We start from the raw sequence: 115,343 nt of genomic DNA, 5'->3' as shown, positions 1-115,343 counted from the left end.
TGTTCGTGCCAGTGAACGATGGGGTGGGTATTGACCGCGGCACCCATTGGTCGCTGCTCCTCGTAGATCGCCGCGATCCGGAAAGAGCGGTCGCCTATCACTACGACTCCATCCAGCAAAATGAACAGCGATACAACGACGCGCCTGCACGAAAGCTCGCTACAAGACTGGACGCGACCCTGGTAACACCCGACATGGCGCAGCAGAAAAACGCTGTTGACTGCGGCGTCTTCGTGGTGGACGGCACGCGCGAGCTGGTTCGTCGATTGGCGAACGAAGAGCGGCCAGACCAGCAGCTGCCGCTGCACCTCAACTACCTCGTCGCCGATCGGCAGGCGCTGCAAAACCGACTGAGAGAGGGGCGCTTGCCGCACGAGCTTGCCGCAAGCCCTGCCGAAGCTTTGGCAGCACCCGGGTCGCAGGTGCAACACGCCGCCTTGCAAGAGCAGCAAGCCAGACAGGTCGCGCCAGCGCCGTTGGAACGGCACTTGGGCAAGACGCGCGAGGCCGAGGACAAGCTGACGAGTACACTGGACAGGAGCAACCGCGTGAACAGCGGGGGCGTCGTCATCAACACTGAACGTTACACAGCGCCGTTGAGACCGGCGAAAAGGCAGAGGACTGACAATTCGCAAAGCCTCGCCATCGGGCGGCAGCCGAGCGAAGCAAACACAACGTCCATCGGCCAAGCCTCCGATCAAGCCCGAGCGGACCTAATGGCTTCCTCCAGAAGCAGAGAGCGCTCCGACGCGGGACGTTGAGCTCGATGGCTGGGATGAACCAGAACAGCTCTTTGCCGACGGAGAGGCTGATGCGATCTCCGGCCCGGTAGCTCTCGCCGTAATTGATCAGGCTGGCACTGTTGGAAGGCGATGTAGGCCTGGAACTCGCCGATTGGGGGTCAGGAACTTGCGCATGTTCGACTAGCCTGTGTCGAGACTTTCCGCGTCGAGCTGCAGCTCGGCGATTTCGTCACAGATGCCATTTGATCCTGCGCAAGGTTGCAAGCAGGTCCTGTCCGGTCTGCTCGTCGTGGTTGTCGAGCCCTTGCACGAACTGGCGAAAAACCGTGATGCGCATGGTGATATGGAACCAGTCGAGGACATGCTCGCGCCGGTGCGATCATTTCCGCGAGCGAGCGGACTTCTTCCCCCCGTCGGTGATTAAGGTAATATCCTGATTGGCCCGGACGCCCTGCTTCTTGAGATGGTCGAGAATGCGCCGTTGCAGCTCGCGATCATAGCCGTGGACGAAACCGATGTAGCGCGGAGCGCCGTCTTCAGGCAGCGAGCGGCCTACGATCAGCTCGAATTTTCTTCCGGTCGTCACGGTGGCGGATGTACTCGGGAACCGGGCAGGTTCATCCAGTCGCGCGGGCTGCCGTACATTGCGCGCTTGAGGGTCTTGAGGCGGTTGATCTGACCTTCGGCCTGTCCGTTGCTCCAGGGCAGCTCGATGGCGTTGTTGTCGGAATGATGTCGGAGTCGATTGCATCGTCGATCTAGGGGGCCAGTGTTTCCGACCTCCTGCTCCAAGGATACCGTTGAAGCGCATTGCCAAGGCGTCGCATCTCGGCGAATGCGTCAGATCCCTGCTTCAGGGCATCGACTTTCCTTGCTTGTCGAGGCGTCAGCAGGCCTCTTGGCTTTATGTACAGCGCCGCGGCAACAACTGGCGAAATCGCGTGGCCGGTATCCGGATCTCGAACGGGTCCCGAGCTGATCGCCATCGAAGGAACATCATCGGCGCGCACTCTTTCGGCCCGCCGCCAAGCTCCCAGCAGTCGCTCCAGATTGGAGAAGCTGCCGGTGTAGCCGCGCTGCTTGACATCATGAAAAAGATGCCGTCCGCAGCGGTTCCCTTACTTCCAGCATTGGGCAAGGAACGTTTCAAAGCACCATGGTGATGTGGGGTTCAATGCTGCTCGCCGCCTATCTGGTAGGATAGACCCTCCTGGCGTAAGGACTATGCGCGAGACGGGCACGCCGGCGATGTGTCGCAGCGTCGACAATAGCGTCCTCGGACAGGATGGGTCTTCCTGAAGCACGTCCACTAAGGCTCATCTGTTCCTCGATTGCCGTACGAAGATTCTGGACCAGATGAAACCGGTCGGCCACCTGGTGAGCCTGCGGTGCGCCTTCACGGACGGCCTGCGCATACAGGCGGCAGCGGTCTCGGCTGACGACCTCGACGGAGGGATGATTCCGCAGCCACCTGGCTGCGCTATCGACACTCCGATCATGGCCTAATCGGCCCCAAGCTGCGATTTTGAGTTGTGGAACGTTGCCGGAACGGATTGACCGGTATGGCGTCGGCGCTTGAGAATTCACTCTTGGAAGAGGGAGTGGATGTATGGGTTTGCGCGTTTCGCTCGAGGTGTTGACCGGGGCGTGGAGCCTCTCTTTTGCCGACATCGACTTTTTGAAGGTCAAGGCGGCCGGGTCGAGGCTTGGACTGGCGGTTCAACTGAAGTTCTTCGCCGCGAACGGATATTTCACCACCGCGGCGGCTGAGGCCCCCGATGACGCGGTTTCGTATCTGGCCGAGCAGCTTGGCGTCAGCAAGGCAGATCTCTGCCGGTATGATTTTTCGGGGCGTTCAGGGCGGCGCCATTGCGCCGAGATTTAGCGCCATCTTGGTTTCCGCCGGATGAAGCGGGCGGATCGAGCCGCACTTGCGAGCCGGATAGCGACGGAGCTTTGCCCTGGGGGAGCATCGGTCGCAGCGATGATGGAGGCTGTTTTTCTGTTGTGCCGGGATCGCAAGATTTTCGGTCCGTCGCGCAAGGAGATGGAGCGGATAGCTCGCTCCGAGCGGCAACGCTTTCTGGAATCCTTTCTTGGCGGTGTTGCGGATCGGCTTCGCCCGGAAACGGTCGCGCTGATGCAAACATCGCTGGCCGATCCAGATAGCCCGACCGGGTTCCATACGATCAAAGGAGATGCGGGTGCAGCCACGCTGGACAACATGCTTGCCCTGGCTGATCGGCTTGCCTTCATCAAGAAGCTGGATTTACCGCGGGATCTTCTATCCGCTGCCGGCAAGACCTGGATCGATCAGATCGTTCGGCGGGTCGGCGCCGAAAAAGCGTCGGAGATGCGCCGCCACGCCCCGAGGCGGCAACTGGGGCCTCCATACCGTTTTCCTGATGATGCGGGAAACACAGATCATCGACGGCATGATCGACCTGCTGGTGGAGACCATCCACAAGATCGGGGTGCGTTCGAAGCGCAAGGTGGTGGGCGGCATCGCGCGTGACATCGAGAAGGTTTACGGCAAGGAGCGGCTGCTGGTCGATATCGCGGGTGCCGCGATCGAGGCGCCGGGTGGCCGGGTCTGCGATGTGATCTTTCCGGTAGCGGGCAAGGAGAAGCTTGCGGCGATCGTCAAGGAGCATCGGGCGAAGGGCACGCTCGAACGGCGCATCTACCAGGTTATGCGTGGATCCTATGCCGGTCACTATCGAAGAATCCTGCCGAAGCTTCTTTCGGTTCTGGAGTTTCGTTCGAACAATGCCGTGCATCGGCCCGTGCTTGGGGCGTTGGACTGGATCAGGCGGGCCTTCGAAACCGGTTGCCGCGTGGTGCCGCGGAACGGGGTGCCGATCGAAGGCGTCATTCCGCCGAAATGCCGCGGCGCGATCATCGGCAAGGACGGACGCATCAACCGGATCAGCTATGAACTGTGCGTGCTCAGTCAGTTGCGCGACCGCATCCGGGCCAAGGAAATCTGGGTGGTCGGGGCGGACCACTATCGCAATCCGGACGACGATCTGCCCAAGGATTTCGAGAGCCGACGGGCGGCCTACTACAACGCGCTCAACCTGACGTCGGATGCGCGAGCTTTCACGCGCAAAATCCAGGCCGAGCTTGAGCGGGAATTGCGGCTGCTGAATGCCGAACTCCCCCGCAACGACAAGGCACGCATTCTCTGGCGCGGCGAGAACCGCATCTCGATCACGCCGTTCCAGCCGCTGCCGGAACCGCAAGGCCTACGATCGGTCAAGGCCGAGATCGGCCGGCGTTGGCCGATGACGGAACTGCTGGATGTGTTGAAGGAGACGGCGCTCGACACCGGCTTTCTGGACGCCTTTGAAACGTCGGCTTCCCGTGTGGCGCTTTCGCGCGGTGCGCTCGACCGGCGTCTGATCCTGTGTCTTTACGGGCTGGGCACGAATGCCGGCCTGAAGCGCGTGGCGGCCGGATGCCCGGATGTCAGCTACGAGGAACTGCTTCATGTTGGCCGGCGCTTCATCCATCGGGATGCGCTGGAGGCGGCCTGCGGACGTGTTGCCAATGCGACGCTGGCAATCCGCAACACCGCCATCTGGGGCGAAGCCGGCACGGCTTGTGCCTCGGATTCCAAGAAATTCGGCGCCTGGGACGGCAACCTTATGACCGAATGGCATGTCCGCTATGGCGGTCGCGGCGTGATGATCTACTGGCACGTCGAAAAGGGTTCAACCTGCGTCTTCTCGCAACTCAAGCGGTGCTCGTCCTCGGAAGTTGCTTCGATGATCAAGGGCGTGCTTCGGCATTGCACCGACATGGAGATCCAGCGGCAGTATGTCGACAGCCACGGCCAGAGCTCGATCGGCTTTGCCTTCTGCCATCTGCTCGGGTTTGAACTGGCGCCACGCCTTAAGGCGATCGCCCGGCAGACGCTGGCGCTGCCGCATCCAGGCCTGCGCGCTTGCCCAATCTGCTTCCCATTCTTTCCAGCGTCATCAACTGGGAGGAGATCGAGCAGAATGCACAGCGGGTTAGCCGATCCCGAAGCGATCCTGCGCCGCTTCGCCCGCGCCGAGGTGATGCACCCGACCTATAAGGCACTCGCCGAACTCGGCCGGGCGATCAAGACGATCTTCCTTTGCCGGTATTTGCGCCACGAGAAATTCCGCCGCGAAATCCACGAAGGCCTGAATGTGATCGAGAACTGGAACAGCGCCAACAGCTTCGTCTTCTTCGGCAAGGGTGGCGAGATCGCCTCGAACCGGCTCGATGAGCAGGAGATCTCGGTGCTGGCCCTGCATCTGCTGCAGGCGTCGCTTGTCTATGTGAACACGCGCATGATGCAGTCGGTGTTGAGCGAGCCGAAATGGTCGGCGCGGCTAACGCCGGAGGAATATCGCGGCCTGACGCCGCTGATACGGTCACGTCAATCCTTATGGCCGCTTCAACCTCGACCTGAACAGCAGGATCGATTTTGAGCAGAAACAAGCGGCGTGAAGCATCGAAGGGAATGGTAGAAATGCCTGTATCGAAGAAGCCCCGAAAGAAGGCAGTGGCGAAATCCAAGAAGCCGGAAAATGACAATGCTCTGCCTCCGATGCCGGACCGGCGCGGCATGGAGGGGTTCATGGCAGGTCTTTTCGGCGGAGGGCGTGGGAGCGACCCGACGGACGCTGCGCAAGACATCATGTATGAGGCTTGGGAAGCAACCAGTCGCAGCAAGCGTATTACGCTGGCCCGGAAAGCGCTTAAAGTCTCGCCGTTGTGCGCCGACGCCTATGTGCTGTTGGCCGAAGAAGAGGCGGGGTCTGTCGAGGAAGTGCTGGACTATTACCAGAAGGGCGTCGCGGCGGGTGAAGAGGCGCTGGGCCCTGACGGGTTTGAGGGATATGCCGGTCGCTTCTGGGGTTTTCTGGAGACGCGCCCCTACATGCGGGCGCGGGCAGGTCTTGCCGCGGTACTCTGGCGGCTTGGTCAGCACCAGGAGGCCATCGACCATTATCAGTCAATGCTCAAGCTCAATCCGAATGACAATCAGGGCATCCGCTACGTGCTGGCCGGGCATTTGCTGGCGCGCGACGATATCAAGGCCCTGAGGAAGCTTCTCAAACAGCACGAAGACGATGGCGCTGCTGCATGGCTCTACACGCGGGCACTTCTTGCCTTTCGTGAAAACGATCCGGGCGCCGGCAAGCTTGCCGAGGAGGCCTGGCTCGCGCACAGCCATGTGCCTGGCGTCCTTTCCGGCAAGCAGCCTTTGGTTGCTTCCATCGACGGCTATATCACTTTGGGGGGGGGGAGGATGAGGCAGCTGACTACGTCGACGAAAACGGCCAGGCCTGGCAGGCCACGCCCGGTGCAGTCGCGTGGCTGGCGGAGGTTACCAGAAAGCTGAAACCACGACGACGGCGTAACTGACCACCGGAACCGATGGGCGTGTTCTAATTTGGGTATACCCGGCCTGAACACCCCCCATGAACACGTCGCAACCGGAAAGCCTGTATATTTTGGGCTCAATCTTCGTTAATGAACAGAGCATCGCGCCGGCACACCCAAAATGAACAGTTGCATGACCCGCATCGGATACGCCCGCACCTCCACCACTGACCAGAACCTCGCCGCGCAGATCGTCGCGCTCAAGGCCGCCGGCTGCGAGGTCATTCGCGAGGAGCAGAAGAGCGGCTCTACCCTGGAAGGCCGTCCGCAACTCAACACCATTCTCGACTTCATTCATGCTGGCGAGACGCTTGTCGTCACCCGGATTGACCGCCTGGCCAGATCGCTGCGCGACCTGCAGATGATCGTGGACAAGCTCAAGACGAAGGGCGCGCATCTCTCCGCGACAGAACAACCTGTCGATACGTCGACCGCCGCCGGTAAGGCCTTCTTTGACATGCTTGGTGTCTCTGCCGAGTTCGAGACCAATCTGCGGCGCGAGCGCCAGGCGGAGGGAATCGCTGCCGCCAAGAAGCGCGGCACATACAAGGGCCGGCCGCCGAAAATCGACCGCGACACGATCCAGCAAAGGCTTAAACAGGGTCAGGGCCCAACACAAATCGCCCGCGATCTCGGCGTCTCACGCGGTACTGTCTATCAGGTGAGGAAGGGCAAATGACGAAGGGCAGGCTCATAACCCGTCTGACGCCAGCGACATGCGAAGAGATCCAGACCCGCATGCTCGAAGTCTGCCAGAAGATCGCTGAGGACCACGGCCTGGTCATCGAGGGCGCCGGATGGCGCGGCACGGATACCGGCTTCTTCTTCGAGCCCGTGTTCCGCGTCAGCATTCCCGCTTCCGACGGCACCGCATTCAATCTCGAAAAAGACAGGTTCGAGTTCTTGGCAGAGCACTTCGGATTGGCCCCTTCGGACTTCGGACGCGAGTTCCGCACCGGAAGCGAGCGATTCCGGATCACCGGCATCGATCCAAAGCGGCCACGCTACCCGATCTCCGCTGAGCGAATTCCCGACCGCAGAGGGTTCAAATTTGCCGCCGAAAACGTCGAGCAGATGCAAGCTCCCACCCCGTCGTTGTCCGCGCCGCAGCGCGGCGCACAGCCCAGCTCGTCGCAGGAGCTTCCCGCAACCCCAGCTACGCCGAGCTCGGGAGCTTGGGATGGGGACAGGCTTAGGGAGCAGACACAACAACCCGAGTCATCATCGTCAGCCGACGCTGCGGCGTCAAACATGTACGACCGCCTTGACCCAGTGCTTGATCCGAATGCGCTCACAGTGGCTAAGTTGAGCAGCGATGCGCAATCTGTGCTGGCGCCTGGCGTTGCTAGACCGCCTTCGTTCGTTGGGCCAGCAGGCCCCCCGACCTACAGGACATCGGACCTATCGTCGGCAAGGGCTGGCGCCACGGCTCCCAACCGGCCTCGAAGATCCTGATCGAGGAACTGGGTAAGATCAATCTGCTGCCGAACCAGTTCGGCCCAGCCCAGTTCGCGATCAACAGAGAGCACTACTCCGCCACGTTGGGTCGGGAGGGCGCAGGGACGTTCGCCTCATCCATCATGCTCGCTCCGGGCAGATAAATGAAGCTGGTCCGTCACGTCAGCCGCCGCGTCTGGAGGCCGGAGCACAGGTACCTGCCGGCTGGAGCACCGCGAGTGTTGGCTATCCGGTGCCATCCACCCCGAAGCTGCATGCTCATTATGCGCCCGCGCTTCCGAGCACATTCTCCGCTGATCAGATCGGGGCGTTGAAAGTCTCGTCCTCCGACCCGAGCGGGCGGACGCTCGGCGCCAGGGAATTCCTGGGCGATCAGCACATCCAAAGGGATTACGAGCTCCTGGGAGAGCAGTTGCAGGCGCGCGATCCAAATCTCGCTGCTCGGACGCGGCTTGTCGATCCCCTCATAGCCCATTATCATCTGCGCCTGGGCGAAGTGAGCGAGGCGCAGCGCGCATTTCGGCGCATCGTCCAAGATCCCAATCGTAATGACACCGCCACTTCCTGTTTCTGCCAGTGAGTGATGCTAGCCGTGCCGATCGTATGGCCCGCGGCACCCATTGGTCGCTGCTGCTCGTTGATCGCCGCAACCGGCAAAGCCCGGTTGCCTATCACTACGACTCCTACGAGGGAGGCAACGACCGCCAAGCTGCGATGCTCGCAACGCGGTTGGGCGCCAACCTGCAACAAGCGAGCATACGTCAGCAGGAGAACAAATTTGATTGTGGCGTTTTCGTCGTGGACGGCACCCGGGCCCTTATTGAACGATTGGTGAAGACGGACGGGCAACACATAGCAGATCTCAACGACCTCGTCCCCGATCGCCGGGATTTGCAAGGCCCACTCAGAAATTTTCCTGGCCGCGGTTGACGGCGACCAGAGCAGCTCTCGCGATCAGCGCTTGTCGCGGCGAGGCGGTCGCACGCAAGCAGGGCCAGCCATCTGGCTCGAAGCTCGACCCGCACGAACGCTTCATTCTTGGCCTGATTGAGGAGACGCCGGACATCACGCTTGCCGAGATCGCCGAGAGACTGGCGTCCGGGCACGGCGTGCGGGTTGTTCCTTCAACGGTGTGGATGTTCCTCGACAAGCGCGGCGTCACGTTCAAGACGTATGCCCGCCCGTCGGCAAGAGGTTTATTTCTGATGGCGGCTGGTCTGCATCAACGTATACGGCGTGTCGGCTGAGGGCCTGGGCCGGTAGCGCGACGCCGTTGCTGCGGAAGAATATTCTACACCGGCGCCCTTCCGAGCGAGAATAGCTTCGCCATCACGAGAAGTCCCGGCGGTACCGCCAGCGGCAAGTTCACGCGCCACTGGCGGGTAATCGCAGCAAAAGCCTTAGCATCTGTCGCCTCACTCTTCAAAGCCAAGCGGCACGGCTCTGCCAACCTTCGTCTTTGCCTCGTCAGAGCATATTCATCGTCACGCATCATCAGCGTGGCTTCGCCGAGGCTTGTCCACAGCGTTCTCGCTCACCGCCGCAGCTGGCCCGAGATAGGGGCAGCTCCCGGACGTCTGGCGGAATAGGTGAACGCAATGCGACTCCAGATAGACCCAGGTCAGAGTCACGTCAGGTGAAGGGGATATGTTCGATCCCAGAGCGCGCAGGTTGGGCAGATCCGCGCTTTGCGGGTTGTGGAGGGCGCCGTGTGCGCCACGCATTGTAATCGGCGCGCATTCTCGCCTGGAGACGGATTATGACGGGAGTTGACCGGCGTTTGAATGCGCCTAGCGGATCAGGCACGCACCGGGCTGAATCGGATCATGGCGGTGGTCAAAAAGGCTCGACCTTCAGTTCTGTCGTTCAGGGCTTGCGCTCTGAAGATCGAGAGTTAGGGGCATCCTCAGCTGAAAGGCCACCTTCGGCCAGCGATGTCCGGCGCCGCACGTCCGGCGATCCCTCCGTCAATAGGTGTGACGGCCAGCCCGTTTTTCGCGACTTGCCGCATCTGGGAGCGACAAATCGGCAAGAAAGTTCGTCGCGTTCCGGTGCAGAAGTCCGCAATGCCGATCAGTCCAGGAGTTCACAACAAAGTGGTCCTTCCTCGCGCAGGCAGCCCGTGTCGGGCCTGGATCGCAGACCAAAAAGGCGGCGCCTGGACGATGTCGCCGCGCAGAGCGTGCAAAGTGCAATCTCAGAAGAACAATCTAACAACGCACTACACGCCATTTGTTTTGCCCGTGACATTGAGGGGTTCTCGCGTGCAGTGGTGGAGCATGACAGACGGCTGCAAGGGGCGGGCGACGAGGTCCATGCAGCCTTCCTGCAAAAGGCCGCCGCCCAGTTCAAAGCTCAATTTGTCACATGCTTCGAGGACAATATCCGCCGCGGGCAATCATGGGGCTACGCCACCGCATGCAATACGGTGAGTCGTGAGGCTGGAGGTCAGGAAGGTGTGGAAGCTTGCAAGGCGATGGCAGCTCGGGTGTCGCAGCTTCCTAGTGCGTTAATGTGCGAAGTAGACCCCAAAGCCTTTTCGCTCTTTTCGGCATCGTTTGGTCGGCATCCGCAGTCGAGAACATGCCGAAATGGAACGATCAGAATCGCCGAATTTTGCCGCGATGAGGGCAGGACACTTGGCGTACTGCAAAGTCAAAGTCTGTCGTTGCTGGTGAACGGTTTCAGCAAGTGGCCGCAGCGGTCGGAAACTCGTGACGGTACGGAAGCCGTCGCCAGTGAGGTCCGTCGTCGCGAGGACCGCCGTTTCGGGCTCTCTGATTTTAGGGAGCAGCACCTGGCTAATCTGGTGAACGGTTTCAGCAAGTGGCCGGAAAAGGAGTGGTCCCGCCAAGCCACCGGAACGATTGCCGGTGAAGTCCTTCGCCGCCGTAACCTCGGGCTCTCAACTTTTAATCACCAGGACTTGGCCAACCTAGTGAACGGTTTCGGAAAGTGTGCCCAAGAGGAGGTCTGTTGCCAAGCCACAGTTGCGATCGCGGGCGAGGTCCTGCGCCGCGACCGCCGTGCCCGGCTCTCCGAATTCACCCACCAGGAACTGGCGAACCTGGTGCAAGGTTTCAGCAAATGGCCGGAAGAGCAGGCGTCCCGCGAAGCCGCCAGTGCGATGGCCGGTGAGGTCCTTGGTCGTGACCGGCGTGCCGGCGTCGCTGATCTTAATCCCCAGCACATGGCGACCCTTGTGAACGGTTTCAGTAAGTGGCCGATAGAGGAGCGGTGTCGCCAAGTCACCGGAGCGATTGCCGATGAGGTAGGTCGCCGCGCCGCCCGCGGCAGGTTCGGGCTCTCTGATTTTAATCATCAGGACTTAGCGAACCTGGTGCAAGGTTTCAGCAAATGGCCGGAAGGGGCGGTCTACCACCAAGCCACAGCCAATATCGCCACAGAAGTCTCTCGCCGCGCCGGCGAGCAAGGGCTGTCTCATTTTACTCCGCAGGAGCTGGCTAACCTAGTGAACGGGTTCGGCAAATGCCCGGACGATGCCGACTATCATCACGCCACAGTCGCGATCGCCAGTGAGGTCATCCGCCGCCGCGCCCAACTCTCTGCTTTCAGTCATCAGCACTTGGCAAACTTGGTGAACGGTTTCAGTAAGTGGCCACAACAGGCGGACTGTCGCGATGCAACACTGGCGATCGCCAGCGAGGTCTTTCAACGCGATGACCAGTTCTCTCATCTTACTCAGCAGGCACTTGCGACATTGGTGAACGGTTTTAGCAAGTGGCCGGAAGAGGCGGCGTCTCGCCAGGCAACAGTCGCCATCGCCGGGGAGGTCACCCGCCGCGCCGGGCGCGGCGAGTTCGGGCTCTCTGATTTCAATGACCAGGACCTGGCGAACCTGGTGAACGGATTCGGCAAGTGGCCGGAAGCGGCGTCGACTCAGCAAGCCACAATCGCTATAGCCAGCGAGGTCCTTCGCCGAGGCACCCGACTCCGTGACTTTACTCACCAGCACCTAGCTAATCTGGTGAACGGTTTCAGCAAGTGGCCGGACGGGGCGGACTGTCGCGACGCCGCGATCGCCATCGCCGGTGAGGTCATTCGCCGCGGCGCCCGACTCTGTGAGTTTAGTCACCAGCACCTATCTAATCTGGTGAACGGTTTCAGCAAGTGGCCGGTCGGGGAGGACTGTCGCAGAGCCGCGATCGCAATCGCCGGGGAAGCCCGTCAGCGCCAGCTCTCCGATTTCGCTCCGCAGGGAGTGGCGACCTTGATGAACGGCTTCACCAAGTGGCCGGAAGAGTCGGCGTGCCAGCAGTCCACGATGGACATCGCGCGCAGATTGGGTGCTCGAGAGCTACGATTCGGTGTGTTCACGACAGCTCAGCTAAGTATTCTCGCCAATGCTTTGTCGCGAATGATCATGAAGGCAGAAGACACTGGGGATATTACGGACGCGGCTCTGCCGAAGGATCGCTTGCACAAGCTCGCTCATTACCTGCACTATGATGATGATCGCCTGGCGCAGGCTGACGTTCTAGACATCACAACCGTTTTCAAGGCACTTGGTAAGGCTCGGCTGTCTGATGATCTCGGTTTGCTCGCACCGACAGGCTTGAACCGCCTCTCGGAATTGCGTCAAGCCCCTGATTTTACGACCCACAACGATCTGGAAACCATGGCTAATCTGTGTGCATCTCTGCTGCCGCTGGCTCGCAGCCCACAGAGGCCGCTGCGCTCGCACCGCACGCAGGCCCTCAATCTGCTCAACGACCTCCAATCCGTGCTCGAGCAGAAGATCGAGGCGCATCTGAACGCAAGCGATGCCGAGCGGACCCGTGGACCGCTTGCCAGCCGCCGCCCCGCTTTATCGATCTATCAGACGCTTAAGGCCCGTGCGGTCCTGGAGAGACTATTCAGGTCACCGTATGTCGAGGGCAAGAGGTCCGACTTGCGGGTGAGGCAGCAAGCGCTGGAGCGCAAGACGAAGGAGATCCTGGACAGCACGCGCGGCCTCATTGAAAGCGACCTTTCCAGCATGAGCTGGAACCTGATCGCGCAGATCGAGGCGGAGAATCCAGTGGATGCGCTGGACTTTTTCATAGAGCAGGATGCGGCGACGATCCAGGGGCAACATCCAGCATCGGTCTTCGACGTGTATCAGGTCCTGCGAACCATGGATCACGAGCCAAGACCGCCGCAGGGTGACGCAGGACTGATGCAGTTGCCGGTAGTTGACATGCAGGGACGGCCGGTGGCCACCGAGCCGGAGAGACGGTATTCGATATTTCAGCGCCTGACTGCCGGGGCTTTGCCAGTCGTTGCGGTCCAGATGCCAGGAACGCCGAGCGCCTTCATGCTGGCGCGTACGGTGAACGTCAACGGTGTGCCATACCGCATGGACCTGTTCGGAGGCAGCAAGTTAAAGCCGCCGCGATTGACCGTGTCTCAGATTGCGGCCCGTGCTCCAGGCGAGCTAGCTAAGCTTTCCGGGGGAAAGCTGCTGGCGATTCCGTATGTCGATACCGCACCGGGCACCGCCTTCGAGCAGCTGTCTCGGATTTGGGCCCCTTTCAAGGAGGCCTATTATTATACCCAGCGCAGGGGTTTTGCGGCGCCACCGGCGATCAAGGGCCTGGGAGTTCACGACTACGCGCTGGAAGGCGCCTTCAAACTGTCGCTGCTGCCGGACCGTCCCGCCAACCAGGAGCATCCCTTCAAGCTGAGGGGGCCGGACGGTCCCATTGCATTGCGACCGCATGACGGCTGCGGTTTCATCAGGGCCTCGCTAGCCAACCTTATGCCAGCTGTATGTCGCGCCGGCGAGCAGGGTCCTGATCAGATGTCTGCCTTTGGTGAGGGAAGGAAATCATCCCTGCCAGTCTCGGCGCTGCAACACTATCCGCGCTGCGACCAAGTGGCGGATGAGGTCCGTGAAAAGGCCACGGCCTGGCTCGAGAGCCAACAAGAGCCAACGTTGACCACCGAAGAGCTGTTTAGAACGGTGACGGCCGGACACATCGATGGTCCCGGCGCGGTTGCCGTACCCTCCAACGATGAGTGTCTCCATGTGCCGACGCTGAAGAGCGAAACATTGACGGGGACGAGCGGCGTGCTGGTCGGGCGCTCGCCCTACGATAAGCCGAACCTGCGCCCGTTTGCCGCCGAGCGGGTCAAGTTGGCCGTCGACGGCGATCCGACCGCTGTATTTCTCGATAACTGCACGGCCATTCAATACAGCTTCAATGTCGCCCAGAAGTCGGGGAGGGAACTGGCCGCCGACGATCCGACTTTCTTTGCCAAAGGCATCCTGATCGTTGTACCGGATAAGATGTGGCCGGCCGCCTACGCCGACCGTGCGCTAATCATGTCTGCCGAGGACGTCAAATGCCATGCGAGCTGGACCACGAGCAAGGACCGCGTCAAGGTGGACACGACGGTCGACTGCCTCGGCATCCTGCAGGCGACCGAGGTGTTTGCCCCGGGCTCGTTGGTTGCCGTCCCAACTGGTGAACAGAAGAAACTTGACGGCGACTTCGACGGAGACAGCCTCGTCATCGTCGGCGACCGGCCACAGCTTTACGAGCATGTCAGGCAATTCGATCAAGAGGAGCAAGCTCGCGGATTGCGCTCGCTCAAGCCGCCAAAGTCGCACACGCCGGCGATTGAGGATGGTCGCTACAAGTTCGGGCGCGCCAGCCAGATCCTCGCCGCCACGCGCAATGTTCTGGAAATCTATACTTGTCTGCAGCGAGACTTTCTCGCTCAATCCCATGAAGCCCGACAGTGGTTTGCCGAGCGTGCCATCTTCGGCACGTACGAAGGCATTCACCAAGAGCTCAAGCGAGACATCCGAGGCGTGTTGGAGCAGGAACAGGTCAGTGCTCAGAACGTCCAGGAGACGCTTGAAAAGGCGCGGCACGACATCCAACTGGCAGACCATCCGGTCGCGCGCGAGATTGCTGAGTTGCTCCACGCTGAGCTCGAGACGTGGGCCGCGAGGCTGGATGAGCAAGCTCTGCCCGAACAACTCCTGCCCGAAACAGTCGTCAGCCTGAGCGAGGCACCACTCGCGATGAGCCAACCGCTTTGCGAGCTGTTCCCGGAGCTGGCGGAGATCTATTCGGCAACGGCTCAGCCACGCGACCGCGTCCAGCTTCTTGTCGACCGTTACCCTACGCGCATTGCCCCGCGACCGGATGGATACAATCCACACGACCTCGTGCGGAGTGCAAAGAATCTCCTGAGCCTCGGTATCAAAGTCGGAACTGACGCATATAAATCGGACACTGGGGCCCACATCTTTATGTTCAAGAGCAGGCAACTTCGGCGCCTGCTGCAACAAACACCAGGCTCGAAATCGGTGCCCTACACCAAGAGCATTGCGGCTACCCTCAACCAGGGTCGGTTTGATGTCGATGCCACATTGCAGGATCTTCAGGACAATCCGACGCTGGCGGCTTCAGTTATGCAAGCTTCGATCAAACTTGCTGCCGAGCGAGGCTTTCTGCCTCAACCCTCGGCTCGAGGGGCTTCTGCCGATGATTCAGCCACGACGATGACCTTGACTCCCGAGCTGGCCGTACAGCGAGCTCAAATGGAGGCTTGCCGCGCCCGAGCCGAAGAGAAGGACATCACCCCGATGGTAATCTCGGTTGCCGAAGCCCTCAGGAGAGCCGATATCAACGTGAAGATGCCCCATCTCGCTGAGCGTTTGAGATCGGAAAGCTCGATGACAGGCCAGCTCACCGGGATACAGGCCCCGTTTGAAGCCGGCGCCCAGCTGATCAACAACGCTGTACGCCACTGCTTCCAACTCCCTGATAGAGATTTTACCCGTGCCTTCAAGAAAGCCATTATAGCCTTCGACGAGAGCGGGTATTCTGAGGTCAGCACGACCAACTGGTTCAGGACGCGATCGCCGACCTTCGTCGGCATCAAGACCGTGCTCGCCACGCCGGGGGGCTACCGCTTCGAGGTGGAGTTCCACACTGCAGACAGCTACAAGACCAAGATTTACAATCACGACACCTACAAGGAGCTGCAGGAGCTGCAGCGAGAGAGCCAAGATCCACTGGATCAGTCTATAGCCGAGCAACTCTTGGAGCGCGTGCGACAGGCCTGCAACAAGGTCATCATCCCTCACGAGGCCATAGAGATCCCCCACTGGGAAGCCCACGCCGATAGCACAGTTGGTGCCAGCCTACGTCGTCGGTTGCAAGTCGCCCCGCCGAGACGAACGGAGCGCTCCCCGATCGCAACAGAGATTCTTGGCGCGTTGGGCGCGCGGTCGATCGTGCTCGTCGGCGTGAAAGGCGCAGGGAAATCCAGTTTGGGCCGTGCACTCGCCAAACGACTAGGAATGAGGTTCGTCGATTCCGATAGAAAAATCGAGGCGAAGACCGGCAAGTCCGTAGCTAAGATCGTCGCTGAGGATGGGGAGGCCTATTTCAGAGATCTTGAGGTGAATGAGATCAGGCAGTCACTCGAACTGGGGTCGGCGGTGCTCGCAACCGGCGGTGAAGCGTTCATGATCGAGGAGATCCGGCATTATGTCGGGGAGAAAGCCGTCTCGATCTGGCTCAATACCAGCGAGGACGTGATCAGGCGGAACCTGAGAGATAACATCAGAGGCCCAAAGGTGCAGACCGCCGACCAAGCCCAGACCATCACAGACCTGATGCATGTGCGGAATCCAATCTATACACTTGCCGATCTCACGATTGCCCCGCAGCATGAGCGGGATCTCAAGAACGCGAATGCTTGCCTGACCGCGCTGCACGCCTATGTTTGCGGTGGGGGCAGGGCGGTACCCAAGCTCGTGACCTCATCCGGGGTCGTACCATGACGGCCCCGTTCAACTCGGCCGCGTGCGGAAACGGGAAAGACGCTGATCCAGCAGACCCCTTGGTGATCTCCAGCGCCTCCGCTCACTGAAATCGGCACCGTGGAGCATATGATAGCTGAACGTCCCGGCAAAAATCAGAGGAACCTACCTCAGACACCCGCCCGAAATCGGCGAGCAGATTGTCTGTCAACCCATGGACATCGCGAAAGTCTTGACCAGCTGACTGGTCGGCATGAGCAGCAAACGCCACGTCCGGCCGCAAAATCAACGGCGGCCGTCAGAAGGTCGCCGAGTGGATGTGGCACGAACTCGGCGTCATCGACCTGCGCGAATGACCGCTATCGCATTTGTCCCAAGCCCGACCACGGCCGAGATGAAGCCGCGCCACAGGGTTGATGCTAGACGGGCGCCGATCAGTGCCGCAATTCAGCCGGGCAAGCCTGGGCAACGTTTAGGTGCGGCGAGATAATGTCGGATGGGAGCCGTTTGGTTTCCAGCGCATCTTGCGGCCATCCAGTAGGCGAGCGTCTCTCAGCGAGATTATGTGGCGGAGCCGCCCTGGAGCGCGAGGTGTTCTGCGGAGAGGAGAATGGAACCGATACTGATCGGAAACTTTTGGCAACGAGTCTGCACCAATCCGAAATGCCGGCGCGACGCTCCCTTATTTGCCGCACCCGAGTTGGTGCGCGACGAGGCGGTGCGCGGACGGCATCATTCCCCAGCATCTATCATCCCGAGCGGTGATAATCGGCTGCAATTTCGTGGTCAAGAATCGAGGCCAGTGACAGCAACTCGGCCGTCACCTCCTAATGGCCAAGAAGGGAGATGCTCTCGGCCGCCCACCCAACCGCCGCTATAGGCTTGGCCCTGTCGACCGCCGCAATATCCACAACGTTCTGGATGGGCGTGCAATACGCCGGTGCCTACTCGGTATCGTGCAGCTTTACAACAGGCCGAGTCGAGAACCTGACCAAAAACCGTGTCAGCTTGCTCTTGAGGCCTTTGCACCTGATTGCCAGGGAAAACCGACGGTTGGTTCGATCCGACACTGACCTGTGTGATTGGGGGCTTGGGTTACGAGCCGGTGCCGGACTGAACCGTCTCCGAGGACGACGGTTATCTCGTGGCACATTGGGGCACGTGGCGGCGTTGCCCATCGCCCCAGGTGTCGCAGAAGCGGTCAACGATTGCACTTCATGGTCAGGCGGACCTGATTTGAGGCTGAAACCAGGGAGGCGTCGGTACCAAGCATCAGCCTCACAGTGCGATCTGGGGGGTGAATATGCGGACAATCCAGGATGTGGATTGCTTACATCCGAACAATCGATTTGCTCAAGTCGCTTGTCGAAAGCTAACCCCTACGGGTCATGGAATTATGGGCTCTGGAGGGCAATGTCGCTTGGCGAATGCAGGGGCCGCCACATCGGCAGGATGCGCAGACGAATTGAAGGCGGAGTGGCATCTTGGCCTGCCCAAACGACGCTTCAGCCCATCACAGGTTCTACCTCGCCTACTACAGGCGTACGGCTCGCATGATCCTGCGACTAGCCGTCCCAAAGAGGATTAGGAACACTGCGACGCGTTGCGCGACTTCTGCTTTCGCCGTCTCAACAGTCTCGGTGACCTGTCCTACCATTAATAGGAGATGAAATGCGAACGCTATTCGTTGACCACCATGCGGATCTTACGCGAGCGGTGGGAGTTGCACTCGGCGACAGCGGTTTCGCCGTTGATGTTGTTCCCACACTGGAACAAGCATCGAGTGCATTTTCTTGCGCCAGCTACGAAATTCTCCTGCTGGAGCTGGTTCTGCCGGATGGCGATGGCTTGGATTGGCTGAAGCAGCTAAGGGGTGAGGGACATTCAGTTCCTGCTCTCATTTTGAGTGACGTCGACGATCTTGAGAAGCGAATTGCGATTTTCAACGGTGGTGCGGACGATTTTCTGCTCAAGCCAGTGTATACTAATGAGCTCATTGCCAGAATGAGAGCCGTTCTGCGGCGGTCGACTCAGATGACTGCCCCGATCATTGTATTTGGCAATCTCCACTTCGATCCGATCGGCCGACAGGTTTCCGTTGCTGGTTATCCACTGACGGTCGCACGCCGTGAATTATGTATTTTAGAGCATCTGCTCAACCGTGCAGGCCGCATCGTGCCGCGTTCGCAGTTGGAAGATCACCTCTATTCGTTCAACGATGAAGTATCGGCCAACGCGCTTGAAGTCGGAATCTATCGCTTACGTCGATATCTGAGCAGTTCAAACGCAACGCCACGGATAAAAACGGTGCGTGGCATTGGTTACATTCTTGAATGTGACTAGCGCGACATTCGTATAGTTGGCCGAATTTGAAAGAAAAGACCGCCTTGAAAATCATTACAACTCATTCTGACACCGATCGGCGGCCCCCGCACATCGTTTGCCCGAGACCTGCTACTGTTTCTCCTTACTTGGGCCGCCTTCTCTGTGCGCTCATTCTGGCATATCCAGTTTCTGCCCCGGCCGAAAACATGCAGGATCAAGGGGCGCCGCGTGCCGCTTCCAATAGCATCGACGGCACGCTGAACCTTTCCTCTTCGCTCGGCAAGACGGTTCATTTGCCCGCGCCTGCCACGACCATCTTTGTTGCTGACCCGACGATCGCTGATTATCAGGCAGCCTCAAATACAACGATCTTCGTCTTCGGGAAGAAATCCGGGCGGACCAGCCTGTTCGCCTTGGACGATAAGGGCGAGGCTCTCGCCGCGCTGCGAATTGTCGTTACGCAACCGATCGAGGAATTGCGCGCCATGTTGATGGATCAGGTTGGCGACTCTTCAATCCAGGTGAGCTATACGCCGCGCGGCGCAATCCTTAGCGGTACAGCGCCCAATGCGGAGGTCGCCGACACCGCAAAAAGGGTCACTGAGCAGTATCTCGGGGACGGTGCGCAAGTCGTCAACAACATTAAGGTCGCTGGGTCCTTACAAGTTAATCTCAGTGTGCGCGTAGCGGAGGTCTCCCGTAGCGCCATGAAGGCACTCGGCGTTAACCTGTCCGCCTTTGGTCAAATCGACAATTTCAGAGTGGGCTTGTTAAGCGGCGGAGGCACTGGCTCTGGTGCAGCGCAGGGTGGTGGCACAGCAGGAATCGGATTCAACAACGGTGCCGTCAACATCGGCGCGGTTCTAGACGCGCTCGCCAAGGAGCACATAGCTTCCGTGTTGGCTGAGCCGAATCTCACCGCGATGTCCGGTGAAACTGCCAGCTTTCTCGCAGGTGGCGAATTTCCCATTCCTGTCCTGCAGGAAAACAAGCAAGTGTCGGTTGAATTCCGTCACTTCGGCGTCAGCCTGGAATTCGTGCCGACCGTTCTCAACAACAACCGGATCAACATTCACGTAAAGCCGGAGGTCAGTGAACTATCGTCCCAAGGTGCCGTTCAAATCAATGGTATTTCCGTGCCGGCAGTTTCCACGCGCCGAGCCGACACAGTCGTCGAACTCGCCAGTGGGCAGAGCTTTGCAATTGGCGGTCTGATCAGGCGCAACGTGAACAATAATGTCAGTGCGTTTCCCTGGCTCGGCGAAATGCCGATTCTTGGCGCTCTGTTTCGTTCCTCCTCGTTTCAAAAAGAAGAATCAGAACTTATAATTCTGGTTACGCCTTACATCGTAAAACCAGGCTCCAGCCCCAACCAGATGAGCGCACCCACGGACCGGATGGCGCCGGCTTTGGACGATCCGCCGGCAGATCCGCCGCGAGGCCGCGCTGCTGCCCGCACCGGCGCGCCCGGGGCCAAGCGCGGTCGCGGCTTCATAATTCAATAGGTGATCGAATGACTTTGCGGATCAAAGTTCTCCTGGTCGCCCTGACAGCCAGCGCAAGTGGCTGCACAAGCACTGTGCCGATCTATGTCGAGCCCCCTGCGCCAATCCTTATCCGGCCGGAGACCACCGTGCTGATATTAAAGAGCCTCCGCGCTTCCGAACGGCAGCGTTTGCGTGTTTTCCTTGACAGGACCAGTAGCGGCCGCCGCGATGCCCTTCACCTCCTTATCTGGGGCTCGTCCCGGCTCAGCGCAGAGGTGGTGCATCAGGCCAGGCAGATGGGTATAGACACTTACAACATCCATTTGCTCGACCAACACGATGGCGGCGCAGTCCAAGTAGAAGCAATTGTGTATCATGCCCGCCCACCTGCCTGTCCGTCGTATTCTTTACTCAGTGACAAATCCTTCGAAAAGCCCCTTGGCTGTTCGACACGACGTAACCTAGCTGCAATGGTCAACGATCCGCGCGATTTGCTCGACAACCAGGCTGTCGAGCCGAGCGATGGCGAGCGTGCGGCCATACCAGTTGCCACATACAGGACGTTCGGGGCGGGCAAAGGTCAATGACATGGGTCGTATGTTTTAGCTTGGTAGAGCACGGCGCCGCCTCCAGTCTGTAGCATTGCCGTTGCTTCGGATCTGGTGGTGAGCGCGGCCGTCACAATACACGACCGTGACCTGAACAAGATAGGGGTGTCCCTCACCTCTCCGGGGTGCCCGGTGGCGCTGCGCTCATGACGTTGCCTCGCTGAGCGGCGTTCTTCATTTGCGAGGTTAAAGGCGCACGTCACGCGACGGCGGCGTGGCTCAAGTGGCCAAGCGAGCTTGATCTTGGCGGTCGTGTCGACAAAGCTGGCGGCTGTGTCGCTGCGCTCCACCGGCCCATGTTGCGGCCCGGTGGTCCCTATGACCACCGGAGAAGCAGTGGGGGACGGGCGCTGCGCCAACTGGCCAGCACGACCGCTCTGGGTTGATACTGTTGAAAAAGTCCGGCGCACCGCAAAGTCCCCACCGATATTAGAATCCAGTTCCACCCCGGCGCATTGCATGGAATCAGGATTCAATTTTGGGGTCTCCGCGGAACGCCATCCTACGAAAGCGCCACGGGCGACCGCGACGCGGACTTTTTCAACAATATCGGCTTTTTCTAGCCGTTCTCAGTTCTCACCTTCTCCTCTCAGGCTAAGTGTGAAAACGACCTCAAGGCCGAAGGATGAGCGGATTAAGCCCGGGCCTGCTGCGACCTAACCACGATCCTCAAGGCACGCCTGCCAAATCGCCTTGCGGAAAGGCAAAGGTTCCCCACAAGGTGATTGATAGGCTAGTGAAGCGTGCGAAGGAAGTCGCACATTTGTTGTCAGGCCACTTTCTGGAGTATTGGCACCATCGGGCTGAGGAGGCCGGCCGCTTGCATAGTGTCGGCCGGAAGGCATGCTTGCAGGTTGGACAAATAGTCTTCTGCATAGCTTTTCGCCATGGAAATCGGCAGATCGATCCCGGCCGCGGCGGCCTCTTCCAACGCCGTCTTCACCAGCCCGTTGCGAATCGCAAGCTTGACCTCGGGACCCGCGACAAGGCTGAGCGCCTGCGCTCCGATATTGATGCCAGCGTCTAGCAGCGCCTGCTTCATATTGCCTCCGGTAATGGCTGTGCGGACAAGATTTGCCGCTTGCGCCTCGAACGCGAGCGTCATCGACACGGCATCGGCCACTTGGCCCACGACCGGAATGAAGCTCAACAGACCCACCGCCGTCGCAGCCCAATCAGCCACTGTCGAGTACACCTTGAGCACGTCGTCGACTGTGTGGATGAAGGCCCCGCCGTTCTTTTTGGCCGACTTGGTATCAGGCTGGTCCGCCCGGCCCGTCATCATGTCCGAGACGGCGTCCTGTTCCGCAGCAGTTTCGGGCGCATGGGTCTTTGGCTGCTGAACGGCTCGGTTTGCAGACGACATGCCGTTGTAGAAGTGGCCAAAATCTTTGTTGCTGATATTGCCGGAATCAACCGTGTGTCCGCCGCCGAAATCGAAGAACGAATTGTGGGTCTTGTAGCCCGTAATCGAATTGTTTAGAAGACCGAAGAGCAGATGATCCGATAACAGCTGCGATGCCGCCTGCTTTACTCTCGGATCTAGGCTCTTGTCTTGCGCCATGCTTGCGAGCTTGTCACGAGTCAGGACACCGCTCCCAAAGAATTTTTGCTGGTTGCTGTTGATCGTCTTAAGGGTATTCAGCTCGGTTTGCGTGAGGCTCATCGAAGATGAAGCGACTTGGAGAAAATCCTCTTTATGGACTTTGTCTATCGAGCCACCGTACAACCGCTTCCATTCATTCGGGTGACTGACAAAGTACTGAGCCGCCGCAATGACCTGTGGCGGACATTTGCCAGTTTTCGCGTCGCCGTCGACGATCTGCTTGAAATAAGTCAGACTCAGGTTCTTGGGCAGGTTTTCGGAGTACCGGTAAAGCTCGCGCATCGCATCGTTCAAGGTCATAACCGACGGCTGCGCACTTCCAGTACTATCGGATGGGATGTAGTTCTGCGCGTAGCTTTGCGCCTGCTGGCCCTGAAATGCGGCAACTTGTGAGTGATGGCGAGAGAACTCGGACAAATCCTTGGCCGTGATCTTACCGCCACAGCGGCCATCGCCCTGCGAGCCGATCGCATAAAAAAGCTCTGGATCCTGCTGCAATCCCTCAATCGCCGCTTTCAGATCCGGTGGCGTAGAGGGATCATTGGCTTTATCCGTCAGCGATTGCCAACTAAGCGGGCATAGGTCCTTGTGACGGTTCAGCACTGCGACAATCTGCAACTCGGCTTGGGACAGTGAGCCGCCGTTCCACGTAATTCTCTCGCTTTTTATAGGCGCTTGCGCAATGGGAGGGAGGGCGACCGCAGGCTGCGGGCCTTGATCAACTGATTCGTGCGCAATGGGAGGGAGGGCGACCGCAGGCTGCGGGCCTTGATCCGTTGCTTCGATGGCTGCCCTCATGCTTGGCGGCAGCAGATCCAATGGGTTCTTGCGCAATTCTTCCAACGAGGATGCGACATCGGGCAACAGCGACTCCGATGTGTTCCGGCACAATTCCTTCATCGACGGGAAGGGGCTGGCGTCGTCTTCGTGCAGGTGAAGGGAGAGCATCGCCTCGAATGACGATGCGTTTTGCTGCGCCTTTTCCAACGAAGATGTCAGATTCAGGCTGCTGTACTGGAGAATATCCTGGCTACTGAAAACGTTGCTTGTATTATTATTGACGGACATTGTGTCTCCTCAAAAATGAAATTGCAATCCCCCACGCCAGATCCATGTGCAATACCAGCACAATGACCGGAGATATCGCTGAAGCTGGCGGTTGCCACCATGAGCGGTTTAGCTTTCGGTAAACTGACGAGTTCAGAGGAATTCACAATTTGGGGTGGCCGCGGTGTTGTTTTGTCCCGAAGCTGCGACCGCAGATATCATTTTTGGCGTGGCTCTGGCTTCCCGCCAACGCCATCCTGCTGCGGCACGTCGGACGAATAAGCGGCTTCAGGCAATCCGTTGCGGACGACCATGGTGGAGGAACCCCGAAACAATGTCAGGACCGATTCGCTTGTCGGCGTTTCATGGACGCGCGGCTGCCCCTGTGCCTCTGCGACAAGACCATTGAAAGTCTGCTCCACGAGCGCGGTGAAGCGCGGCGGACCGGAAACCAAAACGAGGCCATCTCCCGGCGCGGGTCTCACGACGTAGCGGTCATCGGAGATCTCAAGCTTGTCTAGGGCACCCTTAAACGTATCGAAGCGGATCGAAGTCAGCACAAGCATGCGGGTTTGTGATTCTTTTGCGGCTGACACGTAGAGGACAAGCCCATCATAATACCATTGGAGACCGTACATATTGGCCAAACGGTCGAGGAACTCGCGCGGTGGCAAATCCGGCATACTCCCGCGGATCCGCCCCTTCACCTCGGCGCTAATGTTGACTCGGATATTAAGGTTGTTGCCGAATTGCTGCAGCGCCTCAGAAATATCCTGATCGAGAACCGTATATCTGTACGGCGTCTTGGAGAGGGATAAGGGGACGCCGAGAGTTCCGTTGGTTCCGGCGGAGAGAAAAAAACCGGCACACAGAAGTCTCAAAACGTGTGGGCGGACGGATCGGATGAGCGCTCTCAACATTGCGCACTGATACACTAGAGTCTGAAATTTGCACAAGTGACTTAGGCGCCAGCATATCCTCTAGATACTAACCAGGCTCCGTCAGTCAGCTTGTCGTCAGCTCGGCCACCTAGACGTTGACCTGATAACGAATGACGAAGGGCCGAGTTCGCTCCGGTCAAAGAGGAAGCTATCGGGTCTTTCATGATGATCCCTATCACGTCGATCACTGCCACTTTAACGGACTGTCTGGCCAGGGCCGGGTCACCGTCGTTCAGCGAGCAAGCCCAGTTTGAGCGCGCTTTGGCGCACGCGGCCGACTCGCTGAAAAACGATGCCGCATCGGCGCCATCGAGGGTGCCAGTTCCTCCGGCGATGGCTCTTCAACGCGCGGCTACGCAGATGAGTCCCTTGGGGGACCGCGTGTTGCAGACGATTTCTGCGATGTACCCAGACCGTGCTGTTAATTCGGCTGCGCTCGACCAGCAGGTAGGCCTTTTCAAGGGCGCTCTACCTAGGCCGCAGAAGCTTCCTGCCGAAGGTGATGCGGGAACCGGAACGTCAGGCGTTCCGCAAGGACGGCATGATTTCGAAACAATGATTGCTGGTCTGCGGGATATGTACAATGGCGTCACTCAGGTTGCGCTTGTTTCCAAAGGTGTCAGCGGCATCACCTCATCTGTAAATAAACTTCTAAAGGAAGGCTGAACCGCGCACATGATTGGCTTAGCCCAGGAAATCATGCCTGGCACGTGCGGTCGGAGGTCACTTCGCCTTATCGTGCTGCCACTCCTCGTGGCCCTCGGCGGTTGCAAGGTGGATCTCTACACGCAACTGCAGGAGCGCGAGGCGAATGAAATGCTCGCCCTTCTGATGGACAACGGAGTTCATGCGGTTCGGGTCGCTGCCAAGGATGGGACTAGCACGGTCCAGGTTGACGAAAAGCTGCTCGCTTACTCAATCGACCTCCTGAATGGCAAGGGATTGCCGCGCCAGTCATTCAAGAACCTCGGAGAGATTTTCCAAGGATCAGGCCTCATTGCCTCGCCGACCGAGGAACGTGCCCGTTATGTTTATGCGCTCAGCGAAGAGTTGTCCCGCACGATCAGCGATATCGATGGCGTATTCTCTGTACGTGTCCACGTAGTTCTGCCGCATAACGACCTTTTGCGAGCAGGCGCCACGCCATCCTCGGCTTCGGTCTTTATCAGGCACGACGCCAAAGCAGATCTCTCGGTTCTGCTGCCGAAGATAAAGATGCTCGTGGCCGACAGCATCGAAGGGTTGTCCTACGACAAGGTCGAAGTGGTTTTGGTGTCGGAGGAGCGTTCCGCGCCTGAGCAACGGTCCGTGCCGGCGACTGTTTTGGCCCAAGCGTCCAGGCCCGTTCCAGCGCCACTTTTGGCCAGCTTAACCGGTATTGCCGCAGCTGTGTTCGCAGTGGCGTGCTATCTCTTAGTCACCGGTCTTAGCCGCCGGCGCAAGCAGTCAGCGGGCGAAGTTCCCAAGCTCGAGCGGCGGTCGGGTGTTTCCGCACTCGATGCCATTCGCAAAAAGACACCGGCGATAGCGCCTCAGTGACATGTCAATGCCAATGCCGATACTGACCGCCCAACCTGATGGTTCGTTCCAATTGCCTTCCTTGGGTCGGAGCGAGCTTGCTGCTTCGGCCCATCCTACCCGTCTTGGCGCGCGTCTTGATCCGGCGTTATCGGCTGCTACGTTGGCTCAGTTGCAGAAGTGTCCCAGACTGCAGCGAAGACTAACAGAATTGTTACTCGACAATGATTCGAAGTCGAATGATGTTGAGCGGGGGCTGGACCTTCTGCGCGGTAATGATCCGCTTCGGGCTGCCCTCCTTGCAGGTAGTGCATGGCATGCCCGATCGCTGCTTAAGCTTGTCTCTCAGCCTGACCTCACAGTGCTCATTCAACGTATCGGCGCTGATGCCCATGCGTTTGGAATCCGACATCTGGCGCATGCCATTGCGGACAGATTGATCGCGGATCCGGGAAAACTCGCGCACCAAATTGAACACGATGGACACGCCTGTCTTGGTGCCTGGCTCCATCACAGTCCAGTGATGGAGCGCAACCGCGTGCTCCTACGCTTGCCTGTAGGAACCGCCGCCGACAATCCAGAGCCTAAGCACGGGAACGCCGCAGGCCAGTTGTTGTCGCTTGTGGTACGCCATTTTGAGGCGGAGAACCCGCCGATATGACAGCCGATATTTCCGTGGCGCCGGCAGCGCCGCAGATGCGCCCATTGGGGCCACTGATACCGGCGAGCGAGCTCGAAATCTGGGATAATGCCGCAAAAGCGTGTGCCGCCGCAGAACGGCATCAGCAGCACGTACGCAGTTGGGCACGCGCGGCGTATCAGCGTGAGTTGGCGCGCGGCCATACCGAGGGCCTGAATGCAGGCGCGGAGGAAATGGCGGCGCTGATTTCGCAGGCGGTTGCCGAAGTCGCACGACGAAAGGCGGTTCTGGAGCAGCAATTGCCGCAGCTCGTGCTTGAGATACTAAGCGAGCTTCTAGGAGCGTTCGATCCGGGCGAACTGTTGGTCATGGCTGTTCGCCACGCCATTGAGCGCCAATACAGCGGCGCGGAAGTCTGCCTCCATGTGTATCCGACGCAAGTGGACATGCTTGCGCGAGAGTTTGCGGGATGGGACGGCCAGGATGGTCGGCCAAGGGTTCGGATCAAACCGGATCCGACGTTATCGCCGCGACGCTGCGTGCTGTGGAGCGAGTACGGCAATGTCGATCTGGGGCTTGATGCGCAGATGCGCGCGTTGCGTCTCGGCTTCGGGTCGCTTTCTGAAAAAGGCGAACTGTGACAACGCAGGTATCAGAACATAATCACGACGATGCGATCTGCCCTGTCGATCCGGCGATCTCGTCTTTGAGAGCTACGGCAAAGGGGATCGACACGCGCGTCGTGCGCGGCAGGATCACGCGGGCTGTCGGCACACTGGTCCATGCCGTCCTGCCAGACACTCGTATTGGAGAACTTTGCCTCCTACAGGACCCACGAACCGGACTGTCGCTGGAAGCTGAGGTGATCGGCCTGTTGGATGATGGCGTATTGCTGACGCCGATCGGCGACCTGGTCGGCCTCTCCAGCCGCGCGGAAGTCGTGGCCACTGGACGAATGCGTGAAGTACCCGTCGGCAACGATTTACTTGGCCGGGTGATTGACAGTCGCTGCCGTCCATTGGACGGCAAAGGCCAAATCGAGACCACAGAAACTCGGCCGCTGCACGGCAGAGCTCCAAATCCAATGACAAGGCGCATGATTGAACGGCCCTTGCCCCTTGGGGTGCGTGTTCTGGATGGTCTCCTGACGTGCGGCGAGGGCCAGCGGATCGGGATTTACGGCGAGCCAGGTGGTGGCAAGTCGACCTTATTGTCACAGATCGTAAAAGGTGCCGCCGCTGACGTTGTCATAGTCGCATTGATAGGCGAACGAGGACGTGAAGTTCGTGAATTCATCGAGAGGCATCTCGGGGAAGAGGGCCTTCGCCGTGCCGTCGTTGTTGTTGAAACGTCCGACCGCTCGGCTGTTGAGCGGGCGCAATGTGCTCCGATGGCGACAGCGCTCGCGGAATATTTTCGCGAACAAGGGCTACGCGTTGCTCTCATGCTGGACTCGCTGACACGCTTCTGCCGCGCCATGCGTGAAATAGGCCTTGCTGCGGGCGAGCCGCCGACGCGACGGGGCTTCCCTCCTTCCGTTTTCAGCATGCTGCCAGGCCTGCTTGAGCGCGCCGGCATGAGTGAGCGTGGCTCAATCACGGCGTTCTATACCGTGCTTGTAGAAGGCGATGGCACAGGGGATCCAATCGCTGAAGAGTCGCGCGGCATTCTCGATGGCCATGTCGTGCTCTCGCGCGCTATTGCGGCGCGATCGCATTTCCCCGCTATCGATGTACTACAGAGTCGCAGCCGCGTGATGGATGCGGTCGTTTCGCGGACACATCGCAAGGCGGCATCCTTCTTTCGTGAACTCCTTTCCCGGCATGCCGAGACCGAGTTCTTGATCAACGTCGGAGAATACAAGCAAGGCGGCGATCCCCTGACGGACCGGGCTGTCGAGTCAATAGACGAACTGAGGGAGTTTTTGCGCCAGAGCGAAGACGAGATCTCAGGGTTTGAGGAAACGGTCGCATGGATGTCGCGTCTGACCGCGTAAATCATGTTCAGGCTTCCAGGTTACGGGTCTTGAAGGAAATGCAAGAGCGTCGTGCCCTTAGTGAGCTGTCCAAGAAGGAAGCCGAGCGCCGTATGGCCACCTTAGCCGCACAGAATGCCTCCCGAGAGCTTGCCATGGCACAACAACATTGCGCAACGGCGGAAGCAGCGCTCTACCAGGAGCTGATGACTCTCGAAAACTTGTCTAACGCCGCGCTTGACCGGCACCACCTGCATGTTGAGCGGCTTGCAACTGAAATCACACGCCGACGGCAGATGCTTGGTAATGCGCGAATCGCCCAGGAAAAGGCGGAGACAGCGGCGTCCGAGACGAGGGACCTATGGGTCGCATGTTCGGCGGCTACGCACAAATGGCGCCAGATCGAGGACGACGTCGGGCGCGCCGTCGAGATCCATTCGGAGGCCGCAGGCGAGATCGAGGCCGACGATGAGATACTGCTTCGATTTGGCAGGGGACCGCTTTCCCAGGTCGCGAAACGGATTCGATAACCTGCAGGTCCTCCGAATGACAGAACGGTGCAGCTTTTTGGCAGCCGCTTTGGTGAGCCCCCCTCTATTGGAACCAGCGCTGACACTGTCCCACGAGGTCGCCTCGTGGCTCAATGACACTGCGGCTTCGCGCGGACCGTTTCAGACCCGGATCAACGACGTGCCACTGTCGGTGCGTGTGGCAGGGCTAGTCTGGCAGGAGAATTTTGCCGCCATTCCAATGCTCGACTGCATTTGTAGGGTCGGAGCTGAGACGGTCGTGCTGTCGATATCGCGGTCGCTCGTAGAGGGGCTCATCGCAACAGTGCAGAATGGGCTGACTTTCCCTTCCGAGCCAACGGCTTCACTCATTGTTGAACTTGCACTTGAGCCACTTATTGCTCGACTGGAGTATAGGACTCAGCTGAACGTGCAGCTCGTGCGCGTGTTTGAAGCCGCGACACTGGCTCCTTATCTCGAACTGGATATCGACTTCGGCCCGGTCAGTGGCAAGGGTCGTCTGTTCCTGTTCTCGCCTCTCGATGGCTTGGTGCCGTCTGCGTTTCGTGCTCTGGGCGAACTGTTTGGCCAGTTACCGCGACAGCCGCGCGGATTACTTTCAGACCTCCCGATCGTGGTTGCAGGAGAGATCGGCACGCTGCACGTTCCTGCGGCGATTCTTCGAAAAGCATGTGCCGGTGATGCTCTGTTGCCGGACCTGGCGCCGTTCGGCCGGGGCGAGATCGCCCTATCTTTGGGCCAGTTGTGGGCCAGCGCCGATCTTGAGGGCGACCAGCTAGTCCTGCACGGGCCTTTCCGCCCGCGTTCCTATTCTTTGGAGAATGCGCATATGACACAACTTGGATCGCAACTAGGGCCGACGGAGGATCTCGACGATGTCGAGATCATGCTTGTCTTTGAATGCGGTCGCTGGCCTATTCCTCTAGGGGAATTAAGAAGTGCCGGCGAAGGGCATATTTTCGAACTTGGACGGCCGATTCAGGATCCGGTCGATATACTTGCCAACGGTCAGTGTATCGGGCGTGGCGACATCGTGCGCATTGGAGATACGCTGGGCATCAGGCTCCGTGGCCGGTTGGGATGCAATGACTGAGCTCCAGCCGCCAATCCTGGCGCTTCTCGCAGTTACCGCCGGACTGGGTCTGCTGGTTTTAGTGGTCGTCACGACCACGGCCTTTGTAAAGGTATCGGTTGTTCTTTTCCTCGTGCGCAATGCGCTCGGGACTCAGACGATACCACCTAACATAGCGCTGTACGCTGTCGCATTGATCCTCACCATGTTTCTTAGCGCGCCCGTTGTTGAACAGACCTATGATCGGATGACCGATCCGAAGCTACATTATCAGACGTTCGACGACTGGGTAAGCGCCGCCAAATCCGGGAGCGAGCCCCTGCGTGATCATCTTAAGAAGTTCACAAATGAGGAGCAGCGACAGTTTTTCCTCTCGTCTACCGAAAAAGTCTGGCCAGCGGAAATGCGTGCCAAAGCCACAGTTGATGATTTGTCCATTCTGGTTCCATCTTTTCTAATTTCAGAGCTAAAGCGCGCGTTTGAGATCGGATTTCTTCTTTATCTTCCTTTCATCGTTATTGATCTTATTGTGACGACAATTTTGATGGCGATGGGCATGTCTATGGTATCCCCGACGCTTATATCTGTCCCTTTCAAACTCTTCGTGTTCGTCGCTATTGATGGCTGGTCGAAATTGATGCACGGGCTTGTGTTGAGTTACACGATACCGGGAGGTTGATTATAGCTGAATCCAGTATTGTCACTCTTATGAGCCAATCGTTGGTGGTATTCATGATCTGGATTCTGCCGCCGCTCATTGCATCGGTGGTCGTTGGCTTGGTCATTGGCATCATCCAGGCGGCAACACAGATCCAGGATGAAAGTTTGCCACTAACCGTCAAGCTTCTGGTTGTTGTCGCGGTTATTGGTTTGTTTGCTCCTGTGCTGAGCGCCCCGCTGATAGAGCTAACCGACCAGATCTTTACCGAGTTTCCCGCCATGACACTTAGCTACTAGTCTCCGCCATGTATGCGTCACCGGCCGAGATTCAGATCCTCATGCATACGGCTATCGAACTCGTCGTAGCAGCCGGTCTTGGCGCAGCGCGCGCGATAGGCATTATGATGATCCTACCGGTATTTACACGTTCTCAGACCGATGGCCTGATCCGCGGCTGCCTGGCTGTCGGCTTCGGATTACCATGTCTGGCACATGTCAGCGACTCGTTGCAGGCGCTGGATCCTGAAACACGTCTGATTGAGGTAGCTCTGCTCGGATTGAAGGAAGTTCTTGTCGGCGCACTACTTGGCACCTTCCTTGGCATTCCCTTATGGGGACTTCAGGCGGCCGGTGAGTTTATCGACAACCAACGCGGCGTCACCAACCCGTCCGCCCCGACCGACCCCGCGACGAATAGTCAGGCTTCCGCCATGGGAGTCTTTCTCGGGATCACTGCGATTGCCATCTTCGTCGCATCAGGGGGGCTGGAAACGTTGATCGGCGCCCTTTATGGCAGCTATTTGATCTGGCCCGTGTATAAGTTTTATCCTACATTGAGCACGCAAGGAGCAATGGAGGTGTTAGGGCTCCTCGACCAGATTATGCGCACGGCGTTATTGGTGTCAGGGCCCGTCGTGTTCTTTATGACGCTGATTGATGTATCCTTTATGCTACTGCGTCGCTTTGCGCCGCAATTCAAATTGACCCAACTGTCCCCGGCGATCAAGAATCTTGTCTTTCCGATTCTCATGGTTACATACGCTGGCTATCTCGTAGAGGGTATGAAACTGGAGATCACACAAGCGAATGGCGCGCTCGAGTGGTTCGATAGATTGCTGAAATGAGCGACTCGAGCGAAGAGAAGACACACGCCGCCACCCCCAAAAAGCTAAACGATGCACGCAAAAAAGGGCAGCTGCCACATAGCTCCGATTTCGTTCGCGCGGTCGGCACTTGCGCTGGTCTCGGATACCTTTGGCTAAGAGGCAGCGCGATCGAAGACAAATGCCGCGAAGCGCTACTATTTGTCGACAAGCTGCAGAACCTGCCATTTGACTTCGCGGTCCGGCAGGCGCTGGTTGTGCTTGCCGAACTCACCTTGGCAACTGTTGGCCCGCTGCTTGGAACGCTTGTCGCGGCGGTGCTTTTGGCAAGCATATTAGCCAATGGTGGATTTGTTTTCTCTCTCGAGCCAATGACGCCCAACTTCGATAAAATTAATCCTTTTCAAGGGCTGAAGCGCTTGGCGTCTGCGCGTTCGATGGTCGAACTCGGGAAGACGCTGTTTAAAGTATTCGTTCTCGGCGCAACCTTTTCCTTTTGCCTTCTCGGCATGTGGAAGACGATGGTCTATCTGCCGTTCTGCGGCATGGGCTGTTTGGGCCTTGTCGTTACGGGGGCAAAACTGCTGATCGGAATTGGCGCCGGCGCACTTCTGGCCGCTGGCCTGATCGATCTCCTGGTGCAGCGTGCGTTGTTTCTGCGCGAAATGAGGATGACCAAGACTGAAGTCACGCGCGAGCTGAAGGATCAGCAAGGGGCGCCAGAGTTGAAGAGTGAACGACGTCGCATTCGTGACGAGTCAGCTGACGAACCTCCCCTCGGTGTGCATCACGCCACGCTGATCTTCAAAGGAACGGCGATACTGATCGGTCTGCGTTACGTCCGCGGTGAAACCGGGGTGCCCGTCCTGGTTTGCCGCGCCGATGGCGAGCGGGCTTCACACCTGCTTAGCGAGGCGCGAGCGCTACGTCTTGAAATTGTCGACAACGATGTCCTAGCGCATCAGCTCATCGGCAAAACGCAACTGGGCAGACCCATTCCCATGCAATATTTCGAGCCCGTGGCGAGAGCACTCTTCGCCGCAGGATTGGCCTAGCCCTGGGGCCTCTGTGGCCGCCCCGTAACACAAGAGGGCTAGTGCCATTTTGGACGTGATCGGAGTGCGGTCTTCCGTGAGGCCTTTATGTGTAACATTCCTAGCCTGAAAAATTTGTGGGAGTCGGCGGGTTTCATGCAAGACGTTGAACGCATGATTTGGTTGCTCACGCCGATCCGCGCCATTTCACGGAGACCACTTAAGCTGCCGCTGAGCGGTTTGTCATTTGTGGTCGGCAAGCGCGGCGGCGCATGTGGCATGCAGAGCTTTGGAGCGGACAGACGCCGGCCGTGCTGACCCGAGCTGCCTCTGCGGTTTTCCGAGCTCTGATCGGCTGAATTAACGCACAATCCGCCGGGGAGCCACGCCCTTGGATCTCGTTGGATTCGGCGGCGAGCCTGAGCTCCCTCGGTGCAAAAAGGAGGAGCAGCAGCTGAACGCGGGAGCGCATCACCGCACCCAGGTCACACGACCAAGTGGCCTGCTGCCGGTTTTTCGGACACCAGGTTAAGCTAACATCGCTTGTTCCTCGAACTCCACGGGGCTGAGATAGCCCAGCGTCGAGTGCCGTCGCCGGGGGTTGTAGAAGCACTCGATGTAGTCGAACACATCCGCCCTGGCGTCGTCCCTCGTCCTGTAGACCTTGCGGGCTGTCCGTTCGGTCTTAAGCGACGAGAAAAAGCTCTCCATCGCGGCATTGTCCCAGACGTTGCCCGACCGGCTCATCGAACAGGTGATGCCGTGGTCGGCCATCAGGCGCTGGAACTGCTCGCTGGTGTATTGCGATCCCTGGTCCGAATGATGCAGCAGGCTGTCCGGCTTGCCTCGGCGCCAGATCGCCATGATGAGGGCGTCGGTCACGAGCTGGGCCGTCATCTCCGCCTTCATCGCCCAGCCGACGACACGGCGGGAGAACAGATCGACGACGGCGGCAACGTAGAGCCAGCCTTCGGCGGTCCAGATGTAGGTGAAGTCGGCGATCCACTTCTGGTTCGGGGCCGCTGCCTCGAAGGCGCGGTCGAGGAGGTTGTCCGACACTGCCGCTCGCTCGCCAATGTCCTTCGGCAGCCCACGGCGGCGCGGCCGGGCACGCAGCCCGTTCTCACGCATGAGCCTCTCGACACGATGAAGGCCGCAGGAGAAGCCTTCAGCCAGAACGTCGTGCCAGACGCGGCGAGCGCCATAGGTGCGGTCGCTGCTTTTGAAGCTGCGATCGATCTTCGTCACCAGGACTTCGTCGTGCCGAGCGCGAGCGCTGGGGCTGCGGTTGAGCCAGGCATGGAAGCCCGAGCGGGAGACATCCAGCGCACTGCACAGCCATGCCACCGGCCAGATCGAACGGTGCCTCGCGATGAAAGCGAACCTCATATCGCTTCCCTCGCGAAGTAGGCTGCGGCCTTTTTTAGGATGTCGCGCTCCGCCTTCAGCTTCGCCACTTCCTTGCGCAGCCGATCGATCTCAAGCTGCTCCGGCTTCATCTGCCCATGGCCGGGAAAGGCATGCTGCGGATCGGTCGACAGCTCGCGCACCCATTTGCGCAGCACGTTCTCGTGGAGATCAAGATCGCGCGCCGCCTGAGCAACCGCAACGCCCCGATCCTTCACCAGCCTCACCGCCTCAAGCTTGAACTCGCGGCTGAACTTCCTTCTTCGCATTCCCACTCTCCAGTTCCGTTAAACACCTTATCTCGGTGTCCACGAAACCGGCAGCAGGCCAAAGTTCGCACTTTTCCGGCCCGCGATGAATGGGAACGACCTTTCTCCTCAATTTGACAGCACGGCGGGCGTCATCAGCAGCGTTTGCCGGATGTTAGTGAGATCGCCGGGAAGTGCAATTGCGCCGTCGAGGCTGCCGCTCGCTTTGGCGCAGGTCGGTAGCAGAAGACGGTCCGGGCAAGGCGGGGCTCGGGAGTTCGCCTCCCGCGCCCTCAGCCCGCCACCGTGGGAAAGTTGGGAAATGATGATGTCGCAGCAACGAAGCCTCGGAATTTACCGCTACGTTCGAAGAATGTCAGGCCTCCTGTCAGGCGCTATTCCTTTGGCAGAAGCGCAGTACCCACTTTTCACCACTTTGCAGGAGGCCGAACCCTGCTCGATCATTATTTTCCGGTAGCCCGCTTTTTGTCCAGACTCGTCAGGTTCTCGAAAGCTCCTGCTCGTAGCCTGATGAGATTATCTTTAGGCGTCGGCGCCAATGGAACGCATGCAGGAGTACTTGATGGCCGCAGCAATTGGGAGTGGATTTGGCAACATTTCCTTAGCTCGCAGGGGGCATGGAGATCCGAAAAGCCAACCAGAGCAACCTGACAAGCCGGGTAGCGGGAATGATGACCCTAACAAACCGGGTAGCGGGAACAATGACCCAAACAAGCCGGTTGGCGGGAAAGATCCTGTGGACGGTCAGACTATCTCTGGGGATGATCAGCAAGCTCTAGCCGAAGCGTTCGACACGGTTCTCCACTCCGTTGCGCTAACTATTTTGAACGATGCCATGGCTGATGCCGACGAGGCTATTGCAGAAACTGAAGAGGATGCCTGACGTGGATGGTCTGCGTCAGGATGTGTGTGCCGTGCTGACGGGCGCGGTTTGAACAGAAGGAAAACGTTATGAGTAAAGCAGGTACTGGCACCAGTGCGGCTGGCACTGGGACTTCGGTGGCTACAGACGTAGGTACCAGAGTCGCGGGGAAAGCCGCTTTCGAGGCGCAAATCGCGGATCTAACGGCGGCTAGCTTGGAGGCTACGGCTAGGAGTATACAGCTGCGCACCGTTACGACCAACCTCAACACAATCAAGAAAGCGGCCGACGAGCGCGTTCAGTAGGTTCGGAAGCAGGGGTTCCCGATCGCGTCGCCAGGTGGCGCGATGTGGAACCGAAATGAGCCGCACGGCAATTGCCGTGCGGCTTCTCTCTTGTTCGGGAGAACATCCTTGAATGACGCCGTTTCTCTTGATTTCGAAGTTCTGTCGGGGCTCTATTGCGGGCTGACGGGTAAGACTGCTCTCGAAACGAGCTTAATCGGCTGCGGCTTAGACGCCGATATGATCTTCGTCGAGCAAGGATTGGCACCGCATCATTTTCGTATAACGCTCCTTGGCAACTCGATCGAGGTCGAGGCGCTTGCGGCCGGACTCAGCATCAAGGGTAAGCGGAATATCGCCGCGGGCGAGTGCGTTGTGGTGCCACTTCCTGTCGTCGTTCTCGCAGGCGAGATGTCCATTCTCTGGTCCGTGCAGGATGAAGTGACAAGTGGTCCGATAGGCATACCACGCCTCTCGATGCGTGTTCTGGCCACGGTGATAGTCAGCTCTCTAGCGGTCGGTATGCTCTCAGCCTTTTTTTCCTATAATGGGGACGGTGGTGCATCGAGACCCAATTCACCCAGTGCCGATCATGAGTCGAAGCGGACCAACCACCGCGCCGACGACCAGATTGCGGAGGCAGCGGCTAAAGAGCTGCAGGAGGAAGTCGATAGAGCGGGCCTACTCAATGTTAAGGTCGGCTCGGCAAAGGACACTGTGACGGCGGAGGGTACCGTCACGTCTGAATCGGTCATCAGTTGGCGGAAGCTCCAGCAGTGGTTCGATCATCGCACCAAGGGCGCCCTGACACTGGTCAATGGAGTGCTCATAAAAGACGAAAAGGCGCCATCCGCAATCGCAGTTGAAGCCGTTTGGCGTGGCCCGCAACCGTATCTTGTCATAGGTGGTGAGAAGTATTTTGTTGGCGCCGTTCTGGATGATGGATGGACGGTCGACAGGATCGAGGACGGTCGTGTGCTGCTGAGCCGTAATGGCCGCCTTGCTGCTCTCCCGTATTAGTCCGCAGGCCCTATCAAGCAGAATTGCGTGGTCAGCTACCATTCTGCCGCGCCCAGTACCACAACAAACCTGGACAGAGTGAAAACTTGCTGACCACCCAGCTTCGCGCATTCGGGCTCTCATGCCACAGCCTGCTGCTCGCGGGCTGCCCAATGAGGGACTTGGCCCTCGGACTTCGAATGCTACGCTTCACTGCGTAGCAGCAGAATAATTCTCAAGCGATCGTAAAGGGGCCTAGATGGCCAACGTCCTGCGTAAGTTCATCAACCGTTCGCCGGCCAACCCGGACCTGATGGTCGCGTTGATGCTGCTTCTGGCTATCGCTATGATGGTCATGCCTATCCCGATCGTGGTGGTCGACGCGCTGATAGGATTCAATATGGGACTGGCCATCCTGCTGATGATGGTTGCCCTGTATGTCAGTACTCCACTTGATCTTTCCTCTTTGCCCGGCATCATTTTGCTTTCCACGGTGTTCCGCCTGGCGCTCACCGTCGCAACGACGCGCCTGATCCTGGCCGAGGGGGAGGCAGGCGCCATCATCCATACGTTCGGCGATTTCGTGATCTCGGGCAATATCGTGGTCGGTTTCGTCATATTTCTGGTCGTCACCATGGTACAATTCATGGTCCTCGCGAAGGGCGCCGAACGCGTGGCCGAAGTGGCGGCGCGCTTCACGCTCGACGCTCTGCCGGGTAAGCAAATGGCGGTCGACGCAGAGCTACGCAACGGCCACATCGATGCCAACGAATCTCGCAGGCGACGCGCCGCATTGGAGAAGGAAAGCCAACTTTACGGCGCGATGGATGGCGCGATGAAGTTTGTGAAGGGCGATTCCATCGCCGGACTGGTGGTTATCTTCATCAACATGCTGGGTGGGATATCGATCGGCCTGCTCTCGAAGGGCATGTCCTTCGGCGATGTGCTGCATCACTATACTCTGCTAACGATAGGCGATGCATTGATATCGCAGATTCCGGCCCTGCTGCTATCAATTACAGCGGCGACCGTCGTCACTCGTGTCACGGGGGCGGCGAGGGTCAACCTTGGTACCGAAATAGTGAATCAGATCACTGCCAGCAAGCGACCAGTGCGGGTCGCAGCTTGCGTCCTGGTTTTGATGGGGTTCGTTCCTGGCTTCCCCCTGCCCGTCTTTTTGGTGTTGGCCGCAATCTTCGCCGCGATAAGCTTTGTGAAGGGCGATGTTGTCGATACCACAAGTGCAGGGGACACTCAAAAACAAACCGCGCCCGCGCAGGAATGTCCGATCGCTTTCTTCCTTGCGCCAGACCTGATGCATGCGATTGAACAAGTCGAATTGCAGCAGGAGATTGCACGCGTTTCGCAACTACTTTCAGCCGATCTTGGCATTGTCGTTCCCCCCATCCCTGTCACTGTCGACCAGCAGTTGCTGGAGTCTCAGTTTCGAATAGATATCGAGGGGGTGCCAGTTGAACAGGGTGTGTTTGATCCGAGCCAGCTGATGCTCAAAGACGATGTGGCGAACATCGAATCGAGCGGTATCCCGTATCGGCGTGATCCAAAAACGGACAGACTCGTGGCCGACCAAAGCCATGCACCGGCTCTCAAGAGTGCCGGCATCACACATTACGGTCCTGGCGAATTCCTCGCCTTGCGCCTCCATACAGCGTTGACCCGTTTCGCACCCCGATTGATCGGTATTCAAGAGACCCGACAATTGATAGGCCGAATGGAGAAGGACTATTCTGATCTGGTCAAGGAGGTGCTGCGCACGACGCCAATACCTCGGATTGCGGATGTGCTGCGCCGGCTCCTGGATGAAGGAATCCCGATCCGCCACACCCGCCTTCTCTTAGAAGGATTGGCGGAATGGAGCGAACGTGAGCCAAACGTTGCCCTGCTCACGGAATATATTCGTTCTGGTTTGAAGCGTCAGATCTGTCACCGCTATGCCAACACAGAGGGCATCGTGCCCGCCTTGGTCGTCGAACGCCAGAGTGAGGATGTGATGCGCAATGCAGTTCGAGATTCGGCTGCAGGACCCCACCTCGTACTAGAGGACCGGCAAAGCGAAGCGCTGCTGTCACAGGTACGTCAGATCCTTTCGAACACAGCACCGGGTCAGACCCGCCCTGTCGTTTTAACCTCAACGGACATCCGACGCTTCGTCCGCGGCTTTTTCACCAGAAACGGGATCGATGTTGCCGTGCTGTCTTATCAAGATATCGCCTCCGACTTTACAGTTAAACCCGCCGGGTCCGTCAAATTCCCGCATGGATTGATCAGTGGGCTGTCAGAGTAAACCCAATCCGTTTGCCATCGAATGAACGTGATAGCACTCTATGATAATTGGAAACCAAGCATGAATTCACACCAGAATACAGACGGCCGAGCATTTAGGAACTCACTTTTCTTCTCTGTACTCGCCATGCTGCCTCTCGGCGGTTGCGCCAGCTTGGACAAGCCTGCTCTTTCAGTGAGGGAGACGTCATCCCCAGAGCTGCTCAACGCCAACCAAATCGACCCGGCTATGCGAGAACGCATTTTGAGCGCGGTCGGCCAGGATGCACAAGAGCGGGCTCTGCGGGATGAGTTGACGCAGCACCCAGACAATGTCGATGCGGCGATCCGTCTTACGAATGCTTTGGTCGCGCAGAAGCGTCCGCATGAGGCGCTTCAGGTACTGGACAGGCTCTTGGTTGCAGCCCCAGGAAATTTGCGCGCATTGAACGCGAAGGGAGTGATCTTGGACCTTGAGGGGCGGCATGACGCGGCACAGGTGCTGTATCGGCAAGCTCTCGAGACAGAGCCTGGGAATCAGATGGTGCAGCACAATCTCGACCTGTCGCTTGCGTTTTAAAGGAAGTCCGGACCTGAGTGCGTTGGCGCGGTCGCGCTAGCTGTGCACATGCACCGCCCGACACACCTTGGTCAGCGACCGGTTATTTCCAGCACCTCGGCGTCAGCGCCGGCCAGCTCCTGCACACGACCGGCGATGGTGGTTCGCGACCGCGTGCCCAGTTGATACAGGCCTCCCGCAGGATCGTCCGGACCATATTCTCGATGCTGCGCATTTCGTTCAGCACCGGGTGGCGGTGAACGAGGAGAGAACGCCAGAGCCGGCATTGCCAGCTCTTGACATGCACCGGCTGGCCTTCGGCGCGCAATCCGTCGTGAGGCCAGGCCGTCAGCGAGCACGCTTCCAGGTTGACGCGCTCCAGCGGGAGCCCGACTTTGGGCAGCGCGATGCGGGCAAGAAGATCAAAGGCAAGAAGCGGCATATTCTCGTCAATACCAAGGTCTCCTGATGCACGCCCTCGTTCATGCCGCCGACATCCAGGACTGCGATGGCGGCGTGATGGTGATGGCGAAGCTGTTCGGACTCGATCCCTTCCTGTTCAAGCTCTACGCCGGTGGCGGCCATTCCAGGGGCCGGAGTTCCAAAAGGGGCTGAGGAAGACAAATTCAATTTCGAATCGCACCAGGGCGCTCGCCTTCCTCAAGCTGGCCTCCATTCGCCTCATGGTCGGAAGGCTTCGGGCACTGTAAAGTTATCAGCGGATTGATGCAGCGATAGCTGGCCGGGACGGCTGTCACGCTGCGGCGAGACACGCGATTTTGTTCCAGATTTGCATGGCGGCGTTACGCAGGTCTCGATGTTGAGCCGATGACAGCGTATTGCGGGGAAAGTGGAACAGGTTGGCAATCGGATCATGGATGGAAACGAACCGCTGAAGCTGGCGTGCCGACTTGAAGCGTTTCATGGTCCTTTCGCGTCGTCGGGTCGGCTGGTGCGAATTTTCCGCTAGATTATTGAGGCCTTTGTGCGACCGGTGTTCGACACCGGGCATGAGGTCGCGCCTGGCGGCATCATAGGACCGGAGCTTGTCGGTGATCATGACTCGTGGTGTCCGCCCTTGAGCCTTCAGCAACTTGCGCATCAGACGCTTTGCCGCCTTGGCATTTCGGCGGCTTTGCACCAGCACTTCGAGGACGAAGCCGTCCTGATCGACGGCACGCCAGAGCCACTGCTTCTTGCCATTGATGGCCACCACACATTCGTCGAGATGCCATTTGTCGCCCAGGCAGCCGGCTGACCGTCGCTTGATCTCCCGGGCGAAATGCCGCCCGAATTTCTCCGCCCAGCTTCGAATGGTCTGATGCGTGACCATGATGCCGCGGGCCGCCAACATGTCCATGCGCAGGCTGAGCGGAAAGCGAAAGTAGAGCCATACCGCGTGCGCAATGATCTCGGCGGGAAAGCGGTGGCGACGATAAAGCGGATCACGAGCAACTTCTGACATGGCCCATGTTCGCACATCTTCATCAGCCGTCGGTTAACTTTACGGTGCCCGGCTACCTCATCAAGATGCCAGACATCGTCTTTCGATGGCGCCTTGCGGCGCAGGCGACGTGCATAATCGGGACTGTGCTTCTTTCCCCAGCGGCGGATGGTCTCGTAGGAGACGACGATCCCCCGATCCAGCAGCATTTCTTCAACATCGCGCAGGCTCAGCCCGATCCGTGATGCGCTGCGCGAGTGCCGAAGGCGAGGGAATTCGACGGCCCCCGAGAGAAAAAGCGAACGCAGTATGTGCATCGCCCCGCCGGAACTAGCTTACAGCGCGTCAGCTCACCGTCAGCTCGTTCGAGTAGCTCTCTTCGAGAGAGACCTAACAACTCAAAATCATATTAAAGACTTCCGCCAAAAAGGGAACGAATGCCATGTACGGTCGGAAAAGTGGCTCATCCGAAAGCTCCAACCAAGCTAACGACCCGGTACGGTCAAAGGGCAGCGACGGCTTTGGCAAGCACTTGCGCACATGGCGCCGCCTGGTCTCAATGCGAGTTCGTCTCCAGCGCCGGCACGCCCGTACTCGCTAGTTTCGCGGCCTCCTATCGTGGAGATCGACAGGTCTTCGTGTGTTTTGCATTGGGTTCAGGCTGGACCGGCGCGGCAGGGTCGATCCGGGCTGGCCATGACGACTGACGAAAACATGCCGCTGGTTCTCAGACGTCATGCCACCTGTCATCTGGGCGATTGCACTTACCCGCCAGAGCCCTGATGCACTACGGCTGACACATCAGCCCCAATCCACAGACAGCGCGTTCTCGTCTATATCGGAGATGAAAAAATGACGGGCATTGGCCGATCTGGAAAATCGCGCATTGGAGATGCTGGAGCCGGATCGAGCAGTTCGCGCTCGCAATCAGGTCTTGCCTCCGGGGAAGGCAGCCAAGGGTTCGGTTCCGTCCTGGAGCGGATGCGCTCTGAGGGAGGTAAAGGTTCACCCTCGGCTGGCGCTGCGCGAGGTGCCCATGATGACCTTGGCGGCAAATCTTCAGGCCCTTCCGTTCCCCCACATCGAATCCCGGCGGCTGCGCCACGTGCAGCCGCCGGGCCACGTGCGGCCGGTTCGCGGAGGCGCAGTGTTTCCTCAACGTCGGATGGTGAAGCCCTGGCGCCGGTCGCCAGCCAGCCGTCAACTTCGGGTGTGACAGTCCCCAGTTCCTCGTCAGGCGAAGTCATCAACGAGACAAAGCGACGAATGTGCTCGCTGATTGACGAAATCCAAGTTCTCGAAGAGAAGAGCCTGCATAGCGGAAAACCGATGGAGGGCTTCCGAGACGAGCTTGATCAGCTCGCTAATGCGGGCGCAGAACTTCTGGAATGCTACGCGAGCCTGCCCAAGGATGAGGCGCGCAGCACTCTGTCCGACGATGATGTGCGTCACTACCGCGCCGACGTGATTCATCGGGCGGACAGTGCCGACGAGCTGGCCCATACGATCTTCAAGAAGGAGGAACAGAACCGGAAGCGGATGGAGGACATTCTCCACAACTTGGTCAAATCCAATGCCACCCTCGACCAGCTGAGCCGATCGGCTCCCAGTATGGCGAAGTATCCCGTGGCCTGCGTGGAGCGTTGGGACAAGAAAGTACAGCGCCACGAATTGATGCGGGCCGTCTGCGTCGCGACAGCCGACTTACCAAGCTCAACAGCCGAGATGCGGCGGGAAGAAGAGGCCGCGCTGCGGCTGCACTCGGGCTGGGTTGTCAATTCAAAGATAATGCAGCTGCAATCGCGGATCAATCTCGCGCAGGTCAACATGGCCCCGCAGGCGATCATGCTCGAAGCACCCATCAGGGAACTCCTCATCGGTGACAACGGGCAAACGCGTCTGCTGGGTAACTTCATCGGCGAGGTTTTTCCGGCATTCGTCTCGACGGCCGAAGCTGTACTGAGGAAGGAAGGGCGCCCGCTCGACGCGGAACACTGCGCCGTTCTGGAAGGAGTTGTGGAGCGGCTTGCGGATTTTGCGTCGGCCTCGCACTCCGTGGTTGACAGGCTAAGGGATCACCAAGCAGGTGCTGGCCTCCCATTGGAACTGTTGACCCGGATCGTGGACGACGCCTGGATCGCTTCGGACGAGGTTACGGACCTCCTCGCACTGCAGCCGAAGCCGCCAGCCCCTGACCTGACGGCCGACGCTGCCGCTGCGATGCCGACTGGAACTGCCGGCAAGACTATGGTGGCCGAAAGCACTACAGCGCCCAGAAAAAAAGGAAAAGACAAGAGCAAGCAGGCCGCTGGCGCCGGGAGTTCGGCGGCCGGGCGGCCGGAGCCGCAAGTCGCTGCGGCCGTCAGCGACCCTGCGCCAGCAGCCAAGGTGCTCGTACGCACGGATTTAGGTACGAAGAAGCTCGTGAGTGCAGAGGAGGCGCAGAACAGTGCGTCGTCCGCGGCAGCACGCTTGGCGATCTTGGAAAATCCAACGACGGGGGAGAACACGAAGTCACTAGTCGCACGGTCGACCGAACTTTTGAAGTTCGATTTGCCTGCTCAGCAAAGTTTGATCTCCCGAGCGCGCTCCGGGAAGCCCGAGGACGTCGAACACGCCGTCGGCCTCGTGGTCCAGCGCCTGCAAACGCAGGCTGTCGAGATGGAGCCCTGCCTCCCAGCGTTGGAGGCGTCTCGTCTCTCCAAGGAGGGAAAGATGGACGACGTGCACCGACTAACGGTTCAGTTCAGGGACATGTTGGCCAATGTGCGGGGATTGGCTAAAGCTTGGGACGAACAAAAGCCTGATATGATCATGGATTGCATGAAGAGGTACCCATTTCCCTCGCAAAACCACCTTGAGCAGTTGCGGTCGGCCCGGGAGTTGACGCCTGCAGATCCCCGGTGCGCGTTGAACCCAGAGCCGAGCAATCTGTTCGAGATTAGGCTGCAGCCCAAGGCGCTGAGCAACCGTACACTACCGAGTCCAATGTGGGTGCACATCCACACGACACGAAAGATATATGCGCAGCAGTTGGCAACGCTGGACAGCGCCGAGTTCGCCGCTTGCCACGTCAAGTCCAATGAACAGCGCGGCCATAATCGGCAGTGGCAGACCTCCCGGGCTAAGAAGGGTTACGACAACGCAATCCACCGCGGCAAGCTCACCCCGGCGTTCTGTAAGTCCTTGTTGAGCGACCGGGCCGATATGCGAAATGGGCCGGCCTAACATCGGCATTTTGTGGATTCCAACCAGCTTAGTAGACAGAGGCGCAATCTGGGAAACCCCTGGCAGAGCGGCAGTGGCCTGGATCGCAGGTGTGGCTGATTCTCGCGATGGCCGGCATCGAGCATGCTGCTCTAGGGTTTTGGGGGCACTGTAAAGTTATCAGCGGATTGATGCAGCGATAGCTGGCCGGGACGGCTGTCACGCTGCGGCGAGACACGCGATTTTGTTCCAGATTTGCATGGCGGCGTTACGCAGGTCTCGATGTTGAGCCGATGACAGCGTACTGCGGGGAAAGTGGAACAGGTTGGCAATCGGATCATGGATGGAAACGAACCGCTGAAGCTGGCGTGCCGACTTGAAGCGTTTCATGGTCCTTTCGCGTCGTCGGGTCGGCTGGTGCGAATTTTCCGCTCGATTATTGAGGCCTTTGTGCGACCGGTGTTCGACACCGGGCATGAGGTCGCGCCTGGCGGCATCATAGGACCGGAGCTTGTCGGTGATCATGACTCGTGGTGTCCGCCCTTGAGCCTTCAGCAACTTGCGCATCAGACGCTTTGCCGCCTTGGCATTTCGGCGGCTTTGCACCAGCACTTCGAGGACCAAGCCGTCCTGATCGACGGCACGCCAGAGCCACTGCTTCTTGCCATTGATGGCCACCACACATTCGTCGAGATGCCATTTGTCGCCCAGGCAGCCGGCTGACCGTCGCTTGATCTCCCGGGCGAAATGCCGCCCGAATTTCTCCGCCCAGCTTCGAATGGTCTGATGCGTGACCATGATGCCGCGGGCCGCCAACATGTCCTCAACCATGCGCAGGCTGAGCGGAAAGCGAAAGTAGAGCCATACCGCGTGCGCAATGATCTCGGCGGGAAAGCGGTGGCAACGATAAAGCGGATCACGAGCAACTTCTGACATGGCCCATGTTCGCACATCTTCATCAGCCGTGGTTAACTTTACGGTGCCATACTACGCCATGCTGCAAGAACCAGCCATAGCCGCGTGACTCAAACCAAATGGCCTTCGCCAAACCCGGGACGGTTCTGAAACTCTCCGTCAGCTAATCGTCAGCCAAGCGATCTATCTAGACCTGCCGTGCCTAACCGGCCCGACGCTAACGGAAAGATAGTAGTGCAAATCCTAGTATAGCGAATTGGTGGCCCGTCCGATGCACACTACACGCGCATTGGCGAAGCTGACGAGGCGTGATTTCACTCATCAAAGCCTTCATACGCTAGGGCTCAGCGACATCAGCCCCAACAGCATAGGCAACACATCCTCGCCTATATCGGAGACGGAATATGACGGGCGTGAACCGATCTGGGAGATCGCGGACTGAAAAGAGAGTCGGCAGGACGGGGGAGGCGAGCAGTTCGCGCTCGCAATCAAGTCTTGCGCCTGGGGCAGGCAGCCAGTCGTTCGATACCGTCGTGGAGCAGATGCGCTCTGTGGAGATAAATAGAAGGACGCCCGCCGTGCCAATGGAGCGCGGTGCCGATGACGCCCTGCACGACAGGCCGTCCGGCCCCTCCGTTGGTATACACGGAACCCTGGACGCTGCGCGGCATGCCGCCGCCGCGCCACGTGCAGCCGGTCCGCGGCGGCGCAGTGTTCCGTCAATGTTGGAGGGTGAAACCCTGGCCCCGGTCGCCAGCCAGCCGCCAACTTCGGGTGTGGCAGCGCCCATTTGCTTGTCAGGCGACGAAATCAAGGAAAAGCGACGAATGGACAGTCTGCTTACGCTAGTGGGCATGCGCTTTAACGCGGCCAAGCAAGACCCGGGCGATGAAAAGCTGCTCGATCAGGTCATCAATGCAGGCTCAGCAGCTCTGCACCACTACAAGAGCCTATCCCCGGCTTTGGCGCGGACCATTGTGGACGACAACCAGTTGATTACCTGCCGCTACCTCGTGTGGGATGCGGTGCAAGAATATAGCCGCCTTGCCGAACCGACTATCCACAAATTGCAAAAAAAAAAAGCTGAGGAAGAAGCGACCGGGCTGACTCAATCCACGGCTACCCCGGAGAGTGTGGTGGAGGCGCATGCGGCCTGCGTGAAATGGTGGGAAAAGAAGGTAGGGCACTGCGAACGGGGGCGAGCCGCCTGGCGCGCCACTGCCAGCTTGCCAAGTGCAACAGCCAAGATGCGGCAGGAAGAAGAGGCCACGCTGCGGCTGGCAACCGGCTCGGTAATGCATAGCAAGCTCGTGTATCTGCAATCTCGGATCGATCTCGCGCGGGCGAAGATTGAGCCGCAGGCGAGCACGTTCGACGCACCCGTCAGGGAAATCCTCATGGTTGAGAATGGGCGAGTGCGTCTGCTGGAAGCCTTCAGCGGGGACGTTTTACCGGCATTCCTTTCGACACAGAACGCTGTTCTGAGCAGCGGTGGGCACCCACTCGACGCAGATCACTGCGCCGTTTTGGAAGGAGTCATCGAGCGGCTTTCGGAGTTTGCGTCCGAGTTGCAAGTCATCCGGACCAACCTAAACGATCACCAAACAAGTGCCGACCTCCCATTGGAACTGTTGAGCCAGATCGTGGAAGGCGCGTGGATCGTCGGGCACGAGGTCATGCACTTGCTGGAACTGCAGCCGAAGCCGCCAGCCGTTGCACTGCCGCCCGACGCTGGCGCTGCGATACCAGCCGAAACTGCCGGCAAGTCTCGAGTGGCCAAAGGCACTCTGGCACTGCAGCCGAAGGCGCCAGCGCTCATTGCCTCGCCGGCCGACGCTGGCGCTACGATACAGATCGACACTGTCGGCAAGTCTCCAGTGGCCAAAGGCACTCTGGCACTGCAGCCGAACTGGCCAGCGAACATAGCACCACCAGCCGATATGGGCGCTGGAATACCGGCCGACACTGCCGGCAAGGCTGCGGTGGCAGGCGCCGCAGCGCGTAGGAAGCGGAAAGGCAAGGGCAAGCCGGCCGTTGGCGCCGGGAGTTCAGCCCCCGGGCGGGCGTCGCAAGTCGCTGCCGTCGACAGCGACACGGCGCCAGCAGACAAGGTTCTAGTGCTCTCGGATATGGGTACGAAGCTTGTGAGCGCGGAGGAGGCGCGTGCGAGTGCGTCGGCGGGCGCACAGTCCGCAAAGCAGGCGCCGCCGTCCATGGAAGCACTGACGCAAGAGCGCCAGGTGAAACCCGAGGACGCCCGCTACGTCGCGGAAACCGTGGTCGAGCGCCTGCAGACGCAGCCCGCCGAGATGCGGGCCTGTCCGGCCGCGTTGGATGAGCCTCGTCGACCAGGCCTGCTTGCGCCTGCACAGGTGCCCGAAGTGCAAGACAAAACAGTCCGGCTCAAAGGAATGTTGAATCAGGCGCAGGAACTGGCCAAAGCTCTGAACTCGCAATCAAGTCATGCCCCTGGGCAATCCAGCCAATCGTCCGATGCCGGCGTGGAGCGGACGCACTCTGGGCCCCAAGATAGAATGTCCTATGCTCGCGTCGTGCGAGGGGCCGACGAAGCCCTTGGCGACAAATCTGCCGATTACTCCATAGCTCCCCGCGGAGCCCTTGCAGGTTCGCGAGGCGCAACCAGTGGGCCGCGGCATGGTTCTCCCCAAGGTCGGCACGGCGAAGCGATGGGTAGGCAAGAAAGCTCTTTGCGTTTAGAGAGGTCCTGGCTCGGCGATCAAGAACCGAGTAGGTCGCAACCGGACACGCTCGCACGCCATGACCAAAGCCAGTCCAGGCCGGTTGCAGGACCGGAACGGCGGCGTTTCGACCATGTAGCTGCACAGAGCTTCGACGATGCACTACTTAATGACGCTTTGCACAAAATTTTCTTCGCACACGACATCAATGAATTCTCATACGCTGTGGTGGAGAACGACAAGAGGCTGCAGAGTCAGGCGCATCGGGCAACATTCCTACGAAAGGCCGCTTCCGAGTTCACCCGTCACTTTGTTCCAAGATGGGAGGACGATGTCCGCGCCGGCAATACCTGGGGGTTCGCCACCTCATGCAACGCGACGAGCCGGGAGCCTGGAGGTCAGGCAGGCATGGAAGCTTGCAGGGCCATGGCAGCTCAGGTGTCGAGGCTCGGCAGGGCGCTGAACGATGTCGAAAGCAAAACGCTTTCGCTGTTCGTATTGTCGTTCAGTCGACATCCCCGATTGGCGGAATGTCGCAATGGAATGATCACAATCGCCAAGCTGTTTCATGAGCAACCCGGAGCGCTGTCGGAGCTCAACGGTCAAAGTCTCGCTCTGCTGGTCAACGGATTCAGCAAGTGGCCGGAACAGGAGAACGCTCGTAAGGCCACGGTAGCAGTTGCCGCCGAGATTCGCCGCCGCCCTGCCGGGCTCTCTGATTTTGATCCGCAGAACCTGGGTAACGTTGTGAACGGGTTGAGCAAGTGGCCGCTAGAGGAGGAGTGTTGCGGCGTTATCGATGCAATCGCCGGGAAGGTCTGTGGCCGCGCCGGTGAAAAAGCCGGCCTGTCTGGGTTTAATTCGCAGGCATTCGCAAACCTGGTGAACGGGTTCAGCAAGGCGCGGGAACCGGGGAACTCACATCAGGCGACCATTGTCATAGCCGATGCGGTCTGTCGCCTCGCCGATGAAATTGTCATAGCCGATTCGATCGGTCGCCTCGCCGATGAAAAAGCCGGCCGGACTGGGTGGTATCCGCAGGCGTTGGCGAATTTGGTGAACGGCTTCAGCAAGTGGCCTTTGGACTGCCGCGGCGCTATAGTTGCGATCGCGCGTCAGGTCGCTGGCGGGGCCGGCAAGCTGCCTGTGTTTGATGCACAGGCATTGGCGAACCTGGTGAACGGGTTCAGCAAGTGGCCAGAGGACTGCCGCGGCGCTACAATTGCAATCGCCGCTGAAGTCTGTCGCCTCGCGGACCTCCCAAAGGCCGGGCTTTCTGGTTTCGATCCGCAGCACCTGGCGAACCTGGTGAACGGCTTCAGCAAATTGCAAGCGGCGGAGTGCTCACGCGCCACCGTTGCAATCGCCGGTGAAGTCTGTCACCGCGCCGGCCGCCGCAAGGGGCTTTCTGATTTTGATGTGCAGCACCTGGCGAACCTGGTGAAGGGCTTCAGCAAGTGGCCGCAAGAGGTGAATTTGGGTTACGCCACCAATGTGGTCGCCGGCGAGGTGCTTCGCTGCGCCGAGCCACTCTCTGAATTTCTTCCGCTGCACCTGGCGAGCCTAGTGAACGGCTTCAGCAAGTGGCCGCGATGGGAAAACTCACATCAAGCCACAGTTGCGATCGCCGGTGAGGTCCGTCACCGCGCCGACCAGCTGTCTGGGTTCGAACCGCAGGAGCTGGCAAACCTGGTGAACGGTTTCAGCAAATGGCCCGAGGACTGCCGTGGCGCCATCGTTGCGATCGCCCGGGCGGTGCCTCGCCGCGCCGGCCGGCTGTCGGGATTTAATGGGCAGGATCTGGCGAACCTGGTGAACGGTTTCAGCAAGTGGCCTTTGGACTGCCGCGAGGCCATGGTTGCGATCGCCCGGGCGGTGCCTCGCCGCGCCGGCCGGCTGTCGGGATTCAATGGGCAGGATCTGGCGAACCTGGTAAACGGCTTCAGTAAATGGCCGCAAGAGGAGAACTCACGTCAGGCCACCGTTGCGATCGCTGGTGAGGTGCTTCGCAGCACAAACCCGCCCCCTGACTTTAGCTCGCAGTACCTCGCGAACCTGGTGAACGGCTTCAGCAAATGGCCGGAAGAGGAGGCCTTACGTCAAGCCGCCGCGGCGATTGCTGGTGAGGTGATTCGCAGCGCTAACCGGCTCCCTGATTTTACCTCGCAGCACCTGGCGAACCTGGTGAACGGCTTTAGCAAGTGGCCGCAGGAGGAGAAATCACGTCAGGCCACCGCGGCGATCGCCGGTGAGGTGCTTCGCGGTGCCGAGCGACTCTCCGGGGTTAATCCGCAGCAACTGGCAAATCTGCTCAACGGCTTCGACAGGTTTGCGGAAGAAGAGGCGTGCAGCCAGGCGATTTTGGAGATCGCGCGCAGACTCGGCCAAGCGGGTCAACCATTCCGTCATTTTGCCGCGCCCGGGCTCTCCAGTATCGCCAACAGTTTGGCGCGGGGGATCCTCAGGAGCGAGGACGCCGGAGAGATTGCAGAGGCCGCTCTGCTGAAAGATCGGCTGCACAAACTGGCTCATTATCTTCATTATGCCAGTGATCGTCTGGAGGAGGCCGACGCGGTGGGCGTCACGAGCATCTTGAAGGCGTTGGCCAAGGCTCAATTGTATGATGATCTCGGTTCGCTCGCAGGAGCAGGTTTAAATCGGCTCGCGGAATTGCATCGTGCCCCTGGCTTTGCCCATGAGAGTAACCTCGAAACCATGGGCAATCTGTGCGCCGCTCTGCTGCCGCTGGCTCGCAGTCCGCGCAAGCAGCTGCTTTGGCACCGGCGGCCGGCTCTGAACTTGCTGAACGATATCCAACCGATCGTGGAGCACAAGATCGAAGCCCATCTCAGGGCAAGCGATGCCGAGCGGGCCCGCGGGCCGTACTCGACCCGTTGTCTGGCCCTGTCGATTTATCAAGTGCTCAAGGCCCGTGCGAGCCTGGCAGGGTTGCTGCGGCGGCCCTATGTCGAGGGCAACAAGCCCGATTTGCGTGCGAGGCGCGACGAGCTGCAGTCCAAGACCAAGGAAATCCTGGACAGCACGCGCGAGCTCGTCGAACGCGACCTTTCCAACATGAGCTGGAACCTGATCGCGCAGATCGAAGCGGAGGGTCCGACCGATGCGCTGGACACGTTCATGGCGCAGAACGCCGCGACGGTGCAGGCCCAAAATCGAGCGTCCGTCTTCGACGTCCATCAGACTTTGCGAGCCATGGACCACGAGCCCAGACCGCCCCAGGGCGAGGCGGGGCTGATGCGATTGCCGGTGGTCGACATGCAGGGCCGGCAACTGGCCACGGAGGCCGAGACACGCTATTCGATCTTTCATCGCCTGACCTCGGGGGCGGTGAAGATGGTCGCGGTGCAACTGCCCGGAAAGCCGAGCCCGTTCATGCTGGCGCGCACGTTGACCGTCGAGGGCGTGCCATACCGCATGGACCTGTTCGGCGGCAGCAAGTTAAAGCCGCCGCCGAAGACGCTTTCGCAGGTCGCCGCCCGCATTCCAGGTCGGGTGGAGGCAGCATCTTCCGGCGGAAAGCTGCTGGCCATTCCCTATGCCGAAACCGCACCGGGCACTGCGTTCGAGCAGCTATCGCGCTCTTGGGCGCCTTTCAAAGAGGCATATTACTACACTCAGCGCAGGGGGTTTGCAGCGCCACCGAATTTACAAGGTCTGGGGCCTCGCGACTACGCGTTGGAAGGCGCCTTCAAATTGTCGCTGCTGCCGGACCGCCCTGCCAACCAGGAACGTCCCTTCAAGCTGATTGGGCCGGAAGGCCCGATCGCCTTGCGACCGTATGACGGCTGCGGTTTCATCAAGGCCTCGCTGGCCACGCGTATGCCAGCTGTTCGCCGGACCGGTCGGCAGGAAGGACCTGATCGGGTTCCTGCTTTTGGTGAGGGAAGGAGATCGTCCTTGCCTGCCTCGGCGCTGCAACATTATCCGCGCAGCGAGCAAGTGGCCGATGAGGCGCACGAGAAGGCCAAGACCTGGCTCGAGAGCAGAGAGGGGAAAGAGCTGACGGCCGAGGAGCTGTTTCGAACGGTGACTGTCGGACATATCGACGGTCCTGGCGCAGTCGCGGTACCGTCCGCTGATAAGTGTCTCCATGTGCCGACGCTCAAGAGCGAGACGTTGACGGGCAAAAGCGGTGTGCTGATCGGGCGGTCGCCCTACGACAAGCCCAACCTGCGCCCATTTTCCGCCGACCTGGTCAAGTCAGCAGTTGATGGGGACCCGACGGCAGCGTTCCTCGACACCTGCGTTGCTATCCAATACAGCTTTAATGTCGCCCAGAAGTCGGGGGAGGAACTCGCGGCCGACGATCCGACTTTCTTTGCCAAAGGCATCCTGATCGTCGTGCCGGACGAGATGTGGCCGGCCGCCCACGCCGACCGAGGGCTGGTTTTGTCTGCCGAGGACGTCAAGTCCCATTCGCACTGGACGACAGGCAAGGACCGCGTCAAGGAGGACACGCCGCTCGACTGCCTCGGCATCCTGCAGGCCACCGAGGTGTTCGCTCCGGGCTCCTTGGTTGCCGTCCCGACCGGTGAACAGAAAAAGCTTGACGGCGACTTCGATGGCGACACCGTCATCATCATCGGCGACCGGCCGCAGCTTTATGAGCATGTGCGCGAGTTCGATGAAAAGGAGCAAGCTCTCGGACTTCCATCGCTGAAGCCGCCAAAGTCGCATACTCCGGCGCTTGACGGCGACAAGTACCAGTTTGGTCGCGCCAGCCAGATTCTCGCCGCCACCCAGGATGTCCTGGAAACCTATAGCGGTCTGCAGCGAAACTTCCTGGCTCAATCCCATGAAGCGCGAGGCTGGTTTGCCGAGCGTGCCATCTTTGGCACCTACGAAGGCGTTCACCACGAGCTTCGGCGAGACATCGGTCAGTTGTTGGGCCGCGAAGAGGAGGTGAGTGGCCAGGATATCGAGACCGTGTTTGCGAGAGCGCGGCGCGAGATCGAGGTCGCCCGGCATCCGGTTGCTCGCGAAATGGCCGCGCTGCTGGTCGCCGACCTTGAGGCGTGGGCACAGAAGCCGGAACGCCTGCCCGAAACAGTCGGGCCCGTGAACGATGCAAAAAGCACGACGCTGAGCGCAGCAGTCTCAGAGTTGTTGCCGGATCTGGCGGATGCCTATCCGGTAACAAATCAGCCACGAGACCGCATCCGGGCTTTGATCGACAACTATCCTGCGCGGATCGATCCTCGCCCGGACGGTTACAACCCGGATGACCTCGTGCAAAGCGCAAACAATCTCCTGAGCCTCGGCATCAAGGTCGGCACCGATGCCTACAAATCCAACACTGGCGCTCGGCTTTTTTCCAGGAAAAGCCAAGATCTTCAGCGGCTGCTGCATACGACGCCTGGCTTGAGGTCCGTGCCCTACGTCAAGGGCCTGGCAGCGTCTCTCAACCATGGAAGGTTTGATGTCGATGCAGCCTTGAAGGACCTGGAGGACAACCCCACGCTGACGGCTTCAGTCATGGAAACATCGATCAATCTCGCTGCGGAGCACGGCATTTTGCGCAGTCCCTCCGGCCTTCGGCCCACCGCCGAAGCTGCCGAGATGATCCCGCTGACCCCCGAGGAGGCCTCAGAGCGCGCCCGAATTGAGGTTGCGCGCGCTACAAAAGAGGAGGGGAAAATCACCGCAGCGGCACTCAGCGTCGCCGCAAGCCTCAGGAAAATGGAGATCCAGGTGAAAATGCCTCATCTGGAGCGCCGGTTGAGATCGGAACGCTCCATAAGAGAGCAGCTCACCGGCACGAGCATCTCGTCCGGCAGCACTCCACAGCTGATCAGCAGCGCCGTACGCCACGTCTTCGAAATTCCTGACAACGATTTTACACGTGCCTTCAAGGCAGCCATTCTGGCCTTCGAGGAGCAGCACTACACCGAAATCGAGGTGACCAACTGGTTCAAATTCGAGCGTCCGAGTTATCTCGGCATACACACTGTGCTCGCCACCACAGAAGGCTACCGTTTCCAGGTGGAATTCCATACGCCAGCCAGCTACAGCGCCAAAGTTGACAATCACGACGCCTATAAAGAGATGCAGGAGCTGAAGCGCCGTGATGCTTTGCAGAAGGCAGAGAAACTCGAGCAGAAGGTAAGAGAAGGCAATAAGGCAGTTGACAGACCCGATAACGTGCTCAGCATAGCACACTGGAGGGATGGTAAGGATAGTGCTGCTGCAGCACCTGGATTGCGAGCTGTCGGACGATCAACAGAGTCGGAGATCGCCAAGTCACCGGAGGCAAAGGAGACTGTCGCTGCCCTCGGCCATCGGCCGGTCGTGCTTGTCGGTATGCCGAGCGCCGGGAAAACCACGATTGGCGCGCCACTCGCCAAGCGACTGGGGCTGCGCTTCATCGATACCGACCAAGAAATTCAGAAGCAGACCGGGAAATCGATAACGCAGATATTCAATACAAATGGCGAGGGCTATTTTAGGAAGCTTGAGGCGGAGGCAATCGCGCGTGTGCTCGAGCAAGGGCCCGCGGTCATCGCGACCGGTGGCGGCTCGTTGAACGATGAGCAGACCCGGCGACTCATCGCCGACAAAGCGGTCTCGATCTGGATAAATACCGACCCGCGGGTGCTACGACGCCGCCTCAGGAACGATACCACCCGCCCGCTGCTGCGGGGCTCCGACCGGGATCAGACGGTTCCCCAACTCATGGACGAGCGCAAGCCGTTCTATGAACAAGCTAACGTCAGGTTTGTCCCACCCCGCAAAAACGATAAACAGAACGCGGGCCCATGTCTGAAGGCCCTGCACGCATACCTGTGCCCCACGGGGGCCGACGCTCAGTCGCTTTCTAATATATCCCACGGCACTGTAAAGTTATCAGCGGATTGATGCAGCGATAGCTGGCCGGGACGGCTGTCACGCTGCGGCGAGACACGCGATTTTGTTCCAGATTTGCATGGCGGCGTTACGCAGGTCTCGATGTTGAGCCGATGACAGCGTATTGCGGGGAAAGTGGAACAGGTTGGCAATCGGATCATGGATGGAAACGAACCGCTGAAGCTGGCGTGCCGACTTGAAGCGTTTCATGGTCCTTTCGCGTCGTCGGGTCGGCTGGTGCGAATTTTCCGCTAGATTATTGAGGCCTTTGTGCGACCGGTGTTCGACACCGGGCATGAGGTCGCGCCTGGCGGCATCATAGGACCGGAGCTTGTCGGTGATCATGACTCGTGGTGTCCGCCCTTGAGCCTTCAGCAACTTGCGCATCAGACGCTTTGCCGCCTTGGCATTTCGGCGGCTTTGCACCAGCACTTCGAGGACGAAGCCGTCCTGATCGACGGCACGCCAGAGCCACTGCTTCTTGCCATTGATGGCCACCACACATTCGTCGAGATGCCATTTGTCGCCCAGGCAGCCGGCTGACCGTCGCTTGATCTCCCGGGCGAAATGCCGCCCGAATTTCTCCGCCCAGCTTCGAATGGTCTGATGCGTGACCATGATGCCGCGGGCCGCCAACATGTCCATGCGCAGGCTGAGCGGAAAGCGAAAGTAGAGCCATACCGCGTGCGCAATGATCTCGGCGGGAAAGCGGTGGCGACGATAAAGCGGATCACGAGCAACTTCTGACATGGCCCATGTTCGCACATCTTCATCAGCCGTCGGTTAACTTTACGGTGCCGGCCGGACTATTCCGATGTCGTTCTGGCCGGCCCAGATTGACTGTGGCCATACTGCTGCTCGACCTCCTCCCAAGTGAGGACCTTGGAAAGAATGGGAAGCATTTGGCAATTTCAGCGCGCAGGCCTGGCAGCGCCAGCTTCTGCCAGGCGATCGCCCTCAGGCGTGGCGGCAGGTTGAACCCGAGCAGGCGGCAAAAGGGACGCCGAGGGCGCTCTGGCCATGGCTGTCGACATATTGGCGCTGGATCTCCACGTTGGTGTAATGTCGCAGCAAGACCTTGGTCATCGCCGCGACCTCCGAAGACGAACAGCGCTTGAGCTGCGAGAAAATGCAGGTCGAGCCCTTTTCGACATGCCAGTAGATCATCACGCGCGACCGCCATAGCGGACATGCCATTCCGTCATCAGGTTGCCGTCCCAAGCGCCGAACTTCTTGGGCCGTGCCGGCTTCGCCCCAGATGGCGGTGTTGCGGATCGCCTGTGTTGCATTGGCAACGAGCCCGCAAGCCGCCTCGAGCGCGCCCGGAGCAAGCACGTGACCCCTGAGCCAACCAGGAGCCCTCCTATGGCTCAATACGGTCAGGTCGCCTGCCATCATTCCACGACAGGACAACTAATAAAGAAGGTGTCGCCGGTCTGGCGTCTGACCACCGTATACTATCCGACACTGTTTTGTCGCCTTTGTTGGGTCCGCGACACCGGGCTATTTCATCGAGCTCTTGTCTGCCTCAGGCTAATCCCCTGAAAAGCAATCACAATGTTTTTCTTCTGCTGGGTCGGCCAAATTGGCACGAGTTTTGAGACTCCTTCGTTGGGAGCCGGGAGCCGACGACCGATCTTCATTTCGTGGATGACACCGCGATCGATGGAACGAAGAAAGAAAAGCATAATGTCAAATCCGCATCAGATAGCATCCTATGGCAAGGGGGCCTTGGCGAAACCGCCCGTACCCAAACAGGCTGCCAACCTTGTCGACGCTTGCGCAGGAAATCTTGATGGCCGGCTGCGACTCAAGGGCCCACCACACTCGCCTTAATCCTGAACTCGAAGGCGCAGGATAAAGTTCTGCATCTCGCCGCGCGGTATGCCTAGACAGTTACACGTTGGCCGATCTTGACATCGAGTCGGGCTACTCCCCGGAGGACGTCTACGTGCCGTCGTAATCATTCGCTGCCCGCAGCGCCTTCCGCCCTTCCATCGCTTAGAGAGTGAAGTGCCACCATGTCCGAACAACCCTTGCCGACGCTGCCGATGTGGCGCGTCGATCACATCGAGCCCTCGCCTGAGATGTTGGCGCTACGCGCCAACGGTCCGATCCACCACGTACGCTTCCCGTCCGGGCACGAAGGCTGGTGGGTGACAGGCTACGACGAGGCCAAGGCGGCGCTGTCCGACGCGGCGTTCCGGCCCGCGGGAATGCCGCCGGCGGCATTCACCCCGGATTCGGTGATTCTCGGTTCGCCGGGGTGGCTTGTCTCGCACGAGGGGGGCGAGCATGCCCGGTTACGCACGATCGTGGCGCCGGCCTTCAGCAACCGCAGGGTGAAGGTGCTCGCGCAGCAGGTCGAGGGGATCGCCGCGCAGTTGTTCGAGACGCTGGCGGCCCAGCCCCAGCCCGCCGACCTGAGGCGCCACCTCTCCTTTCCGCTGCCGGCCATGGTCATCAGCGCGCTGATGGGCGTGCTCTACGAGGATCACGCCTTTTTCGCCGGGCTGTCCGACGAAGTGATGACGCACCAGCATGAAAGCGGCCCGCGCAGCGCGTCGCGCCTGGCCTGGGAAGAACTGCGCGCCTACATTCGCGGCAAGATGTGGGACAAGCGCCAGGATCCGGGCGACAACCTGCTGACGGATCTGCTCGCGGCGGTCGAGCAGGGCGATGCGACCGAGGAAGAGGCGATCGGCCTGGCGGCGGGCATGCTGGTGGCGGGGCACGAGAGCACCGTCGCGCAGATCGAATTCGGCCTGCTGGCCATGTTCCGCCATCCGCAACAGCGCGAACGCCTAGTCGGCGATCCATCCCTGGTGGACAAGGCGGTGGAGGAAATCCTGCGCATGTACCCGCCCGGCGCGGGCTGGGACGGCATCATGCGCTATCCGAGGACCGACGTGACTATCGCGGGCGTGCATATTCCCGCGGAGAGCAAGGTGCTGGTCGGCCTGCCGGCGACGTCGTTCGATCCGCGCCATTTCGACGACCCGGAAATCTTCGACATCGGACGCGACGAAAATCCGCACCTGACGTTTTCGCACGGGCCGCACTACTGCATCGGCATGGCGCTGGCCAGGCTGGAACTCAAGGTGGTGGTCGGCTCGATCTTCCAGCGCTTTCCCGCGCTGCGCCTGGCCGTGGCGCCCGAAGAACTGAAGTTGCGCAAGGATATCATCACTGGCGGGTTCGAGGAGTTCCCGGTGCTCTGGTGACGCGCGGACGCCGCCCGGAATCGCGATCTACTCCGCAATTTGCCGGCGCGCCCAGCGCGCGCCGGTCAGATCAGCCAGCCAACAGGTAACCAAGATGGACGTGCAAGAAACCACGGCAGCATGCCGGGACGCCTTCGCCGAACTTGCGTCGCCAGCGTGTATCCAAGACCCGTATACGTTCATGCGGTGGTTGCGCGAGCACGATCCGGTGCATCGTGCGGCGTCGGGCCTCTTTCTGTTGAGCCGCCACGCCGACATCTACTGGGCGCTCAAGGCCACGGGCGATGTGTTTCGGGGACCGGCGCCGGGCGAACTGGCGCGCTATTTCCCGCGTGCGGAGACCAGCCTGTCACTCAATCTCCTCGCGTCCACGCTAGCGATGAAGGAACCACCGACGCATACGCGTCTGCGCCGGCTGATCTCGCGCGATTTCACCATACGCCAGATCGACAACCTGCGGCCGAGCATCGCACGCATCGTCGCAGCGCGCCTGGACGGCATGGCGCCCGCGCTGGAGCGCGGGGAGGCGGTGGACCTGCATTGGGAATTCGCGCTGGCTGTGCCCATTCTGGTCTTCGCCGAACTGTTCGGCATGCCCCAGGATGACATGTTCGGGCTCGCCGCCGGCATCGGCGCCATTCTGGAAGGCCTGAGCCCACACGCCAGCGATCCCCAGCTCGCCGAGGCGGACGCGGCCAGCGCGAGGGTGCAGGCCTACTTCGGCGACCTCATACAGCGCAAGCGCACCGATCCCCGCAACGACATCGTGTCGATGGTGGTCGGCGCACACGACGACGATGCCGACACGCTGTCGGATGCGGAGTTGATCAGCATGCTGTGGGGCATGCTGCTGGGCGGCTTCGCCACCACTGCTGCGACCATCGACCATGCGGTCCTAGCGATGCTGGCGTATCCCGAACAGCGGCACTGGCTGCAGGGAGACGCCGTGGGGGTGAAGGCATTCGTCGAAGAAGTCCTGCGCTGCGACGCGCCTGCCATGTTCAGCTCCATCCCGCGTATCGCCCAGCGCGACATCGAACTGGGCGGCGTGGTGATCCCGAAGAACGCGGACGTGCGCGTGCTGATCGCGGCCGGCAATCGCGACCCGGACGCCTTCTCCGATCCCGACCGCTTCGATCCCGCGCGGTTCTACGGCACCACTCCTGGCATGTCGACCGACGGGAAGATCATGCTGAGCTTTGGCCACGGCATCCACTTCTGCCTCGGTGCGCAACTGGCCCGGGTGCAGTTGGCCGAGAGCCTGCCGCGGATCGAGGCGCGCTTCCCCACGCTGGCATTGGCCGAGCAGCCGACCCGGGAGCCATCCGCGTTCCTCAGGACGTTCCGCGCGCTGCCGGTGCGACTGCATGCTCAGGGGGGCTGAGATGCGCGTCGTGATCGATCAGGATCTATGCGGAACCACCGGGCAGTGTGTGCTGACGCTGCCGGGCACCTTTCGCCAGCGCGAACCGGACGGCGTGGCGGAAGTGTGCGTGGCGACGGTCCCGCAGGCGCTGCACGCCGCCGCGCGGCTCGCGGCCAGCCAGTGTCCGGTCGCCGCCGTTCGGGTCATCGAAAGCGACGCTGGCGAGCGCGCCAGCGCCGACCCTGCGCCTTCTCCGGCGCAGGCTGAGCGGCATGCCGCGAAAGACCAACGCAACCCAGGAGGACGGTTTGAAGGCAAGGTGGCCGTGGTGACCGGCGCCGGCGCCGGCATCGGCAAGGCATGCGCCCTCGCCATCGCGCGCGAGGGCGGCAGAGTGGTGGTGGCCGACATTGATGGCTCGGCGGCCGTCGCCTGCACCGCGCAGATCGCGGCCGAAGCGGGCCACGCGCTGGCCCTGGCCATGGACATCGCCGATGCGCAGGCGGTGGCAGCGCTGTTCGAGACGGCGGAGCGGCACTTCGGTGGGGTCGACCTGCTGGTGAACAACGCGAGCGCCATGCATCTGACACCGCGCGACCGCACGATCCTCGACCTGGACCTGGCGGTCTGGGATCAGACCATGGCGACCAATCTGCGCGGCACGCTGCTCTGCTGCCGGCAGGCCATCCCACGAATGATCGCCCGCGGCGGTGGCGCGATCGTCAACATGTCGTCGTGCCAGGGGCTCAGCGGTGACACCGCGCAGACGTCCTACGCCGCGTCGAAGGCGGCGATGAACATGCTGTCGGCCTCGCTCGCCACCCAGTACGGTCATGCGCAGATCCGCTGCAACGCGGTTGCGCCGGGTCTCATCATGACCGAGCGTCTCCTCGCCAAGCTGGACGAGTGCATGCAACGGCATCTGAGCCGGCACCAACTCCTGCAGCGCGTCGGCCGCCCCGAGGACGTGGCCGCGCTGGTGGCGTTCCTGCTCTCCGACGATGCTGCGTTCATCACCGGCCAGGTCCTGTGCATCGACGGCGGCATGCTGGCGCATGTGCCGACGTACGCCGACGGTGGCAACAGCCGCGCCGCGCGGCCTGCCGGCGACACCGCCAAAGCGGCCGCGGGGCCGCGCTGCTGATGGACATGCTGCTCAACCCGCTGGACCGTCGGCACCGGCTGCGGGACGACATCCCGGTCGTGCCCGGCGCTTTCCCCCTGGTCGGACATCTTCCCGCCATCGTATGCGACCTGCCGCGCCTGCTGCGGCGCGCGGAACGGACGTTGGGCAGCCACTTCTGGCTGGATTTCGGCCCTGCCGGACACCTGATGACCTGCGTGGATCCGGATGCGTTTGCACTGCTCCGGCACAAGGACGTGTCCTCGGCGCTGATCGAAGAGATCGCGCCCGAATTGCTTGGCGGAACGTTGGTCGCCCAGGACGGCGGCGCGCACCGGCAGGCGCGCGACGCGATCAAGGCGGCGTTCCTGCCCAAGGGGCTGACCCAAGCCGGCATCGGCAACCTGTTCGCGCCCGTCATCCAGGCGCGGGTGCAGGCGTGGCGCGACCGCGGCGACGTAACCATCCTGCGCGAAACCGGCGACCTGATGCTCAAGCTCATCTTCAGCCTCATGGGAATCCCAGCGCAGGACCTGCCGGGATGGCATCGCAAATACCGGCAACTGCTGCAGTTGATCGTCGCGCCCCCGGTCGACCTGCCTGGACTGCCCTTGCGGCGCGGCCGCGCCGCCCGCGACTGGATCGACGCGCAGTTGCGCCAGTTCGTCCGCGACGCGCGCGCACATGCCGCGCGCACTGGGTTGATCAATGACATGGTGAGCTCCTTCGATCGCGGCGACGATGCGCTCTCCGACGACGTCCTGGTCGCCACTATCCGCCTGCTGCTGCTTGCCGGTCACGACACCACCGCCTCGACGATGGCCTGGATGGTGATCGAGCTGGCGCGGCAGCCTGGGCTATGGGACGCCCTGGTCGAGGAGGCGCAACGCGTGGGCGCGGTGCCGACCCGGCACGCGGACCTGGCGCAGTGTCCGGTCGCCGAGGCGCTGTTCCGCGAGACGCTGCGCGTGCATCCGGCGACCACGCTCCTGCCGCGTCGCGCGCTGCAGGAATTGCAACTCGGCCAACGGCGCATTCCTGCGGGCACCCCTCTGTGCATCCCGCTGCTGCATTTCTCGACCTCTGCGCTGCTGCACGAGGCGCCTGATCAGTTCCGCCTGGCACGGTGGCTGCAACGCACGGAGCCGATCCGGCCGGTGGACATGCTGCAGTTCGGTACCGGCCCACACGTCTGCATCGGTTACCACCTGGTATGGCTGGAAATGGTGCAGTTCTGCATCGCCTTGGCACTGACCATGCACAAGGCCGGGGTGCGGCCGCGGTTGCTGAGCGCCGTCGAAAAAGGTCGGCGCTATTTCCCGACCGCACATCCGTCCATGAAAATCCGCATCGGATTCTCATGAGCTGGCATCGCATGCCCCGTGTGGCGAGGCAGCTACTCGGCGCGCGCGCTCGGTGCGACCCCGCCAACACCGCGGCGGCTCGGACGCTCGCCGTGGCCGTGCCAGATACAAGGACATGAACGACATGCAGACCGATTCCACGCTACACGACGACGCGCAGGCGCGCGGCGCATCCGGCAGGCTGCCGTCGGAGATCTGGATGCAGGACGGCGTAAGGCGGGTCGAACAGGCGCTGGCGCGTCTTCTCTGCGCCGAAGACGACGGTGAGACCGAGCTGATGGCGGCGATGCGCTACGCCACCTTGCATGGCGGAAAGCGCACCCGCGCCTTGCTCTGTCTGGCTACCGGCGCACTGGCCGACACGCCGGCGCCCATGCTCGACGATGTCGGCGCCGCCATCGAGATGATGCACGCCTGTACCCTGGTCCACGACGACCTGCCCGCAATGGACGATGACGTGCTTCGCCGCGGCCTTCCGACCGTGCACGTCAAGTTCGGCGAAGCCACTGCGATCCTGGTCGGCGATGCGCTGCAGGCGCACGCCTTCCTGACCCTGGCGAGCCTGGATGCGCCGAGCGACAACCGTATCGCGCTCGTGCGCGAACTGGCGCAGGCGGTGTCCGCCGAGGGTGCCGCAGGCGGGCAGGCCATGGATCTGTCGCTGGTAGGAAAGCACGTCGAGCTGGACAGGATCGTGGCGATGCACCGGATGAAGAGCGGAGCACTAGTGCGCGCGTCCGTTCGCATGGGCGCGCTATGCGCCATCGCGGAGGATGCCGCCCACGCTGCGCTGTACTGTGCGCTCGATCGCTACTCCGCCTGTTTCGGCCTGGCGTTGCAGGTGGTCGACGACATTCTCGACGCGACAGCGGATACCGCGACGTTGGGCAAGACCCCCGGCAAGGACGCGGCGGCGCAGAAGCCGACCTGTGCGTCGATCATGGGGCTGCAGGCAGCGCGCCAGTTGGCGCTGGATCTGTTGCGCGACGCCGGGGAGGCCATCCCCCCGCTGGGAACGCGTGCGGAACGGTTGGCGCAGATGCTGCAACGGGCCAACGCGTATCTGTTCAAGCACGCGCCATGCGCATGAGCGAGCCCGTCCGCATGGAGTCGCCCCTGTGCCGCTGCGATCGATCGGCCGGCGTGAGCGGTGCATGCTGCACTGTGTCCAAGTCGGCGGCGGCGATCGCAGCGGTTGCCCAGCACAGCCGCGGCTCACGCGGCGCGCTGCGCGCAAGCCTATGCGGCGGACCGGCCCCAGCATGGGGCGCGTCGCCGCGCCGGAGCAGGGCGGCCGTCCGGCGCTGCCCGTGCGCCGGGCCGCGACGGGCCTGCGGCGACGTGCGCGGCGTCTGCCCGATCCAGGTTCCCGTCAACTGTCTGCAGAAGGAACATACCGCGTGAACGCGCTGTCCGAACAGATCCTTTCCGAATTGCGCCACCTGCTGATCGAGATGAGCGACGGCGGCAGCGTCGGTCCGTCCGTCTACGACACGGCGCGAGCTCTGCAGTTCCACGGCAACGTCACCGATCGGCAGGACGCATACGCGTGGCTCATCGCGCAACAACAGGCCGATGGCGGATGGGGAAGCGCGGACTTCCCGCTGTTCCGCCATGCGCCCACCTGGGCGACGTTGCTGACATTGCAGCGTGCCGATCCTCTTCCCGGCGCGGCCGACGCAGTCCAGGCTGCAACCCGGTTCCTCGAGCGCCAGCCCGATCCCTACGCGCATTCGGTGCCGGAGGACGCGCCGATCGGCGCGGAGCTGATCCTGCCGCAGTTGTGCGGCGAGGCCGCATCCTTGCTGGGCGGCGTGGGGTTTCCGCGCCACCCGGCGCTGTTGCCGTTGCGGCAGGCGTGCCTTGTCAAGTTGGGGGCGGTGGCGACGTTGCCGAGCGGCCATCCGTTGCTGCACTCCTGGGAAGCCTGGGGAACGTCGCCGACCACCGCATGCCCCGACGACGACGGCAGCATTGGCATCAGTCCGGCGGCCACCGCCGCGTGGCGTGCGCACGCCGTAACACATGGGAGCACGCCGCAGGTCGGGCGCACCGACGCGTATCTGCAGGCGGCATCGCGGGCGACGCGCAGCGGCATCGAAGGTGTCGTTCCCAACGTCTGGCCGATCAATGTGTTCGAGCCATGCTGGTCGCTGTACACCCTGCATCTGGCCGGGCTGTTCGCGCATCCCGCGTTCGCCGATGCCGTGCGCGTGATCGTCGCGCAGCTCGACGCCCGCATGGGCGTGCGCGGTCTGGGCCCGGCCTTGCACTTCGCAGCCGATGCCGACGACACCTCCGTTGCGTTGTGCGTCCTGCGCCTTGCAGGTCGCGACCCGCCGGTCGATGCGCTGCGCGATTTCGAAATCGGCGAGCTATTCGTCACCTTCCCCGGCGAGCGCAATGCCTCGGTGTCGACCAACATCCATGCCCTGCATGCGTTGCGACTGTTGGGAAAGCCCGCCACCGGCACCAGCTACTACGTCGAGGCCAATCGCAACCCGCACGGTCTATGGGACAACGAAAAATGGCACGTTTCGTGGCTGTATCCCACCGCGCATGCGGTCGCTGCGCTGGCGCAAGGCAAGCCCCAGTGGCGCGACGAGCGCGCGCTGGCGGCGCTGCTGCAGGCGCAGCGCGATGACGGCGGCTGGGGCGCCGGTCGCGCGTCCTCATTTGAGGAAACCGCCTATGCGCTGTTCGCGTTGCACGTCATGGACGGGAGCGAAGAGCCGACAGGGCGCCGGCGCATCGCGCAGGCGGTGGCGCGTGCGCTGGAGTGGATGCTCGCTCGCCATGTGGCGCACGCATTGCCGCAGACGGCGCTGTGGATCGGCAAGGAACTGTATTGCCCCACCCGGGTCGTGCGGGTGGCCGAACTCGCCGGGTTGTGGCTGGCGCTTCGTTGGGGGCGGCGCGTCCTGGCCGAGGGAGCAGGAGCGGCGCCATGATCCAGACCGAACGCGCGCTGCAGCAGGTGCTGGAGTGGGGGCGTTCCCTGACAGGGTTCGCCGACGAGCATGCCGTGGAAGCGGTCAGGGGCGGCCAGTACATCCTGCAGCGCATCCACCCGAGCCTGCGCGACACCTGCGCCCGCACTGGCCGCGATCCGCAGGCCGAAACGCTGATCGTGGCGTTCTATCGCGAACTGGCGCTGCTGTTCTGGCTCGACGATTGCAACGACCTTGGCCTGATCGCGCCGGAGGAGCTCGCCGCGGTGGAGCAGGCGCTGGGGCAGGGCGTGCCGTGCGCGCTCCCCGGATTCGAGGGCTGCGCTGCTCTGCGCGCTTCGCTGGCCGCGCTTGCCTACGATCGTCGCGACTATGCTCGGCTGCTCGACGACACTCGGTGCTACTGCGCGGCGCTGCGCGCCGGACACGCGCAGGCGGTAGGGGCGGAACGCTGGTCCTACGCCGAGTACCTGCACAACGGCATCGATTCGATCGCCTACACGAACGTGTTCTGTTGCCTGTCGTTGCTGTGGGGGCTGGACATGGCGACCTTGCGCGCGCGTCCGGCGTTTCGCCAGGTCCTGCGGCTCATCTCCGCGATAGGGCGCCTGCAGAACGATCTGCATGGACGCGACAAGGACAGGTCGGCGGGCGAGGCCGACAACGCGGCGATCCTGCTGCGGCAGCGCTATCCGGCTATGCCTGTGGTGGAGTTCCTCAACGACGAGTTGGCCGGCCATACGCGCATGCTGCACCGGGTGATGGCGGAAGAACGCTTTCCCGCGCCGTGGGGAGCGTTGATCGAGGCCATGGCGGCCATCCGCGCGCAGTACTACCAGACCTCGACCAGCCGCTACCGCAGCGACGCTGCGGGGGGAGGCCAGCGTGCGCCCGCCTGAACGGCTGGATGCGGCTGCGTGCGCGCGCTGCCGTCGGTCCGATCCGATGCAACGCCGTCCCCCGATGCGACGGATGGAGCGAGCATGAGCGATAGCGACAACATCCCGAGCCGGCGCAAGGACGACCATCTGGACATCGTGCTGGATCGGCGAACGGCGCCGGCCACGGTCGCCGCCGGCTGGGAGTACATCCGTTTCGAACACTGCGCATTGCCCGAGTTGGACCTGACGCAGATCGACCTGCGCGCCTCGCTGCTGGGCAAGACCATGCGCGCGCCGCTGCTGATCAGCTCCATGACCGGCGGCGTGCTACGCGCCGAGGCCATCAACCGGCATCTGAGCGAGGCAGCACAAGCCTTGGGGATCGCCATGTGCGTCGGTTCGCAGCGCGTGAGCCTGCAATCCCGCAACTCCCAGGGGCTGACGCGCGCGCTGCGCCGCATGGCCCCAGACATTCCCTTGCTGGCTAATATCGGCGCCGCGCAACTGCGCGAGGCCGACGGCCTGGACCTGGCGTGCCGGGCGGTGGATGCGCTGGAGGCCGATGGACTCATCGTCCATCTCAATGCGCTGCAGGAAGCGGTACAGCCGGAGGGCGACCGCGACTGGCGCGGCGTCCTGGCGCAGATCGCTCGCGCCGCGCGCAGCGTGGACGTGCCGATTGTGGCCAAGGAAGTGGGGTCGGGCCTGTCCGCCTCGGTGGCCTGCGCGCTCGTCAAGGCGGGCGTGGCGGTCATCGATGTCGCCGGCGCCGGCGGCACCAGTTGGGCCGCGGTGGAGGGCGAGCGCGCCCGCGATGCCGCCGACCGTGCAGTGGCGATGGCGTTCGCCGACTGGGGGATTCCGACCCCGGCCAGCGTGCAGGCGGTACGTCGGGCGCTGCCAACTGTGAAGCTGATCGCGTCGGGCGGGATCCGCGACGGCGTCGACGTGGCCAAGGCCATCCGCCTGGGCGCGGACATCGCCGGGCAGGCGGCCGGCGTGCTGCGCGCGGCGACGGTGTCCACCGAGGCGGTTGTCGCGCATTTCGAGATCGTCATCCGCCAGTTGGCCGTTGCCTGCTTCTGCACCGGCTCGGCTGATCTGGCGGCGTTGCGTCAGGCGCGGTTGTTGCCCTCGGCGCATCTGCCCGCCGGTTGATGCCGGCGTCGCCCGCACGTGGCGGCGGGCGCCTAGCAGGCTGCTGAATACCTACGCCAAAGATGACTACTGACCCACCTTGGCGAGGCGGTTCAATGCGCGGGAGCTCGTGATCACCAGAAGGGAAGTCGATGCCCAGGACGTGGCTTGGTTGGAGACGCTAAGGAACGTCAAACTGACGATTCTTGTAACGTGGTCGGGGATCGAGAGCGACAGGATCGAACCGGTCTCGTCCCGCATAGCGGAACGATAGCTCCACCGGAAGCATTCGGTTCTGCCACAGCATCGGCCAGGCAAAAATAACTTGCGTTGCGCAGATAAAATGCCCTGATCCTGCCATTCCTCCATGGGCACGTGGGCGGGGAGAAATCTCATACAACTGGCAGCGAAGGGAGGCTCGGCCCAATGAGCGGGGTGGCGCGTGAAGAAGTTAATCCGGTGTCATCGGCAACGTTCGCGCCGCTCGAGAATTCAACTTTCCGTCCGATCTGGATTGCCACACAGGTATCCAGTCTAGGGTGGCTGATTCAAATGGTTGCCATCAGTTGGCTGATGGCGACCATTTCGACATCGGATGTGATGGTCGCCTTGGTGCAGGCTTCGACAACCTTGCCCACATTCCTCCTGTCAATTATCGCCGGCGCCCTAGCGGACAATTACAGCCGCCGCAATCTCATGTTCGCTGGCTGGTGCGTGATAGCATCGTCCTCGACGATGCTGACTGTTCTTGCAGGTCTCGGAATTTTCAATCCATGGATGGTTCTTGCATTCAGCTGTTTGGCCGGAGTAGGCGCCGCTTTCACCGACCCCGCCTGGCACGCGTCGGTTGGCGATATCCTGCGAAAGCGCGATGTTCCGGCCGCCGTCACGCTTATTTCGGTCGGATATAACGCCGTCCGAAGCATCGGTCCCGCTCTCGGTGGAGTCGTCGTTGCTTCCTTTGGCCCTTTGACGGCTTTCGCAGTGGCGACGCTTACATATCTGATGCTGCTGTGGACCATAGGGCGCTGCAAATGGCAAGTTCGCCCGTCACCGCTGCCGAGTGAACCATTGACCACGGCGATCCATGACGGAGCGCGCTTCACTGCCCTGTCATCCGAAATCAAGGCAGCAATTGCCCGCGGTGCCCTCTTTGGGCTGACGAGCATCTCTATACTAGCGCTCTTGCCTCTCGTCGCCCGCGATCAGCTGGGGGGAGGGCCAGTCGTTTACGGCATCCTGATGGCCGGCTTCGGGACCGGCGCCTTGTTCGCCGGCATCTGCAACAACATTCTGAGACGGAGGCTGTCCCAGGAACGTTTGACGACACTGTCGTGCATCGCCTGTGCGGCTTGTTGTCTATCGCTTGCTTTCACCCCCTCGGTGGCGGTGGCGGCTATCGCGCTGGCGCTCGGCGGCGCGGGCTGGGTCGTGACCTGGACCGGGCTGGACGTCAGCGTCCAGTTGGCGAGTCCAAGGTGGGTCGTTGGTCGCACGCTCTCGATCTATTACGCCCTTTCATCCGGAGGCATCGCGGCTGGCAGCTGGCTGTGGGGTACGGTGGCCGAGAGCTATTCGCTGAGCTCGGCTCTGGAGCTTTCAGGTGGCGCGCTGCTGCTGGTCGCTGGCACCGGCTTCCTGCTGCCCATCCGTCAATGGAAAGATTCCGATCAGGCTCCTCTTGGCTTCGAAACGCCTCAGGTTGCCCTGGATTTGAAGCCCCGAAGCGGGCCGATCGTCGCCAAGATCGAATATTCAATACCCGAAGCAAATGTCGAAGCGTTCCTGGAGCAGATGCGGGAACGGCGGCGAGTACAAAGCGGCGTTGGTGCGCGACACTGGAATCTCCAGCGCGACCTCCAGCAGCCTTCGCGTTGGACAGAAACCTTCCGCACCCCGACCTGGATGGACTACCTTCGCCTGAACCACCGCCTTACGGCAGCCGACAAGGAGTTGGACCAGCGTCTCCTCGCATTGCACCTGGGAGAGCTTCCTCCTCGAACCACGCTTGCGATCGAGCGGCCGACTGGAGCTGGCCGCAAGCGGGACCAATCGATGCGGTTCTTTTTCCGGCGTTGACATCCGTCCAGGCGTCCGCGCTGGTGAGACAGGATGGGTTGGAAACGAGCCACCGCTCTCACCATCCGTTTTGCAGATCGGCTTCGATCCATTCGAGTGGTTGCCGAGCCGGCATACTGGGCGGCTCAGACGTATCCTTGTCGGAGAGATTCCTCGGCACTCGAGCGTCTTGCAGCGCGTTGCGCTCAAGCTCACCGGCACCTGTTCGGTGCGTTCCCAAACAGAGCAATGGCTTTTCGCGCCGCAACCCCGAGGTGGGTAATTCTGGTTTTTGCTGGGTTTAACTCTACGAAATATGAACAGGATCGGCTTCACGGCCCGTCTGGTTCGCACTGGCCACAGAGGAATACACAGATATGGCGACCGGAACAGTGAAGTGGTTCAACAGCACCAAAGGTTTTGGCTTAATCCAGCCCGATGACGGCGGTCAGGACGTTTTCGCCCATACTCCAGCTGTAGAACGGGCTGGACTTTCAAACCTCGTTGATGGGCAGAAGATCAAGTACGAGATCGACCAGGACCGCCGTAGCGGCAAGTCCTCCGGAGGTGTCTCAGCAAGGGTAGGCTGATTTTCTCGTCGGACCCGCAGAGCGCGAAGGATAAGTCAAGCCGAAGGTACCATCGTCATTCGCGGGGCGTATCGCGACGGACTCTCTTTTACGAGACGATCCTGATGCGTCACGCAAACGGTGAATCACGAACGCTCTCGCCGCAAACCCCTTCCGCCCGGAAATCTGCCCCGGTTACGGCTCTCGGCGTATCCCAGAGTTGGGAGAAGCTTCTGCCAGACTACAACTGTAACCTCATATCGGTTTAGCAGGTCAAGCGTCGGTGGTACCCTGATTGGGTAACTTAACGACTTTGGAGGCCGAGCAATGGATCGCGATAACAAACGGGCACGCGCAGCTGCAAGTTCATCCCAAGACGTGGGGAATCGCAGTACCCTCCGTGACCTTCCATACGGACCATTGACCGATGTTGCAGAACGGCTGGTAAGCGCCAACCCGCGCGATACAGCGCGAAATCTTGGGACCTTCAAAGAACTCGGGAGGCGAGAGCGCATAGCCGTTCGGGGCACTCGAACCGAGCCAGAAACTGACCTCGCGAAGTTTGAAACGCGGACCAATCAGCTTGGACGATCAGCCGTCGATCTGGGAGATAAATTGACTGCCGGGTTGGGACACACCTCGGATGAAGTAGCATTGGAGCAATTCAGAGCAGTCAGTAATGTGTCTCATTACCTTCGGCCAGAGACACAAGATAGTATTGTTAATCGCATTGGCAACATGGATCCACCTTCGCAAGCTATCGGAGCGCTTTACGCTGCGCAAAACTTCAGCAAGTTTAACGCTGAAAATAAAGCTCGCATTTTTGATCAGGCCGCTGAATTGGCTACCGATCCGGATGGCCACGTCAGGTCGACAGCATCCAATGCTATGTACGCGATGTATCACCAGTTAGATCCAAATCAACAGGGCCAAGCTCACTCAATTCCCGGCATGCAAGACATCTTGCCGCAGATGCCTCCTCCGCGGCATGCAGCAGAGGAACGCAGTGCGGATCTGGACGCCCACATAGCAGGTATTGGGGCTGCAGTCCGTGATACAGTTGGCCCGCAAACCTCCCACGAACAGCTGCAGCGGGGTGGTCAAGTCGGCCGGGACATAAGCCACTCCTACAATCACGCCCGAGAGGATCTAATGGAGGCTAGGAGAAGCAGAGATCGCACCGGCCGTTGAGGTCTCGGCCATGGCAGTAACGCTTCCTCTCCCGAATTCCGTTCACGGCCTTGCTGTTTCCAATTCCCTGGCCGTCGACGTAGCTGCTTAGTGAAACTTTCAAAATCCACGTCTGCCGGGTGGCGCGATGCAAGCATCGCACCACCCGCTGCGGCATCGATCTGTCGAGCGTCGGCATCGCGACCTCGGTTCGGTGTCTGAAGCAAGCGCAGCATCAGCACGGCTAATTCGGCCATGGAACAATGTCTTCTACAAAAACGACGTCCCCCAACATAGCCATTAGCATCGCGTGCTCACTCGCCTTGGGGTTCTGTGCGGCAAGTCTGTACGCAACCTTCCGCCACGGGGGTAGCGGCGAGGCTCTGATGGCGTTTGATGTCCGTGCCTTTTGGTTTGAGACGCCCTTCTATTTGGGTATTTGTTCAGCAGCGCCCCTGCACGCCGTCGGCGCTCAGCTTGCCGCCGTGCGTGTTCGGAAAGAGAGCCGTTGCGCCCCGCTTCCTGGGCTCGTTGAGCCAGCCCCGAAGGGCTTGCTGTGCAACCTTGGTGAGCGGCGTACTTCGCTCCTTGCGGCCCTTGCCAACGCATCGCACGTGGGCACCGTGCCCCAGCATCACCGAGTCCCGGTCGAGATCGATGATCTCCGAGACCCGCAACCCCGTTTGCGCGGCCAGCAACAGCAGAGTGTGATCACGCCGTCCCAGCCATGTGCTGCGATCCGGACAGGCCAGGATCGCTTCAATCTCGGGCCTGGTGAGAAACTGAAGCTGTCGCTTGTCGCATCGCTTGCTCGGGATCGCGAGCACGCGTTGAATCTGGGCGCTATGGGCCGGCTCCTCGAACGACGCATATCTGAAGAAAGACCGAATGGCCGTGAGGCGGAGGTTCCGGGTCCTCACTGAGGCGGATCGCAGTGTCTCAAAGTCCTCCAGGAATGCACCGATGAAAGGCGCGTCCAAATCCCGCAGTGTCAACTGCGACGGAGACCTGCCAAGGCGTGTCTGCGCGAATGCAAACAGGAGCCGGAAGGTGTCGCGATAGGAGGCGATGGTGTTGGAGCTTACGCCTCGATGTCGCATGAGCCGATCGGTGAACCACCGCTCGATCAGCACGGCCAGATCGTTCGAGGCACTCATGAGCGAACCTCCCACCGCTCATCCAGCAGTCGCGCGGCATGGGTCATTAGCTCCGGCGCGGCGGATAGATACCAGTAGGTGTCGCGAACATTGGCGTGGCCGAGAAAGGTCGAGAGGACCGGCAGTTCCCGCTCGACATCTTCGCCCGCACGCAGTTGCACTGGGCATGCCCTGTGCTCGGCTATTCGAGCTTCTCCAATGCCTGCCTAATGTCATCTCCGGCGTCCTCCGGCAACGGCAAAATAGGGCGCGGTGGCTGGACGTGCGCCAGACCGAGGTAGTCGGCGATGACGAACATAACGCGGAAGCTGCCGTAGTGTTTGAACAAGGTCCAGAGCGGCCCGAAAGCGCGGTTCAACCGAGTGGACTCCACCGCGTCGCCGGACTGCGCTGCACGCGTCAGCGCAAGCGCCGGGACCGGCAGCAGACCTGCCGCAACGCTGTACCAGGTGTCACATCCGGCAAGCAGGGCATCCGCCGCGCCCCAATCGCCGCTGTATCCGATTGTGAACGTGTCAGGCGTCATCGACCGCAAACGTGCCAGTTCCCCCGCGTAATCGTCATTCGCCGCCAGAGGCATTTTCACCGCGACGATGTTGGACACCTCTGACAGCCGGGCGATCAATGCGTCGCTGAATGTGAAGCGCGTGGTGCTTGGATTGTTATATATGCACAAAGGCAATTCCCCCGCCTCGGCCACCGCGACGAAGTGCTGGAAGACTTCGTCCTCGTTCAGGGGAACGTAGGACATCGGTGCCAGGAGCAGGCCGTCAGCGCCAGCGGATTTGGCATCGCGCGCCAGAGCCTGAGCTTCATCGGTACGCAATGCACCCACACCCACGACAAGAGGCGTTTTGCCGCCGATGCATTCCACGGCAGCCTGAACGGCACGCTTGCGTTCTTCCCTGGTGAGGTAAGCATAACCGCCCGTGCTCCCCAGAAGGCCGATGGAGTCCGCTCCGGCGCGTTGAATACGCTCGAGAAAACGAGCCAGACCCTCGGTGTCGACATGCCCTTCCGCATCGGTTGGCGTAAGGGGGAACGCCGACAGGCCGCGAAACAAAGTCATCATCCATTCCTTTCGAAACTACATACGGGAAAGCAGCATACGCAGCCCGGCGAACGCGAAGAACATCGCCAACAGACTTTCGATCCAGCGGCGGCAGCGGCGATATAGAGCCACCATAGGCGGTGTGGAGAAGACAATGGCGTAGCCGCAGAATATCGTGACACTTAGGATGGCGCAGCCACCCAATATCGCTGCGATGCTTTGCCACGATGAATTCGGACCGATCCCCAGCGTGACGAGCGCGATCCATGCCAGCACGGATTTTGGGTTCGCCAAATGCATCAAGAGGCCCTTCCTATAGAGCTCACCCCGCGAAAGAGCGACTTGGTCGGTCGATGCGCGCACAGCCAGCTTCTCGTTCGACGTAAGCGCCGACCGTCCCGCCCTGAAGGCGAGGAATAGCAGGTAAAGCCCCCCGAAAACCTGCAGAACGAGCAGTGCCTGGGCGTACCTGGCCAACAGGGCGGAGATGCCGGTGGAGGCCATAAAACCCCAAAAGATCGAGCCGCTGACGACGCCGGAGGCAAGCATGAGCGCAGCACCTCTGCCGCGCGCCATCGCAACCCCCATAATGCGCATGTTGCTCGGGCCGGGGCTCCCCGCGGCAATGACATATGCAGCAAAGACGATGAGCAACTGATGGAGATCGACATTCATTCTCTCAGCCCTTGATAATCTCGATCGGATCGATGGCGCCGGATGCCCCGGGCGGCCATGGATCCACTCGCTCGACCGGAAACCTCATCCGGCGATGGCAATTTCTTGGCTCGCGATTTTGCAGCCAGGCATCAAGGCATTCAGCCCTCCGACCATGGCATCCGTCGCCTCTGCCAATGCATCGTCCGGCATGGTCTCCAACGCCTCCAGTACGAACCACATCCGGCCTGTTAGGGTCTTCAGGCGGGTTCGAGTGCCCTGTCGCCAGTTCCAGCGTCGGCAGGTGACGCCAATGTCGTCGCGCCAGATGACCTCACCGGGCAAGGGAGGATCGTTGACCGCCTCTCCATTCACCATGGTGTCGAACGTCTCACTCCCGTCAGCGATCGTCAGGTGGGGTCTTCCGACATAGGCGTCAAAATTCTCTCCACCCACCGGGACTGCGTATTTCAGGCTGATGGCGTTGTAGAGATCGACGATCGGGTTGATCGTCGAAAGAGTGCCGTCTTTCAGAACCCGCTTTCTGAGGGCCTGGGCTGAGCACGGCGTACGGTTAGGCTTCGCGCCAAAGACGGCGTAGGCGTCGGACCAACTCGCCAGATGAGCTTCTGCCCAAGCCGGGCCATCCGCCAACGCGCAATCGCAGGCTTCACCAAGCAATCGGGGATCGAAACGTCCTTCTCCAGCTGAAGTGGCATCGACGTAGACGCTCACGGCTCTAAATCCCGATGCAATACTCTTAATTCGAGCGTCGATGATGGGACCCTCAAACATCCAGGCAACTCCATCAGTTCGAGCGCAAGCAATCCATGACCGGCGCGACCAGTCACGATCGCTTCCCTGACTGCAAGCCAATATTGCAGTTCACTGGTCCAAACTAAACTGCCACTTTTGGAGATTTTAATTGGTCCAGTATAAGGAGGGTTCTCGCAGCACGGGAGCGACGCGTCGAATTTATCAATCCCTGATCAAGCAGATCCAGGCCGGAGTGTACGGGTGTCGGTGACGCCACCCAGTTCTCCGCAAGCAAGCGGCCCACAAGTTCCTCATGATCCGGTCATGCTGTTGTGAACCCTAGGGCATTATGGTCGATGCCAGCGCCACCAGGGTGGCGTCGTACTGTTCGAACCCCCCCGATTGTTACCGCGGTTTTGCTTGACGCGCGCGATGACCTTAGCTGAGGCCTAGGATGAAGCGCCGATTGGAGGGACGGATCGACCGCGCGTTAGATGCGTAAAGCGTCGTAAACCGCTTGATGTCTGCGGTGTCGACCTCGACCGGTTCCATTGCAACCATCCACTCCACGTTTTCGGTGCAGGGCGGAGTCGTTAATGATCCCTCATAGGTCCAATAGCCGAGCGAGGCCGGCAAAAGCCCGTTGGGATCGAACTCGTCAACTGCCATCTCCTCGCCGGGCCGGGCCGGAAAGACCTTGGCGAGACCGGCAAAGCTGTTATTTGTCGCGCCAGGCATAAGAAGGGCGCTCAGCACACCCAGAGTATCGCTCTTTGTGTCTTTATGGACAAAATGCGCTTCCATCGGGAAGCTCATGCCCGCCACGTGATGCTCGCTCGGCGCGTGGAAATGCAACTGTGCCAGTTGGTAGACGCGATCCCCGCGGGTCAAGGTGCTGCCTTCCGGCATGTTGATTTGAATGGTGTGGCCGTTGTTCACCATCCTGCCGCCGCCCTTGAGCCAACTGATGTCGATGCGCGGTATATCCGCCTTTACCGTGCCGGCGATGTCGATGGGTGACTGCTGCCTGCCCGCCGAACAGGCGAAATTTCTCGTGTCCAGATCGGCCCAATGCTCCGGCCCGACCGAGCCGCCATATCCCCAATGGGCGCTGGCCGCACGCGCGGTCTGGGCGCAGATCGGGCACACGCCCAGCGCGATGAATGCTCTAATCAGGTTACGACGATGCATATTGCCTCGCTCCTTGATGCGAACCTAATGTCCTTGCTTCCAATTGGTGCAGTCAAGGCACAGCCGCAAGGGCGGGCGTAGGTTGAGCCGCGCCACCAGCGTACACGCCAGCCAGTCCTCGTCGAACTGGTAAACTGGAAGAAGCGTCGCCGCCGGCGATCGTTGGAGGCTACGCTCGCCGGTCCGTGGAAATGGCTGGCGACGTGGCTCAGATTCACCGTGCTGCCGCTGATCAGGCCAACAACCAGCACAGTCGGCGTCGCCGGTCCGGCTGTTACTCGGCGGTATGTGGCGCGTAACGTTGAAGCGGGAGGGTCGGGCAGGCAGTGCATTGCAAGGATCTCTCTTTGGCGAGACGAATTCCTCCATTCCATCTGATTCCCGACCTCTCGGCCACCCACTGTGTAGCCTGCCCGCCACGCTCGCCAAGACCATAAAGGCATGGATAAAATTCGCGAATACGCCTTGGAAAGCAGGTCTCAAAGGCCAAGGGGACCTTCCATCTGGAAAATGCCAAGCAAAGCTCGCGTTCGGACGATCCATGCGGTTGCCAGGCTGGCTGCCTCCGGTCAGGCGAGATCCGGATCCTTCCGCGAGGATAGCTGTAAACGTCCACAGGCTGCATCGCTGTGCGCTTTGCCCTTCGATGGCGGGAACACAACCCGCACGGAGGCGACGAATGATTCAGCTGATCACACCTGGCCTCTACAGCGAATTCGCAGGCGAGCTCAAAGAGATGCACGGGCTCAGATATCGGGTTTTCAAGGAGAGGCTCGATTGGGAAGTTCAGACCGGAGGCGAAATGGAAACAGACACCTTTGACGACTTGAAGCCTGTCTATCTGCTGCTCAAGGGATCCGATTGGCGAATTCGTGGCTGCGTGCGCCTCTTGCCAACCACTGGGCCGACCATGTTGCGCGACACATTCCCGGCGCTGCTGGGTGAAGCTGTGGCGCCCGCGAGTCCCGACATATGGGAAAGCAGCCGTTTCGCGCTCGATTTGCCCCCATCAACGCCCAAGGCGGCAGGCGGCCTTGCCCAAGCAACCTACGAGCTCTTCGCCGGCATGATCGAATTCGGCTTGGCCAACAATCTCACCCGGATCGTGACGGTGACCGATACGCGTATGGAACGGATCCTTCGCCTCGCAACGTGGCCATTGTCGCGCATCGGAAAGCCGCAGCCCGTCGGCAAAACGGAGGCGGTGGCCGGGTTTCTCGAGATCTCTCACGCCAGCCTGTTGCGCATCCGCTGGAGGGGACGTCTGAATGGGCCGGTACTGTGGCGACCGATTCTCGGCCTGCCGCACGGCCCATGCGGATAGCCAAGACGTGGTGCGTGGCCCCAGGGATCGGAAGAGGGTTTGCTTCTCGTCGCCGACAGGAGTCATTGCGTCCGGCCTGGAGAAGCAAACCGAGGAATGATGCATGATGCAGCGTCCGCACAATTGAACGGCGAGATCAAAGAGTGCGCTGGGGCTACCCATTCGCACTCGGCCCAAGTATTCCCCGTCTCCTCCGGCCGGCTTGCATGCTATTAACACAGGTGAGGGCGCCGGCCATGATATGCGCAGCCCGTTGAAGGCGGAAGCGTACGCCCCGGTTCACATCACCCGCATTGGACTGAGATTTAGTTCATCCATGGCGTGGATGATGGCTATCCCAACAATCAATTTTACCGAACTGACTGGATTCCATTAGAAGACTCTAACTGAGCGCATGCCGGGCGGCGTCCCTCGTCTGCGTCGGCTAAGGCTGCCGGGAAGAATTCGGAGAAGAACATGTGCGGAATTGTTGGCATCGTTGGGCAACAGCCGGTGTCGGAACGCCTGGTCGACGCATTGAAGCGTCTGGAATACCGCGGCTATGATTCGGCCGGCATTGCGACGATCACCGATGGCACCTTGCACCGCCGGCGCGCGGAGGGCAAGCTCGTCAATCTCGAGAGGAGACTCAAGGAAGAGCCGCTGGGTGGTACCATCGGCATCGCCCACACCCGCTGGGCAACCCATGGGCCACCGACGGAACGCAATGCACACCCGCACTTCACGGATGGTGTGGCCGTCGTCCATAACGGCATCATCGAGAATTTCGCCGAACTGAAGGACGAATTGGCGGCGACGGGAGCCGAGTTCCAGACCGACACCGACACTGAGGTCCTTGCGCATCTCTTGGCAAGGCACCGCCGGGAGGGCATGAGGCGTGGTGAGGCGGTGCATGCCATGCTGAAAAGCGTCAGGGGTGCCTACGCGCTTGCCATCCTCTTTGAGGATGATCCGTCGACCATCATCGCGGCGCGCAATGGACCACCGCTGGCGATCGGTCACGGCGACGGCGAGATGTTCCTGGGCTCCGACGCGATCGCGCTTGCTCCATTCACGAATGAAATCACCTATCTCATCGACGGTGACTGGGCCGTTGTCGGCAGGACGGGCGCTGATATATTTGATTACGACGGCCACCCCGTCGCGCGTCCGCGCCAGACCTCCGTGGCCGTGGCCACTCTGGCCAACAAGGGCAGCCATCGCCACTTCATGGAGAAGGAAATCCTCGAGCAGCCCGAGGTCATCGCCGATGCGCTCGGTCATTATATCAATTTCATCGAAAATGGTGCCGATGCGGTTTCTGGCATCGACTTCGCCAAGATCCCGAGCTTGGCGATCTCTGCCTGCGGCACCGCATATCTCGCCGGGCTGATCGGAAAATACTGGTTCGAGCGCTATGCGCGCCTGCCGGTCGAAATAGATGTTGCATCCGAATTCCGCTATCGCGAGATTCCATTGTCGCCGCAGTCTGCGGCTCTGTTCATTTCACAGTCGGGCGAAACCGCCGATACGCTGGCATCGCTGAGGTACTGCAAGCAGCTTGGGCTGAAAATTGGCGCTGTCGTCAATGCGCGCGAATCGACCATCGCTCGGGAGGCCGATGTGGTCTTCCCGATCCTTGCCGGCCCAGAGATCGGCGTCGCCTCCACCAAGGCCTTCACCTGCCAGCTAGCCGCTCTTGCCGCACTCGCCATCCACGCAGCCAAGGCCCGCGGAACCGTGACCGAAGATGAGGTGCAGGCGCTCGTCGAGAGCCTCGCCGAAATGCCGCGCCTCATGAGGCAGGTACTGGACAGCATCCAGCCGGAGATTGAGCTTCTGTCGCGCGAACTGTCAAAGTGTCATCATGTCCTTTATCTCGGCCGTGGCACAAATTTCCCGCTGGCGATGGAGGGGGCGCTGAAGCTCAAGGAGATTTCCTACATCCACGCCGAAGGCTATGCGGCGGGTGAATTGAAGCACGGTCCTATCGCATTGATAGACGAGAACATGCCAGTGATCGTCATCGCGCCACATGATCGCTTTTTCGACAAGACCCTCTCCAACATGCAGGAAGTGGCCGCCCGCGGAGGGCGCATTATCCTCATCACCGATGGAAAAGGGGCAGCCGCATCGAAACTCGATACGATGCACACGATCGTGCTGCCGGCCACCGACGAGATTATCGCGCCGATGATCTTCTCGCTGCCGATACAGCTTCTTGCGTACCACACGGCGCTCTTCATGGGCACAGATCTCGACCAGCCACGCAACCTGGCAAAATCAGTCACCGTCGAATGATGTGACGCCTTCATTAGTCGCAACGCTCGCCCATTCGGAAAAAACTCCAAGCACTTCAACCGGGGCTCAAGCGCGCCGCTACCGCCTTGCCGTTATTTGCTGGAGCATGCCGTTTAGCGACGATTGGTTATCCCTTTGGCCTCCCCTCACGCTGCTTGGCTGTGCCTACTGGCAAACCCGGTCGAGAAAAGCATCGAATACGCAGCAATAGCGCTAACCACAAAGCGATCCTCCTGCCGCATGCGGATAAAACCCTTCGCTGTCCCTATTTCGTCCTCGCTCGATGATTGCGGCTCGCCGCGGTCTTCGTCGGTGAGACGGTTGCCCTTTGACTTTGCCAGGCGGCCAGCTGCGATGTGCGGGCTGTAGGAATCCCGTGTAACCTCGTTCTGGATCTAACGCTCACCGATAGGCCCGGCCAGTCGCAAGAGGACCGGGCGATGATCGGACACTTCCAGGAACCGCTCGATGGTTCGGTCGAGCGCGAGGATCATGAAATCGTGGCCGCACGGCACGAGATTGGGCGAGATAAAGACATGGTCGATCAGCGACTTGAAGGGCGCCTTGACGCAGGCGATTTGCTTGTCCGAAGCATCCTGCGCGGCGAGCGCGGTCAGGCCGGCGGCGGTCAGCGCGGTCTCCGGAAGCCAAGGTTGCATTGAGTCGCCGCCGATTCAGTCGTTATCGAAGCTGGGATACTAGGCGAGTTCGGCGATTGCTTCGGCGATCACGCGCCCACCCATCTGCCGGCGGCCTCCACCGTGTCGCCGGACTGCGCCGCACGCGTCAGCGCAAGTGCCGGGACCGCCAGCAAACCTGCCGCAACGCTTTGCCAGCTGTCACATCCCGGCAGGCGGGGCATCGGCCGCGCCCTAATCGCAGCTGTATCCGATTGCAAACGTGCCAGGGCTTATCTGCCGCAGGCGTGGCAGGTCCCCCGCATAATCGTCATTCGCCGCCTGAGGCACCGAGATGAAGCTCTTCCTCCCGTTAGAATGAACGTTCGAAACGGAGGATGCCGCCGACACTGCTCTTTTTGTTGGCATTCGCCCAGCTAATGGAAGGGTCGACCTTGCCGACGGCGAAGTCGCCGTAGCGGTCATAGTCGAGTTCGGCTGTAATTGTGAAATCTGCAAGAAACGTATAGGCGACGTTTGCAGCGACACCATAGTTCCTGAGCTGATCACCCGAGAGCTGAAGATTCAACGAAGTTGTCTCATTGAGCTTGTAAGTGGCGCCGGCCCAGAAAGCCCAGTTACCGCCCCAACTTTTGTAGAACCCGCGACCATGAGCGTCGATTGCGTTAGTGACGTCATCGTTGAGCTTGCCGCTGGAGCCGTAGCCGAACATTCCGAATAGCGAGAGTTGGTCGGTAACATCGACGTCGATGCGGACCTTGCCCGCGACCGATTCGTAGTTGCTATCATAAGCGACAACGCCGGTGATCGCGCCCCAGTGTTGTGTGTATTTCACTCCGCCGACTAGGTGCGGAACGTAGCTGTCGATGGTGCCGACCAGGCCCGAGCCTTCTTCGAGTGAAACCACAGCCGAAAAGCCGTTACCGGCGTCAAAGTAGTACTGAACCACATTAGTATCGAAGGCGCCGTACGGGATAAGCATCTGATTGAGCACGTCGCCCGCGTAGCCAATAAACATGTCGAAGGCGGACCAGTCCTTGCCAACTCGGAGGCCACCAAGCTGAACCCAGGCGAAAGTCAACGTGATGCCTTGGCTGAAGGCATGGTATCGAGGACTGTCCGAACCGGAATAGGCGGTGTGCTTGCCGTAGTTCATGCGGGTCTCGATGTAGGTCTGCAATGTACCGAGTTCGGTCTCTTGCCCGGTCCAAGTTTTGAATGTGAAACGCGTGTGGTTTTGCCATATGCCCTGGGCCTCGCCAGTCTTCACATCCGTGGTTCTAGCTTTGTCATGCGACACGACATCGCCGAGGCCGATGTCGTAACGGATATAGCCGCCGATGCGCAGGCAGGTCTCGGTGCCGGGGATGTAGTAGTAACCAGCGCCGTAAACGTCGCAGATCTTGACGTATTCAACGGGCTCAGGCTCGGCCAGGACGATGGCGTCGGCGGCTCGGGCACAGGAAACGGCGATCAGGGCCGCAGCTGAGCCGAGCAGGAGGCTCCTGATGTTCATTCTTGATCTCCGTTCAAATATTAAAGAAGGGGACGTCAACGAACGAGCCAGCCCTTCCTGTCCCACAATCGAAAACGATGCACATCGCGCTGCGCCCATCGCAGTATGACGCACGGGTCATAATAATGATTCAACAACAGAGGCGATGAATCTGAATCATACTTCCACGCGATAAGATGTTGTTCTCATATCACCTGCTTGAAATGCCCGGGGGAGGAATCAAACACTTCTGGGTCGATCGCCATGATTATCTCCGATAGCTGCGGGCGTACCGGCTTCAGAAAATCACCCCGCAAGCGACGTGCCAACCTCACGACCAAGCTACGATTGACACTCAAGTTTGCCGTCGGACCTTGGCTTGCGTTTCCTTTTTTTGCTCTGAGGGTCAAGCTGAGCACGAAAAGCAAATGTTTCGGACATGGTTCGTCTGTTCGGTTCGCGACAGTATCGTTCAATGGCGATAGCTTTTGTTTGTTTTGAGCCTCGACATTGTTGACATCATGCGAGTGCACCGCTCGGTACGTCAGCCGAGATGCCCCACTGATGCCGACATGCCTAGGCGTAAGCGTCCTCGTTAGGGCGAAGGGCCACACCTCGGCGGTGGCGAGGTGCACCAGCTTTCCAGCTAGTCCGGACAAAGTGGTTCCGAAAGGCGGGAAGGTCGAGACGAGCCGTTGTAAGCCCCTCTCTGAATCGGAAGCCGTGCATGGGCCATTTTTGTTTTTACGGAAGCACATGCGAATTCGCTCGATTGTCAGCTGCGAGCGATGCTTGAGTTGCGCTTCACTCCGGCGCTTTGCCGGGCCACAGGAGCGCGATTTGTCGGTGATCATGCGCCTGGCGTAGCGCATTGGTTCATCAAGCTTGCAGCCTTGGCAGGGGCGGACCTGGACGGTCTCCTCGAGCACAATTCCCGCTCTGACAGACGGTGCGCCACGGCCAAAGCCTCGTGCCGGCAATTAATACGACGAACTCATCGAGATGCCAGGTATCGCTACGTGACGCCGTCTTACGCACCAGCCGGCGAGCAAAAGTCTGGTCCCAACGCCGAATCGACTGGTCGGACGGGGCATGCTGCGTTCCATCGGACGCTGAAGGGAGGGGATAGGATAGGATAGGATAGTAACACCAAACGGTGGGCGGGAAAGTCTCGACGGGAAACCCATGGCGCTTGTCCCTGACCAGCGCGTGCTCATACCATCGCTGTCCAGCCAAGGCTGAATGGGGCTATCGCTGCGAAATAATCGGGCCCAAAGCGGACCGGACTGATATAGCGCAAAGACACAGGAGAGCGCAGTGGTAAGGATGGAAGGCAACAACATGGGACGGTAACTGTTGCAGACCACAAAACATCGCGAAGCCCGCCTGCCTTGGTACACCATCTATCCGACTGTCGCGGAGTTCTCTGGGGCGGTCGGCGCCGACGCTTATGAGGAATGGCTCAGGAACCTACCGGCTAACGATCCGGCGTCACTCTACTTGCACGTTCCGTTCTGCCGATCAAAGTGCTGGTATTGCGGCTTCCCCACCACCATCACCCGCCATGATGCGCCGATCGTTAATTATCTGGCGGCGCTGCGTGACGAGATACGTTTGGTCTCGGAGCACGCGCCGCAGGCGCTGCCCGTGAGCGATGTGCATTTCGGCGGCGGAACGCCAACTCTCATGGGGCCAGTTGAGTTCCTCGCCCTGACGGAATTCCTGCGCCGCCACTTTGCGCTTGCGGAAACAGCTACGATCGCCGTCGAGATCGATCCACGCACGTTCACGGCCGATATGGCCGAAGCCTTGCAAGCAGCCGGCGTGAACCGCGCGAGCCTCGGCGTGCAGAGCTTCGATCCCATTGTTCAAAAAGCGATCAACCGGGTCCAGAGTGAGGCCCAGACGGCGGCTGCCGTCGAAATGCTGCGTCGGCATGGAGTGACAAGCATCAACTTCGACCTCATCTTTGGTCTCCCGCATCAAACGGTGCAGTCTTGCGTCGAGACCACGAGGGCGGCGGTCGCCATGCGCCCCAACCGGCTTGCGGTGTTCGGCTACTCGCACATTCCGTCCTTTATTAAGAATCAGCGCCTCATCGAGGAGGCATCGCTTCCGGGCAGCGCTGCCCGCGCCGAACAGGATGCGGCCATTGCCGTGACGCTGATTGCCGCCGGCTACCGAGAGATCGGGCTCGACCATTTCGCCTTGCCGGACGACGATCTCGCGCTGGCACAGAAAACCGGTCGCCTGCGGCGCAACTCGCTGGGCTACTCGGCCGACACCTGCAAAACCCTGATCGGTTTCGGCGCGTCGGCTATCGGGCGTGTCGGCGAGGGCTACGTCCAGAACGAGGTTACACGGGATTCCTACTGCCGGCACATCGCAGCTGGCCGTCTGGCGACGTCAAAGGGCTACCGTCTCACCGACGAAGACCGCGCGCGAGCCGCAATCATCGAGCGACTAATGTGCGATCTCGAGGCCGATGTGCCGGCAATCTGTGCCGCCCACGGATCTGATCCGATCCATTTTCTCGATTCAGCTGAACGCTTGGCGATGCTTGCCAAGGACGGGATTGTGGACATCGAAAAGGGTTTTGTCCGCGTACGGCGGCAGCATCGCTTTGCGATGCGCGTTGTCGCTGCCGCATTCGACGCTTTTCTCGACCGGGTTGCCCGCTGAGTCAGCCAACCAAGTGTGAGGAGGCCAAGGCGACGCCGAAGCGGAATTTGACGCCCATGCGGTTTCCTTTCTTCGAGGTCAGGATTTCACAGCCGTCGCCAGGGAAGCAGGCCTCAAGCGGCTTCCCGCCCTCGAAGAATGCCACGGTGTCGCATCGATCGTGATCCGCTCGAATTGGTGCGATAGCCGATCTCGTAGTAGGCGCGTACTCATCTGCGCTCTGGTCGCCGCTCTCCGCCTTATAAGCCATGACTGGATCGAGCGTTCCATCGTCAGGAAGGGATAGACCAACTGCCAATCCCGGACCCAAATTCGACAGGGCGCGCTGCTTGATCTGGTCGTCCTCAAATGTAGATCGGCTGGACCGCGGGATCGTGGCTATATGCGTGATCTTTCTCAGCTGCTTGATCGTGGATCTTGCCGCTCCCGCCGCCGGCCACGATGTAGAAGGGCTTGCCCTCCACGGCGATCTCGCCGTTCCTGCTGAACGATCCCGCCGACACGATATAGGGCTTGAGGGTCGGTCACGACGATGTTGTCCCCTGCCGCGGCGATGCACGGCCGTGCCCGTCCATCGAATAGAGGTCGTGAGCTTGAGCGAGTTGGCGATCTTGCCAGCCACGAAGCTTGGCGTTCTGGTGACGCTCAACAAGGCGACCGCAGCAATGGAACGTGCTGCCAGAGAAGCCGAATCCGTTGAGGCGGGCGGCAAGCTGCGGCCGCGCGTGCAAATCTGTATGGTCAGGGAACTATTGAAGGGCAGAAAGCCCACGCTTCCACCTGTCTATGACATTGTCTCTGCCGCTGCCGCCCGGCAGGTGGCCGCCGCGGTTGCCAACGCGACAGGAAATACGGGACCCGCCGTCCTTCAAATATTCCATCGCCGGCAGCGGACAGAAAGCCACGAACAATCAGTCGCCGACACCTGTGAACAAGCCGTGTGCGACATTGCAATCATCCATTTATTGGCTCAACTGCCCACATGGCCGTGAATGAACTGGATTTGTTGGTTTTCCAGATGGCAGTGGAAAGCGTCCGCTCACTCTGCTTGAGCTTCAATGACAAAGCGGCGGAGATAGCCGCGAGGAGCCGCGGAAACCTGCTTTTCGATGTGCGGATCGATGATGACGCCGAGGTCCAACGGCTCGCAGCCATCCGATATCGAGGCGGGCAGATTGGTGTGCTGGCGTTGGACAGACAAGGCCTTATTAGCCGCTACTGCGTCATCGACGATACCTTCTCCCGCTTCATTGCACCGTTGGAGAATTGGACCAGCATGCCGGTGTCAATGCAGGCCAAATTCGATGTCACTCACCATGCCGGCCTCTTCCTAGACGCGTTGCGAAATGCCGGTCATATGCTTGGCAACTAGGGCTGGCGGAACGCATCTGTGGATCTTTGCATCCGCCTGGGCGTTTGAGCCGGCGGCTCATCGAGGTTCTGCAGCGCGCGGATGTGCCACGGCCGGGGTGATAGCCGCCTCTGCCCAACAGATCGCCGGCGAGGGCTTGTCGGACAATGAATGTCGTCAATCCACCGTCCGAGAAATGGTGTCTGGCTCACAAGAAGCACAGCGAATTGAGACTGAAACGCAGTCCAGCTGGGAAATCCAGCGCGAAGGCCGGAAGGTAACTTATCTGCGATAGAGGCAACGGGAAGGCGCCTTCCACTTATAAGGCAGCGCCCAATATGTCGGTACTCGCCTGAGGAATTCCCATGGCGGGCAGGGCTACCTCGCGATCCGATCTCGTTGTACCTCAGACCGGACTCGATGTTACGAATTTCCTCAGCGGCTTGCCCGCATGCCACCGCCAGTTCCCCGACCACGTGCTCACGATAGGCACGACCGATATGAGTCCCCTCCGACATAGCAGTCCTCGGGAATGCGCGAATATTGATACACCTCGAAGGAGAGCAACGGCGCGCCAAACAGCCTCTCATCGCACCAAGTCGTACATAGGGCGCATTCCTGTTCCGGCCGTCCCGCGCGATGCTCGATCCATCTCTCCAGAACAGCGGAGCAAGCCAGTGACGCCCACGAAGCTTCTGATTGGGCAGATCGCCATTGTGTTCGCCATCGTTCTCCTCGGCGTGTGGGCTGCCACGCAATGGTGCGCTCATATGCTAGCCTTTCAGGAACAACTCGGCGCGCCATGGTTTGTCGCGGCTGGCTGGCCGATCTACGAGCCGTGGAAACTGTTGGAATGGTGGTTCCAATTCGATGCCTATGCGCCCGAGGTATTCGACAAGGCGGGCATGCTTGCGGGCACCAGTGGATTCATGGGCTGTGCCGCTGCGATCGCTGGTTCCCTCTGGCGCGCGCGCCAGCGCGGCTTGGTCACCACCTATGGCTCCTCTCGATGGGCGGCGACGCGGGAGATCGAGAAAGCAGGGCTGTTTCAGCCGGCAGGCGTCTTCCTCGGCAAACTGAAGGACCGGTATCTGCGTCATGACGGGCCTGAGCACGTCATGGCCTTTGCGCCGACACGTTCCGGCAAGGGCGTCGGACTGGTTGTCCCAACCCTTCTCTCCTGGTCCGGCTCGGCCGTCATTCACGACATCAAAGGCGAGAACTGGCAGCTGAGCTCCGGCTGGCGGTCGAGGTTCTCGCATTGCCTTTTGTTCAATCCGACTGATCCGCGATCGGCCCGCTACAACCCGCTGCTGGAGGTACGCAAAGGTTCGGACGAGATTCGCGATGTCCAAAACATCGCCGACATTCTAGTCGATCCGGAAGGCGCGCTGGAGCGGCGGAATCATTGGGAGAAGACCAGTCATTCACTCCTCGTCGGCGCTATCTTGCACGTGCTCTACGCCGAAGAGGAAAAGACTCTTGCCCGCGTCGCCACCTTTCTGTCGGACCCGCAACGCTCGTTTGCCGCGACTTTGCGGCGAATGATGACGACCAACCATCTCGGCTCGGCCAATAAGCCTCAGGTCCATCCCGTCGTGGCCTCGGCGGCACGAGAGGTGTTCAACAAATCGGAGAACGAACGTTCAGGCGTCCTCTCGACCGCCATGTCTTTTCTCGGCCTCTACCGTGATCCGACCGTAGCGGCGGTAACATCGGACTGCGACTGGCGCATTGCCGATCTGATGGATGCGGAGTGGCCGATGTCGCTCTATCTGGTCGTGCCGCCATCGGACATCTCGCGCACCAAGCCCTTGGTGCGACTGATCCTGAACCAGATCGGCAGGCGGCTGACGGAGCGCCTCGAGGGTGACCCAAAGAAGAGCCGCAAGCATCAACTGCTGATGATGCTGGATGAGTTTCCGGCGCTCGGTCGCCTCGACTTCTTTGAGACCGCGCTCGCGTTTATGGCCGGTTACGGAATTCGTGCCTACTTGATCGCGCAATCGTTGAACCAGATCTCCAAAGCGTATGGCGACAACAACGCCATTCTGGACAACTGCCATTTGCGAATTGCCTTTTCCTCCAATGATGAGCGCACGGCCAAGCGAATCTCGGACGCGCTTGGCACGGCCACGGAACTCAGATCCATGCGCAACTATGCGGGCCACCGGCTGGCACCTTGGCTCTCGCATGTCATGGTGAGCCGCCAGGAAACCGCCCGCCCGCTGCTGACACCGGGCGAGGTGATGCAATTGCCGCCCGCGGACGAACTGGTGCTGGTTTCGGGATTGCCCCCCATCCGGGCCAAAAAGCTGCGATACTATGAGGATCACAATTTCACCGAGCGGGTGCTGCCTTCGCCGGTGTTGCGCGACGGACCCTACGCGGACTGCCCGATGTCGCGGCCGGACGATTGGACTGGGCAAGTACGCGGCGTCGACCGTCGTCTTGCGTCCGACGATGAAAGCGCTGGCACCGCGCTTGCGGACGAGGGAGGTGTTCAGCAGCAGCGCCATCCTGGCCTACCCGAAGAACATACCGCCGTCACCCAGGAACCGGACCAGGACGATCTGTCCGGACCCGCAGACGATGATAGCGAGGCGATGGCGGACAAGCGCGTCATGGACCGGATCTCCACCGTCGCAGGTGCCTATGGCATCAACGAGGGAAGGGGCGATGATAAGGATATCGTCCCCGGCTTCTGAACGCTTTCCGCAGTTCGGGCGTATCTCAGCGTAGATAACGGCCGTAAGCAATTTTGGGCATCTCGATAATGCTTGTTCCGCCGCCGGCCCGCCAGCGCCGGCCAGTTGGAACAAGCGCATGAAGCCCCACCGCATTCGTCACCAGTTTCTGCTCGAACCGGAATTGAGCGAGAAGCTGGACAACCTCAGCCGCGATCCCTCGACCACAAAATCCGCGGTCGTCGCGAAGGCCGTAGAAGCTTTCATCGAGCGGCGTGGCGAGAATGAACTCGATCGGCGCTATGGCATGAGGCTGGACCGTCTTTCCCGCGACCTCAGTCACGTCAGGCGCGATGTCGACATGACATTGGAAAGCTTGGCGCTCTTCATCCGCTTTTCGATCACGCTTCATGCCCACACGCCTGTTCCGGACAAGGCGACGCAGGCGATTGCCCAGGAGCGTTTCGACAAATTCGTCGAGCAGGTCGGTCGCCAGATCGCATCGGGGAAACGCTCGCTTGGCAAAGACAATGGCGGAGGAGGGGAAGCATGAGCGCTCATCCAGAGGCCGACCACCGACGCCGCGCCATGCTGCGCACCGCCATGGGTCCGACGATCACTGAGGCGCTGGCCGATCCATTGGTCATCGAGGTGATGGTCAATCCCGATGGTGCGCTGCGGCTCGACCGGCTGGGAGAAGGCCGAATCGATACGGCCGTGCATATGCATCCTTCCGAGGCGGAACGCATCATCCGCCTGGTCGCTTCCCACGTGCGTGCCGAGGCGCATGCGGACAATCCGATTGTCAGCGCCGAATTGCCATCGGGCGAACGCTTCGAGGGACTGCTGCCGCCTGTCGTGCTGGCGCCTTGCTTTGCCATCCGCAAACCAGCCGCAAAGCTCTACACGCTGGCCAACTATGTTGCGGATCGCATCATGTTGCCGCTGCAGGCCGATGCGTTGATAAAGGCAGTCCGAGAACGGCGCAACATCCTTGTCGCCGGAGGCACGTCGTCGGGTAAGACGACGCTTGCCAATGCACTGCTGGCCGAAGTCGCCGAATGCGACGAGCGAGTGATCCTCATCGAGGACACCCGCGAACTGCAATGCGCAGCAAAGGACTGCGTTGCCCTGAGAACCAGGCGGGGCTCGGTCACACTCGCCGATCTCGTGCGCTCGACGCTCCGGCTCCGCCCCGACCGCATCATCGTCGGTGAAGTCAGGGGCGCGGAAGCGCTGGACATGCTCAAGGCATGGAACACCGGGCACCCCGGCGGCATCGCCACGGTTCATGCCAATTCGGCGCGCTCTGCCCTCTATCGCATCGAGCAGCTTGCACAGGAAGCTGTCGTCACCGTGCCGCGCCGCCTCATCGCCAATGCCATCGATCTCATCGTCTTCATCGCGGGGCGCGGCTCGTCGCGCCGCATCGATGCAATCGCTGAGGTCACAGGTCTCGACGGCAGCGGCGACTACGCCCTCACCCCACTCACGCCTCCGCAACTCCAGCAACTCTGAAAGGCCCCCTTATGCGCAAGAAGCTCCGCTTTCTTTCGTTTGCCGCGCTCGCGTTTCTTCTCACAGTTCCGGCGCACGCTGCCGGCTCCGGCATGCCTTGGGAACAGCCGCTGCAGCAGATCCTGGAATCGGTGCAGGGACCGGTCGCCAAAATCGTCGCGGTGATCATCATCATCACCACCGGCTTGACCCTTGCCTTCGGCGATACTGCAGGCGGTTTCCGCCGGCTGATTCAGATCGTCTTCGGCCTGTCGATCGCCTTCGCCGCATCGAGCTTCTTCCTCTCGTTCTTCTCCTTCGGCGGCGGGGCGCTCGTCTGATGGCCGCCGGAGTGCAACATATCGAGGGCTTCGAGGTTCCCGTTCACCGGGCCTTGACTGAACCGATCCTGCTGGGCGGCGCGCCGCGGGCGGTGGCGATCCTCAACGGCACGGTGGCTGCGGCCATCGGACTAGGCTTGCAGCAATGGATTGCCGGGCTAGTGCTCTGGCTTGGCGGCCACACGCTCGCGGTCTTTGCCGCAAGGCGCGATCCCGACTTTGCCAGCGTGCTTGTCCGTCACCTTCGCCTGAGGGGATGGCTCGCATGCTGAACCTTTCGGAATATCGCGGCAAGGCCGACCGGCTTGCCGACCATCTGCCCTGGGCAGCACTGGTGGCGCCCGGCATCGTGCTCAACAAGGACGGCAGCGTTCAGCGGACTCTTCGGTTTCGCGGGCCCGATCTGGAAAGCTCGACCGAAGCCGAACTCATCGGCATCTGCGCCCGGGCCAACAATGCGCTTAGACGCTTTGGCTCCGGCTGGACATTGTTTTTCGAGGCCGAGCGCATCGAAGCGCTGGGCTATCCGTCCTCGCGTTTCCCGGACGCGGCGTCATGGCTGGTTGATGAAGAACGGCGTGCTGCCTTCGAAGGCAAGGTCGCGCATTTCGAGAGCCGCTATCACCTGACCTTGCTGTCCATGCCGCCACCGGACGCCCAGGCGCGGGCGGAAAGCGCGCTCGTCGACTCGCATCATTCAGAAGGCGAAAGAGACTGGCGCCAGGAGATGGCGCGGTTCCGTGACGAGACCGACCGTGTGCTGGATCTTCTGTCGGGCTTCATGCCCGAAGTGCGTCCGCTCGATGACGCCGAGACGCTGACATACCTGCACGACACGATCTCGACCCGCCGCCATCCGGTCGCCGTGCCGGAAATGCCAATGTATCTGGACGGCATCCTGGTCGATGTGCCGCTTACCGGCGGCTTGGAGCCGATGCTGGGTGAGCAACATCTTCGCACACTTACCATCCTCGGCTTTCCGAACCTCACCCGGCCCGGAATCCTCGATGCCCTCAATCATCAGGATTTCGCCTATCGCTGGATGACGCGCTTCATTCCGCTCGACAAGACCGAGGCCACCAAGACGCTGACCCGCTTGCGCCGGCAGTGGTTTGCCAAGCGCAAATCGATCGTCGCAATCCTGCGCGAGGTTGTAAGCAACGAACCCGTTCCGCTCGTCGACAGCGACGCCGACAATAAGGCGCTCGACGCCGATGAAGCACTTCAGGCGTTGGGCGGCGATCATGTCGGCTTCGGGTATCTCACTGCAACGGTGACGGTATGGGACGAGGATCGCCAAGCCGCCGCTGAGAAACTTCGCGCGGTCGAGCGCATCATCAATGGGCTCGGGTTCACCACCATCCGCGAAAGCGTCAATGCGGTCGAAGCCTGGCTCGGCTCGCTGCCGGGTCATGTCTATGCCAACGTTCGTCAGCCGCTCGTTCACACGCTGAACCTTGCCCATCTCATGCCGCTTTCCTCGGTGTGGGCCGGTCCTGCGGCGAACGAGCATCTGGCTGAAGTCACTGGACGAGAGGCCCCGCCGCTCCTCATCGCCGAAACCAGCGGGTCGACTCCGTTCCGGCTTTCTTCCCATGTCGAAGATGTCGGCCACATGCTGATCGTTGGACCGACCGGCGCCGGAAAATCGGTGCTGCTTGCCCTGATCGCCCTGCAGTTTCGTCGCTATGCCGGCGCGCAGGTCTATGTCTTCGACAAAGGCAATTCGGCGCGCGCGGCAACGCTCGCCATGGGTGGAGAGCATCATGTCTTGGGTTCGGACGGTGCGCTTGCCTTCCAGCCACTGCGCAATATCGGTGATCAGGGTAGGCGCAGCTGGGCAGCTGAATGGATCGCCGGCCTGATTGCCCATGAGAACGTCACCCTCACGCCGGAGGTGAAGGAGGCGATCTGGTCGGCGCTCAACAGCCTCGCCACCGCGCCGGCGCAGGAGCGCACGCTGACCGGTCTGTCGGTCCTGCTTCAGTCCAATGCACTGAAGTCCGCCTTAATGCCCTACACGCTCGACGGTCCCTTCGGCCGATTGCTCGATGCCGATGACGATCGGCTGGCCTTGTCGGATGTGCAGTGCTTCGAGACCGAGGAGCTGATGCATAGCCAAAGCGCTGTGCTGCCTGTGCTCACCTATCTCTTCCATCGCCTTGAGGAGCGGTTCGACGGGCGACCGACGCTGCTCATGCTCGATGAGGCCTGGGTCTATCTCGACAATCCGCTTTTTGCTGCCCGCATCCGCGAATGGCTGAAGGTGCTGCGAAAGAAGAACGTATCGGTGATCTTCGCCACGCAGTCGCTTGGCGACATCGCCGGCTCTGCAATAGCGCCGGCGATCATCGAGAGCTGCCCACAGCGCATTTTTCTCCCCAATGATCGTGCCGTGGAACCGCAGGCACGGACTGCCTATGAGCGCTTCGGTCTCAACAACCGGCAGATCGAACTGATCGCCCGGGCCACGCCGAAGCGGCACTACTATTTGCAGTCGCGCTGCGGCAACCGTCTCTTCGAGCTCGGGCTCGGCCCCATCGCGCTTGCACTTTGCGGCGCCTCGGGTCCAGCCGCGCAAAGCCTGATCGACAGGGTCCTGTCCGAGCACGGGCAGGACAGCTTTGTCTTTCGCTTCCTCGGCGCCCGCGGCCTCGATTGGGCGGCCGAGCTTCTCCAGCAATTCCCTCAACCAACCAAGGAGCAATCGTCATGATGCGGCGCCGCTTTCTCTCGAGCCTGATCACCCTTTCGTTGATCGCCAAGCCGATGGCCGACTACGTGCAGCCGGCCTACGCGCTCATCGTGTTCGATCCGTCGAACTACGCTCAGAACGTGCTCACGGCGGCGCGCTCGCTGGAGCAGATCAACAACCAGATCCAGTCGCTCCAGAACCAGGCGACCGTGCTGCAGAACATGGCACGCAATCTTCAGAGTCTGGATTTTTCTTCCGTGGGTCAGCTTACCGGCTCGCTCCAACGGATCGACGGTCTGATGGACCAGGCAAGTGGCCTGAGCTTTGATCTCAACAAGCTTCAGGACCAGTGGCGTAATCAATATCCGGAAAGCTACGACGCCACGATCAAGGTCAGCGATGTAGCGAGCGCCGCACGTGACCGCTGGCAAAGCGCAATGCAGGCATTCCGTCAGACCATGGGTGTTCAGTCGCAGATCGTCGAGAATGTTCGCGGTGATGGCGACCTGCTTGCCGATCTCGTCAACCGCAGCCAAGGCGCGGCCGGTGCGCTTCAGGCAAGTCAGGCCACTAACCAGCTCCTTGCGCTTTCGACCAAGCAGCAGATGCAGATCCAGACGCTGCTCGCAACGCAGTTCCGCGCTGAGGCCGAGGATGCGGCGCGCAAGGCGCAGTCCGAGGAGGCCGCGCGCGAGACGACAAAGCGCTTCCTCGGCACAGGCACGGCCTATCCCGGCAACTGATCACCAATCTCTTGACGACGAGGAAGGCGGCATGAACGACCTTGGGGTCATTGATCGCTTCATGGAGACCTTCATCCGCTACATCGATAGCGGGTTCGGTCTGCTCTCGGGCGATCTCGCCTTCCTTACCACGAGCCTGATCGGCATCGACGTCACACTTGCCGGCCTCGCCTGGGCATTCGGCGGCGAACCCAACATATTCGGCCGGCTCATCCGCAAAGTGCTCTATGTCGGCGTCTTTGCCTTCATCTTGAATAACTTCAAGAACCTCGCCGACATCATCTATCGGTCCTTCGCTGGCCTCGGCATCAATGCGTCCTCAGGCAATCTCTCCGCCGACAATCTCCTGCATCCGGGCCGCATTGCCGCAACCGGTTTCGAGGGCGCCTGGCCGCTTCTCGATCAGGCAAGCCAGCTTCTCGGCTTCCCAGAAATCTTCGGCAACGCGCTCACCATCTTCGTGCTGCTCGTGGCCTGGTTCCTGGTCATCATCGCCTTCTTCATCCTCTCCATCCAACTCTTCATCACCATCCTCGAATTCAAACTCACCACTCTGGCCGGATTCATTCTTGTGCCCTTCGCGCTTTGGAACCGGTCAGCGTTTCTCGCCGAGCGCGTGCTCGGCAATGTCATCTCGTCGGGCATCAAGGTGATGGTGTTGGCCGTCATCATCGGCATCGGCTTCACGCTCTTTGGCGAGTTCGCTTCCGCGCTGCAAGGCAAGGAGCCGGATCTGGCCGCCGCCATGTCACAGGTCCTGGGCGCCTTGGCGCTCCTTGGTCTCGGCATTTTCGGACCTGGGATAGCCTCCGGTCTTGTCTCGGGCGCGCCGCAGCTTGGCGCGGGCGCCGCACTTGGAACCACGGCAGCCGCAGCCGGTGCATCGCTCGTTGCCGCAGGCGCAGCATTTGCCGGCGCGCGCACGGCAACCGGCAGCGGTCTCACCGCACTCCGTGCCGGCACGACCATGGGGTCAGCGGCTTCTACGGCCTGGCAGATCGGGCGCGCAACATCGCCCGAGTCCGGCCTGTCCGGTGTAGCTGCTGGAATGCATGGTGTGACCAGCGCCGCCGCCGGCGCCGCAATGCGGGCGGCACGATCTGCCGCAGGAGGCTTCGGGCGCAGCGTTGATGCCGGGCGCGAAGCTGCCTGGACCGCGACCGGTGGTGCGCCGACCGCATCCATGACCGGAAGCCCTACTGGTCCGGTCGCTGATGCCGCGCCCGGCTGGGCCAGGCGCCTGCGTTCCGAACAGACAGCCCGTGCCCACCGTCACACCGCCATGCAGGCCGTCCGTGAAGGCGACAGGCCGGGAGGCAGCGCCAATCCCTCTCTCAACGACAAGGACGACTAAATGCTATTCAAGCGACCCATTCAACGTTACGGCAAGACGCCCGAGCCGGTCACGCCGTATCAGAAGGCCGCGCAGCTCTGGGACGAGCGCATAGGCTCATCTCGAGTGCAGGCCCGCAACTGGCGGTTCATGGCTCTTGGCTGTCTGACCTTGGCGGCCGGACTTTCCGGCGGACTCGTGTGGCAGTCGATGCAGAGCCGCGTCGTGCCTTACGTCGTCGAGGTCGACGGCTTCGGCGAGGCACGCGCCGTTGCGCCGGCAATCCGGGACTACGAGCCCTCCGATGCCCAGATCGCGTGGCATCTCGGCCGCTTCATTCAGAATGTCCGTTCCGTTTCCACCGATCCGGTGCTGGTGCGGCAGAACTGGCTTTCGGCCTATGACTTCGCCACCGACCGCGCGGCGCTCTTTCTCAACGAGTACGCCAAGGCGAACGATCCTTTCGGCCAGATCGGCACACGCAGCGTGTCGGTGCAAGTGACCAGCGTGGTCAGGGCTTCCGACAGCTCGTTCCAGGTCAAATGGGCCGAGCAGGTTTTTGAGCGCGGCAGCCTTGCCAGCACGACGCGCTGGACCGCGATCCTCACCATCGTGATCCGCCCGCCAAGTAATACTGACCAACTGCGCAACAACCCGCTCGGCGTCTTCATCAATGCGATCGACTGGTCGCGCGAGCTCGACAGTGCTGCGCCGACGTCCGTTTCCCCGAAAGGAGTCCACCAATGAAGAGTAGAATGTCGTCGGTCCGTGCCGTGCTGATCCTGTCGGCCTCTACAGCAGTCCTCTCCGCCTGCGCGTCGAAGCCGGTACCGCCGCCTGAGATTTCCTATGATGCTGCCGATTTCAAACCAGCCGCAATCGAGAAGCCGCCGGAGAAGCCGGTCAAGATAGTCGAAGTGCCAAAGCCGCTGCCGTTGCCAGGTCAGCTACAGCCCGATCCGGGCAGGGTGGCCGATGACAAGCGCTCTCCTGAAGAACGGGTCTCCGATGCCAATAAAGCAGCGACGCAGCAACCCACCAGGTATGGGTACGTGAATGCGGTTCAGGTCTATCCATTCGCCGATGGCGCACTCTATCAGCTGTATGCCGCGCCGGAGCGCGTTACCGATATCGCACTCCAGCCGGGCGAGAAGCTAACAGCCGTGTCGGCCGGCGACACGGTGCGTTGGGTGATCGGCGATACCGTCAGCGGCACCGGTGACAATCAGCGCACCCATGTGCTGGTAAAACCCTTCGCGCCGGGACTTAACACAAATCTGGTGATCACCACGGAACGACGCACCTACCATTTGCAGCTTCAAAGCACCGAGAAGACCTCAATGGCGGCGATCTCCTGGACCTATAGCGAGGACCAGATCATCGCGCTACGCCAGCGCAACGCCCAAGCCGAGGCTGCCACGCCGGTGGCGTCGAATGTGGCGCTCGAGAATATCCGCTTTCGGTATTCAATCACCGGCGACACACCACCCTGGAGGCCGACGCGCGCTTTCGACGATGGCAGCAAGGTCTATATCGAATTCCCCCGTCGCATTGATCAGGGTGAAGCGCCTCCTCTCTTCATCGTCGGTGCCGATGGGGACAGCCAGCTCGTCAATTATCGCATGCGCGGCAACTACTACATCGTCGATCGCCTCTTTGGCGCTGCAGAACTGCGTCTAGGCAGCAAGCAGCAGCAGGTGGTGCGCATCACCAGGACTGACGGCCGGCAACCGCCGCGGCGGATTCCGCTCTTTGCGCGGCCCAGCAGGTGAGGGGAGCGCTCATGACCGATACTTCCCGATCCGATGCGCCGCCGAAACTCGATCCCGAGCAGCTGCAATTGCGAGCCTCGCCCCGCCGCGCTGTCCGATTCAGGCGCGGTGTGATCATCGCCATCGCTGCAGTCGGATCCGGTGCCATTCTGGGCGTCACGATGATGGCGCTTCAAGGACCGGCATGGCGTATCAAGCACCAGGCAGAGGACCGCTATAACACCGAGCGCAAGCCACCCGCCGAGGGACTAGAAGCGCTTCCCAAGGACTATTCCGGGATCATGCCGAAGGCCCCTGTGCTCGGACCGCCACTGCCCGGCGACCTCGGTCGCCCCATCCTTGAACGCCAACGTCAGCTCGGCATCGCGCCAGGGCAGGATATCTCCGCCGAGGAGCAGCGCCTTGCCCAGCAAGCAATTGAGGCGCGCGAGTCGCAAGTCTTGTTCCGGATCGACAATCGACCCAGACAGACAGATGTCGCCGGCGGCGGGCCGAGTGCGCAGCAGCCGTCTGAGGCGCTTCCGCAATCCGGAGCGACGCGCACGTCAGCTTCCGTTGCCCCAGCCGAGGGTGACCAGAACAACCAACAGCGCAAGCTCGATTTTGTCAGTCAGCGAAACACAAGCGGGATCTACAATCCGCATGCGCTGCAGACGCCGGCCTCGCCCTACCAACTGATGGCCGGCAGCGTGATCGCGGCCAGTCTCGTCACCGGCATAAATTCCGACTTGCCTGGCCTTGTCGTCGCGCAGGTCACCGAGAATGTGCACGACACAGTCACCGGCAGCATTGTGCTCATTCCGCAAGGCTCACGCCTCATCGGCACTTATGACAGCGTCGTGGCTTTTGGGCAGAGGCGCGCATTGCTGGTCTGGCAGCGAATAATCCTGCCCGACGGTTCCTCGATCGAAATCGACAATCTGCCAGCGACGGATACTGCCGGCTATGCTGGGCTTGAAGACAAGGTCGATTTTCACACCTGGCAGCTGATCAAGGGAGTTGCTCTAGCGACGCTACTGGGCGTTGGTACCGAGTTGAGCTTTGGGGAAAACGAAAGCGACCTAGTTAAGGCGATCCGGGAATCCACTCAGCAAAACATCAGTCAAGCCGGCCAGCGCATCACCGAAAAGAACCTGAATATTCAACCCACCATTATCGTCCGCCCCGGTTGGCCCCTACGCGTGATTGTACACAAGGATCTTGTGCTGCGCCCATACCCGACTTGAACAGGAGTAATCATGGCAGATCTGAAACTTGGAAAGCTTCCGGACCGGACACCTTCGAAGATGACCATCACCGTTAGCGCGGACCTGAACCAAGCACTCAAGGACTATGCGGCGCTTTACCGCCAGACCTATGGCGAGTCTGAAACGGTAGCGGAACTCATACCTTTCATGCTGGCAGGGTTTCTGGAAGGTGACAGAGCGTTTGCCAAGGCCAGAAAGGAAAGCTTGCCCGCCGGCATGTCAGAGAAATCGCGACGCGTGTCAGGTTCAGATTCCGAGTAATCGAAGCATAAAGTTGGTCAATTGGCGCAGCCGCCCGGGTGCCTAATTTCCCGGCGGTCGCGGCCTACCGATCCGTCATGTAAGGCCTATGCGCGAACTTCGAGCAGCTGGAGGTCAAGTAAGTGCCTGGGCGGCCCGGAAACCGCGAACAGGCGCAGGGCGTGCTAGCCGCACTGATGCATGGTTTCAGACCCGTGGGAACGCCGTGCGGTTGTTACTCAGAATGAGCTCATCTCAAAGGGGCATTCAAGAGCCGCGGCGCTGAGTAGCGGAAGCCGCAATGGGGTGCGTCGCTGACATTCAGTGAAAGACTGGGCCGAACAATCCAACCTGCTTGGGCGGATACGAAGTGAAGCCCTGCCTGCAGGGTTCCGGCGGGTCCCAGCCCTCTGCCATGCGACCCCCTTTGGGAAATACCCGCGTCGTCACAGCATCGTAAAGTGGCGTCATATGCACTATCGAATTGTTAGCTGCTGGTTTCGGCGATTTTGAGGAGGTTCGCGATCGACTGAAGACGGTGACGTTCGTCTGTGGCACTCAGACTGCCACTGAGTGCCTGGCCGTTCCACTTTCGAAATATTTGTCGAACTTCGCTGCAATGCTCCTTACAAAGGGACGACTTTCCGCCGATACGACGTAACTGTCACCTTGGAGTTCAAGCGGTCGAGCAGGGTCGCCAATGGCGATGGAGCTTGCTTGGAAAAGAAGCTTTTGTCCGGCTTCCCCGAAGCGTTCCACCAGATCGGCTGCTGAAAAGCCGAAATCGCACATCAAGCGCTCGATGATCCAGCCGCGAACACGGTCATCTTCGGAAAACGCGATGCCGCGGACCGTGGCCAGATGTCCCCCCTCGACTATGCGTCCATATTCGGCTGTCGACGGCATGTTCTGCGAATAGCCCTGTCGAAACCGGCTGATCGATGACGGCCCGAGCCCGATCAGTGTTTCGCAGCGATCCTCGGTGTAGCCCTGGAAATTGCGGCGGATTGTTCCCGCGCGAGCCGAGACTGCAAGCGCATCATCCGGCCTGGCGAAATGGTCTATTCCAATCGCCTCGTATCCGGCGCCCATGATCAGACGGGCGGCAATTTGCCACTGAGCGAACCGTTCGGCCGGACCCGGCAACCAGGACTCGTCGATCATAGTCTGATGCTTCTTGAACCAGGGCACATGCGCGTAGCCGAACAGCGCCATCCGGTCCGGCTCCAGAGTCAGCGCCTGCGCCACGGTGGAACAGACGCTCTCCCTGGTCTGATGCGGCAGGCCGTAAAGCAAATCGAGGTTCACGGACCCTACGCCGCGAGAGCGAATGCCGTCTACAACCGCCTTGGTCTGCAAAAAGCTCTGCTCGCGATTGATCGCCTTCTGCACCTTCGGATCGAAATCCTGAACGCCGAGGCTCGCCCGCGCCATGCCGATCTCGGCAAGTGTATCAAGGCGGGCTTCGTCCATGTCGTTGGGTTCGATTTCGACGCTGATCTTCGCATCGGCAAGAAAATCGAAGCTATCCCGCAGGACAGTTCCCAAGGCTATCATATCCTCGGGCTTCAGCATGGTCGGCGAGCCGCCGCCGAAATGCACGGCGCGGACATGGGCCTTGCCGCCGACAAGACCGGCGACAGTCGCGATCTCCGCGTGAAGCGAGCGGAGATACGAAGCCACCGGCTCGTAGCGGCGGGTCTGCTTTGTATGGCACGCACAGAACCAGCACAGCCGGTCGCAATAAGGGATGTGCAGGTAGAGCGAGACCTCGTCACCGCTTTCGAGCGCCTTCAACCAGCTTCGATAGACATCAGCGTCGACGCCAGGATGGAAATGCGGCGCGGTCGGGTAACTGGTATAACGCGGGACGTTCTCGCCAAGCCTGGCAGCTAATTCCGGTCTCATTTGGTGGTTCGCCGTTTTTGCCTCGCCGGAAGTCTGGACGCGTCGAAGAGCCAATGCCCTGATTTCGGTCAGCCTCCAGCACGGACAAACTGCCGCAAGGATTTCTCTGCCATCGCTTGCTATCCTGTCGAAACTTGGGATCGGTAGCGCGAGCGTAATGACAGTACGGCAAGACATTCACAGTTCCGGCATTCCCGTTCTTTGCCTGTCTTGCGCAGCACGACTTCGCGGCGTCTGCGCTGCGCTCGATCCAAACCATTTGGTTGGGCTCGCCAAAACTTCGTCGCGGCACAAGCTCGAGCCGGGGGTCGAACTGATCGCCGACGCCGAGGCCGTCGACAGCTATTCAACCTTGCTTTCAGGCGTTGTGAAGCTGACGAAGTGCCTTTCGGACGGCCGCCAGCAGATTGTCGGTCTTCGGTTCGCACCGGATTTTCTGGGACGGCCCTTCAAGGTGAAAAGCACGATCAACGTGGAAGCGGCAACCTCCGTCTCGCTGTGCTCGTTTCCGAAGGCGGCCGTTGAACGGATAATGAAGGAATCACCGGGACTCGAGCATCGCCTGCTCAAGCAGACGCTGGACGAACTCGACGAGGCACTTGAATGGATGGTGACTCTCGGGCGCAAGACCGCACCGGAGAAGGTGGCGAGCTTTCTCCTCATGATCGCCCGGAATATGGATTCCAGTATCGACCCGGCGGCTGGGTCGGCATGCTTCGATCTGCCGCTGACACGTGCCGACATCTCTGATTTCCTTGGACTGACGAACGAGACCGTGAGCCGCCAGCTTACGCGATTGCGGGCTGACGGCGTGATCCGGATCGAGAACAAACGCCATGTAACGGTCGACAGCATGAGCCGGCTGGAGCAGCGCTGCGGCGGCCGAGGCGCGCGGCAACCGGCCTTTGAATGAGACCTAAGCGTCGGGGCCTTCGTCGCTTATTACGATCCGCGGCAGGACATGCTCGCGTTCGAAAGCGATGTGTCGCCGCAAGCCTTCGAAGAAGCCGCGTAGCATGAATCCGACAGCTTCCGCGCTCTCTATCGGATCACCATGACCGATCGCTAGGAGCGTTTCGGCCACCTCGCCAGCGAAGCATTGATCCTCAAGGTGCTCGATGCGCAACCGGCTGGTAGAGGCAAGTTTGGCTTCGGCCGGGGTCAAGTGCGCCTCATACGCAGGGAAAATCACCCTCTCCTCAAACCCATGAATGTCACGGAGCAGCGGAACGATCTTCTTGGCCGTTCCAAGACATTTGAGGCGGTCGACGTTCGGCAGTGCATCGGCAATGCTTTCCAGCGAGAAGCAGAGCTCCAGCTTTTCCCGATGGGCAAGCTTCATGACCTCGCCCGGAATCGCCTCTGTGCCGGCCTGGCGCGAGAAAGCCGCACTTGTCCATGAGCGGGTTGGCCCGTGCTGCGTTTCCTTGTTCAAATCGCCACCTTCTGATTGCACCGAACTCGATGCTGCCCGAAGCAAAATCGTGCGGCTCTGACATGGATCAGGGCGAGCAGGCGGCAACTACGGAATTAATGCACCGCGGATTTGGCGTCCGCGCATTGGAATCCTGGTCGGGGACATGTCATGAAATTCGGCACGGAGATCGTCGTTCTAAGCCTGTTTGCTTTTGCGGCCCTGGTGGCTGCCGGCTTCGGCGTAGAAGGACCTTTTCGTCAGCATATGGGGGTTTTGTTCTTCGCCCTGGCTGGCTTTACCGCGATCCTGCTGCGCAACACAGATTTCAAGCCGGCGGCTCCGATCGACACCTCCGCCTACATGGATGGCCCGATCCGCTACGGAGCCATTGCAACGGTATTCTGGGGCGTCGTCGGCATGCTCGTCGGTGTGATCATTGCCCTGCAGCTGGCATACCCTCACCTCAACATCCAACCCTGGTTCAATTTCGGCCGGCTGCGGCCGCTGCACACATCCGGCGTCGTCTTCGCCTTCGGCGGCAACGCTTTGCTTTGCACGTCTCTCTATGTCGTGCAGCGCACGTGCCGCGCCCGGCTGTTTGGCGGCAAACTGGCCTGGTTTGTGTTCTGGGGTTACCAGCTGTTCATCGTCATGGCCGCGACCGGCTACCTGCTCGGCATCACCGAGAGCCGCGAATACGCCGAACCCGAATGGTATGTGGATCTCTGGCTGACCATCGTCTGGGTCGCCTATCTCATCTTGTTCCTCGGCACGATCCTGAAGCGCAAGGAACCGCATATCTACGTCGCCAACTGGTTCTACCTGTCCTTCATCGTGACAATCGCGATGCTGCATGTGGTCAACAATCTGTCGATGCCGGCGTCGTTCCTGGGCTCGAAGAGCTACTCCGCCTTCTCCGGCGTCCAGGACGCCTTGACGCAATGGTGGTATGGCCACAACGCCGTCGGTTTCTTCCTCACCGCCGGGTTCCTCGGCATGATGTATTATTTCGTGCCCAAGCAGGCGAACCGGCCGGTCTATTCCTACCGCCTGTCGATCGTCCACTTCTGGGCGATCATCTTTCTCTACATCTGGGCCGGCCCGCACCACCTGCATTACACCGCCTTACCCGACTGGGCGCAGACGCTCGGCATGGCGTTCTCGATCATGCTGTGGATGCCGTCATGGGGCGGTATGATCAATGGCCTGATGACGCTGTCTGGCGCCTGGGACAAGCTGCGCACCGATCCGATCATCCGCATGATGGTGATGGCAGTCGCCTTCTACGGCATGTCGACCTTCGAAGGTCCGATTATGTCGATCAAGACGGTCAATTCGCTGTCGCACTACACGGACTGGACCATCGGCCATGTCCATTCCGGCGCGCTCGGCTGGGTTGGCATGATCTCGTTCGGCGCGATCTACTACATGGTGCCGAAGCTCTGGAACCGCGAGCGCCTCTATTCGCTGCGGCTCGTCACCTGGCACTTCTGGCTGGCGACGCTCGGCATCGTCGTCTACGCCGCGGTGATGTGGGTGTCCGGCATCATGCAGGGCCTTATGTGGCGCGAATACGACGAGCAGGGTTTCCTCGTCTACTCCTTCGCCGAAACCGTCGCCGCCATGCATCCCTTCTACGTCATGCGTGCCATCGGCGGTGCGATGTACCTCACCGGCGCCCTGCTCATGGCCTGGAACGTGACCATGACCATTCTTGGCCACCAGCGCGAAGAGCAACCAATGCCAGGTTCCGAGCCCGCCCTCCGGCCTGCCGAATAGGGAGCCAGACAATGGGCTTGATGGACAAACACGCGATCATCGAGAAGACCGCCACGCTTCTTCTCGTTGGCTCTCTTCTTGTCGTGACCGTCGGCGGCATCGTCGAGATTGCGCCGCTTTTCTATCTCGACAATACGATCGAGAAAGTCGAAGGCATGCGGCCCTACTCGCCACTGGAACTCGCCGGACGCAACATCTATGTGCGCGAGGGCTGCTACCTCTGCCACAGCCAGATGATCAGGCCTTTCCGGGACGAGATCGAGCGCTACGGCCACTACAGCCTGGCCGCCGAGTCCATGTACGACCACCCCTTCCAGTGGGGCTCGAAGCGCACCGGCCCTGACCTTGCACGAGTCGGCAACCGCTATTCCAACGAATGGCACGTTCAGCACCTTATGGATCCACGTTCGGTGGTGCCGGAATCTATCATGCCTCGCTATGCCTTCCTGAAGGACGCTCCGATCGAGGTGAAGGACTTCTCGACGCATCTGGTTGCGAACGCGCGTGTTGGCGTCCCGTACTCCGATGACATGATCGCGCAGGCCAACGCAGATCTGATGGCCCAGGCCGACCCGAATGCCGATGCCTCCGGCGTCGAGAAACGCTATCCGAAAGCCAAAGTCGGTGATCTGGACGGCAATCCGCAGCAGGTGACCGAGATGGATGCCCTCGTCGCCTATCTGCAAATGCTGGGAACACTGGTCGATTTCAAGACCTATGACGATGCAGCCGGCTACCGCTGAGGGGGACGCAATGAGCTATAATTTGATGCGGGAATTCGCGGACAGCTGGGGTCTGCTTGCCATGGCGCTCTTCTACGTCGGCTGCATTGCCTTTGCCTTGCGTCCCGGCGGCAAAACACAGGCCGATCAAGCCGCCCAGATTCCATTCAAGGACGACTGATCATGAGCAGCGAGCATATCGATGAAGTCTCGGGCATCTCAACGACCGGTCATGAATGGGACGGGATAAGGGAACTCAACAACCCATTGCCCCGATGGTGGGTGATAACCTTCTACATCACCGTCGCTTGGGCGGTGGCTTATACAATTGCGTATCCGGCTTGGCCGATGCTGTCTTCCGCGACCAAGGGTGTGCTTGGCTATTCCAGCCGCAACGCTGTCAAGATTGAGCTGGCGGCTGCCGAAGCCGCCAAGGGCAAATATGTCGCGGCCATCCAGCAGAAGACCGTATCCGAGATTGCAGCCGACGACGCGCTGCGTGAATTCGCGGTAGCGGCCGGCGGAGCTACCTTCAAGGTCAATTGCGTGCAATGCCACGGCTCGGGCGCCCAAGGGTCGAAGGGCTTTCCAAACCTGAACGACGATGACTGGCTGTGGGGCGGCACGACCGAGCAGATCCAGCAAACGATCGCGCACGGCATCCGTTTCGGATCCGACCCAGATACTCGGCAGTCGGAAATGCCCCCCTTCGGTGACATCATCACGCCCGAACAGATCGCACAGGTCGGCGCCTATGTCGCCAGCCTCTCGGGCAAGGTCCAGGATGCAAGTCTTATCGAGCCCGGCGCCAAGGTATTCGCGGAAAACTGCGTCGCCTGTCATGGCGATAATGCGAAAGGCAACAAAGAGCTCGGCGCGCCCAATCTGACCGATGCGATCTGGCTCTACGCACCCGGCGAGACAGCCATCGCCGTCCAAGTCCGCGCGCCGAAGCACGGTGTCATGCCGGCCTGGATCGGGCGTCTCGGCGAGACCAAGGTTAAGGAACTTGCGGTTTATGTCCATTCGCTTGGCGGCGGAGAATAGGAACGGAAGCCTATTCTCGGCCCTCCCCGCCAAGCGACGGGGCCCGGCACGAGTCGGGCCCCGACACCATTCCGGCATGCGGCGATTGACCTGCAGCAAGGCGGCGCGGCCCACACGGCGAAGCGGGCTCACTGCAGACCGGACGTCTGTGGAAGCTGACAAGTCCGTCGCACAACGATGTCATAGGCCGCGCGCGAGTGGAGATGCACGTGCTGGATGAAACGCAGATGGAGCGGCTCGAGGCAAAAGCGGTCAACTCCGCCAAGACACGACAGCCGCTCTATGCTCCGCGCAAGAAAATCTTCCCTAAACGCGCCTCGGGCAGCTTTCGCCGCTTCAAATGGCTGGTGATGGCGATCACGCTGGGCATCTATTATCTGATGCCCTGGTTGCGCTGGGATCGAGGTCCGTTTGCTCCTGATCAGGCCGTGCTGATCGATCTTGCCAACCGCCGTTTCTACGTCTTCTTCATCGAGATATGGCCGCAGGAATTCTACTATGTCGCCGGCCTTCTGATGATGGCCGGCATCGGCCTCTTCCTGATCACGTCCACCGTCGGCCGCGCCTGGTGCGGCTATACCTGCCCGCAGACGGTATGGGTCGATCTTTTCCTAGTTGTCGAGCGGGCGATCGAAGGCGATCGCAACGCTCGCATGAAGCTCGACGCCGGCCGCTGGACCGCGCGCAAACTGGTGCTGCGTGTGTCGAAACACGCCATCTGGCTGGTCATAGCGGCAGCTACCGGCGGCGCCTGGATCCTCTATTTCGCCGATGCGCCGACGCTGATCGGCGACGTATTCAACCGCACCGCCGCTTCGGTCGCCTACGTCACCATCGCCGTGCTGACAGCGACCACCTACACGTTCGGCGGGCTGATGCGGGAACAGGTCTGCACCTACATGTGCCCGTGGCCGCGCATCCAGGCTGCCATGCTCGACGAGAATTCGCTCACCGTGACCTACAATGACTGGCGTGGCGAACCTCGTTCGCGGCACGCCAAGAAGGTCCAGGCTGCGGGGCAGCCGGTCGGTGACTGCGTCGACTGCAATGCCTGTGTCGCAGTCTGCCCGATGGGGATCGACATTCGCGACGGCCAGCAACTCGAATGCATCACTTGCGCGCTGTGCCTTGATGCCTGCGACGGCGTCATGAACAAGCTCGGCAAGGAGCGCGGGCTGATCTCCTATGCGACGCTGTCCGACTACAACGCCAACATGGCGGTGGCGACCGCAGGCGGCTCCGGTCGGGTGAACCCTTCACTCGTCAGAACGGCCGACAGCACATTCTCCGCCAGGTTGGCGCATTTCCATATTCGCAAGATCTTCCGGCCGAGGACCTTCTTCCACATGGGCGCGTGGACGGCGGTCGGGCTTGCCTTGCTCTATTCGCTGCTGACGCGCGACCGACTCGAGATCAACGTCCTGCACGACCGCAATCCGCAATTCGTGACCCTGTCCGACGGCTCGATCCGCAACGGTTACACCGTCAAGCTGCTTAACATGATCCCCGAGCCAAGGACGATCGTCGTCACGATGCAGGGCTTGCAGGGAGCCGAAATGAGCGTCGTCGGCAGTGATCTGCCGGCAGCTCGCTTGTTCGCCATCGCGGTCGAACCCGACCGGCTGAACATGCTGAAGGTCTTCGTGCGCCAGCCAGCGGGTGAGGTTCGGCACGCTGCACAAACCTTCAAGTTCCGCGTCGAGGACAGAGCGAGCTTCGAATCGGACGAATACACCGCCACCTTCAACGCACCGGAGATCGCCAGATGAGCACCAATACGCAAAAGACGCGTGAGTTCACCGGCAGGCACATGCTGCTCACCATTCTCGGCTTTTTCGGCGTGATCATCGCGGTCAATCTCACGATGGCGACACTCGCCAGCACGAGCTGGACCGGCCTTGTCGTCGAGAACACCTATGTGGCCAGCCAGCAATTCAACCGAAAGGCCGAGGAAGGGCGCGCGCAGGCGGCACTCGGCTGGACCGGCAAACTGACGATCGCTCGGGGTGAGGTCCGCTACAGCTTGAGCGATACCACCGGCAAGCCGGTCCCGTTGCATGGCGTCAAGATACTGTTTCGTCATTCCGCCTACGAGGCTGGGGACAAGGCCGTCACTCTCGCCCTCGTCTCGGACCAGGAATTTGCCGCGCAGCACTTGCCAAGGGATGGCGTCTGGATCGTCGAAGTCGACGCCGATGCCGGTCTGACAGAGCCCTATCGCGACGTTCGCCGGATCATGATTTCGCAAGGAGCGCTGCAATGAGCTGTTGTGCACCCAGCGCGGAACTGGCGCTGGATCTGACCAGTACCACATCGGTCCTGCCGTCTAGCCAGGAGATCAGGTTGGCGAGCCGATCGCTTGGCGACAATCTTTGGCAGACCGACCTTTCAGTGCCGACGGTTCACTGCGCGGCGTGCATCCAGGCCATCGAGACGGCTCTCGGAAGGCTCGATCGCGTCGAAGGCGCTCGTGTCAACCTGTCGACGAAACGGGTCGCGATCCGGTGGCGTGGGGACTCTGTGCCTCCGTTTGTCGCCGCGCTGGGACGGCTGGGCTTTCAGGCGCACCTGTTCGAAGCCGACGCTGATAAGAAGGACAAGACGCTTGCCGAGCTGATCCGCGCGGTCGCGGTCGCCGGGTTCGCCGCCGGCAACATCATGCTTCTTTCGGTCTCGGTCTGGTCCGGCGCCGAAGGTGCTACCCGCGACCTGTTTCACTGGGTCTCTGCATTGATCGCCATCCCGGCGCTCACCTTTGCCGGCGGCATCTTCTTCCGCTCGGCCTGGAATGCACTGCGCCACGGCCGCATGAACATGGACGTGCCGATCGCGGTTGGGGTGTCGCTCGCTTATGCCATGAGCCTCTACGAGACGATCAATCATGGCGATCACGCCTATTTCGACGCGTCCGTATCCCTGCTGTTTTTCCTGTTGATCGGCCGCACCCTGGATCACGTCATGCGCGAACGGGCACGGACCGCCGTGAAAGGCCTGTCCCAGTTGGCCGCACGTGGCGCCATGGTGCTGCGCGGCGATGGCGCGCGCGACTACCTGCCGGTTGGCGAGATCGAACCGGGCATGCAACTGCTGGTCGCCGCCGGCGAAAGGGTGCCTGTCGACAGCAGGGTCATTCGCGGCGCGTCGGATCTCGACTGCTCGCTGGTTTCCGGCGAGAGCACACCGAAAACCGTGGCGTCCGGGGAACAGGTTCAGGCCGGCACGCTCAATCTTACCGGCCCGCTGACCATCGAAGCGACCGCTGCCGCAAAGGACTCCTTCCTGGCGGAAATGGTTCGGCTGATGGAAGCCGCCGAAGGTGGTCGTGCGCACTATCGGCGGATCGCCGACCGTGTCTCGGCGCTCTACGCGCCGGTGGTCCATCTCACCGCCTTCGTGACGTTCCTTGGCTGGATGGCGGTAACCGGCGACTGGCACCGGGCAGTGACGATCGCGATCGCCGTTCTCATCATCACATGCCCGTGCGCGCTCGGTCTGGCCGTGCCGATCGTGCAAGTGGTCGCGGCGCGCCGCTTGTTCGAAGCCGGCATGATGGTCAAGGACGGATCGGCCATGGAGCGCCTGGCCGCGATAGACGTGGCGGTATTCGACAAGACGGGCACGCTAACGCCCGGTCAGCCCAGGCTGGTCAACGCGTCGACCATCGATCCGGCGATGCTGGCGATCGCAGCCGACATGGCGGCGCACTCCCGTCACCCGTTCTCGAAGGCCATCGCCGCATTCGCGGGTTTTGCCGGCCAGCCGAAGCTGGAAGCCGTCAGCGAGCACCCGGGTCTCGGCATCGAAGCGACGACCGCGGACAGCACCTGGCGTCTTGGCCGGCGCGGCTGGGCCGGATGGAAAGCCCGGACCGGTGGCGAAGGCAAGTATGGCGGCTATGGCGGGACGGTGCTCTCGAAGAATGGGAGGATCGTCGCCTCCTTCACGTTCGAGGACGCTACGCGCGCCGACGCCAAGGCGGCGGTCGGGCAATTGAAGGATGCCGGCGTGTCGGTCGAAATGCTGTCCGGGGATATAGCCCATGCCTGCGGCGAGGTTGCCGGGACGTTGGATATCGAGAGTTTCGTTCCGGCGCTGCTTCCCTCCGGCAAGGTTGAGCGGATCGAGGTGCTGGCCAGGGCGGGCCACAAGGTTCTGATGGTGGGCGACGGGCTCAACGACACGCCGGCCCTCGCTGCCGCGCATGTCTCGATCGCGCCGGCAACCGCCGCCGATGTCGGCCGCAACGCCGCCGATTTCGTCTTCCTGCGCGAAAGCCTGCTGGCGGTGCCCCTGGCGCTGGATGTCTCGCGGCAAGCGGGAAGGCTGATCCGGCAGAATATCGCCATTGCGATCGTCTACAACGCTGTCGCCGTGCCGATTGCCATTCTCGGGCACGTCACGCCGTTGATCGCGGCGATCGCGATGTCGGCCTCATCGCTGCTGGTCATCGGAAACGCGCTGCGCCTGCAGGGCTTTAGGCTCGCCGAGCTGACGAGGGCTTCTTCGGCAACGCATTCCGGCATTCACCCATCAGCGCGGTCATCATGACGATACTCGTCTACCTCATGCCAGTCGCCCTATTTCTTGGCGCACTGGGGCTGACTGGCTTTCTGTGGGCGTTGAAGAGTGGCCAATATGAGGATCTTGACGGAGCCGCTGAGCGCATCCTCCGGGACGACAAGCCGGAACGCTGAGCCAGACCGCTGTTCCTGACGCTGTGCTGACGCCTCCCGTCAGCCGACTCGGAAAAACGAAAGCTCCACAACCAGTTAAGCCGCTTGACGTAGATTTGTGAAAAGCCCCTGTCCCTCGAAGGACTGCGTCGCCGGTTCCGCCCCAACATAGACGCGGCCAATGTCATAACGTACGCAAAGCTGATGTTCATGTTCACGATAGGTGCGGACACGGGGTTGCAGTTACACTTGTTTGGGTTCAACTGCAGGTTTCGTGCACCCAATTTCGTCCAGATAATCGGCCCACCACTGCATCATACTGACGCGCTTTTCCCAGTGCTCTGCCCTGGCGTAAGCGCGCCGAACGTCGTTCTTTTCAATATGGGTCAGCTGTCTCTCTTGCGTCTGGATGCCACTTGCCGCATTCATTCAACAGAGTTGATGCCGTTGCTCGGAAACCGTGAGCCGTTGCTTCTTTCTTGCTGTAACCCATGCGACGCAGGGCGGCGTTAAGTGTATTGTCGGAAATCGGACGAGAACCCGATCGCACACTTGGAAACAGCAGCGCCTCGCCGCCGGAAATGTCTCTGAGATCGGTCAGGATTTTGATGACCTGCCTCGAAAGTGCAACGCGGTGCGGCCGCCGCATTTTCATGCGTGCTTCCGGGATGGTCCACACCGAACCTTTGAAGTCGAACTCTTCTTATCCGGCGGCTCGCAACTCGCCGGGGCGGGGAAACAGTAGGCGCAGTTATGCGACGCTAAGTTTCCGGAAATAGCTTAGGAAACAGTTCGTCCAACGTGTCGACCGGGAAGCGTAGCGATACCGGTCCTTTCGGGGTATCGGACGCAAGCAGGCCAAGCTCGAGCACCTCGGTAAACACGCGGCGGGCCGTACGTTCCGGCAAGCCAGCGATACGTGAGGCCTCACCGCGATCGAACTCGCCGCGCAGAAGCGCCTCCTCGAGCAGCCGGAAAGCTTCGGGCTTCAAGTCGTAGCGTTGAACGAACCGCTGCAGGCGCCGGGCTAGTTGGTTCAAATCGAACAGGCTCGACATGAAACTGACCTGGTCGATGCATACGCGTAGAAACCATAAGGTAAAATCCGCCAGCGCCCGCATAGAAAGATTGCCGCGGCCGTCGCGATCGCCTTGGCGTGGCATGTCGGCGTGATCCATCATGCGTTTATAGTCGCCGCGGCTTTCCAGACCCCGCGCCAGGCCTCGGGAAATCGACCACAGCCCATGCGCGGCGATTCCTGCCTCATGGGCCATGGCGTGACTCATCAAGCGGCTGACGCGTCCATTGCCGTCTGGGAAGGGATGAATGTAATTGAACCGATGATGCGCGGCCGGAATCGCCAATATCCTAGCCGCTTTGCCCGTACGTTGGAAGCGGTACCGGCTAGCGAAATGCTCCATGAACGCTTCGACGCGATCGCTTGACGGCGGCTGGTGGCGGCCGACAGTGACATCATGTTCAGGCTGTGATCGCCACCGACCCGGAACCATCAAGAATTCTCTGTCTGCGCCGCGAATGCGCAACATCGCCTCATCGGCGTCACGGTAGAATTCCGCATGCAGCCAGCGCAAAAAATCAAGCGAAGCCGGTTCTGGGAGCTGACCCTCTGCGGCCAGGCGATCGATTTCCCCCTGCAGTCGAACATGGGCCGCGGCTTCCACCTGCAGGTTGCGTCGTTCCTGGTCTTTGTCGAATTCGCCGGCGAGGGCGCGTTCGATGTCGCGCGGGCGTGTGTTGTGGCCCTCGATCAGGTTGCTGTAATAGGTGTTCATGATGCGCACGAGATCCGCCAGGTTCGCGGCCGTGCGCGGATGCAGCTTGGCGCCGAGAACCGCCGAGCTTGCTGACAGCTCAGCCAGCGCGTCGGAGATAGGCTCCGCAACGTCTTCCAGGCGCGCCGGCTCGATGCGCTGTACGATCTCTTCCATGATTGGCCGATGTTAGATCGCGCTAAGTACGTATATGTCAACAGAAATTTTAGCTGAGCGCCCATAACTGGCCGATCATTTGGCCGATGTTAGGCGCTACCTCGGCTTCACCGAGACGGTTGATCGACGACGCCAATGCCGATGCCGATGATGGCCGATATTCGCTATGCTTAGCGCATTGATAGCATGTACAAATTTGCGATCGGTAGGTCGATTTGGCCGATCGCTTGGCCGAACTTCGTCGGTCGCGCTGACTAGAATATACGACCAGGAAAATACAGGCGACTCCAAATGATTTCTCCAGAGATTGCGGAAGCACGCGACGCTGCGACCCGGCTGCGCGAGGACTCGAACGAGGCAGCCCAATACCGCTGAGCTCTGCGAGAGCGTGTGGAAGCCCGATGCGGGCCGCCAGGTTCTCCCGTTTGCGTTTTCTGCATGAGTTTTAAAAAACAAGTATGGAATTACCACGGTTCCGGTCGTCGGTTACGTCAATGACGGAACCGACGACATAATGATTTCCCACGCCTGGCTGGAGTATGACGGTAAGAAGACCGATGTTAGCCTCGCCGTGACAGCACATCCAGATGTCTCGCCTGCAGGACAACTCATAATCCTCGATCGGGTGGTTAAGCGTGGACACGAGTATTCCTACCATCGCGAGATGACGACGGCTGGGCTGCTTCAGCTGCAGAAAATGCGTATGGTTGGCCAGCAAGCGCTCGTTGATCATAAGATGGAAGAGCACTCGCTCATGACAGCCCGGAGCACGCAAACTGACTTGATCCGCTCCTACCTTGACGGCGAGCCGAACGGTTTGACCTATGAGAAGATCGTTGCGTTTATCGAGTTCTGATCGGTTACCGATAAGGCCAAACTTCCATCTGTGAATCTTTTTACAGGGCGCCGCCTGGTTGTGCGTTCTATAAGCGATTGAGGCATATGCCGCGACAGTCTTGCTGCGCCATGTCATGGCACAGCAAGAACTGTGAAAAAGTAGGATAGTTCATAGCCCCGGCGCTTACTTCGTCACATCAGCTTGCCACCAAGGAGATGCGTGAATGTCGAGGGGAGATGCCAAGCAGCGCGGGCAGTGAAAAAGGTTCGCGGCAACTTCAACCCCGGTAGACGACTGGTCGCAATGCAAGCAAAACCAGATGTCACTTACCTCATGACCTAGGGGGTGTTCGGCACGGCCGGTGCTGTCTGGCACCGTTGAGCGACGAGGCCAGTCTGACGCGATTCGCGCGTGAACCAGCTTGCGCCAACCCGAAGCTATTTCGAGCGCGGCATTTCGGAAGTTTGTGTGGTCAATCGGGTTCGCTTTGAGCCTGCGATCTGTTACTCGAAAACGAGCAGGAGCTAAGGGGGCCTCGGGTAAGGTCACCTCCCAACCTCGTCCCCACATGCGAACATCGTCCGAATGCGTGCTCACCCGATAGCTGTGCCCTTGCAGTTCGCCCTCGAACTTGTCAGGGCCAAGCACGCTCCAGGGATCAGTATCTATGGAAATCAGCGGATTTTCGGCAAGCACCAGCGCCCGAGCGATAGCCAGATCCGCCTCAGACGGACGCCATCCCTTCCTTTCTGCATTGGTCAGCGCGTTCCAATGCGGGTTGGCCTGCTGCCGGTTTCGTGGACACCGAGATAAGGTGTTTAACGGAACTGGAGAGTGGGAATGCGAAGAAGGAAGTTCAGCCGCGAGTTCAAGCTTGAGGCGGTGAGGCTGGTGAAGGATCGGGGCGTTGCGGTTGCTCAGGCGGCGCGCGATCTTGATCTCCACGAGAACGTGCTGCGCAAATGGGTGCGCGAGCTGTCGACCGATCCGCAGCATGCCTTTCCCGGCCATGGGCAGATGAAGCCGGAGCAGCTTGAGATCGATCGGCTGCGCAAGGAAGTGGCGAAGCTGAAGGCGGAGCGCGACATCCTAAAAAAGGCCGCAGCCTACTTCGCGAGGGAAGCGATATGAGGTTCGCTTTCATCGCGAGGCACCGTTCGATCTGGCCGGTGGCATGGCTGTGCAGTGCGCTGGATGTCTCCCGCTCGGGCTTCCATGCCTGGCTCAACCGCAGCCCCAGCGCTCGCGCTCGGCACGACGAAGTCCTGGTGACGAAGATCGATCGCAGCTTCAAAAGCAGCGACCGCACCTATGGCGCTCGCCGCGTCTGGCACGACGTTCTGGCTGAAGGCTTCTCCTGCGGCCTTCATCGTGTCGAGAGGCTCATGCGTGAGAACGGGCTGCGTGCCCGGCCGCGCCGCCGTGGGCTGCCGAAGGACATTGGCGAGCGAGCGGCAGTGTCGGACAACCTCCTCGACCGCGCCTTCGAGGCAGCGGCCCCGAACCAGAAGTGGATCGCCGACTTCACCTACATCTGGACCGCCGAAGGCTGGCTCTACGTTGCCGCCGTCGTCGATCTGTTCTCCCGCCGTGTCGTCGGCTGGGCGATGAAGGCGGAGATGACGGCCCAGCTCGTGACCGACGCCCTCATCATGGCGATCTGGCGCCGAGGCAAGCCGGACAGCCTGCTGCATCATTCGGACCAGGGATCGCAATACACCAGCGAGCAGTTCCAGCGCCTGATGGCCGACCACGGCATCACCTGTTCGATGAGCCGGTCGGGCAACGTCTGGGACAATGCCGCGATGGAGAGCTTTTTCTCGTCGCTTAAGACCGAACGGACAGCCCGCAAGGTCTACAGGACGAGGGACGACGCCAGGGCGGATGTGTTCGACTACATCGAGTGCTTCTACAACCCCCGGCGACGGCACTCGACGCTGGGCTATCTCAGCCCCGTGGAGTTCGAGGAACAAGCGATGTTAGCTTAACCTGGTGTCCGAAAAACCGGCAGCAGGCCAGGTAGCCCAATGCCTGCGCAATCACTTCCAACGCGCCTACGTGTTTTATTCGCCTGGCGCGGGCAATGTTTCGCGCAGCGGTCTTCAGTTCTTTCAGTTGATCGCTATTGCTCATGATCCATTCCTATCGTGGTAACGGATCCAACATGTGCCCACTGCTGACAGACCCGTCCCAGGAGGGAATGGTTGGTTTAATCTCAGCGACAGCGCACTGCGAGGCTTTGCATGGTGGGCACACTGGCCTGTGCGGGAGGCCATCACCAAATTGCCTTCAGCCACAAAAAACGTCAAGTCATTTACCGAGACTTGGAACGGTTGCCGCCGAATGAGTCAGGGCTGCCTCGCGTCACATACTCGGCATAGCGTCAATCGTTCAATGCCTCGCAAGCAGGCGTTCGGGGCAACGGCAGTCGAACTGTGACAGACGAGGGTGGTCACCGAATCTTAGACGAATGAGATGGCCGTTCGATCGGCGACCATGGAGACTTCAAGCGTCCCGAGACCGCTCTTCTCCTGCCTCATGTTATGATCCCTTGAAACGAAGGGGCGGCCGTGTAGCGGCCGCCCCTTCGCACCCCTGCCTAAGATTCCTCCCGCACTGTTCCTATGTCGGCGGCCTTGTGTTCTTGTTTTGTTCTGATATCCTTCCTTAACCCGCTCAGAATAATATTCTTCAATATTTTCGAAGGGGGATCGAGTTTTGCTTGTAGAGAATCTTTCTATCGGCCGAGTCGTTATGCATGAGGTATTCCAGAGGAAAGACGGGCCCAATGTAGTGCCGCCATCCTACGGGAAGGATCTCGAAATACTGGATGCCAAGGCTCTCAGTCATTTTGGGATGCGTATCACCGACGCGCTCTCCGCACAGTCCAAGAGCATAGAGATGCAGATAGTGAAGACCAATGACGCGAGCGTGGTTGGGACTGCTCGACGTCTTGTTCTCGCAACCGACACCGATTTCCCTAGCATCTCCAATCACATGGCCGATGCCCTCGCTGACGCACAGAAATCACGAGGGATTCCCGGTGGAATGCTTCTAGTCTTCGATGGGAAAGTCGGTGGCGACGGAAAGCCCTTCTTAGGGGTGATTAAAGCGGAGATGCAGTCCGGCTTTCAACGCCGACTGGCTGCGGCAAAAGTTGTGACCGAATTCCTCGAGAACATCTTCCTGACGCCAGCCACGAGACTTTACAAGCTTGCTCTGTTCATCTCTGAAGATGCCGCTGTCACGGCGAGCACAAATTGGCGATGCTTCGTATTTGAT

Annotated in this window: 90 protein-coding genes and 8 pseudogenes (2 of these 98 only partly in view); 71 read left to right on the top strand and 27 right to left on the bottom strand. The window is 60.5% G+C overall.

Going from position 1 to position 115,343, the window contains the following annotated elements; all coding sequences use genetic code 11:
• Positions 1-761 carry the end of a Ulp1 family isopeptidase gene (locus tag JN280_RS33600; RefSeq protein ID WP_446720858.1) on the top strand. Its footprint begins 4,450 nt before the window's first position, so only the last 761 of its 5,211 coding nucleotides appear in the window; its start codon lies beyond the left edge, outside the window; it ends in the stop codon at positions 759-761.
• Between the two features lie 46 nt (positions 762-807).
• Here the strand turns inward: JN280_RS33600 and JN280_RS33595 are convergent.
• Positions 808-1,373: pseudogene (locus tag JN280_RS33595) on the bottom strand (ISKra4 family transposase); the annotation flags it as partial.
• 6 nt (positions 1,374-1,379) lie between these two features.
• A pseudogene (locus JN280_RS33590) lies at positions 1,380-2,240 on the bottom strand (transposase); the annotation flags it as partial.
• A gap of 112 nt (positions 2,241-2,352) precedes the next feature.
• Here JN280_RS33590 and JN280_RS33585 point away from each other — a divergent pair.
• The 5 genes from JN280_RS33585 to JN280_RS33565 all read left to right on the top strand — a co-directional run bounded on the left by JN280_RS33585 (position 2,353) and on the right by JN280_RS33565 (position 6,846).
• Positions 2,353-2,628 (top strand): DUF4158 domain-containing protein, encoded by a 276-nt coding sequence (locus JN280_RS33585; RefSeq protein WP_010913953.1) that lies wholly within the window; start codon positions 2,353-2,355, stop codon positions 2,626-2,628.
• A 99-nt stretch (positions 2,629-2,727) separates the two neighbouring features.
• Positions 2,728-3,258 carry a hypothetical protein gene (locus JN280_RS33580; protein WP_202308627.1) on the top strand — a complete coding sequence of 177 codons (531 nt, stop codon included), beginning with the start codon at positions 2,728-2,730 and terminating at the stop codon, positions 3,256-3,258.
• Positions 3,149-5,209, top strand: a complete 2,061-nt coding sequence (locus tag JN280_RS33575; protein WP_202308625.1) for a Tn3 family transposase — start codon at positions 3,149-3,151, stop codon at positions 5,207-5,209. Before JN280_RS33580 ends, JN280_RS33575 begins: the two co-directional genes overlap by 110 nt.
• On the top strand, positions 5,206-6,126 hold the full coding sequence (locus tag JN280_RS33570) for a tetratricopeptide repeat protein (protein ID WP_202308623.1): 921 nt from the start codon (positions 5,206-5,208) through the stop codon (positions 6,124-6,126). Before JN280_RS33575 ends, JN280_RS33570 begins: the two co-directional genes overlap by 4 nt.
• A gap of 174 nt (positions 6,127-6,300) precedes the next feature.
• On the top strand, positions 6,301-6,846 hold the full coding sequence (locus JN280_RS33565) for a recombinase family protein (protein ID WP_202308621.1): 546 nt from the start codon (positions 6,301-6,303) through the stop codon (positions 6,844-6,846).
• Here the strand turns inward: JN280_RS33565 and JN280_RS33560 are convergent.
• On the bottom strand, positions 6,825-7,247 hold the full coding sequence (locus JN280_RS33560; protein ID WP_202308619.1) for a hypothetical protein: 423 nt from the start codon (positions 7,245-7,247) through the stop codon (positions 6,825-6,827). The genes JN280_RS33565 and JN280_RS33560 overlap by 22 nt on opposite strands.
• Positions 7,248-7,935: 688 nt before the next feature.
• Here JN280_RS33560 and JN280_RS39695 point away from each other — a divergent pair.
• The 7 genes from JN280_RS39695 to JN280_RS33530 all read left to right on the top strand — a co-directional run bounded on the left by JN280_RS39695 (position 7,936) and on the right by JN280_RS33530 (position 20,812).
• A complete protein-coding gene (locus tag JN280_RS39695) occupies positions 7,936-8,205 on the top strand; it encodes a hypothetical protein (protein WP_244742452.1) in 270 nt (89 codons plus the stop codon).
• A 23-nt stretch (positions 8,206-8,228) separates the two neighbouring features.
• The gene (locus JN280_RS39690) at positions 8,229-8,555 is read left to right on the top strand and encodes a Ulp1 family isopeptidase (RefSeq protein WP_244742449.1); all 327 of its coding nucleotides are present in this window, start codon (positions 8,229-8,231) and stop codon (positions 8,553-8,555) included.
• Positions 8,552-8,872: a helix-turn-helix domain-containing protein gene (locus JN280_RS33550; RefSeq protein WP_096453910.1), complete on the top strand. Its 321-nt coding sequence runs from the start codon at positions 8,552-8,554 to the stop codon at positions 8,870-8,872. The genes JN280_RS39690 and JN280_RS33550 overlap by 4 nt, the downstream gene beginning before the upstream one ends.
• Before the next feature lie 875 nt (positions 8,873-9,747).
• Entirely contained in the window at positions 9,748-16,434 is a 6,687-nt protein-coding gene (gene xopAD / locus JN280_RS33545; RefSeq protein ID WP_244742444.1) for a XopAD/skwp family type III secretion system effector, read from the top strand.
• A 1,650-nt stretch (positions 16,435-18,084) separates the two neighbouring features.
• Positions 18,085-18,756: a winged helix-turn-helix domain-containing protein gene (locus JN280_RS33540; protein WP_010913962.1), complete on the top strand. Its 672-nt coding sequence runs from the start codon at positions 18,085-18,087 to the stop codon at positions 18,754-18,756.
• 44 nt (positions 18,757-18,800) lie between these two features.
• The gene (locus tag JN280_RS33535) at positions 18,801-20,243 is read left to right on the top strand and encodes a type II and III secretion system protein family protein (protein WP_044551336.1); all 1,443 of its coding nucleotides are present in this window, start codon (positions 18,801-18,803) and stop codon (positions 20,241-20,243) included.
• Between the two features lie 8 nt (positions 20,244-20,251).
• Complete coding sequence (locus tag JN280_RS33530) at positions 20,252-20,812, top strand: CpaD family pilus assembly lipoprotein (RefSeq protein ID WP_010913964.1); 561 nt, start codon at positions 20,252-20,254, stop codon at positions 20,810-20,812.
• A gap of 790 nt (positions 20,813-21,602) precedes the next feature.
• Here JN280_RS33530 and JN280_RS33525 read toward each other — a convergent pair.
• Together JN280_RS33525 and JN280_RS33520 are read right to left on the bottom strand one after the other, a co-directional pair.
• Positions 21,603-23,507: an HrpF/NolX family T3SS translocon protein gene (locus JN280_RS33525; protein ID WP_202308617.1), complete on the bottom strand. Its 1,905-nt coding sequence runs from the start codon at positions 23,505-23,507 to the stop codon at positions 21,603-21,605.
• Positions 23,508-23,704: 197 nt separating this feature from the next.
• Positions 23,705-24,406 (bottom strand): hypothetical protein, encoded by a 702-nt coding sequence (locus JN280_RS33520; RefSeq protein WP_063825847.1) that lies wholly within the window; start codon positions 24,404-24,406, stop codon positions 23,705-23,707.
• A 183-nt stretch (positions 24,407-24,589) separates the two neighbouring features.
• On the opposite strand from JN280_RS33520, the gene JN280_RS33515 reads away from it, so the two are divergent.
• Both JN280_RS33515 and sctJ read left to right on the top strand, forming a co-directional pair.
• Positions 24,590-25,093 carry a nodulation protein NolB gene (locus JN280_RS33515; RefSeq protein WP_010913967.1) on the top strand — a complete coding sequence of 168 codons (504 nt, stop codon included), beginning with the start codon at positions 24,590-24,592 and terminating at the stop codon, positions 25,091-25,093.
• Between the two features lie 9 nt (positions 25,094-25,102).
• Entirely contained in the window at positions 25,103-25,966 is an 864-nt protein-coding gene (sctJ, locus tag JN280_RS33510; protein ID WP_202308615.1) for a type III secretion system inner membrane ring lipoprotein SctJ, read from the top strand.
• A 193-nt stretch (positions 25,967-26,159) separates the two neighbouring features.
• Here the strand turns inward: sctJ and JN280_RS40045 are convergent, their stop codons facing one another.
• On the bottom strand, positions 26,160-26,432 hold the full coding sequence (locus JN280_RS40045) for a hypothetical protein (RefSeq protein ID WP_157866081.1): 273 nt from the start codon (positions 26,430-26,432) through the stop codon (positions 26,160-26,162).
• A 170-nt stretch (positions 26,433-26,602) separates the two neighbouring features.
• Here JN280_RS40045 and sctL point away from each other — a divergent pair, with 170 nt between their 5' ends.
• From sctL to JN280_RS33465, 8 genes are read left to right on the top strand one after another with little or no spacing between them, the layout of a single operon-like run.
• Positions 26,603-27,226: a type III secretion system stator protein SctL gene (sctL, locus tag JN280_RS33500; RefSeq protein WP_010913970.1), complete on the top strand. Its 624-nt coding sequence runs from the start codon at positions 26,603-26,605 to the stop codon at positions 27,224-27,226.
• Positions 27,223-28,581 (top strand): type III secretion system ATPase SctN, encoded by a 1,359-nt coding sequence (gene sctN / locus JN280_RS33495; RefSeq protein WP_096453929.1) that lies wholly within the window; start codon positions 27,223-27,225, stop codon positions 28,579-28,581. The genes sctL and sctN overlap by 4 nt, the downstream gene beginning before the upstream one ends.
• The gene (locus tag JN280_RS33490; RefSeq protein WP_010913972.1) at positions 28,557-29,090 is read left to right on the top strand and encodes a hypothetical protein; all 534 of its coding nucleotides are present in this window, start codon (positions 28,557-28,559) and stop codon (positions 29,088-29,090) included. Before sctN ends, JN280_RS33490 begins: the two co-directional genes overlap by 25 nt.
• 16 nt (positions 29,091-29,106) lie before the next feature.
• Positions 29,107-30,183 (top strand): type III secretion system cytoplasmic ring protein SctQ, encoded by a 1,077-nt coding sequence (gene sctQ, locus JN280_RS33485; protein WP_096453933.1) that lies wholly within the window; start codon positions 29,107-29,109, stop codon positions 30,181-30,183.
• The gene (gene sctR / locus JN280_RS33480) at positions 30,176-30,841 is read left to right on the top strand and encodes a type III secretion system export apparatus subunit SctR (RefSeq protein WP_010913974.1); all 666 of its coding nucleotides are present in this window, start codon (positions 30,176-30,178) and stop codon (positions 30,839-30,841) included. The genes sctQ and sctR overlap by 8 nt, the downstream gene beginning before the upstream one ends.
• A gap of 29 nt (positions 30,842-30,870) precedes the next feature.
• The gene (locus tag JN280_RS33475) at positions 30,871-31,119 is read left to right on the top strand and encodes an EscS/YscS/HrcS family type III secretion system export apparatus protein (protein WP_010913975.1); all 249 of its coding nucleotides are present in this window, start codon (positions 30,871-30,873) and stop codon (positions 31,117-31,119) included.
• A gap of 8 nt (positions 31,120-31,127) precedes the next feature.
• The gene (gene sctT, locus JN280_RS33470) at positions 31,128-31,946 is read left to right on the top strand and encodes a type III secretion system export apparatus subunit SctT (protein WP_202308613.1); all 819 of its coding nucleotides are present in this window, start codon (positions 31,128-31,130) and stop codon (positions 31,944-31,946) included.
• The gene (locus JN280_RS33465; RefSeq protein WP_010913977.1) at positions 31,943-32,980 is read left to right on the top strand and encodes an EscU/YscU/HrcU family type III secretion system export apparatus switch protein; all 1,038 of its coding nucleotides are present in this window, start codon (positions 31,943-31,945) and stop codon (positions 32,978-32,980) included. Before sctT ends, JN280_RS33465 begins: the two co-directional genes overlap by 4 nt.
• 507 nt (positions 32,981-33,487) lie before the next feature.
• Here the strand turns inward: JN280_RS33465 and JN280_RS33460 are convergent.
• Positions 33,488-34,635, bottom strand: a protein-coding gene (locus JN280_RS33460; RefSeq protein ID WP_202308555.1) for an IS3 family transposase whose coding sequence is annotated in 2 segments (ribosomal slippage) — positions 33,488-34,386 and positions 34,386-34,635 — 1,149 coding nt in all. Because the reading frame shifts where the segments join, the coding sequence is not laid out codon by codon here.
• A gap of 562 nt (positions 34,636-35,197) precedes the next feature.
• Between JN280_RS33460 and JN280_RS33455 the strand changes: the two genes are divergently transcribed.
• The 4 genes from JN280_RS33455 to JN280_RS33440 all read left to right on the top strand — a co-directional run bounded on the left by JN280_RS33455 (position 35,198) and on the right by JN280_RS33440 (position 39,643).
• The gene (locus tag JN280_RS33455) at positions 35,198-35,518 is read left to right on the top strand and encodes a hypothetical protein (RefSeq protein ID WP_044551341.1); all 321 of its coding nucleotides are present in this window, start codon (positions 35,198-35,200) and stop codon (positions 35,516-35,518) included.
• Positions 35,519-35,910: 392 nt separating this feature from the next.
• Positions 35,911-36,801: a SctD/MshK family protein gene (locus tag JN280_RS33450; protein WP_010913978.1), complete on the top strand. Its 891-nt coding sequence runs from the start codon at positions 35,911-35,913 to the stop codon at positions 36,799-36,801.
• Positions 36,802-37,039: 238 nt separating this feature from the next.
• Complete coding sequence (sctV, locus tag JN280_RS33445) at positions 37,040-39,085, top strand: type III secretion system export apparatus subunit SctV (protein WP_010913979.1); 2,046 nt, start codon at positions 37,040-37,042, stop codon at positions 39,083-39,085.
• 60 nt (positions 39,086-39,145) lie between these two features.
• The gene (locus tag JN280_RS33440; RefSeq protein ID WP_010913980.1) at positions 39,146-39,643 is read left to right on the top strand and encodes a tetratricopeptide repeat protein; all 498 of its coding nucleotides are present in this window, start codon (positions 39,146-39,148) and stop codon (positions 39,641-39,643) included.
• A gap of 110 nt (positions 39,644-39,753) precedes the next feature.
• Here the strand turns inward: JN280_RS33440 and JN280_RS33435 are convergent.
• A pseudogene (locus JN280_RS33435) lies at positions 39,754-40,028 on the bottom strand (IS110 family transposase); the annotation flags it as partial.
• Here JN280_RS33435 and JN280_RS33430 point away from each other — a divergent pair.
• A pseudogene (locus tag JN280_RS33430) lies at positions 40,029-40,242 on the top strand (transposase); the annotation flags it as partial.
• 134 nt (positions 40,243-40,376) lie between these two features.
• Here the strand turns inward: JN280_RS33430 and JN280_RS33425 are convergent.
• Complete coding sequence (locus JN280_RS33425; protein WP_202308607.1) at positions 40,377-41,087, bottom strand: IS6 family transposase; 711 nt, start codon at positions 41,085-41,087, stop codon at positions 40,377-40,379.
• 53 nt (positions 41,088-41,140) lie between these two features.
• Positions 41,141-41,308: pseudogene (locus JN280_RS33420) on the bottom strand (IS6 family transposase); the annotation flags it as partial.
• Between the two features lie 610 nt (positions 41,309-41,918).
• Between JN280_RS33420 and JN280_RS33415 the strand changes: the two are divergent.
• Positions 41,919-44,294: a hypothetical protein gene (locus JN280_RS33415; RefSeq protein ID WP_446720797.1), complete on the top strand. Its 2,376-nt coding sequence runs from the start codon at positions 41,919-41,921 to the stop codon at positions 44,292-44,294.
• 198 nt (positions 44,295-44,492) lie between these two features.
• On the opposite strand, the gene JN280_RS33410 is transcribed toward JN280_RS33415, so the two are convergent.
• The gene (locus JN280_RS33410; protein ID WP_202308611.1) at positions 44,493-45,209 is read right to left on the bottom strand and encodes an IS6 family transposase; all 717 of its coding nucleotides are present in this window, start codon (positions 45,207-45,209) and stop codon (positions 44,493-44,495) included.
• 383 nt (positions 45,210-45,592) lie between these two features.
• Here JN280_RS33410 and JN280_RS33405 point away from each other — a divergent pair, with 383 nt between their 5' ends.
• Positions 45,593-54,763 carry a shikimate kinase gene (locus JN280_RS33405; RefSeq protein ID WP_202308609.1) on the top strand — a complete coding sequence of 3,057 codons (9,171 nt, stop codon included), beginning with the start codon at positions 45,593-45,595 and terminating at the stop codon, positions 54,761-54,763.
• A 27-nt stretch (positions 54,764-54,790) separates the two neighbouring features.
• Here the strand turns inward: JN280_RS33405 and JN280_RS33400 are convergent, their stop codons facing one another.
• Together JN280_RS33400 and JN280_RS33395 are read right to left on the bottom strand one after the other, a co-directional pair.
• Positions 54,791-55,501, bottom strand: coding sequence for an IS6 family transposase (locus tag JN280_RS33400; protein WP_202308607.1), 711 nt, complete (start codon positions 55,499-55,501; stop codon positions 54,791-54,793).
• 207 nt (positions 55,502-55,708) lie between these two features.
• On the bottom strand, positions 55,709-56,146 hold the full coding sequence (locus JN280_RS33395) for a Tn3 family transposase (protein ID WP_202308605.1): 438 nt from the start codon (positions 56,144-56,146) through the stop codon (positions 55,709-55,711).
• 626 nt (positions 56,147-56,772) lie between these two features.
• Here JN280_RS33395 and JN280_RS33390 point away from each other — a divergent pair.
• The 12 genes and pseudogenes from JN280_RS33390 (at position 56,773) to JN280_RS39180 (ending at position 70,615) form a co-directional block, all read left to right on the top strand.
• Entirely contained in the window at positions 56,773-57,975 is a 1,203-nt protein-coding gene (locus JN280_RS33390) for a cytochrome P450 (RefSeq protein ID WP_202308603.1), read from the top strand.
• 94 nt (positions 57,976-58,069) lie between these two features.
• Positions 58,070-59,359: a cytochrome P450 gene (locus JN280_RS33385; protein ID WP_010913993.1), complete on the top strand. Its 1,290-nt coding sequence runs from the start codon at positions 58,070-58,072 to the stop codon at positions 59,357-59,359.
• A gap of 1 nt (position 59,360) precedes the next feature.
• A pseudogene (locus tag JN280_RS40395) lies at positions 59,361-59,642 on the top strand (ferredoxin); the annotation flags it as partial.
• An 18-nt stretch (positions 59,643-59,660) separates the two neighbouring features.
• Entirely contained in the window at positions 59,661-60,485 is an 825-nt protein-coding gene (locus tag JN280_RS33380) for an SDR family oxidoreductase (RefSeq protein WP_027033417.1), read from the top strand.
• Positions 60,485-61,828 carry a cytochrome P450 gene (locus tag JN280_RS33375; protein ID WP_202308599.1) on the top strand — a complete coding sequence of 448 codons (1,344 nt, stop codon included), beginning with the start codon at positions 60,485-60,487 and terminating at the stop codon, positions 61,826-61,828. Before JN280_RS33380 ends, JN280_RS33375 begins: the two co-directional genes overlap by 1 nt.
• A 124-nt stretch (positions 61,829-61,952) precedes the next feature.
• Complete coding sequence (locus tag JN280_RS33370) at positions 61,953-62,918, top strand: polyprenyl synthetase family protein (RefSeq protein WP_010913995.1); 966 nt, start codon at positions 61,953-61,955, stop codon at positions 62,916-62,918.
• A gap of 310 nt (positions 62,919-63,228) precedes the next feature.
• On the top strand, positions 63,229-64,779 hold the full coding sequence (locus JN280_RS33365; RefSeq protein ID WP_202308597.1) for a hypothetical protein: 1,551 nt from the start codon (positions 63,229-63,231) through the stop codon (positions 64,777-64,779).
• Positions 64,776-65,678 carry a terpene synthase family protein gene (locus JN280_RS33360; protein WP_096453947.1) on the top strand — a complete coding sequence of 301 codons (903 nt, stop codon included), beginning with the start codon at positions 64,776-64,778 and terminating at the stop codon, positions 65,676-65,678. Before JN280_RS33365 ends, JN280_RS33360 begins: the two co-directional genes overlap by 4 nt.
• A gap of 84 nt (positions 65,679-65,762) precedes the next feature.
• The gene (gene fni / locus JN280_RS33355) at positions 65,763-66,818 is read left to right on the top strand and encodes a type 2 isopentenyl-diphosphate Delta-isomerase (protein WP_010913998.1); all 1,056 of its coding nucleotides are present in this window, start codon (positions 65,763-65,765) and stop codon (positions 66,816-66,818) included.
• A 405-nt stretch (positions 66,819-67,223) separates the two neighbouring features.
• Entirely contained in the window at positions 67,224-68,876 is a 1,653-nt protein-coding gene (locus JN280_RS33350; protein WP_096453949.1) for an MFS transporter, read from the top strand.
• 356 nt (positions 68,877-69,232) lie between these two features.
• Positions 69,233-69,445: a cold-shock protein gene (locus JN280_RS33345; RefSeq protein ID WP_202308595.1), complete on the top strand. Its 213-nt coding sequence runs from the start codon at positions 69,233-69,235 to the stop codon at positions 69,443-69,445.
• A 399-nt stretch (positions 69,446-69,844) separates the two neighbouring features.
• Positions 69,845-70,615, top strand: a complete 771-nt coding sequence (locus JN280_RS39180) for a hypothetical protein (RefSeq protein WP_244742437.1) — start codon at positions 69,845-69,847, stop codon at positions 70,613-70,615.
• 422 nt (positions 70,616-71,037) lie between these two features.
• Here the strand turns inward: JN280_RS39180 and JN280_RS33340 are convergent, their stop codons facing one another.
• The 6 genes and pseudogenes from JN280_RS33340 to JN280_RS33320 all read right to left on the bottom strand — a co-directional run bounded on the left by JN280_RS33340 (position 71,038) and on the right by JN280_RS33320 (position 75,403).
• On the bottom strand, positions 71,038-71,751 hold the full coding sequence (locus JN280_RS33340) for a tyrosine-type recombinase/integrase (protein WP_244742434.1): 714 nt from the start codon (positions 71,749-71,751) through the stop codon (positions 71,038-71,040).
• Positions 71,748-71,903: pseudogene (locus JN280_RS39680) on the bottom strand (tyrosine-type recombinase/integrase); the annotation flags it as partial. The gene JN280_RS33340 and the pseudogene JN280_RS39680, both read right to left, overlap by 4 nt.
• A 29-nt stretch (positions 71,904-71,932) precedes the next feature.
• Positions 71,933-72,820 carry a dihydrodipicolinate synthase family protein gene (locus JN280_RS33335; protein ID WP_069093303.1) on the bottom strand — a complete coding sequence of 296 codons (888 nt, stop codon included), beginning with the start codon at positions 72,818-72,820 and terminating at the stop codon, positions 71,933-71,935.
• An 18-nt stretch (positions 72,821-72,838) separates the two neighbouring features.
• Entirely contained in the window at positions 72,839-73,477 is a 639-nt protein-coding gene (locus JN280_RS33330) for a LysE family translocator (RefSeq protein ID WP_010914002.1), read from the bottom strand.
• An 84-nt stretch (positions 73,478-73,561) separates the two neighbouring features.
• A complete protein-coding gene (locus tag JN280_RS33325) occupies positions 73,562-74,251 on the bottom strand; it encodes a B3/B4 domain-containing protein (protein ID WP_202308593.1) in 690 nt (229 codons plus the stop codon).
• A gap of 399 nt (positions 74,252-74,650) precedes the next feature.
• Entirely contained in the window at positions 74,651-75,403 is a 753-nt protein-coding gene (locus JN280_RS33320) for a carbonic anhydrase (protein ID WP_010914007.1), read from the bottom strand.
• A gap of 679 nt (positions 75,404-76,082) precedes the next feature.
• On the opposite strand from JN280_RS33320, the gene JN280_RS33315 reads away from it, so the two are divergent.
• The gene (locus JN280_RS33315) at positions 76,083-76,727 is read left to right on the top strand and encodes an acyl-homoserine-lactone synthase (RefSeq protein ID WP_006329186.1); all 645 of its coding nucleotides are present in this window, start codon (positions 76,083-76,085) and stop codon (positions 76,725-76,727) included.
• Positions 76,728-77,183: 456 nt separating this feature from the next.
• A complete protein-coding gene (gene glmS / locus JN280_RS33310) occupies positions 77,184-79,007 on the top strand; it encodes a glutamine--fructose-6-phosphate transaminase (isomerizing) (RefSeq protein ID WP_010914009.1) in 1,824 nt (607 codons plus the stop codon).
• 395 nt (positions 79,008-79,402) lie between these two features.
• On the opposite strand, the gene JN280_RS33305 is transcribed toward glmS, so the two are convergent.
• Together JN280_RS33305 and JN280_RS33300 are read right to left on the bottom strand one after the other, a co-directional pair.
• Positions 79,403-79,666 carry a hypothetical protein gene (locus tag JN280_RS33305; RefSeq protein ID WP_202308591.1) on the bottom strand — a complete coding sequence of 88 codons (264 nt, stop codon included), beginning with the start codon at positions 79,664-79,666 and terminating at the stop codon, positions 79,403-79,405.
• A gap of 331 nt (positions 79,667-79,997) precedes the next feature.
• Positions 79,998-81,161: a porin gene (locus JN280_RS33300; protein ID WP_202295904.1), complete on the bottom strand. Its 1,164-nt coding sequence runs from the start codon at positions 81,159-81,161 to the stop codon at positions 79,998-80,000.
• A 1,335-nt stretch (positions 81,162-82,496) separates the two neighbouring features.
• Here JN280_RS33300 and hemN (JN280_RS33295) point away from each other — a divergent pair.
• Positions 82,497-83,822, top strand: coding sequence for an oxygen-independent coproporphyrinogen III oxidase (hemN, locus tag JN280_RS33295; RefSeq protein WP_010914012.1), 1,326 nt, complete (start codon positions 82,497-82,499; stop codon positions 83,820-83,822).
• A 1-nt stretch (position 83,823) separates the two neighbouring features.
• Here hemN (JN280_RS33295) and JN280_RS40390 read toward each other — a convergent pair whose 3' ends face one another.
• Positions 83,824-84,120 (bottom strand): ZinT/AdcA family metal-binding protein, encoded by a 297-nt coding sequence (locus tag JN280_RS40390; RefSeq protein ID WP_446720796.1) that lies wholly within the window; start codon positions 84,118-84,120, stop codon positions 83,824-83,826.
• Between the two features lie 46 nt (positions 84,121-84,166).
• Positions 84,167-84,325: a hypothetical protein gene (locus tag JN280_RS39675; protein WP_244742431.1), complete on the bottom strand. Its 159-nt coding sequence runs from the start codon at positions 84,323-84,325 to the stop codon at positions 84,167-84,169.
• A 90-nt stretch (positions 84,326-84,415) separates the two neighbouring features.
• Here JN280_RS39675 and JN280_RS33285 point away from each other — a divergent pair, with 90 nt between their 5' ends.
• The 14 genes from JN280_RS33285 (at position 84,416) to JN280_RS33220 (ending at position 97,749) form a co-directional block, all read left to right on the top strand.
• On the top strand, positions 84,416-84,814 hold the full coding sequence (locus JN280_RS33285; protein WP_172347046.1) for a hypothetical protein: 399 nt from the start codon (positions 84,416-84,418) through the stop codon (positions 84,812-84,814).
• On the top strand, positions 84,805-85,194 hold the full coding sequence (locus tag JN280_RS33280) for a hypothetical protein (RefSeq protein WP_172352291.1): 390 nt from the start codon (positions 84,805-84,807) through the stop codon (positions 85,192-85,194). Before JN280_RS33285 ends, JN280_RS33280 begins: the two co-directional genes overlap by 10 nt.
• 656 nt (positions 85,195-85,850) lie before the next feature.
• Positions 85,851-87,881 carry a conjugal transfer protein TraG gene (locus tag JN280_RS33275; RefSeq protein ID WP_202308587.1) on the top strand — a complete coding sequence of 677 codons (2,031 nt, stop codon included), beginning with the start codon at positions 85,851-85,853 and terminating at the stop codon, positions 87,879-87,881.
• A gap of 118 nt (positions 87,882-87,999) precedes the next feature.
• Positions 88,000-88,413 carry a CopG family transcriptional regulator gene (locus tag JN280_RS33270; protein ID WP_202308585.1) on the top strand — a complete coding sequence of 138 codons (414 nt, stop codon included), beginning with the start codon at positions 88,000-88,002 and terminating at the stop codon, positions 88,411-88,413.
• Positions 88,410-89,378: a P-type conjugative transfer ATPase TrbB gene (gene trbB, locus JN280_RS33265; protein WP_202295876.1), complete on the top strand. Its 969-nt coding sequence runs from the start codon at positions 88,410-88,412 to the stop codon at positions 89,376-89,378. Before JN280_RS33270 ends, trbB begins: the two co-directional genes overlap by 4 nt.
• Before the next feature lie 11 nt (positions 89,379-89,389).
• Positions 89,390-89,698, top strand: a complete 309-nt coding sequence (locus tag JN280_RS33260; protein WP_010914020.1) for a TrbC/VirB2 family protein — start codon at positions 89,390-89,392, stop codon at positions 89,696-89,698.
• Positions 89,698-89,970 carry a VirB3 family type IV secretion system protein gene (locus JN280_RS33255; RefSeq protein WP_006329217.1) on the top strand — a complete coding sequence of 91 codons (273 nt, stop codon included), beginning with the start codon at positions 89,698-89,700 and terminating at the stop codon, positions 89,968-89,970. The genes JN280_RS33260 and JN280_RS33255 overlap by 1 nt, the downstream gene beginning before the upstream one ends.
• The gene (trbE, locus tag JN280_RS33250) at positions 89,964-92,414 is read left to right on the top strand and encodes a conjugal transfer protein TrbE (protein WP_202308583.1); all 2,451 of its coding nucleotides are present in this window, start codon (positions 89,964-89,966) and stop codon (positions 92,412-92,414) included. Before JN280_RS33255 ends, trbE begins: the two co-directional genes overlap by 7 nt.
• On the top strand, positions 92,411-93,136 hold the full coding sequence (trbJ, locus tag JN280_RS33245; RefSeq protein WP_202308581.1) for a P-type conjugative transfer protein TrbJ: 726 nt from the start codon (positions 92,411-92,413) through the stop codon (positions 93,134-93,136). Before trbE ends, trbJ begins: the two co-directional genes overlap by 4 nt.
• 31 nt (positions 93,137-93,167) lie before the next feature.
• Entirely contained in the window at positions 93,168-94,490 is a 1,323-nt protein-coding gene (gene trbL / locus JN280_RS33240) for a P-type conjugative transfer protein TrbL (RefSeq protein ID WP_202308579.1), read from the top strand.
• Complete coding sequence (gene trbF, locus JN280_RS33235; protein WP_010914023.1) at positions 94,491-95,216, top strand: conjugal transfer protein TrbF; 726 nt, start codon at positions 94,491-94,493, stop codon at positions 95,214-95,216. It abuts the gene before it with no gap.
• 8 nt (positions 95,217-95,224) lie between these two features.
• A complete protein-coding gene (gene trbG, locus JN280_RS33230; RefSeq protein ID WP_446720516.1) occupies positions 95,225-96,241 on the top strand; it encodes a P-type conjugative transfer protein TrbG in 1,017 nt (338 codons plus the stop codon).
• A gap of 11 nt (positions 96,242-96,252) precedes the next feature.
• Positions 96,253-97,467, top strand: coding sequence for a TrbI/VirB10 family protein (locus JN280_RS33225; protein ID WP_096453976.1), 1,215 nt, complete (start codon positions 96,253-96,255; stop codon positions 97,465-97,467).
• Between the two features lie 12 nt (positions 97,468-97,479).
• A complete protein-coding gene (locus tag JN280_RS33220) occupies positions 97,480-97,749 on the top strand; it encodes a DUF2274 domain-containing protein (protein WP_010914026.1) in 270 nt (89 codons plus the stop codon).
• 537 nt (positions 97,750-98,286) lie between these two features.
• On the opposite strand, the gene hemN (JN280_RS33215) is transcribed toward JN280_RS33220, so the two are convergent.
• A complete protein-coding gene (gene hemN / locus JN280_RS33215; RefSeq protein WP_202315205.1) occupies positions 98,287-99,636 on the bottom strand; it encodes an oxygen-independent coproporphyrinogen III oxidase in 1,350 nt (449 codons plus the stop codon).
• A gap of 157 nt (positions 99,637-99,793) precedes the next feature.
• Here hemN (JN280_RS33215) and JN280_RS33210 point away from each other — a divergent pair, with 157 nt between their 5' ends.
• A complete protein-coding gene (locus JN280_RS33210) occupies positions 99,794-100,549 on the top strand; it encodes a Crp/Fnr family transcriptional regulator (protein ID WP_202308575.1) in 756 nt (251 codons plus the stop codon).
• Between the two features lie 3 nt (positions 100,550-100,552).
• Here JN280_RS33210 and JN280_RS33205 read toward each other — a convergent pair whose 3' ends face one another.
• Positions 100,553-101,092, bottom strand: a complete 540-nt coding sequence (locus JN280_RS33205; RefSeq protein WP_010914029.1) for a hemerythrin domain-containing protein — start codon at positions 101,090-101,092, stop codon at positions 100,553-100,555.
• Between the two features lie 129 nt (positions 101,093-101,221).
• Between JN280_RS33205 and ccoN the strand changes: the two genes are divergently transcribed.
• The 8 genes from ccoN (at position 101,222) to ccoS (ending at position 109,295) form a co-directional block, all read left to right on the top strand.
• Positions 101,222-102,832, top strand: a complete 1,611-nt coding sequence (ccoN, locus tag JN280_RS33200; protein ID WP_202308573.1) for a cytochrome-c oxidase, cbb3-type subunit I — start codon at positions 101,222-101,224, stop codon at positions 102,830-102,832.
• Positions 102,833-102,843: 11 nt separating this feature from the next.
• On the top strand, positions 102,844-103,575 hold the full coding sequence (gene ccoO, locus JN280_RS33195; protein WP_202308571.1) for a cytochrome-c oxidase, cbb3-type subunit II: 732 nt from the start codon (positions 102,844-102,846) through the stop codon (positions 103,573-103,575).
• Between the two features lie 10 nt (positions 103,576-103,585).
• A complete protein-coding gene (locus JN280_RS33190) occupies positions 103,586-103,735 on the top strand; it encodes a cbb3-type cytochrome c oxidase subunit 3 (protein WP_202308569.1) in 150 nt (49 codons plus the stop codon).
• A gap of 2 nt (positions 103,736-103,737) precedes the next feature.
• Positions 103,738-104,601, top strand: coding sequence for a cytochrome-c oxidase, cbb3-type subunit III (gene ccoP / locus JN280_RS33185; RefSeq protein WP_202308567.1), 864 nt, complete (start codon positions 103,738-103,740; stop codon positions 104,599-104,601).
• A gap of 203 nt (positions 104,602-104,804) precedes the next feature.
• Positions 104,805-106,370 (top strand): cytochrome c oxidase accessory protein CcoG, encoded by a 1,566-nt coding sequence (gene ccoG / locus JN280_RS33180; RefSeq protein ID WP_446720795.1) that lies wholly within the window; start codon positions 104,805-104,807, stop codon positions 106,368-106,370.
• Positions 106,367-106,864 (top strand): FixH family protein, encoded by a 498-nt coding sequence (locus tag JN280_RS33175; RefSeq protein WP_202308563.1) that lies wholly within the window; start codon positions 106,367-106,369, stop codon positions 106,862-106,864. Before ccoG ends, JN280_RS33175 begins: the two co-directional genes overlap by 4 nt.
• Positions 106,861-109,149 carry a heavy metal translocating P-type ATPase gene (locus tag JN280_RS33170; RefSeq protein ID WP_202308561.1) on the top strand — a complete coding sequence of 763 codons (2,289 nt, stop codon included), beginning with the start codon at positions 106,861-106,863 and terminating at the stop codon, positions 109,147-109,149. Before JN280_RS33175 ends, JN280_RS33170 begins: the two co-directional genes overlap by 4 nt.
• Positions 109,146-109,295, top strand: a complete 150-nt coding sequence (gene ccoS, locus JN280_RS33165) for a cbb3-type cytochrome oxidase assembly protein CcoS (protein ID WP_006329249.1) — start codon at positions 109,146-109,148, stop codon at positions 109,293-109,295. Before JN280_RS33170 ends, ccoS begins: the two co-directional genes overlap by 4 nt.
• Positions 109,296-109,517: 222 nt before the next feature.
• Here the strand turns inward: ccoS and JN280_RS33160 are convergent.
• A pseudogene (locus tag JN280_RS33160) lies at positions 109,518-110,025 on the bottom strand (tyrosine-type recombinase/integrase); the annotation flags it as partial.
• A gap of 10 nt (positions 110,026-110,035) precedes the next feature.
• Positions 110,036-111,223: a Fic family protein gene (locus tag JN280_RS33155; protein ID WP_202308559.1), complete on the bottom strand. Its 1,188-nt coding sequence runs from the start codon at positions 111,221-111,223 to the stop codon at positions 110,036-110,038.
• A 514-nt stretch (positions 111,224-111,737) separates the two neighbouring features.
• On the opposite strand from JN280_RS33155, the gene JN280_RS33150 reads away from it, so the two are divergent.
• The 3 genes from JN280_RS33150 to JN280_RS33140 all read left to right on the top strand — a co-directional run.
• Positions 111,738-112,079, top strand: coding sequence for a hypothetical protein (locus JN280_RS33150; protein WP_202308557.1), 342 nt, complete (start codon positions 111,738-111,740; stop codon positions 112,077-112,079).
• A gap of 822 nt (positions 112,080-112,901) precedes the next feature.
• A protein-coding gene (locus JN280_RS33145; protein ID WP_202308555.1) for an IS3 family transposase occupies positions 112,902-114,049 on the top strand; the annotation gives its coding sequence in 2 pieces (ribosomal slippage) (positions 112,902-113,151 and positions 113,151-114,049; 1,149 coding nt in all).
• A gap of 766 nt (positions 114,050-114,815) precedes the next feature.
• A protein-coding gene (locus JN280_RS33140) for a nucleoid-associated protein (protein WP_202308554.1) crosses the window boundary here: on the top strand, positions 114,816-115,343 show its 5' portion. 519 nt of this gene lie beyond the right edge of the window; 528 of the gene's 1,047 nt are visible here — the first part of the coding sequence; its start codon is at positions 114,816-114,818; its stop codon lies off the right edge, out of view.

This window comes from Mesorhizobium sp. L-8-10 (genome assembly GCF_016756635.1).
Taxonomy (GTDB): domain Bacteria; phylum Pseudomonadota; class Alphaproteobacteria; order Rhizobiales; family Rhizobiaceae.
The sequence above is the reverse complement of the archived record's forward strand: the minus strand, read 5'-3'. Positions and strand labels throughout refer to the sequence as shown.

Bases quoted from the DNA above. Each gene is read 5' to 3' on its own strand.
- JN280_RS33585 (WP_010913953.1), top strand. From the start codon at position 2,353: ATGGGTTTGCGCGTTTCGCTCGAGGTGTTGACCGGGGCGTGGAGCCTC.
- JN280_RS33580 (WP_202308627.1), top strand. From the start codon at position 2,728: ATGATGGAGGCTGTTTTTCTGTTGTGCCGGGATCGCAAGATTTTCGGT.
- JN280_RS33575 (WP_202308625.1), top strand. From the start codon at position 3,149: ATGATGCGGGAAACACAGATCATCGACGGCATGATCGACCTGCTGGTG.
- JN280_RS33565 (WP_202308621.1), top strand. From the start codon at position 6,301: ATGACCCGCATCGGATACGCCCGCACCTCCACCACTGACCAGAACCTC.
- JN280_RS39690 (WP_244742449.1), top strand. From the start codon at position 8,229: ATGGCCCGCGGCACCCATTGGTCGCTGCTGCTCGTTGATCGCCGCAAC.
- JN280_RS33540 (WP_010913962.1), top strand. From the start codon at position 18,085: ATGCGAACGCTATTCGTTGACCACCATGCGGATCTTACGCGAGCGGTG.
- JN280_RS33530 (WP_010913964.1), top strand. From the start codon at position 20,252: ATGACTTTGCGGATCAAAGTTCTCCTGGTCGCCCTGACAGCCAGCGCA.
- JN280_RS33525 (WP_202308617.1), bottom strand. From the start codon at position 23,507: ATGTCCGTCAATAATAATACAAGCAACGTTTTCAGTAGCCAGGATATT.
- JN280_RS33520 (WP_063825847.1), bottom strand. From the start codon at position 24,406: ATGTTGAGAGCGCTCATCCGATCCGTCCGCCCACACGTTTTGAGACTT.
- JN280_RS33515 (WP_010913967.1), top strand. From the start codon at position 24,590: ATGATGATCCCTATCACGTCGATCACTGCCACTTTAACGGACTGTCTG.
- sctJ (WP_202308615.1), top strand. From the start codon at position 25,103: ATGATTGGCTTAGCCCAGGAAATCATGCCTGGCACGTGCGGTCGGAGG.
- sctL (WP_010913970.1), top strand. From the start codon at position 26,603: ATGACAGCCGATATTTCCGTGGCGCCGGCAGCGCCGCAGATGCGCCCA.
- JN280_RS33490 (WP_010913972.1), top strand. From the start codon at position 28,557: ATGGATGTCGCGTCTGACCGCGTAAATCATGTTCAGGCTTCCAGGTTA.
- sctQ (WP_096453933.1), top strand. From the start codon at position 29,107: ATGACAGAACGGTGCAGCTTTTTGGCAGCCGCTTTGGTGAGCCCCCCT.
- sctR (WP_010913974.1), top strand. From the start codon at position 30,176: ATGACTGAGCTCCAGCCGCCAATCCTGGCGCTTCTCGCAGTTACCGCC.
- JN280_RS33475 (WP_010913975.1), top strand. From the start codon at position 30,871: ATGAGCCAATCGTTGGTGGTATTCATGATCTGGATTCTGCCGCCGCTC.
- sctT (WP_202308613.1), top strand. From the start codon at position 31,128: ATGTATGCGTCACCGGCCGAGATTCAGATCCTCATGCATACGGCTATC.
- JN280_RS33465 (WP_010913977.1), top strand. From the start codon at position 31,943: ATGAGCGACTCGAGCGAAGAGAAGACACACGCCGCCACCCCCAAAAAG.
- JN280_RS33455 (WP_044551341.1), top strand. From the start codon at position 35,198: ATGGCCGCAGCAATTGGGAGTGGATTTGGCAACATTTCCTTAGCTCGC.
- sctV (WP_010913979.1), top strand. From the start codon at position 37,040: ATGGCCAACGTCCTGCGTAAGTTCATCAACCGTTCGCCGGCCAACCCG.
- JN280_RS33440 (WP_010913980.1), top strand. From the start codon at position 39,146: ATGAATTCACACCAGAATACAGACGGCCGAGCATTTAGGAACTCACTT.
- JN280_RS33425 (WP_202308607.1), bottom strand. From the start codon at position 41,087: ATGTCAGAAGTTGCTCGTGATCCGCTTTATCGTCGCCACCGCTTTCCC.
- JN280_RS33415 (WP_446720797.1), top strand. From the start codon at position 41,919: ATGACGGGCATTGGCCGATCTGGAAAATCGCGCATTGGAGATGCTGGA.
- JN280_RS33410 (WP_202308611.1), bottom strand. From the start codon at position 45,209: ATGTCAGAAGTTGCTCGTGATCCGCTTTATCGTTGCCACCGCTTTCCC.
- JN280_RS33405 (WP_202308609.1), top strand. From the start codon at position 45,593: ATGACGGGCGTGAACCGATCTGGGAGATCGCGGACTGAAAAGAGAGTC.
- JN280_RS33400 (WP_202308607.1), bottom strand. From the start codon at position 55,501: ATGTCAGAAGTTGCTCGTGATCCGCTTTATCGTCGCCACCGCTTTCCC.
- JN280_RS33395 (WP_202308605.1), bottom strand. From the start codon at position 56,146: ATGGCAGGCGACCTGACCGTATTGAGCCATAGGAGGGCTCCTGGTTGG.
- JN280_RS33390 (WP_202308603.1), top strand. From the start codon at position 56,773: ATGTCCGAACAACCCTTGCCGACGCTGCCGATGTGGCGCGTCGATCAC.
- JN280_RS33385 (WP_010913993.1), top strand. From the start codon at position 58,070: ATGGACGTGCAAGAAACCACGGCAGCATGCCGGGACGCCTTCGCCGAA.
- JN280_RS33375 (WP_202308599.1), top strand. From the start codon at position 60,485: ATGGACATGCTGCTCAACCCGCTGGACCGTCGGCACCGGCTGCGGGAC.
- JN280_RS33370 (WP_010913995.1), top strand. From the start codon at position 61,953: ATGCAGACCGATTCCACGCTACACGACGACGCGCAGGCGCGCGGCGCA.
- JN280_RS33360 (WP_096453947.1), top strand. From the start codon at position 64,776: ATGATCCAGACCGAACGCGCGCTGCAGCAGGTGCTGGAGTGGGGGCGT.
- fni (WP_010913998.1), top strand. From the start codon at position 65,763: ATGAGCGATAGCGACAACATCCCGAGCCGGCGCAAGGACGACCATCTG.
- JN280_RS33350 (WP_096453949.1), top strand. From the start codon at position 67,224: ATGAGCGGGGTGGCGCGTGAAGAAGTTAATCCGGTGTCATCGGCAACG.
- JN280_RS33345 (WP_202308595.1), top strand. From the start codon at position 69,233: ATGGCGACCGGAACAGTGAAGTGGTTCAACAGCACCAAAGGTTTTGGC.
- JN280_RS33340 (WP_244742434.1), bottom strand. From the start codon at position 71,751: ATGAGTGCCTCGAACGATCTGGCCGTGCTGATCGAGCGGTGGTTCACC.
- JN280_RS33335 (WP_069093303.1), bottom strand. From the start codon at position 72,820: ATGACTTTGTTTCGCGGCCTGTCGGCGTTCCCCCTTACGCCAACCGAT.
- JN280_RS33330 (WP_010914002.1), bottom strand. From the start codon at position 73,477: ATGAATGTCGATCTCCATCAGTTGCTCATCGTCTTTGCTGCATATGTC.
- JN280_RS33325 (WP_202308593.1), bottom strand. From the start codon at position 74,251: ATGTTTGAGGGTCCCATCATCGACGCTCGAATTAAGAGTATTGCATCG.
- JN280_RS33320 (WP_010914007.1), bottom strand. From the start codon at position 75,403: ATGCATCGTCGTAACCTGATTAGAGCATTCATCGCGCTGGGCGTGTGC.
- JN280_RS33315 (WP_006329186.1), top strand. From the start codon at position 76,083: ATGATTCAGCTGATCACACCTGGCCTCTACAGCGAATTCGCAGGCGAG.
- glmS (WP_010914009.1), top strand. From the start codon at position 77,184: ATGTGCGGAATTGTTGGCATCGTTGGGCAACAGCCGGTGTCGGAACGC.
- JN280_RS33305 (WP_202308591.1), bottom strand. From the start codon at position 79,666: ATGCAACCTTGGCTTCCGGAGACCGCGCTGACCGCCGCCGGCCTGACC.
- JN280_RS33300 (WP_202295904.1), bottom strand. From the start codon at position 81,161: ATGAACATCAGGAGCCTCCTGCTCGGCTCAGCTGCGGCCCTGATCGCC.
- JN280_RS33280 (WP_172352291.1), top strand. From the start codon at position 84,805: ATGGCCGTGAATGAACTGGATTTGTTGGTTTTCCAGATGGCAGTGGAA.
- JN280_RS33270 (WP_202308585.1), top strand. From the start codon at position 88,000: ATGAAGCCCCACCGCATTCGTCACCAGTTTCTGCTCGAACCGGAATTG.
- trbB (WP_202295876.1), top strand. From the start codon at position 88,410: ATGAGCGCTCATCCAGAGGCCGACCACCGACGCCGCGCCATGCTGCGC.
- JN280_RS33260 (WP_010914020.1), top strand. From the start codon at position 89,390: ATGCGCAAGAAGCTCCGCTTTCTTTCGTTTGCCGCGCTCGCGTTTCTT.
- JN280_RS33255 (WP_006329217.1), top strand. From the start codon at position 89,698: ATGGCCGCCGGAGTGCAACATATCGAGGGCTTCGAGGTTCCCGTTCAC.
- trbE (WP_202308583.1), top strand. From the start codon at position 89,964: ATGCTGAACCTTTCGGAATATCGCGGCAAGGCCGACCGGCTTGCCGAC.
- trbJ (WP_202308581.1), top strand. From the start codon at position 92,411: ATGATGCGGCGCCGCTTTCTCTCGAGCCTGATCACCCTTTCGTTGATC.
- trbL (WP_202308579.1), top strand. From the start codon at position 93,168: ATGAACGACCTTGGGGTCATTGATCGCTTCATGGAGACCTTCATCCGC.
- trbF (WP_010914023.1), top strand. From the start codon at position 94,491: ATGCTATTCAAGCGACCCATTCAACGTTACGGCAAGACGCCCGAGCCG.
- trbG (WP_446720516.1), top strand. From the start codon at position 95,225: ATGTCGTCGGTCCGTGCCGTGCTGATCCTGTCGGCCTCTACAGCAGTC.
- JN280_RS33225 (WP_096453976.1), top strand. From the start codon at position 96,253: ATGACCGATACTTCCCGATCCGATGCGCCGCCGAAACTCGATCCCGAG.
- JN280_RS33220 (WP_010914026.1), top strand. From the start codon at position 97,480: ATGGCAGATCTGAAACTTGGAAAGCTTCCGGACCGGACACCTTCGAAG.
- hemN (WP_202315205.1), bottom strand. From the start codon at position 99,636: ATGAGACCGGAATTAGCTGCCAGGCTTGGCGAGAACGTCCCGCGTTAT.
- JN280_RS33210 (WP_202308575.1), top strand. From the start codon at position 99,794: ATGACAGTACGGCAAGACATTCACAGTTCCGGCATTCCCGTTCTTTGC.
- ccoN (WP_202308573.1), top strand. From the start codon at position 101,222: ATGAAATTCGGCACGGAGATCGTCGTTCTAAGCCTGTTTGCTTTTGCG.
- ccoO (WP_202308571.1), top strand. From the start codon at position 102,844: ATGGGCTTGATGGACAAACACGCGATCATCGAGAAGACCGCCACGCTT.
- JN280_RS33190 (WP_202308569.1), top strand. From the start codon at position 103,586: ATGAGCTATAATTTGATGCGGGAATTCGCGGACAGCTGGGGTCTGCTT.
- ccoP (WP_202308567.1), top strand. From the start codon at position 103,738: ATGAGCAGCGAGCATATCGATGAAGTCTCGGGCATCTCAACGACCGGT.
- ccoG (WP_446720795.1), top strand. From the start codon at position 104,805: ATGCACGTGCTGGATGAAACGCAGATGGAGCGGCTCGAGGCAAAAGCG.
- JN280_RS33175 (WP_202308563.1), top strand. From the start codon at position 106,367: ATGAGCACCAATACGCAAAAGACGCGTGAGTTCACCGGCAGGCACATG.
- JN280_RS33170 (WP_202308561.1), top strand. From the start codon at position 106,861: ATGAGCTGTTGTGCACCCAGCGCGGAACTGGCGCTGGATCTGACCAGT.
- ccoS (WP_006329249.1), top strand. From the start codon at position 109,146: ATGACGATACTCGTCTACCTCATGCCAGTCGCCCTATTTCTTGGCGCA.
- JN280_RS33155 (WP_202308559.1), bottom strand. From the start codon at position 111,223: ATGGAAGAGATCGTACAGCGCATCGAGCCGGCGCGCCTGGAAGACGTT.
- JN280_RS33150 (WP_202308557.1), top strand. From the start codon at position 111,738: ATGATTTCCCACGCCTGGCTGGAGTATGACGGTAAGAAGACCGATGTT.